This window comes from Streptomyces aurantiacus (genome assembly GCF_027107535.1).
In the GTDB taxonomy this organism is placed as follows: Bacteria; Actinomycetota; Actinomycetes; order Streptomycetales; family Streptomycetaceae; genus Streptomyces.
In genome coordinates this window covers 6,803,154-6,918,496 of sequence record NZ_CP114283.1, presented here as the reverse complement: position 1 = coordinate 6,918,496, position 115,343 = coordinate 6,803,154, and the positions used below count along the sequence as shown (strand labels likewise).

Annotated in this window: 89 protein-coding genes and 1 tRNA gene (2 of these 90 cut by a window edge); 55 read left to right on the top strand and 35 right to left on the bottom strand. The window is 70.5% G+C overall.

The annotated features are described in order from the left end of the window. Both O1Q96_RS32745 and O1Q96_RS32740 read right to left on the bottom strand, forming a co-directional pair. Positions 1-453, bottom strand: partial view of a hypothetical protein gene (locus O1Q96_RS32745; RefSeq protein WP_269251592.1) — the 5' portion only. 60 nt of this gene lie to the left of the window's left edge; the window shows 453 of its 513 coding nt (coding positions 1-453); its start codon is at positions 451-453; the stop codon falls past the left edge of the window. Continuing rightward, the gene (locus O1Q96_RS32740) at positions 450-929 is read right to left on the bottom strand and encodes a hypothetical protein (protein ID WP_269251591.1); all 480 of its coding nucleotides are present in this window, start codon (positions 927-929) and stop codon (positions 450-452) included. Before O1Q96_RS32740 ends, O1Q96_RS32745 begins: the two co-directional genes overlap by 4 nt. Positions 930-991: 62 nt before the next feature. Between O1Q96_RS32740 and O1Q96_RS32735 the strand changes: the two genes are divergently transcribed. Both O1Q96_RS32735 and O1Q96_RS32730 read left to right on the top strand, forming a co-directional pair. After that, the gene (locus tag O1Q96_RS32735; RefSeq protein ID WP_269251590.1) at positions 992-1,972 is read left to right on the top strand and encodes a helix-turn-helix transcriptional regulator; all 981 of its coding nucleotides are present in this window, start codon (positions 992-994) and stop codon (positions 1,970-1,972) included. A gap of 88 nt (positions 1,973-2,060) precedes the next feature. Further along, positions 2,061-3,932, top strand: coding sequence for a rhamnogalacturonan lyase (locus O1Q96_RS32730; RefSeq protein WP_269251589.1), 1,872 nt, complete (start codon positions 2,061-2,063; stop codon positions 3,930-3,932). A 72-nt stretch (positions 3,933-4,004) separates the two neighbouring features. On the opposite strand, the gene O1Q96_RS32725 is transcribed toward O1Q96_RS32730, so the two are convergent. Further along, on the bottom strand, positions 4,005-5,051 hold the full coding sequence (locus O1Q96_RS32725; protein ID WP_331276080.1) for an ArsR/SmtB family transcription factor: 1,047 nt from the start codon (positions 5,049-5,051) through the stop codon (positions 4,005-4,007). A gap of 107 nt (positions 5,052-5,158) precedes the next feature. Here O1Q96_RS32725 and O1Q96_RS32720 point away from each other — a divergent pair, with 107 nt between their 5' ends. Both O1Q96_RS32720 and O1Q96_RS32715 read left to right on the top strand, forming a co-directional pair. Beyond that, the gene (locus tag O1Q96_RS32720) at positions 5,159-5,635 is read left to right on the top strand and encodes a peptidase inhibitor family I36 protein (protein ID WP_269251588.1); all 477 of its coding nucleotides are present in this window, start codon (positions 5,159-5,161) and stop codon (positions 5,633-5,635) included. A 109-nt stretch (positions 5,636-5,744) separates the two neighbouring features. Further along, positions 5,745-6,647 (top strand): hypothetical protein, encoded by a 903-nt coding sequence (locus O1Q96_RS32715; RefSeq protein ID WP_269251587.1) that lies wholly within the window; start codon positions 5,745-5,747, stop codon positions 6,645-6,647. Between the two features lie 44 nt (positions 6,648-6,691). Here O1Q96_RS32715 and O1Q96_RS32710 read toward each other — a convergent pair whose 3' ends face one another. Continuing rightward, complete coding sequence (locus O1Q96_RS32710; protein ID WP_269251586.1) at positions 6,692-9,358, bottom strand: cellulose binding domain-containing protein; 2,667 nt, start codon at positions 9,356-9,358, stop codon at positions 6,692-6,694. 212 nt (positions 9,359-9,570) lie between these two features. Continuing rightward, complete coding sequence (locus O1Q96_RS32705; RefSeq protein ID WP_269251585.1) at positions 9,571-12,483, bottom strand: glycoside hydrolase family 48 protein; 2,913 nt, start codon at positions 12,481-12,483, stop codon at positions 9,571-9,573. A 904-nt stretch (positions 12,484-13,387) separates the two neighbouring features. Here O1Q96_RS32705 and O1Q96_RS32700 point away from each other — a divergent pair. Next, complete coding sequence (locus O1Q96_RS32700) at positions 13,388-15,103, top strand: glycoside hydrolase family 6 protein (protein WP_269251584.1); 1,716 nt, start codon at positions 13,388-13,390, stop codon at positions 15,101-15,103. A 210-nt stretch (positions 15,104-15,313) separates the two neighbouring features. Continuing rightward, entirely contained in the window at positions 15,314-16,201 is an 888-nt protein-coding gene (locus O1Q96_RS32695; RefSeq protein ID WP_269251583.1) for a class I SAM-dependent methyltransferase, read from the top strand. Positions 16,202-16,347: 146 nt separating this feature from the next. Here O1Q96_RS32695 and O1Q96_RS32690 read toward each other — a convergent pair whose 3' ends face one another. Beyond that, the gene (locus O1Q96_RS32690) at positions 16,348-16,494 is read right to left on the bottom strand and encodes a hypothetical protein (RefSeq protein WP_269251582.1); all 147 of its coding nucleotides are present in this window, start codon (positions 16,492-16,494) and stop codon (positions 16,348-16,350) included. Between the two features lie 210 nt (positions 16,495-16,704). On the opposite strand from O1Q96_RS32690, the gene O1Q96_RS32685 reads away from it, so the two are divergent. Further along, the gene (locus tag O1Q96_RS32685) at positions 16,705-17,406 is read left to right on the top strand and encodes an SDR family oxidoreductase (protein WP_269251581.1); all 702 of its coding nucleotides are present in this window, start codon (positions 16,705-16,707) and stop codon (positions 17,404-17,406) included. 49 nt (positions 17,407-17,455) lie between these two features. On the opposite strand, the gene O1Q96_RS32680 is transcribed toward O1Q96_RS32685, so the two are convergent. Next, a complete protein-coding gene (locus O1Q96_RS32680) occupies positions 17,456-18,139 on the bottom strand; it encodes a glycoside hydrolase family 75 protein (protein WP_269251580.1) in 684 nt (227 codons plus the stop codon). Between the two features lie 253 nt (positions 18,140-18,392). Continuing rightward, the gene (locus O1Q96_RS32675; RefSeq protein ID WP_269253819.1) at positions 18,393-19,184 is read right to left on the bottom strand and encodes an aldo/keto reductase; all 792 of its coding nucleotides are present in this window, start codon (positions 19,182-19,184) and stop codon (positions 18,393-18,395) included. Positions 19,185-19,444: 260 nt separating this feature from the next. On the opposite strand from O1Q96_RS32675, the gene O1Q96_RS32670 reads away from it, so the two are divergent. Then, positions 19,445-20,233, top strand: a complete 789-nt coding sequence (locus tag O1Q96_RS32670) for a polysaccharide lyase family protein (RefSeq protein WP_269251579.1) — start codon at positions 19,445-19,447, stop codon at positions 20,231-20,233. A 37-nt stretch (positions 20,234-20,270) separates the two neighbouring features. Here O1Q96_RS32670 and O1Q96_RS32665 read toward each other — a convergent pair whose 3' ends face one another. The 5 genes from O1Q96_RS32665 to O1Q96_RS32645 form a co-directional block, all read right to left on the bottom strand. Next, positions 20,271-21,056, bottom strand: coding sequence for an ABC transporter ATP-binding protein (locus O1Q96_RS32665; RefSeq protein ID WP_269251578.1), 786 nt, complete (start codon positions 21,054-21,056; stop codon positions 20,271-20,273). Then, complete coding sequence (locus O1Q96_RS32660; protein WP_269251577.1) at positions 21,053-24,163, bottom strand: ABC transporter permease subunit; 3,111 nt, start codon at positions 24,161-24,163, stop codon at positions 21,053-21,055. The genes O1Q96_RS32665 and O1Q96_RS32660 overlap by 4 nt, the downstream gene beginning before the upstream one ends. A 76-nt stretch (positions 24,164-24,239) precedes the next feature. Beyond that, a complete protein-coding gene (locus O1Q96_RS32655) occupies positions 24,240-25,496 on the bottom strand; it encodes an ABC transporter substrate-binding protein (protein ID WP_269251576.1) in 1,257 nt (418 codons plus the stop codon). A 223-nt stretch (positions 25,497-25,719) separates the two neighbouring features. Beyond that, complete coding sequence (locus tag O1Q96_RS32650) at positions 25,720-27,546, bottom strand: AMP-dependent synthetase/ligase (protein WP_269251575.1); 1,827 nt, start codon at positions 27,544-27,546, stop codon at positions 25,720-25,722. 288 nt (positions 27,547-27,834) lie between these two features. Beyond that, a complete protein-coding gene (locus O1Q96_RS32645) occupies positions 27,835-28,701 on the bottom strand; it encodes a LysR substrate-binding domain-containing protein (RefSeq protein WP_269251574.1) in 867 nt (288 codons plus the stop codon). Positions 28,702-29,004: 303 nt separating this feature from the next. Between O1Q96_RS32645 and O1Q96_RS32640 the strand changes: the two genes are divergently transcribed. Beyond that, entirely contained in the window at positions 29,005-30,048 is a 1,044-nt protein-coding gene (locus tag O1Q96_RS32640; RefSeq protein ID WP_269251573.1) for a bile acid:sodium symporter family protein, read from the top strand. On the opposite strand, the gene O1Q96_RS32635 is transcribed toward O1Q96_RS32640, so the two are convergent. Continuing rightward, the gene (locus O1Q96_RS32635) at positions 29,987-31,222 is read right to left on the bottom strand and encodes a DUF4185 domain-containing protein (RefSeq protein ID WP_269251572.1); all 1,236 of its coding nucleotides are present in this window, start codon (positions 31,220-31,222) and stop codon (positions 29,987-29,989) included. The two genes, O1Q96_RS32640 and O1Q96_RS32635, sit on opposite strands and share 62 nt — an antisense overlap. Before the next feature lie 10 nt (positions 31,223-31,232). Then, entirely contained in the window at positions 31,233-33,176 is a 1,944-nt protein-coding gene (locus O1Q96_RS32630) for a sialidase family protein (protein ID WP_269251571.1), read from the bottom strand. A gap of 481 nt (positions 33,177-33,657) precedes the next feature. Here O1Q96_RS32630 and O1Q96_RS32625 point away from each other — a divergent pair, with 481 nt between their 5' ends. Next, complete coding sequence (locus O1Q96_RS32625) at positions 33,658-34,185, top strand: isochorismatase family protein (RefSeq protein WP_217453881.1); 528 nt, start codon at positions 33,658-33,660, stop codon at positions 34,183-34,185. A 177-nt stretch (positions 34,186-34,362) separates the two neighbouring features. Here the strand turns inward: O1Q96_RS32625 and fdhD are convergent, their stop codons facing one another. From fdhD to O1Q96_RS32600, 5 genes are all read right to left on the bottom strand, one after another. Beyond that, a complete protein-coding gene (gene fdhD, locus O1Q96_RS32620; protein ID WP_269251570.1) occupies positions 34,363-35,226 on the bottom strand; it encodes a formate dehydrogenase accessory sulfurtransferase FdhD in 864 nt (287 codons plus the stop codon). Positions 35,227-35,232: 6 nt separating this feature from the next. Continuing rightward, positions 35,233-36,093, bottom strand: coding sequence for a 2Fe-2S iron-sulfur cluster-binding protein (locus O1Q96_RS32615; RefSeq protein WP_269251569.1), 861 nt, complete (start codon positions 36,091-36,093; stop codon positions 35,233-35,235). Then, positions 36,090-37,922: an NAD(P)H-dependent oxidoreductase subunit E gene (locus O1Q96_RS32610; RefSeq protein ID WP_269251568.1), complete on the bottom strand. Its 1,833-nt coding sequence runs from the start codon at positions 37,920-37,922 to the stop codon at positions 36,090-36,092. Before O1Q96_RS32610 ends, O1Q96_RS32615 begins: the two co-directional genes overlap by 4 nt. 6 nt (positions 37,923-37,928) lie before the next feature. Further along, entirely contained in the window at positions 37,929-39,854 is a 1,926-nt protein-coding gene (locus O1Q96_RS32605; protein WP_269251567.1) for a molybdopterin oxidoreductase family protein, read from the bottom strand. A 67-nt stretch (positions 39,855-39,921) separates the two neighbouring features. Beyond that, on the bottom strand, positions 39,922-40,893 hold the full coding sequence (locus tag O1Q96_RS32600) for a 2-dehydropantoate 2-reductase (protein ID WP_217453857.1): 972 nt from the start codon (positions 40,891-40,893) through the stop codon (positions 39,922-39,924). Between the two features lie 341 nt (positions 40,894-41,234). Between O1Q96_RS32600 and O1Q96_RS32595 the strand changes: the two genes are divergently transcribed. The 20 genes from O1Q96_RS32595 (at position 41,235) to O1Q96_RS32500 (ending at position 65,646) form a co-directional block, all read left to right on the top strand. Beyond that, entirely contained in the window at positions 41,235-42,566 is a 1,332-nt protein-coding gene (locus O1Q96_RS32595) for an OFA family MFS transporter (protein ID WP_269251566.1), read from the top strand. Continuing rightward, positions 42,538-42,699 carry an MFS transporter small subunit gene (locus tag O1Q96_RS32590; RefSeq protein ID WP_217453859.1) on the top strand — a complete coding sequence of 54 codons (162 nt, stop codon included), beginning with the start codon at positions 42,538-42,540 and terminating at the stop codon, positions 42,697-42,699. Before O1Q96_RS32595 ends, O1Q96_RS32590 begins: the two co-directional genes overlap by 29 nt. A 159-nt stretch (positions 42,700-42,858) precedes the next feature. Continuing rightward, complete coding sequence (locus O1Q96_RS32585) at positions 42,859-43,797, top strand: beta-ketoacyl-ACP synthase III (RefSeq protein ID WP_269251565.1); 939 nt, start codon at positions 42,859-42,861, stop codon at positions 43,795-43,797. A gap of 150 nt (positions 43,798-43,947) precedes the next feature. Continuing rightward, positions 43,948-44,625, top strand: coding sequence for a GntR family transcriptional regulator (locus O1Q96_RS32580; RefSeq protein WP_269251564.1), 678 nt, complete (start codon positions 43,948-43,950; stop codon positions 44,623-44,625). A gap of 393 nt (positions 44,626-45,018) precedes the next feature. Continuing rightward, the gene (locus tag O1Q96_RS32575; RefSeq protein WP_269253818.1) at positions 45,019-46,200 is read left to right on the top strand and encodes an ROK family transcriptional regulator; all 1,182 of its coding nucleotides are present in this window, start codon (positions 45,019-45,021) and stop codon (positions 46,198-46,200) included. A 193-nt stretch (positions 46,201-46,393) separates the two neighbouring features. Next, positions 46,394-47,911: a sugar ABC transporter ATP-binding protein gene (locus O1Q96_RS32570; protein ID WP_269251563.1), complete on the top strand. Its 1,518-nt coding sequence runs from the start codon at positions 46,394-46,396 to the stop codon at positions 47,909-47,911. Next, on the top strand, positions 47,908-48,927 hold the full coding sequence (locus O1Q96_RS32565) for an ABC transporter permease (protein ID WP_269251562.1): 1,020 nt from the start codon (positions 47,908-47,910) through the stop codon (positions 48,925-48,927). Before O1Q96_RS32570 ends, O1Q96_RS32565 begins: the two co-directional genes overlap by 4 nt. Positions 48,928-48,944: 17 nt before the next feature. Beyond that, positions 48,945-49,982 carry a substrate-binding domain-containing protein gene (locus tag O1Q96_RS32560; RefSeq protein WP_269251561.1) on the top strand — a complete coding sequence of 346 codons (1,038 nt, stop codon included), beginning with the start codon at positions 48,945-48,947 and terminating at the stop codon, positions 49,980-49,982. 155 nt (positions 49,983-50,137) lie between these two features. Beyond that, on the top strand, positions 50,138-51,370 hold the full coding sequence (locus O1Q96_RS32555) for a Gfo/Idh/MocA family protein (protein ID WP_269251560.1): 1,233 nt from the start codon (positions 50,138-50,140) through the stop codon (positions 51,368-51,370). Positions 51,371-51,385: 15 nt separating this feature from the next. Beyond that, the gene (locus O1Q96_RS32550) at positions 51,386-52,390 is read left to right on the top strand and encodes a sugar phosphate isomerase/epimerase family protein (protein ID WP_269251559.1); all 1,005 of its coding nucleotides are present in this window, start codon (positions 51,386-51,388) and stop codon (positions 52,388-52,390) included. A gap of 116 nt (positions 52,391-52,506) precedes the next feature. Continuing rightward, positions 52,507-55,026 (top strand): PQQ-dependent sugar dehydrogenase, encoded by a 2,520-nt coding sequence (locus O1Q96_RS32545; protein ID WP_269251558.1) that lies wholly within the window; start codon positions 52,507-52,509, stop codon positions 55,024-55,026. 10 nt (positions 55,027-55,036) lie between these two features. Continuing rightward, positions 55,037-56,440 carry a ThuA domain-containing protein gene (locus O1Q96_RS32540; RefSeq protein WP_269251557.1) on the top strand — a complete coding sequence of 468 codons (1,404 nt, stop codon included), beginning with the start codon at positions 55,037-55,039 and terminating at the stop codon, positions 56,438-56,440. Positions 56,441-56,567: 127 nt separating this feature from the next. Then, positions 56,568-57,764, top strand: coding sequence for an inositol-3-phosphate synthase (locus O1Q96_RS32535; RefSeq protein WP_269251556.1), 1,197 nt, complete (start codon positions 56,568-56,570; stop codon positions 57,762-57,764). Between the two features lie 230 nt (positions 57,765-57,994). Continuing rightward, positions 57,995-59,158, top strand: a complete 1,164-nt coding sequence (locus O1Q96_RS32530; RefSeq protein WP_331276079.1) for an SCO3242 family prenyltransferase — start codon at positions 57,995-57,997, stop codon at positions 59,156-59,158. Further along, positions 59,155-60,207 (top strand): sugar phosphate isomerase/epimerase family protein, encoded by a 1,053-nt coding sequence (locus O1Q96_RS32525; RefSeq protein ID WP_269251555.1) that lies wholly within the window; start codon positions 59,155-59,157, stop codon positions 60,205-60,207. The genes O1Q96_RS32530 and O1Q96_RS32525 overlap by 4 nt, the downstream gene beginning before the upstream one ends. After that, complete coding sequence (locus O1Q96_RS32520) at positions 60,204-60,920, top strand: EboA domain-containing protein (protein ID WP_269251554.1); 717 nt, start codon at positions 60,204-60,206, stop codon at positions 60,918-60,920. The genes O1Q96_RS32525 and O1Q96_RS32520 overlap by 4 nt, the downstream gene beginning before the upstream one ends. Continuing rightward, a complete protein-coding gene (locus O1Q96_RS32515; RefSeq protein ID WP_269251553.1) occupies positions 60,920-61,831 on the top strand; it encodes a TatD family hydrolase in 912 nt (303 codons plus the stop codon). The genes O1Q96_RS32520 and O1Q96_RS32515 overlap by 1 nt, the downstream gene beginning before the upstream one ends. A gap of 3 nt (positions 61,832-61,834) precedes the next feature. After that, a complete protein-coding gene (eboE, locus tag O1Q96_RS32510; RefSeq protein WP_269251552.1) occupies positions 61,835-63,004 on the top strand; it encodes a metabolite traffic protein EboE in 1,170 nt (389 codons plus the stop codon). Continuing rightward, complete coding sequence (locus O1Q96_RS32505) at positions 63,001-64,425, top strand: alkaline phosphatase family protein (RefSeq protein ID WP_269251551.1); 1,425 nt, start codon at positions 63,001-63,003, stop codon at positions 64,423-64,425. The genes eboE and O1Q96_RS32505 overlap by 4 nt, the downstream gene beginning before the upstream one ends. Before the next feature lie 162 nt (positions 64,426-64,587). Continuing rightward, complete coding sequence (locus tag O1Q96_RS32500; RefSeq protein ID WP_269251550.1) at positions 64,588-65,646, top strand: sugar phosphate isomerase/epimerase family protein; 1,059 nt, start codon at positions 64,588-64,590, stop codon at positions 65,644-65,646. Positions 65,647-65,797: 151 nt separating this feature from the next. On the opposite strand, the gene O1Q96_RS32495 is transcribed toward O1Q96_RS32500, so the two are convergent. The 4 genes from O1Q96_RS32495 to O1Q96_RS32480 all read right to left on the bottom strand — a co-directional run bounded on the left by O1Q96_RS32495 (position 65,798) and on the right by O1Q96_RS32480 (position 72,405). Next, positions 65,798-67,186, bottom strand: coding sequence for an OFA family MFS transporter (locus O1Q96_RS32495; RefSeq protein WP_269251549.1), 1,389 nt, complete (start codon positions 67,184-67,186; stop codon positions 65,798-65,800). Positions 67,187-67,295: 109 nt separating this feature from the next. Further along, positions 67,296-69,440, bottom strand: coding sequence for an acetate--CoA ligase family protein (locus O1Q96_RS32490; RefSeq protein ID WP_269251548.1), 2,145 nt, complete (start codon positions 69,438-69,440; stop codon positions 67,296-67,298). Positions 69,441-69,443: 3 nt separating this feature from the next. After that, the gene (gene frc / locus O1Q96_RS32485) at positions 69,444-70,709 is read right to left on the bottom strand and encodes a formyl-CoA transferase (protein WP_269251547.1); all 1,266 of its coding nucleotides are present in this window, start codon (positions 70,707-70,709) and stop codon (positions 69,444-69,446) included. Between the two features lie 10 nt (positions 70,710-70,719). Next, the gene (locus O1Q96_RS32480; RefSeq protein ID WP_269251546.1) at positions 70,720-72,405 is read right to left on the bottom strand and encodes a thiamine pyrophosphate-binding protein; all 1,686 of its coding nucleotides are present in this window, start codon (positions 72,403-72,405) and stop codon (positions 70,720-70,722) included. A gap of 187 nt (positions 72,406-72,592) precedes the next feature. Between O1Q96_RS32480 and sucC the strand changes: the two genes are divergently transcribed. The 3 genes from sucC (at position 72,593) to O1Q96_RS32465 (ending at position 76,355) form a co-directional block, all read left to right on the top strand. Beyond that, positions 72,593-73,723: an ADP-forming succinate--CoA ligase subunit beta gene (sucC, locus tag O1Q96_RS32475; RefSeq protein WP_269251545.1), complete on the top strand. Its 1,131-nt coding sequence runs from the start codon at positions 72,593-72,595 to the stop codon at positions 73,721-73,723. 11 nt (positions 73,724-73,734) lie between these two features. Then, positions 73,735-74,667, top strand: coding sequence for a succinate--CoA ligase subunit alpha (gene sucD / locus O1Q96_RS32470; RefSeq protein ID WP_269251544.1), 933 nt, complete (start codon positions 73,735-73,737; stop codon positions 74,665-74,667). A 146-nt stretch (positions 74,668-74,813) separates the two neighbouring features. Beyond that, positions 74,814-76,355 (top strand): aldehyde dehydrogenase family protein, encoded by a 1,542-nt coding sequence (locus O1Q96_RS32465; RefSeq protein ID WP_269251543.1) that lies wholly within the window; start codon positions 74,814-74,816, stop codon positions 76,353-76,355. Positions 76,356-76,613: 258 nt separating this feature from the next. On the opposite strand, the gene O1Q96_RS32460 is transcribed toward O1Q96_RS32465, so the two are convergent. Next, the gene (locus O1Q96_RS32460) at positions 76,614-77,948 is read right to left on the bottom strand and encodes a DUF2254 domain-containing protein (RefSeq protein WP_269251542.1); all 1,335 of its coding nucleotides are present in this window, start codon (positions 77,946-77,948) and stop codon (positions 76,614-76,616) included. 141 nt (positions 77,949-78,089) lie between these two features. Here O1Q96_RS32460 and O1Q96_RS32455 point away from each other — a divergent pair. Continuing rightward, positions 78,090-78,174, top strand: a tRNA-Leu gene (locus tag O1Q96_RS32455). 211 nt (positions 78,175-78,385) lie between these two features. Here O1Q96_RS32455 and O1Q96_RS32450 read toward each other — a convergent pair. Next, the gene (locus tag O1Q96_RS32450) at positions 78,386-79,438 is read right to left on the bottom strand and encodes an IS701 family transposase (RefSeq protein WP_483409985.1); all 1,053 of its coding nucleotides are present in this window, start codon (positions 79,436-79,438) and stop codon (positions 78,386-78,388) included. Between the two features lie 186 nt (positions 79,439-79,624). On the opposite strand from O1Q96_RS32450, the gene O1Q96_RS32445 reads away from it, so the two are divergent. Then, positions 79,625-81,250, top strand: a complete 1,626-nt coding sequence (locus O1Q96_RS32445; RefSeq protein ID WP_269251540.1) for a carboxylesterase family protein — start codon at positions 79,625-79,627, stop codon at positions 81,248-81,250. 22 nt (positions 81,251-81,272) lie between these two features. Here O1Q96_RS32445 and O1Q96_RS32440 read toward each other — a convergent pair whose 3' ends face one another. Together O1Q96_RS32440 and O1Q96_RS32435 are read right to left on the bottom strand one after the other, a co-directional pair. Then, entirely contained in the window at positions 81,273-82,055 is a 783-nt protein-coding gene (locus O1Q96_RS32440; RefSeq protein WP_269251539.1) for a VOC family protein, read from the bottom strand. Between the two features lie 11 nt (positions 82,056-82,066). After that, the gene (locus O1Q96_RS32435) at positions 82,067-82,735 is read right to left on the bottom strand and encodes a flavodoxin family protein (RefSeq protein WP_269251538.1); all 669 of its coding nucleotides are present in this window, start codon (positions 82,733-82,735) and stop codon (positions 82,067-82,069) included. Between the two features lie 200 nt (positions 82,736-82,935). Between O1Q96_RS32435 and O1Q96_RS32430 the strand changes: the two genes are divergently transcribed. Further along, positions 82,936-83,331 carry a YybH family protein gene (locus O1Q96_RS32430; RefSeq protein WP_269251537.1) on the top strand — a complete coding sequence of 132 codons (396 nt, stop codon included), beginning with the start codon at positions 82,936-82,938 and terminating at the stop codon, positions 83,329-83,331. Positions 83,332-83,419: 88 nt separating this feature from the next. Here the strand turns inward: O1Q96_RS32430 and O1Q96_RS32425 are convergent, their stop codons facing one another. Then, positions 83,420-84,148, bottom strand: coding sequence for a TetR/AcrR family transcriptional regulator (locus tag O1Q96_RS32425; protein WP_419586984.1), 729 nt, complete (start codon positions 84,146-84,148; stop codon positions 83,420-83,422). A gap of 452 nt (positions 84,149-84,600) precedes the next feature. Here O1Q96_RS32425 and O1Q96_RS32420 point away from each other — a divergent pair, with 452 nt between their 5' ends. From O1Q96_RS32420 to O1Q96_RS32395, 6 genes are all read left to right on the top strand, one after another. After that, a complete protein-coding gene (locus O1Q96_RS32420; RefSeq protein WP_419587076.1) occupies positions 84,601-85,995 on the top strand; it encodes an MFS transporter in 1,395 nt (464 codons plus the stop codon). Between the two features lie 32 nt (positions 85,996-86,027). After that, on the top strand, positions 86,028-87,041 hold the full coding sequence (locus O1Q96_RS32415; protein ID WP_269251534.1) for an isopenicillin N synthase family dioxygenase: 1,014 nt from the start codon (positions 86,028-86,030) through the stop codon (positions 87,039-87,041). A gap of 240 nt (positions 87,042-87,281) precedes the next feature. Continuing rightward, entirely contained in the window at positions 87,282-88,280 is a 999-nt protein-coding gene (locus tag O1Q96_RS32410; protein WP_269251533.1) for an isopenicillin N synthase family dioxygenase, read from the top strand. Positions 88,281-88,434: 154 nt separating this feature from the next. Beyond that, positions 88,435-89,199 carry a class I SAM-dependent methyltransferase gene (locus tag O1Q96_RS32405; RefSeq protein WP_269251532.1) on the top strand — a complete coding sequence of 255 codons (765 nt, stop codon included), beginning with the start codon at positions 88,435-88,437 and terminating at the stop codon, positions 89,197-89,199. A 51-nt stretch (positions 89,200-89,250) separates the two neighbouring features. Continuing rightward, entirely contained in the window at positions 89,251-89,979 is a 729-nt protein-coding gene (locus tag O1Q96_RS32400; protein WP_269251531.1) for an NAD(P)-dependent oxidoreductase, read from the top strand. A gap of 17 nt (positions 89,980-89,996) precedes the next feature. After that, positions 89,997-91,283, top strand: a complete 1,287-nt coding sequence (locus tag O1Q96_RS32395; protein WP_483409984.1) for an NsdA family TPR-like regulatory protein — start codon at positions 89,997-89,999, stop codon at positions 91,281-91,283. A gap of 268 nt (positions 91,284-91,551) precedes the next feature. On the opposite strand, the gene O1Q96_RS32390 is transcribed toward O1Q96_RS32395, so the two are convergent. Next, positions 91,552-92,352, bottom strand: coding sequence for an arylamine N-acetyltransferase family protein (locus O1Q96_RS32390; RefSeq protein WP_269251529.1), 801 nt, complete (start codon positions 92,350-92,352; stop codon positions 91,552-91,554). Position 92,353: 1 nt separating this feature from the next. After that, positions 92,354-93,355 carry an amidohydrolase family protein gene (locus O1Q96_RS32385; protein WP_269251528.1) on the bottom strand — a complete coding sequence of 334 codons (1,002 nt, stop codon included), beginning with the start codon at positions 93,353-93,355 and terminating at the stop codon, positions 92,354-92,356. 271 nt (positions 93,356-93,626) lie between these two features. Between O1Q96_RS32385 and O1Q96_RS32380 the strand changes: the two genes are divergently transcribed. The 8 genes from O1Q96_RS32380 to O1Q96_RS32345 all read left to right on the top strand — a co-directional run bounded on the left by O1Q96_RS32380 (position 93,627) and on the right by O1Q96_RS32345 (position 102,997). Then, complete coding sequence (locus tag O1Q96_RS32380; protein ID WP_269251527.1) at positions 93,627-94,748, top strand: 3-oxoacyl-ACP synthase III family protein; 1,122 nt, start codon at positions 93,627-93,629, stop codon at positions 94,746-94,748. Beyond that, the gene (locus O1Q96_RS32375; protein WP_269251526.1) at positions 94,745-95,284 is read left to right on the top strand and encodes an SRPBCC family protein; all 540 of its coding nucleotides are present in this window, start codon (positions 94,745-94,747) and stop codon (positions 95,282-95,284) included. Before O1Q96_RS32380 ends, O1Q96_RS32375 begins: the two co-directional genes overlap by 4 nt. A gap of 38 nt (positions 95,285-95,322) precedes the next feature. Next, entirely contained in the window at positions 95,323-96,927 is a 1,605-nt protein-coding gene (locus O1Q96_RS32370) for a class I adenylate-forming enzyme family protein (RefSeq protein WP_269251525.1), read from the top strand. Continuing rightward, the gene (locus tag O1Q96_RS32365; RefSeq protein ID WP_331276078.1) at positions 96,924-98,324 is read left to right on the top strand and encodes an FAD-dependent monooxygenase; all 1,401 of its coding nucleotides are present in this window, start codon (positions 96,924-96,926) and stop codon (positions 98,322-98,324) included. Before O1Q96_RS32370 ends, O1Q96_RS32365 begins: the two co-directional genes overlap by 4 nt. 163 nt (positions 98,325-98,487) lie before the next feature. After that, positions 98,488-100,140, top strand: a complete 1,653-nt coding sequence (locus O1Q96_RS32360) for a serine/threonine-protein kinase (RefSeq protein ID WP_269251524.1) — start codon at positions 98,488-98,490, stop codon at positions 100,138-100,140. After that, positions 100,137-100,961: an N-formylglutamate amidohydrolase gene (locus tag O1Q96_RS32355; protein WP_269251523.1), complete on the top strand. Its 825-nt coding sequence runs from the start codon at positions 100,137-100,139 to the stop codon at positions 100,959-100,961. The genes O1Q96_RS32360 and O1Q96_RS32355 overlap by 4 nt, the downstream gene beginning before the upstream one ends. A gap of 105 nt (positions 100,962-101,066) precedes the next feature. Beyond that, positions 101,067-101,933, top strand: coding sequence for a DUF429 domain-containing protein (locus O1Q96_RS32350; RefSeq protein ID WP_269251522.1), 867 nt, complete (start codon positions 101,067-101,069; stop codon positions 101,931-101,933). Positions 101,934-102,280: 347 nt separating this feature from the next. Next, the gene (locus O1Q96_RS32345; protein WP_269253816.1) at positions 102,281-102,997 is read left to right on the top strand and encodes a ribonuclease BN; all 717 of its coding nucleotides are present in this window, start codon (positions 102,281-102,283) and stop codon (positions 102,995-102,997) included. 79 nt (positions 102,998-103,076) lie between these two features. Here the strand turns inward: O1Q96_RS32345 and O1Q96_RS32340 are convergent, their stop codons facing one another. Then, complete coding sequence (locus O1Q96_RS32340) at positions 103,077-105,995, bottom strand: glycosyl hydrolase 115 family protein (protein WP_269253815.1); 2,919 nt, start codon at positions 105,993-105,995, stop codon at positions 103,077-103,079. Positions 105,996-106,630: 635 nt separating this feature from the next. Between O1Q96_RS32340 and O1Q96_RS32335 the strand changes: the two genes are divergently transcribed. Together O1Q96_RS32335 and O1Q96_RS32330 are read left to right on the top strand one after the other, a co-directional pair. Then, positions 106,631-108,709, top strand: a complete 2,079-nt coding sequence (locus O1Q96_RS32335) for a bifunctional polysaccharide deacetylase/glycosyltransferase family 2 protein (RefSeq protein ID WP_419586983.1) — start codon at positions 106,631-106,633, stop codon at positions 108,707-108,709. A gap of 45 nt (positions 108,710-108,754) precedes the next feature. After that, positions 108,755-109,963 (top strand): LCP family protein, encoded by a 1,209-nt coding sequence (locus O1Q96_RS32330; protein ID WP_269251521.1) that lies wholly within the window; start codon positions 108,755-108,757, stop codon positions 109,961-109,963. 37 nt (positions 109,964-110,000) lie between these two features. Here the strand turns inward: O1Q96_RS32330 and O1Q96_RS32325 are convergent, their stop codons facing one another. Together O1Q96_RS32325 and O1Q96_RS32320 are read right to left on the bottom strand one after the other, a co-directional pair. Further along, positions 110,001-111,194 (bottom strand): N(5)-(carboxyethyl)ornithine synthase, encoded by a 1,194-nt coding sequence (locus O1Q96_RS32325; RefSeq protein ID WP_269251520.1) that lies wholly within the window; start codon positions 111,192-111,194, stop codon positions 110,001-110,003. Positions 111,195-111,251: 57 nt separating this feature from the next. Next, on the bottom strand, positions 111,252-111,524 hold the full coding sequence (locus O1Q96_RS32320) for a hypothetical protein (protein ID WP_217455971.1): 273 nt from the start codon (positions 111,522-111,524) through the stop codon (positions 111,252-111,254). Positions 111,525-112,037: 513 nt separating this feature from the next. Here O1Q96_RS32320 and O1Q96_RS32315 point away from each other — a divergent pair. After that, complete coding sequence (locus O1Q96_RS32315) at positions 112,038-112,241, top strand: cold-shock protein (protein ID WP_269251519.1); 204 nt, start codon at positions 112,038-112,040, stop codon at positions 112,239-112,241. Between the two features lie 120 nt (positions 112,242-112,361). Next, on the top strand, positions 112,362-113,453 hold the full coding sequence (locus O1Q96_RS32310) for a fatty acid desaturase family protein (RefSeq protein ID WP_269251518.1): 1,092 nt from the start codon (positions 112,362-112,364) through the stop codon (positions 113,451-113,453). 222 nt (positions 113,454-113,675) lie between these two features. Here the strand turns inward: O1Q96_RS32310 and O1Q96_RS32305 are convergent, their stop codons facing one another. Continuing rightward, complete coding sequence (locus O1Q96_RS32305; RefSeq protein WP_269251517.1) at positions 113,676-114,596, bottom strand: helix-turn-helix domain-containing protein; 921 nt, start codon at positions 114,594-114,596, stop codon at positions 113,676-113,678. Positions 114,597-114,757: 161 nt separating this feature from the next. Between O1Q96_RS32305 and O1Q96_RS32300 the strand changes: the two genes are divergently transcribed. Beyond that, positions 114,758-115,343 carry the 5' portion of an oxidoreductase gene (locus tag O1Q96_RS32300; RefSeq protein ID WP_269251516.1) on the top strand. 293 nt of this gene lie beyond the right edge of the window, so only the first 586 of its 879 coding nucleotides appear in the window; it begins with the start codon at positions 114,758-114,760; the stop codon falls past the right edge of the window.

Here is a 115,343-nt window from a genome sequence, read left to right as displayed (position 1 = left end):
GGTCACCCACGACTTCTCGCCGTCCACCGAGAACGCCTGCTCCCAGCGGGCCGTGTCCCGCGAGATCCCCGACCACACGTACCGCACCCGCACGTCCTTGCCGTCGCAGGTGTCGTCGCCGTAGAAGTCACCGCGCCCGTCGGTGAACCCGCCGATGACGGGCGGGAACAGCCGGCCGCTGCGGCTGCTGGACCAGTTGAGCGACCACAGTCCGCTCTCGCGGTCGCGCAGCCGCAGGGTCAGCCCCTTCCACCCCTGACCGGGCACGTCCATCTCGTCGATGTTGCCGGCCCCGTCGAACAGGCTCCAGCAGCGGCTCGTGGCGGGGAACTCGGCCCAGGCGCTCCCGGCGTCCAGGAAGTCGGTGCGGCGGCGGTGCGCGACGTCCCACTCGCCGACGAGGAAGCCGAAGTCCTGCGGGCCGGCGGGCGCGGCGTCGAGGGGCGCGTTCATGAACGGTCTCCCGTCGTGCCCTCGGGAAGGCGGTCGGCCAGGTAGGCGTCGAGGTCGGGAGCGTCGGGCGCGAGCATGTGCCGTACCCAGGCGTCGCGTTCGTGCAGGATCGGCGGCAGTTCCCAGACACACCCGATCCACGGCCGGTCCAGGGTGATGAAGTGCGTGGGCTCCCGGTCCGGGCAGCCGAGCACCGGCTGACCGGCACAAGCACCCCTGAAGTGCAGGACGTTGTCCCACGTCCAGCTGTACGCGTTGAGGTAGGCGCCGTCGTCGCCGCCCCGGTGCAGCACGACGAACGTCGCCGGCGGGGTGCCGTCCGCCTCGGGAAGCAGCTTCGGCAGCATCGCGTAGGCCGCCTCCTCGACGTCGGGCGCGATGCCCGCCGCGTTGGCGGTGACGTGGTAGCGCTTGATCCGCCGGCCCGCCACCTCGATGGGCGGCGGCACGGTCAGAAGTTTCTCCTTGAAGGCCATGAGGGGACGGTAGGTCCGCTTCACTGACATCTCCTGTCAGTGAAGCCTGGCATTCTGCGGAGATGAAGTCGGCGCGCCTCGTCTCGATCCTCCTGCTGCTCCAGACCCGGGGCCGCATGACCGCCGCCGATCTGGCTCAGGAGCTGGAGGTCTCGGTGCGCACGGTCTACCGGGACGTCGAGGCGCTGAGCGCCGCCGGTGTCCCGCTGTACGGCGACGCCGGTCACGCCGGCGGCTACCGGCTCCTCGACGGCTACCGCACGCGGCTGACCGGCCTCACCGCGGGCGAGGCCGAGGCGCTCTTCCTCGCCGGAGTGCCGGGCCCCGCCGCCGAGCTCGGGCTCGGCCCTCTGCTGGCCGCCGCCCAGCTCAAGGTGCGCGCCGCCCTGCCGCGCGAGCTGCGCGCGCACGCCGACCGCATCAGCGGCCGCTTCCACCTGGACGCGCCCGGCTGGTACGCGGACGCCGCCGACGGTGCCGTCCCCTTCCTCCCGGCGGTCGCGGACGCCGTCTGGAACAGCCGGGTCCTTCATGTCCTGTACCGCCGCTGGCGCGAGCCGACCGACGTGCGGCGCAGCCTCGAACCGTACGGCCTCGTCCTCAAGGCCGGCCGCTGGTACGTCGTCGCGGGCCCCGGACCGCGTACGTTCCGTGTCGACCAGATCCTCGAACTGGCAACCAGCGACGAGGAGTTCGCCCGCCCCGACGGGTTCGACCTCGGCGCGTACTGGACCGGCCACCAGCGGGACTTCCACGACCGCCTGCACCGGGCCGAGGCCGTGGTCCGGCTCGCCCCCGGCGTCCGCCTCGCCGGGCCGGCGGGGGACGCGGTGCGCGCAGGCGGCCGCACGGAACACAGCGGTTGGATCCGGGCCACCGTCCCCATCGAGTCCGTCGAGCACGCCCACGCAGAGTTCCTGCGCCTCGGCAGGGACATCGAGGTGCTGGAGCCGGCCGCGTTGCGCGCGCGGATCGCGGACACGGTCGCCGAGCTGGCCCGCACCTACGGGGAAGTGTCCACGGGGCGCGGGGAGGCCAAGTAGAAAGCGCTTGTCGAATCGGGCAACCTCCGTACCTCCGGCGGCGACTGACGTAGCAGAACCCGTCTGCTCCCCCAGGGAGGTACTCACCGTGCAGCACCCGCATCGCAGACGCGGCAGGACCCGGCTCGTCCTCTCCACCGTGCTCACCGGCGCCCTCGCCGCCGCCGGACTCACCGCGCTCACCGCGGCACCGGCGCAGGCCGCGACCGCGCGGCAGGTCGAGAAACTGGACCGGGGTGTCGTCAGCGTCCACACCGACGCAGGCAACCTCGTCAGCTGGCGCTGGCTCGGCACCGACCCGAACGACGTGTCGTTCAACGTCTACCGGGCGGGTACGAAGGTCAACCCGGCCCCCGTCACCGGCTCGACGAACTACTTCCACTCCGGCGCGCCCTCGCAGGCCGACTACACGGTCCGCGCGGTCGTGGGCGGCGTCGAGCAGGGCGACTCCGTCCACGCGGTCCAGTTCCGCACCGGATACAAGGACGTGCCCATCACCCCGCCCGCCGGCGGCACCACCCCGGACGGCGTCGCGTACACCTACGAGGCCAACGACGCCTCGGTCGGCGACCTCGACGGCGACGGCGCACTCGACTTCGTCCTCAAATGGCAGCCCACGAACGCCAAGGACAACTCCCAGTCGGGCTACACCGGCAACACGGTCGTCGACGGCATCAGGCTCGACGGCACCCGCCTGTGGCGCATCGACCTCGGCCGCAACATCCGCTCGGGCGCGCACTACACGCAGTTCCAGGTCTACGACTACGACGGCGACGGCAAGGCCGAGGTCGCCATGAAGACCGCCGACGCCACGGTCGACGGGACGGGCGCCGTCATCGGCAGCGCGTCGGCCGACCACCGCAACTCCAGCGGCTACGTCCTGTCCGGGCCCGAGTACCTGACCATGTTCAACGGCCAGACGGGCAGGGCGATGCAGAGCGTCGACTACGTCCCGGCACGTGGCACGGTCTCGTCGTGGGGCGACTCGTACGGCAACCGCGTGGACCGCTTCCTCGCGGGCACCGCCTATCTGGACGGCGCCCGGCCCTCGCTCGTCATGGCGCGCGGCTACTACACGCGCTCGGTGATCGCGGCCTGGGACTGGCGGGGCGGCGCGTTCACCCGGCGCTGGACCTTCGACTCCAGCTCGTCGACCAACGCGGGCAAGGGCTTCGACGGCCAGGGCAACCACAGTCTGTCCGTCGCGGACGTGGACGCCGACGGCAGGGACGAGATCGTGTACGGCGCCATGACCGTGGACGACAACGGCAACGGGCTGTGGACCACGAAGCTGGGCCACGGTGACGCGGGCCATGTCGGGGACCTCAATCCGTCCCGCGCGGGCCTGGAGTACTTCAAGGTCTCGGAGTCCTCGTCCCAGCCGGGCTCCTGGATGGCCGACGCGCGCACCGGTTCCCGCCTGTGGCAGACGGCCTCCGGCGGGGACAACGGCCGAGGGGTCGCCGCCGACATCTACGCAGGCAGCGCGGGCGCCGAGGCCTGGTCCGCCTCCGACACCACCCTTCGCTCGGCCGGTGGCGCCTCACTCGGCCGGGAACCGTCCAGCATCAACTTCGTGAGCTGGTGGGACGGCGACACCACCCGTGAACTCCTCGACGGCACCCGCATCGACAAGTACGGCACCTCGTCCGACACCCGCCTGCTGACCGGCGCCTCCGTGCACTCCAACAACGGCACCAAGGCGACCCCGGCCCTCTCGGGCGACCTCTTCGGCGACTGGCGCGAGGAGGTCGTCTGGGCTACCGGCGACAACAGGGCCCTGCGGATCTACTCCACACCCCACGAGACCAGCGCGAAGATCACGACCCTGCTGCACGACACGATGTACCGCACGGCCATCGCCTGGCAGAACACGGCTTACAACCAGCCGCCGCACCCGAGCTTCTTCATCGGCAACGGCATGCCGACGGCCCCCAGGCCGACGGTCTACACCCCGTGAACAGGGAGAACACCCGCGTCTGAGGGGAGGGCAGGAGCGGCTGTGCGTGTCCTGCGCAGCCGCGGCCTTCCCTCAGCGTGCGGCAGCGGCAGCGGGCCCCGGGGCCGCCGTCGAGGCCCGGGCGTCGGCGCGGAGCATGGACGCACCGGCCGGGGTGAGGGTGTGCAGTACGTTCCCGCCGTGTCGGCTGCTGACCAGCAGACCCGCGCCGCGCAGCACCCCGGCGTGTTTGCTGACGGAGGACGGGGAGATCCCCGCCGCGCGGGCGATCTCCCCGGTGGTGGCGCCCGCTCCCGACGCCGCGACGCGCAGCACGGTCGCCCGGGTGCGCCCGAGCAGTGCGGTCAGCGGGGTGGCGAGAGTCGTTGCGGCCGGTTCGTGCAGCAAGGGGTAGAACAGCACGGGCGGCAGCTGGGGGTCGGCCAGGCTGACGGGGTTGTCCCAGCAGAAGTAGGACGGTACGAGCCGTATGCCCCGGCCGCCCAGATGCAGGTCCCGGTCCGCCGCGTAGCGGACGTGGAGGACCGGCGGCTCCCAGCGCATGGCGGACCCGAGTCCGGCCAGCATCCCCTGGACACCCCCATCGAGCAGGTGGCGGCAGGACGACGACCGCTTGGCCTCCAGATGAGCGTGGATCCGGTCGGCGAACGGGCGCACGGCGACGTCGTGGTAGGCGCGGATCGCGGCCACGAGTTCCCGGCGCTCCTGCGTGCCGGTCAGCCGTCGCACCCACGCCGGCGCTCCGACTCTCCGTTCCAGCAGGGCCAGTTCATGGCTCACCCGGCCGGCCGGTGTGGACACGATGGCGTCGAGTCCGGCGTCCAGCCCCTCGCCGGCACCGCTCGGCCGGCCGGGTGTCAGGAAGTCGGGGAAGTACCGGGCTCTGGGAAACAGCGGCAGGAGCACCTCGCGCACCGTGCGGCTCAGTTGCCGCTCACGTAATCGGGCGTGGGTGGTCCGGTACCACTCGGCGTACGCCCACCGGCCCGCGCGGGTCTGGAAGCGGTGCAGGCTCGCGGCCACCTCCCAGAGTGCGTCCGGTGCCGTGGCCACCCGGGTCGTTGCCAGGTCGGCGTCCGTGAAGTGGATCCGGAGCATGCCGTTCCCCCCTGCAGCCACGGCTTTTTCCCTCTGGCGACACAGCATGGCCAGGTGGGGCGGGTGCTGGCAATAGTGAAGGCGACCCACTCGAAGAGTCAGGGGGAATGATGAGACGTATATTGGCCATGATCGCAGGAGTGGTACTCCTGCTGGGTGGCATGGCCGGTACCTCGGCGGCCAGTTCGGCGAACAGTTCCGGGAGTCAGGATTCGGTGTCCGGGGCGGTGGCGCTCACATCGGTGAAGATTGCCGCGGCGCCGGCCGGATGCAGTCCGGGAAACTTCTGCTTCTGGCCGAACGCCAATTACTCACCGTCGGGAAATCCGGGTGAACTCTCCGGTAGGAACGCCGACTGGTCCGTCTTCAGCCGTGGCGACTGCCCCAACAACAACTGGGACAACTGCGCGTCCTCGGACTACAACAACGGAAACAGCTGCGAAGCCATCGTCTGGACCGGGAAGTCCTACACGGGCACCGCGGGCATGGTCCTGCGCGGTTCGGGCGGGAACTTCAACTCCACGTTCAACAACGCCGTCTCCTCGAACAGCTGGGCAACCGCCTCCGGCGGTACGAGCTCGGCGTGCGGCGGCCCCGTGCCGTAACCGGCGCCCAGGGAACCCTGCCGTTCCAAGGTGTCCGCGGGCAACTGCCCGCGGACACCGCGCCTTCTGCTCCGCCTTCCCACCCACCGACCGAGAGGGTCCGGGCACCATGCGACTTGCCCCGCTCGCCTGCGCGGTGGCGGGCGTTCTCGCGCTGACCGCGTGCGGGACATCCACCACCGGCAGTGATGCGACCAGCACTGAACTCACCGGCGCCGAACTCGACCTCCTCACCCGTTCCGGGACCTACACCCGGACCAGCGTCGATCTCGCGAACGCGGAATCGGAACTCATATCGGCCTGCATGGCAGCGCAGGGATTCCGCTACCGCGCCGAATCGGCGGACCCGACGGCCGAATCCGATGAGGAACGCTCCCTGAACATGCAGGAGCGACGCAGCAGGGGTTATGGCCTCGCCGCTCAGTACGCCTCCGAAAAGGAACCGGTCGGCGCCGCGGCCAACGACGCCCATCTGGCCGGGCTGTCGAAGAAGAAGGCCGACGCCTACATGAAAGCTCTGCGGGGCGGTGCCACGGACTTTCGTGAGATGAGGTTCGGGGGCGGTCGGAACATCACCTTCTCGGCGCGTGGCTGCGAGGCAAAAAGCCGTACATCTCTTTACGGAAGCCTCGACGACTGGGTGTCCATCGCCTATTTCCCGCAGAATCTCAACAGCGGGCTCGGTTCCCGCGTGGAGAAGTCCCCGAAGTACCGCAGCGTCATGAACGACTGGCGGACGTGCATGCGCGGCAAGGGATACACCTACACGTCCCCCGACACGGCCTACGAGCAGCTCAAGACCGGCTACCGCACGCAGGGCGCCGACGCCGCCCTGCGTGAACGGGAGATCGCCGTCGCCGTGGCGGACGGTGAATGCGGCGCCGAACTCCACATCCCCGCCACCGTCCTGACCCTGCGACGCTCCCACGCCCAGTCACTGCCCACCAGTGACAAGCTCCAGCTGCGGCGGCTCACGGCCATCTGGAAGGCGGCCGCCGACAGGGTCCGATGACGCCAGGAGGACCCGGCCGCCTTCCAGTTGTCCCACCCGGTGCGTCAGTTCACCGTGCAGGACTGGTCGCCGAGCTTGAACGCCGTCGGCTTCCCGTTCGATCCCGACCAGCTCCCCGTGAATCCGAAGCCCACGGAGGAACCGGCAGCCACGTTCCCGTTCCAGCCCACGTTCTTCGCCGTGACCGCCGTACCGGACTGCGTGGGTACGGCGTTCCACGCCTGCGTCACGGTCTGCCCGTCGGGGAAGGTCCAGCCGAGCGCCCACCCGTTCCAGGCGGCCGAGCCGGTGTTGGCGAGCTGGACGTCCGCCTGGAACCCGCCCGACCACTGGTTCGTGATCTTGTAGGTGACCGCGCAGGCGCCCGTCGGCGGGGGATCCGTACCGCCTCCGCCGCCGCCTGCGTCGGACGAGTCGCCGTAGATGACACCGCGCCCGTTCGTCGAGACGTACACGCGCCCGTAGACCCGCGGGTCGCCGGTGATGGCCGCGCCCGTCCAGCCCCACTGGTGGGCGTCGTCGTTGATGCGTGTCCAGGTCGCGCCCTTGTCCGTGGAGCGGAAGATGCCGCGTACGCCGCCGATCTTCGCGCTCGTGTAGAGCGTCTGGTAGGAGGCGCCGGCCGCCGCCTTGCCGAAGCCGATCGTGTCGGCCTGCTCGACGCCCGACAGCTTGGTGAAGGTCGCGCCGGAGTCCGTGGAGTGCCACAGCCCGTACGCGCCGTCACTCGCGCCGCCCGCCAGCCACACGTCGCCCTTCGTGCCGGGCAGCGCCTTGAACCGCACGCTGTCGCCGCTCGGCAGCCCGGTCGCGGACGAGGCCGTGAAGGAGGCGCCGCCGTCCGAACTGACGTAGAACTTGCCGGACTTGAAACCGTAGAAGGTCTTCGGGTCGACCCGGTCCGACTCGACGACCGCACCGGCCGGGATGCCGGTGGACGCCGACCACGACGTACCGAACCCGGTCGTGTGGTGGACGCCCGCGCCCTCCGGACTCCACACGAACCGGCTGCCGTCGGAGGCCGAGGCGACCGTGCCGCCGCCGCTCACGCCCGAAGGGTCGGTGCCCGCGAACCAGTTGGCGCCGTTGTCCGTCGAGAACGCCACGTGCGGACCCGAGTCCAGGTTGCCGACCCGCACCACCGTGCCCGGGCCGGACTCCGCGAAGTCGAGACTCGTCGTGGTGGTGAAGTTCGGCGAGGTGAACATCATCGACGGGACCTTGGTGAGGTCCGTGTGCCGGAAGCCGCCGATGTCGCCCAGTGCGCTGAGGAGTTGGGCACCGCCGGACGGGGGAGCGGCCAGGTCGTTGACCGCCGTCTCCTCCAAGCCCCGCACCATCGGTTTGATGGTGAACTGGCCTCCGCTGTCCCACTGGCCGAGGTTCTCGGTGCCGTAGATCGTCGCGCCCGTCCCGTACATCATGCGGGAGGAGTCGAACGGGTCGATCTCCAACGCCTCGCTCATCCAGCCGAGTTTGGGTGTCTGCTCGGGCGGCGAGGGGTTGGCGCCCCACGTCAGCCAGGGCGAGGACGAGACGTCCATGGTGTAGCGGTTCGACCGGGTCGGGTACGAGGTGTAGTCCCAGGCCTTCGTCCAGGTCCCGCCGCTGTCCGTGGTGCGGAAGATCTGCGTGTCGGGCCACCAGGAGCTGTAGGCGGTCGCCATCACGGTGCCCGGCTTCTGCCGGTCCACGGTCAGTCCGCTGAAGCCGTAGTAGGTGTCGGCCTCCGCGACCGGGCTGATGTCCGTCCAGGTGCCGGTCGCCGTCGCGTACCGCCACAGTCTGCCCTTGCCGCCGTCGTACGGGCCGCCCTTGTCGCTGTACGCGAGGTACAGGTAGCCGTTCTCCGCGTCGAGGACGCCCTTGTGGGCCAGGTACCCGGTGGGCTGTCCGGCCAGCCGGGACCAGGTCGCGCCCGCGTCGGTGGAGCGGTACACGGCGTTGTCCTTGTCGGCGACGCCGACGTAGAGGGTCCGTGTGGCGTTCGTGCCCGAGCCGGTCGACTCGTCGAAGGTGACCCAGGCGATGCCCTGGTTGTCGGAGGCGTACCCGCTGGTGTCGGTCGGATCCTGCACGTAGTTGCCGACGTTCGGGAAGCTCGTCACCTGGGACCAGGAGGCACCCGAGTCGGTGGACCGCCACAGACCCTTGCCGCTCGGCGCGCCCAGGTACAGCACGCTGTTGCGGTGGGGATCGACGGCGAGCCGTTCGCCCATCCCGCGCCCGGGCATGTTGCCGCCCAGCTTGAACGGCAGGTCCGCCTTCTGCCAGGTCGCCCCCCGGTCGGCCGACCTGAGCACGGCGCCGTTGCCGGGGTCCCAGCTGTTCGTGTACGTGCCGACGGCCGCGTACACCTTGCTGGGTGCGACGGGGTCGGAGGCGAGGCTCACGACGCCGGTGTGCCCCCACCGGTCCCAGCCCACCGAGTCGAGCAGCGGGGTCCAGGTCTTCGACGACTCCTGCCACCGGTAGGCGCCGCCGATGTCGGTCCGGGCGTACGCGAGGTTCTTCTCGGACCGGTTGAAGACGATGCCGGGGACGAAGCCGCCGCCGTCGATGCGCGCGTTCTTCCAGGTGTACGTGTCGGCGGCGACGGACACCGACGGTGCGGTCTTCTCGACGGATTGCGCGGCCAGCGCGGGGGGTGTGCCCGCGAGCAGCCCGGCCGCGAGACCGAGCACGGCCGTGAGGACAGGGGTTCTTCGCACGGTGCTCCCCTCTTTCGCATGTGGGGGGGGTGAAGGCGCAGGTGGGGGTGGGGATGCGAAAGGCGGGGCGGCCCCCGGTGAGGGTGGGGGCCGCCCGACGGCACGGTCTGCCGCTCCCCGCGCCCCGGTGCGGGGGCGCGGGGAGGTGCGCGGCCGGCTGCGAACAGCCGCAGCCGACGTACCGGCCTTCCCGCGGAGCTTTCAGCGGGGACTTATTCGAGGAGCTCCGCGTACGAGCCCATGGCGAGGGCTATGTCCGCCTGGGCCCAGAACCGGTGGTACGTGAAGGAGGGCACGGCGCCGCCCGCCAGATAGGCCTCGATCTTCGACCAGGCCGGGTCGTCCTCGTAGAAGGAACGGATCGAGTCGAAGGTGGACGAGGAGTTGATCGTGTCGCCGTTCGGCATCGTGCCGGTCCAGCCGCTCGGCACGTACACACGGTCGTCGAAGCGGTTGTAGTCGGCGCGGGTCTCCGGGACCGCGATGCCCAGCGCGTCCTGGTTGTTCGCCCACATGCCGTCCAGCAGCGCCTTCGCCGTCGTCCTCGCCTCGGTGTCACCCGAACGGTCGGCGTAGTACGTCAGGGTCTTGGCGTACGCGGCCGCCACGCCGACATCGTTCGTGTAGTCGGCGACGGTGACGTGAAGTCCGGTGTTCCCACCGGGACTTGACGCGTTCCACGTGTCGGGCTTGCCCGACCACTGGAGCGTGTTGGGGATGCGGAAGGAGCCGTCGGGGTTGACCGTGGTCTTGGACAGGGCCCAGTCGACCCACTTGTCGAGGACGACCTTGGCGTCCGCGTCACCGGTCTGCTGGTAGTACTCGGCGACCCGCTCCATCGACCACGCCTGGAAGCCGAACCACTGGTTGGACGGCGGGTCGTGGTAGACGGGCTTCTCGTCGTAGAACATGCCGTAGAAGGTCGGCGTCCCGGCGGGCGGAGTCGCGTAGCGGCCGGCCCAGCTGTTGGTCGCGCCGCCCGCGATGGCACCCTCACTGGACTGCAGCCAGCGGTAGAACTCCAGCTGCCGGTCCAGGGACTTGGCCCAGTCCGCCTGCCCCGTCGCCGACTTGGGCTTCAGGTCGGCGTACGAGCTGAGCGCGTAGGCGGCCAGGGGGTTCTGGTAGCCGCCGTGGGTGTGGCTGGAGCCGATGCGCCAGGCCCAGCCCGCCGCGGTGTCGGTCGCGCCGCCCCACGCGTAGTACCAGTTCAGCAGGTAGTGCGAGGCGTCCTTGCCGGTGCCGGCCGGGCAGGTCGACGGGCCGACGCAGTTGCCGATCTTCTTGAAGTACTTGTCGTACATGGAGTAGCGGAGGTAGTCGCCCATCTTCGCGGCCTTGCCGACGGTCGCCGCGACCGCGGAGCCCTTGCCCTGCTGCTCGGCCCAGATGTCCGCCCAGTACGCGGCCTGTACGGCGCGTGCGTCGGCGTCGGGGGCGTTGGTGAACTTCCACTGCTTCGCGTACGAGGCGTCCTTGGTGAACAGGTCCAGATACCCGTTCGTGCCGCCGTACTTGAAGGCGTCACAGGTCGGCTGCGGCACGGTCTCCCACACCGACTCCTGCGCACCGCGCTGGAAGGTGTTGATGTACGACGGTCCGGTGTCGGCCGGGCCCGCCTCGCACTTGCCCGGCGAGTTGCCGTAGCCGTAGACGTTGTCCACGTCCTGCAGCCAGTGCATGCCGTAGATGTCGTCCGTGCCGTACGCGCTCTTCAGCTCGGCGGCGATCGGGTCCGGACCGACCGAGACCCCGCTGTCGAGCTGTGCCGGGTACTCGTTCGGGGTGTCCAGTTCAGGCGCGTACGTCGCCGGCTTCGAGGCGTTGTAGAACGAGTTCGTCGGCTGGTCGGCCTTCGTGGGGATCATGTACTTCTCCATGATCTCCCAGGCGCCGTTGAACCTGGTCCAGTCGCCCGTCACCTTGCCGTACATGGCCTGGAGCCACAGCAGGTAGCTGTACGCCTCCGAGGTCGTCTCATGGCCGTGGTCGGGTGCCTCGACGATCAGCGTCTCCACCGAGTGGTACGGGATGCCCTCGGGGGAGAAGTAGCCGTTCGCCGGGTTGGTGATCTTCCCGTAGAGCTCCAGGAAGCGGGCGTCGTACTCCTTCGAGGCGGCGAGCTGGGTGACGGTGACCGCGGCCTTGGCGTGCCCGGTGGCCGTCGACTCGAAGACGGCCGAACCGGTGCCCGAGGCGTTGGCGGTGACGGTCACCTTCTGTGCCGTGCTCCAGTTCGACGGGGTGAAGGTGAGCGACGCCCCGCCGGTGACGGACAGCCCCGTGTTGCCGCTCGCGCGAGCGGTCGTCACGGTCACGTTCGCCGTGGGCCGGGTCGAGAGCTTCACGTCGTACGTGCCCGTCTTGCCCTGCTGGACGCCGAGTTGGGTCGGCGAAACGACCACGGCGGGACCGGAGGCGACCGTGATGCCGACCGGTGTGGACTCCGCCGACGCGCCGAGGCTGTCGTACGCCTTCGCGAGCAGTGAATGACTGCCCACGGTCAACCCAGTGGCCGAGAGCGTGTAGGGCGAGCTGGTGTCGGTGCCCAGCAGGGTCGTGTCGTCGTAGAACTCGACCTTGCTGATCGTCGCGTTGTCCGCGGCGGCGGCGGTCGCCGCGAGCGGGACCGCGTCGCCCTGGGAATAGACGGCGCCGGCCGCGGGGCTGGTCAGCACGGTGATCGGCGGCTGGTGGGCGCCGGTGCAGGACGTGCCGTTGATCGCGAAGGAGGTGGGCGCCGCGTTGGCGCCGCTGTACGTGAACTGGGCGCCGGTGGTGACGGCGGACCCGACCGCGATCGTCCCGTTCCAGGACGTGTTCTTCGCGGTGACCGTCTTCCCCGACTGCGACCAGGTGCCGTTCCAGCCGTTGCTGAGCTTCTGGTTGCCCGCGTAGTCGTACGTCAGGTCCCAGCCGCTGATCGCCTCCGTGCCGCGGTTGGTGAGGGTGAGCTCGGCGGTGAAGCCGGAGCCCCAGTCGTTCGTCTTGTAGTCGACGCTGCACTGAACTGCGGCTGCCTGCGCGGTAGTTGCGCCGGTCCCCAGTGTGGTCAACGGGAGGGCGAGGGCCGCCATCACGGCGGTCCACATCCGCCGCGCACGGCGTCTGCGTCTGGGTGCCATGTTCTGGTTCCTCTCCTTGCGGCTCAGAGATGGGGGGAGGAGCAACAAGCCTTGAACCAGTGGGAGCGCTCCCATATTGGAGATGGGGGTGCAAGGGGTCAAGGTGCTTGAAGAGTCGAAATGATTCGATAGATCAACAGTGCGGCGCCTCTGTCCTTTGCCAACACTTGGCGCTACCTTCTTCCGCACCAGTGGGAGCGGTTCCATCAGTCGACGCGTCCGTAACGGCGCGCCCGAACTGCAAGGACTCGCTCATGCGACACCCCCCGCGTTTACCTCTTTTAGCGGTCGGTGCAGCCGCACTCGCCCCCATGGGCACCGCGGTCGCGCCGGTCGTCACGGCTTCGGGAGCCGCTGCCGCCCGCACGGTGGAGTACTCCGTCACCGGTCGGCGGGACAGGGGCCTCCAGGGCGCCGCGAAACGCACCGACGCTCCAAGCACACCGGTCCCACGGCCGGTGCGCCGGCACCTCGTCGGGCTGCTCCGACGTGCGCGCCGGCTGCCAGAAGCCGATGCCCGGCATGCGGTACGCACCGTCCCGCCGGGCCTCGGCCGTGAGCACCTCCGAGGGCACGACCGTCGTCCTCGGTCTGTTCGGCGAGCCCTCCAGCACCGCAACAGCTGCGCCACGGAGAGCTGCTGGAACTGCATGCCCGCCCCGGTGGCCGCCCGAGGACCGCATTTCGCGGGCGGCACCGGTGAGAACACCTGCGCGCATTCCTTCGTCGACCGCGGCACGACGTGGTCCGACACGCGCGCACCGACTGCCCCGGCCGGACCCGGAAGGCACGGGACCGCTGCTCCGGGCCGGCCCCGAACCACCACCACGACGGCACTCCCACGTCGTTCGGCATCGGGCCGCGTGACCCTCAGCGCGCCCACGACGGATAGGACACCCCGCACATGAGCCGTACCAGAACAGCACTTCTCGCGGCGATGGCGCTGGTCGCCGGGACCGCGGGCGCCGCCGTCGCGGCGATACCCGCGGACGTCGGCGCAGCCGCCGTCCCCTGCACCGTGGACTACAAGGTGCAGAACCAGTGGGACACCGGCTTCACCACCTCGGTGACCGTGACCAACAACAGCGCGGCCAAGTCGAGTTGGGCCGTGAAGTGGTCGTACGCCGGAAACCAGAAGATCACCAGCGGCTGGAACGCGAAGCTCAGCCAGAGTGGCTCCGCCGTCACCGCGGCCAACGAGAACTACAACGGCACCCTCGCGACCGGGGGTTCCGTCAGCTTCGGGTTCAACGGCACCTACAGCGGCACCAACGCGCTGCCCACGGCCTTCACCCTCGACGGTGTGACCTGCAACGTCGACGACGGAGGCTCCGGCCCCGGACCCACGGACCCGCCGCCCGGACCGGGCAACAAGGTGGACAACCCGTACTCGGGCGCCAAGGTGTACGTGAACCCGGAGTGGAAGGCGAAGGCCACCGCCGAAGCCGGGGGCAGCCGGATCGCCAACCAGCCGACCGGGGTGTGGCTCGACCGGACCGCCGCGATCAACGGCGTGAACGGCGGCATGGGCCTGCGTGCCCACCTGGACGCGGCACTGGCGCAGAAGGGCTCCGACGAACTGGTCGTCCAGCTGGTCATCTACAACCTGCCCGGCCGTGACTGCGCGGCCCTGGCGTCCAACGGCGAGCTCGGCCCGACGGAGATCGACAAGTACAAGACCCAGTACATCGACCCGATCGCGGCGATCCTCAAGGACACCAAGTACGCGGGCCTGCGGATCGTCACGACCGTCGAGATCGACTCGCTGCCGAACCTCGTCACGAACGTCTCACCCCGTGCCACCGCCACCGCGAACTGCGACACGATGAAGGCGAACGGCAACTACATCAAGGGCGTCGGCTACGCGCTGAACAAGCTCGGCGACGCGCCCAACGTCTACAACTACGTGGATGCCGGACACCACGGCTGGCTCGGCTGGGACGACAACTTCGCGCCCTCCGCCGCCCTGTTCAAGGAGGCCGCCACCGCCGAGGGCGCGACCCTCGCCGATGTGCACGGTTTCATCGTCAACACCGCCAACTACAGCGCCCTCAAGGAGAACCACTTCACGGTCAACGACTCCGTGGGCGGTACCTCGGTCCGTACGTCGAAGTGGATCGACTGGAACCGGTACGTCGACGAGCAGTCCTACGCGCAGGCCATGCGCAACCAGCTGGTCTCGATCGGCTTCCCCTCCGGGCTCGGCATGCTGATCGACACCTCCCGCAACGGATGGGGCGGCACGGCCCGGCCCACCGGTCCCGGGGCGACGACCAACGTGGACACCTACATCGACGGAGGCCGCTTCGACCGGCGCCTCAACACCGGCAACTGGTGCAACCAGTCGGGCGCCGGTCTCGGCGAACGGCCGCAGGCGTCGCCGGCCGCCGGTATCGACGCGTACGTGTGGATGAAGCCGCCGGGTGAGTCGGACGGGTCGAGCACCGCCATCCCGAACGACGAGGGCAAGGGCTTCGACCGGATGTGCGACCCCACGTACACCGGCAACCCGCGGAACAACAACAACATGTCGGGTGCGCTGGCGAACGCGCCCCTGTCCGGGCACTGGTTCTCGGCGCAGTTCCAGGAGCTCATGAAGAACGCGTACCCGGCACTGTGACCCTCCGCCCGCGCCGGGTCACCTCGGCTACGGGTCCGTCCGCCGGCTGAGTGCGGCCGGTCGCGGCCACGCGGCGCGGCCGCACGATGCGAGAGCCCCGCGCCCCTCCAAGAGGGGCGCGGGGAACTCTTTGCTGTTTCCGCAAGGTGAGTAGCTGTTTCGGGGAAGGCGGAGCACGCTGGCCGTATCCCGAACGAGAGGCTCGCAGCCATGGCGCACGACCACGGAAACGACGAGAACCACAGCCACGAGCACAGCCACATCGACTTCGCCGAGATGCTTCCGATGCTGGAGCAGGAGGCCGAACTCTTCACCCCGCTCTACACGCAGGCGACGGCCTGGCTGCGGGAGCTGCGTCCCGATCCTGAGATGATCGTGGACGCGGGCAGTGGCCCCGGGGTCATCTCCTGTCTGCTCGCCGACACGTTTCCGAAGGCCAGGGTCGTCGCCGTGGACGGTGCCGCGCCCCTTCTGGAGGCGGCCCGGGCCCGGGCCGCCCGCCTCGGGATCGCCGACCGTTTCAGCACGCTGGAGGCCGAACTCGGCGACGGGCTCGGCGACCTGGAGTACCCGGCCGACCTCCTGTGGGCGAGCAGGTCCCTGCACCACGTCGGCGACCAGCGGGGCGCCCTCGCCGGTTTCGCCGACCGGCTCACGCCCGGCGGGACCCTCGCACTGGTGGAGGGTGGCCTGCCCTCACGCAACCTCCCGCGCGACATCGGCATCGGCCGCCCCGGTCTGCAGGCCCGCGTGGACGCGGTCGAGCAGGAGTGGTTCGCGCGGATGCGGGCCGACCTGCCCGGTGCCGTCGTCGAGGATGTCGAGGACTGGCCGGCCCTGCTGACCGCGGTCGGGCTGCGCCACACCGGGACCCGTACCTTCCTGCTCGACCTCCCGGCCCCCGTCTCCGACGAGGCCCGTGCGTTCGTCGCCACGGCTCTCACCCACCGCCGGGAGGGCCTCGCCGAAGGCCTCGAAGCCGACGACCTCGCCACCCTCGACCGGCTCCTCGACCCGGACGACCGGGCAAGCGTGTTCCACCGCCCGGACGTGTTCGTGCTCACGGCGCTGACGGTGTATGTCGGCGTGAAGCCCTAGCTTCGCCTCACCGGGCCCGGGGCGAGGGCGCTCGGCCGTGGTCGTGCCCTTTCAGCAGCGGCCCGGGCGTGCGGATGCCGTGACCCGGGCCCCGTGCACCGCGCGCGTGGCGCACTCCTCGAAGTGGGGCCTGAGCACGTCCCGTTTCATCGCACCGCCCAGCGGCGCCGGACCACGCGCGGGACGGCGATCGCGTGCGCGGCCGGCGCGAGGACGGCGAACTCGTGCAGCAGACAGGTCGCGAGCATCAGCGCGCCGTAACCGGCCCAGGACCTGGAGCGCCGCGCGGTCACAGGGGCGACCGGCCCAGAACCTGGACGGTGGGGACGCCGCGGAACAGTGGCGCACGCACCTGCCCACCGTGTCGTACCGGCGGACGTGCTGACCGCCCGGCCGCGCCCGCCCCGCGCGCCGAAGTCGACGCCCACCGAGGGGTGTTGACATCGAGCGCGCTCCAAGTGATGGACTCCGGGCACTTGGCGGAACACGACATGGGGGAAGACATGACCGACTCACCAGTGGCACTGATCACCGGCGGCGGCAGCGGTATCGGCGCGGCGGTCGCCCGGCAACTGCTCGACGCCGGGCACCGGGTGACGGTGACAGGGCGCGGGGAACCGCGGCTGCGCGCGTTCGCGGAACAACTCGGGAAGCCCGCGGGGCTGCTGACCATCCCCGGGGACGCGGCCGACTACGACCACGTCCAGGCGGCCGTCGAGGCGACGGTGAAGGAGTTCGGACGGCTCGACACCGTCGTCGCCAACGCCGGGTACGCCACGCACGACACCGTCGCCGAGGGTGACCCGGCGGGCTGGCGGGACATGGTGCTCACCAACGTGCTCGGGCCGGCGCTGCTCATCAGGGCGTCGATCGACCGTCTGAAGGAGACACGGGGGAGGATCGTGCTCGTCGGCAGTGTCGCCGGGCACATCCATGGACCCGGCAACATCTACGGGGCGACGAAGTGGGCCGTGACCGGCCTCGCCGAGAACACCCGGCGGCAGGTCACCGAGTACGGAGTGGGCGTGACCCTGATCTCGCCCGGCCGGGTGGAGACACCGTTCTGGGACAACTACGGCAGCCTGCCGCCCGGACACCTCCTCACCTCGGACCAGCTCGCGGCGTCGGTCGTGTGGGCGATCCGGCAGCCGAGCGGAGTCGATGTGAACACGGTGGTCGTACGGCCGATCGGACAGCCCGTCTGAGCCGAGCCGAGCCGGATGCCGGTCCGGTGCACCGGACCGGCATCCGTGCTCAGTTGCTCCGGATGAACCGCTCCGCCAGCTCCTCGCCCAGCGACGCCGTCGCGGTACGGCTTTCGAGAGGGGTGACCCGGGTGCCGGTGAAGACGAGGTACGTCACCCCCGAGGCGGCGCCGCCGGTCGCCGGATCGGGGTCGATCCCCAGGCCCCGGGCGGTGGCGTACGAGGCCTCCCCGATGATCTTCGAGGGGCCGGTGTCACCGACGACCGCGTACTGGATCCTGTCGCCGTAGATCACCGCCGCCACGCTGCCGCCCCTGATTCCGGAGCTCGCGTAGTTCCAGACGGGGCTGGGGCCGGGCACCACCACATAGGGGAGCTTCTCGGAGTTCAGCGGCCTGCCGTCGGACTGGTGGAAGGCGGTCTGGTCCTGGAACCAGGGATCCGTGCGGCGGTTGCACCGGGCGGTGGCCTGGCCGTCGCAGTCGATGTCCATGTCGGCCTTCCAGAAGACCGCGCCGTTCTTTCCGCAGACGGGGACGGTGGCCGGCGCTCCCGCGTCGGTGCGGTATCTGCCCTTCGAGATCTGCGCGCAGGACGTCAGCTCGGCGAGCAGAGCCGCGGCGGTGACCGTGCCGTCCTGCGTGCGTACCGAGGCGGCGCCCGCGGGGAGTGTTGCCGCGGCGAGGAGCGCGGCACCGCCGGCCGCGGCGAGGGTCAGGGTTCGAGTACGCATGATGGGGCCCCTTCTGCGGGTCGGTTTCCTACCGAATTCACCCACAGTGCGTGTCCGTCCGCATGGCCGCACCGGGGTGCACCGATCCGCGCGGCGCCGTCCGGGCCGCCCGAGGACCCGGCAGGCGGGCGGCCCGGACCCGGTCGGCCGGACACGACGAAGCCGCCGCCCGGACGGGTCGGGCGGCGGCTCCATGCGGTCCTTCGCGGCCGTGAGGTCCTGTATCGGACCGGGCTGGGCGGGGGCCGTACGGTCAGGCGTCGTTGAGCGTCGCCGGGTCGGGCCCCAGGCGGCGGCCCTCGTCGAGAGCGCTGATCGCGGCGATGTCCTCGGCGTCGAGGGTGAAGCCGAACACGTCGATGTTCTCCTTGATCCGGGACGGGGTCACGGACTTGGGAATCACCACGTTCCCCAGCTGGAGGTGCCAGCGCAGGACGACCTGGGCGGGCGTACGCCCGTGCTTCTGGGCGATGGCCACGACCGCCGGAACCTCGAGGAGGCCCCGGCCCTGGCCGAGCGGGGACCACGCCTCGGTGGCGATACCGTGCTCCGCGTGGTAGTCGCGGGCCGCCTGCTGCTGAAGGTGCGGGTGCAACTCGATCTGGTTGACGGCCGGAACGACGGACGTGGCGTCGATCAGCCTCTCCAGGTGCTCCGGAAGGAAGTTGGAGACGCCGATGGACTTGGCGCGGCCGTCCGCGTGGAGCTTCTCGAAGGCCTTGTACGTGTCCACGTACTTGTCCCTGGCCGGTGTCGGCCAGTGGATCAGGTACAGGTCCACGTAGTCGAGACCGAGCTTGTCCAGGGACTCGTCGAAGGCGCGCAGCGTCGAGTCGTATCCCTGTTCGGAGTTCCAGAGCTTGGTGGTGACGAAGAGGTCCTCGCGGGCGATGCCGGAGGAGGCGAGGCCCTTGCCGGTGCCTGCTTCGTTGCCGTAGATCGCCGCGGTGTCGATGCTGCGATACCCGGCCTCCAGTGCGGTGGCGACGGCTCGCTCAGCGTCGTCGTCCGGCACCTGCCAGACACCGAAGCCCAGCTGGGGCATCTCGACGCCGTTGTTCAGGATGATCGGGGGGACCTTGCTCACGAGCTCTCGATCCTTAAGTCGTCGGGTGGTACTCCATCGTCAACGATCACGGGCCGCTGTGCATTCCTGTCCCGTGCGTTCGCCGGTCGAACAGGAGATTGGCCGGAAAGTACCCGCTCTCGCAGGTCCGAACCATTGACCGTGCACTGTCATGCCGGGGACCCTGTTGCACGTCGGTGAACTCGGTGCACGTATGTGAATGTGACGGAGTGAGAGACATGCCCCCCACCAGAAGGAACCTGCTCGGAGCCGCGCTCGGCGGCGCGGCCACGGCCGCCGTGGGCCTGCCCGCCTCCGGCGCGCACGCCGCCTCCTGGCAGTTGAAGTGGTCCCCGTCGGCGCGCGACGACGGACTGGGCGCCTTCGAGACCCTGGAGGACGACCGGGCCGGCTCGCACCCCGGAGCCTCCCCGCACATCCGCACCACGGGCGACAACTGGCGGTTCGACATGCACACCGTCGACCGCGACACCTCGACGGACCGTCAGCGCCACGAGGTGACCGGGCTGCGCAACGGCCCCGGCGGCGACTTCCTCAAGTGGACCGCGGGCCAGACCTGGCGCGTCACGTACGCGATGTACATCCCCAGCTCCCTGCGGGCCACCACCAGCTTCACGCACATCATGCAGATGAAGCAGCCCGGCAGCGGCACCTCGCCCATCGTCGTGCAGTCGCTCCGGCGAGTGAACGGCGTGCAGAGCATCGAACTCAAGCTCTTCGACGACGACATCCTCGTCGGCCGCACGGACCTGGAACCCCTGCACGACAAATGGATCGACGTCGACTTCCAGATCAAGGTGGGCAACGGCACGGCGGGCTCGGTCCGCTGGATCCTCAAGAACGGCTCCACCACGGTCGTCGACACATCGAGAACGGGCGTCGACACGTTCCTCGCCGACCGGGTACGCCCCAAGTGGGGCATCTACCGCTCCCTCGGCGACACGTCCGGGTCCCTGCGTGACTGCCATCTCCTGCTCACGAGGATGCGGGGATATCAGCTCGTGTGAGGACGACGGCCGGTGGCGGGGGTGCGTCAGGCCCGCTCTACGCCGTGGACGTGCCCAGGTAGGCGTTCCTCACCCGGTGGTCGGCATGGACCTCGGCCGCGGTGCCCTCGGCGAGCACCCGCCCCAGGTCGAGTACGACGACCCGGGTCGACAGCTCCATGACGAAGGCGACGTTGTGCTCGACGAGGAGGACGGCACAGCCCTCCTGGGTGGCGAGCCGGCGCACGACGGCCGACAGACGGCCGCTCTCCTCGGCGGTCATCCCGGAGGCGGGTTCGTCCAGCAGCAGCACCCGGGGCGGATCCGCGAGGGCCCGGGCCAGCTCGGCCATGCGGGCGAGGCCCACCGGGAGGGCACCGGCGTAGGTGTCGCCGAAGGCGTCGAGGCCGCAGGCGCGCAGGACCTCGTCGGCCCTGGCGCGCCGCTCCTTCTCGTACGTACGCCGTGTCGGCGCCGCCAGCAGATCGGCGGGGAGGCCGCCTCCGCCACCGCGCCACTCCTGGGCCACCACCAGGTTGTCGGCCACCGTGAGCTGGCCGAAGAGCTGCCGGCGCTGGAACGTGCGGCGCATCCCGTGGCGGGCGCGCCAGACGGGGGAGCGGCGGGTGACGTCCGATCCGCCGAGGTGGACGCGGCCCTCGTCGGGGCGGCGGATGCCGGAGAGGACGTCGAAGAGGGTGGTCTTGCCGGCGCCGTTGGGGCCGATGAGTCCGCAGATCTCGCCGGGACGCAGGGAGAGGCTCACGCCGTCAAGGGCCCGGACGCCGCCGAAGCGGACGCGGACGCGGTCGGCGCGCAGGACGGGGGCGCTCGTGTTCGTCATGGCCGGGCCACTCCCTCGGTCGTGGACGGGGCCGGCTGTCGTACCGTCGATCCGGGGGCCGCCCCGGCGGTGGCCGCCAGTCCCAGGTACGCCTCCGTCAGCCGGTCCGCCTCCACCGCCTCCCGCGGGCCGCACCACGTCACCCGTCCCCGGGTCAGGTACGCGACCGTGTCGGCGACCCCCAGCACCTCGGTCGCCTTCTCCTCCACGAGGAGCAGGGCCGTTCCGTTGGCGCGGAGTTCGGTGAGGAGGCGGAACACCTCCTCGACCACGCGGGGCGCGAGGCCGAGCGACGGTTCGTCGGCGATCAGCACGGCCGGCGGGCGTTGGAGGAGCGGGGCGAGGGCCAGCATCTGCTGTTCCCCGCCGGACAGGGCGCCGGCGGGGACACCACGGCGTCCGGCGAGAGCGGGGAAGCGTTCGTACACGGCCTCACGCAGGTCCCGTCCGCGCAGGTACAGGGCGAGGTTCTCCTCGATGGTGAGGGCCGGGAAGATGCCCCGCCCCTCCGGCGCCAGGACCACTCCGGCCCGTGACCGGCGTACGGCTCCGTCCTTCGTGGCGTCGCGTCCTGCCACGTACACCTGGCCGCCGAGCGGGGCCGTGAGACCCGCGGCGACGCGGCATGTCGTGGACTTCCCGGCCCCGTTCGGGCCGAGGAGCGCGAGGATCTCGCCGGGGCGCACGGCGAGGTCCACGCCGTGCAGGACGGGTGCGCCGTCGTATCCGGCACGTATGCCGCACAACCGCAGGGCGGGCGCCGGGCCGACGGGGCCCGGAACGGTAGGGAGACCGGCCTCAGCGGTCCCGGACGCGGCCTCGGTCTTGGCCCCGCCGGAGGAAGCGCCTCCCGCCTGCCCCGGCCCCCGGTCCCGAGTCCTCCTCGGCACCCGGTCCGGAGACTGGCCGGTGCCGGTGCCGGTGCCGGTGCCGGTGCCGGTGCCTGTGCCTGTGCCTGCGCCAGCGCCAGCGCTCGTGGTCGATGTCGCCGGGTCGGCGGGCAAGGCCGTGGCCGCGGATGCCCCTGCGGCCGTTGCCGTCCCCGTCGGTTCGGCGTCGGTCGTCGCCCGGGGTCCGGCCATCGGCGGCGCTCCGCTCGCGGCCGGCACGGGTGCCGATCCCGCGGGCACCCCACCGGCCGCCGCGGCAGTCCCGGCCGGTCGCGACGGCGACCCGGCCGCTGCGGCCGGCCCGCCGGCGGCCATACGGCGCCGGTGCAGCCGTACCGGCACCGCCGCGCAGTATCCGTCCGGGTCGTTCGCCAGGGCCAGGCCCGCCAGGCCGAAGAGGATCACGGGAAGGTGCACGGACTCGGTGACGTAGTCCGAGACGAGATGCGGTACGAGGGCGTAGACCAGCCCGGCGATGACCGCGAACTGCGGACGCCGCAGACCCGCCGCGACGACCACCGCGAGCCAGATCAGCCCGGTCATGGCGGTGAAGTCGGTGGCGGTGACACGGGTGTTGTAGGAGGCGTACATCACGCCGCCGAAGCCCGCGAGGCCGGCGGACAGCGTGAACAGCACCAGCTTGGTGCGTACGACCGACACCCCGGAGGCCATCGCCGCCGCGGGCGCCGAGCGCACCGCGAGCATCGCCCGGCCGGACGGCGAGTCCCGCAGCGCGCTGAGCGCGGCGACGGCCGCGGCGACCAGCACGGTCAGCGCGACCCCGAACGCCCGGTCGTCGTTGAGATCCACCGGTCCGAAGACCGGGCGGGGGATCGCCCACCCCGTGTCGCCGTTCCTCAGCCCGCCGATCTGGAACAGGACCTGGTCGGCGAGGAAGGCGAGCGCGAGGGTGGCGAGGGCGAGCGAGCGGCCGCCGAGCCGCAGCGCGGGCAGGGCCACCAGCGCGCCCAGCACGGCCGCCGCGCAGGTACCCACCGCGGCCGCCGCCACGAACGGCCAGCCGTGGCTCATCAGCAGCCCGGCCACCAGCGCCGCCCCCGTCACGAAGGTCGCCTGCGCCAGCGACACCATCGCGCCGAGTCCTGTCACCACCGTGAAGGAGACGAACACCAGGGACAGGGCGAGCCCCTGGGCGAGGATGCCGCTCCAGAAGGGGGTGGTGACCGTGTAGAAGGACACCGCGAGCAGGACGCCCGCCACCGCCCAGGGGCCCCATCGCCGCAGCCGGGACCGCCCCGCCAGATAGTCGACCGGCGGCACGTCCACCGCCGCGGTCCCCGCCGTCCGACTGCGCCGCGTCATGAGCAGCAGCCCGGCGAAGAGGATCAGGAACGGCACGGCGGTACGGAACCCGGTGATCCGCTCGGCGAAGTCCGCGTACCCGGCCACCAGGTTCTGCAGCACCCCGAGTCCGAGCCCGCCCACGAACGCCAGCGGTACGGAGACGAAGCGGCCGAGCACCGCGGCCGTCGCCGAGACGAAGAGGAAGAGCGTGAAGTCGTGGGCGGACAGCCCGAGAAGAGGTGTGGCCAGCACGCCCGCCAGGCCCGCGAGACCCGACGACAGCATCCACGCGATGGACGACAGCCGGTCCGCGCTCAGTCCTCGCAGCTCCACCAGCGAGCGGTTGTCGACGGCCGCCCTGAGCTTCAGCCCGAGCGGGGTGTGCCGCATCAGGACCCACAGGCCGACGGCCACCACAGCCGTCGCGACCCAGATGATCAGCTGGTCGGAGTCGACGCCGACGCCGTCGGTGAGCTGCCAGGATCGTGCGGGGCTGGGCCCGACACCCGGCAGCCCGAACTGGTTCTCGGCGGGCTTCACGGACGTGCCCGCGTCCTCCAGCAGTTCGACGACCCACAGCCCCAGCGCGGGCAGTGCCACCAGCAGGCCGATGGTGGCGACGATCTGGGCCGTCTCACCGACCCGCGCCAGCTTGCGGAACATCAGCCGGTCGAGACCCCAGCCGAGTGCGGGTGCCAGTACGCACACCAGCAGCAGCGCCGTGGGTACGGCCGGCCAGCCGAAGCCCGAGTGCAGTTCGTAGAAGGCGAGGGCGCACAGATAGGCGGTGGCGCCGTGCGCGAAGTTGAACAGGCCCGATGCCGAGTAGGAGAGCACGAGACCGGTGGCGAGCAGCGCGTACAGCGCGCCCGACACCAGTCCGCTCAGTACGAATCCGAGAAGGTCGGCCATGCCGTGTCACCACATCCCCGAGTCCGGAGGTCCCCGGCCCCGGACTCCGGGCTCGGGAAGTCACCTTGTGCCGCGGCTACTTGAAGGGGATCGGCGGATAGCACCTGAAGGGCGCCGACACGGTGTACTCGCCGTCCTTGAGCTGGACGAGCGCCCCGCAGCCGAACGACTCCTTCTGGCCCTTCGGTTCGGCCCGGTCGCCGACCAGCGTGCCGGTGTCCGTGAACCCGTCCGCCGCCTCCTGGAAGGACGCCACGGTCAGCTTCCTGCCGGCCTTCTCGGCGATGGCGAGGAACAGATCGGCCGACATGTAACCGGTCATCATGTGCATGTTCAGGGGCACGTCCTCGCCCGCGGCCTTCCTGATGTCCTTCCTGAACCGCGTCATGGCCGCGCTCTCCTGCTCGAACGGCTGGAACGACAGCAGGACGTGCACCCCGTCGAGCGCCTTGCGTGTCGCGCTCTTGGTCAGCAGCCCCGGGTCGTAGTCGGTCGGATCGGTGAGCACGCCGGCGTATCCCGTCCGCTTGACCGCCGTGAACAGACCGATGTTGTACGGGGTCTGCATCACGGAGACGATCGCGTCCGGCGCCCTGCCGCCGTCGCTGCGCAGGATCTCCTTCGTGTACGCCGACCAGTCGCTCGGCACGGAGGTCGCGGGCACCGACGGCTTGGCGAACGTCACCTTGAAACCGGCCGACGCGAAGCTCTGACGGTAGGTGCGGATGGCGAACTTCCCCGCGTCGCTGTCGTTGGCGAGGATCGCCACGCTGCGGCCCCTGGCGCCGCCCAGCACCTGTTCGAGGCCCTCGGGCCACGTCTGCGAGATGGTGCCGCCGGGCATCGGCACCATGCAGCCGCCGAATCCGTAGATGTACGACGGTCCGCAGAAGGACGGCAGTGTGCCCCAGCCGAAGGTGGGGACCCGCTGCTTCTGCAGGAAGTCGGCGCCGGAGAACGTCGTCGAACTCATCGGTGCGATCGCGAACACCCTGTCCTGCTGGACGAGTTTGCGCGCCGCCGCCAGGTTCCTGGCCGGATCCTGGCCGTCGTCCTCCGCGCCCAGGTACTCGATGTCCCGTCCGTTCACCCCGCCTTCGGCGTTGGCGCGGTCGAAGCGTGCCTTGGCGCCGAGGTCGGTGTCCTTCTTCGAGTAGCCGCTGGCGGTCGTCATCGACACGATGCCGCCGACCTTGACGGAGGTGTCGGTGACTCCGCGTACGGAGTCTTCCGACTTCGGAGTGCCGCCGGTGGAGGCCGAGTTGCAGGCGCCCGTGAGCAGCAGGGCGGTTGCGGCCGCTGTGGCGGCGATGGTCCGGATCTTTCGCGGCACGGTCGGTTCCCCCTCTGTCGGGTGACCGAAATGATCCGTGGCATCTGACGGGTCGTCAATATCTGACGCATCGATATGTGATGGTGCGTCAGATGGGAGTGCCGGACCGGTTCTCGGGCGCTCGTCGTGTGCCGCCGTGGCGTCGACGCGCCGGAACCGCATGTGTCACAGCCCCGTGCCCGGAAGCGGCGCCCCCGTCCCGGGCGCCCTCACCCGCGGGGCGCTACGCGCGGTAGAGGGCCTCGACCTCCGACGCGTACGCGTTCTCGATCGCCTTCCGCTTCAGCTTCAGGGACGGGGTCAGCAGGCCGTGTTCCTCGGTGAACTGATGGGCCAGTATGCGGAAGGTGCGGATCGACTCGGCCTGGGAGACGAGCGTGTTCGCGGCGACCACGGCCCGCCGCACCTCGGTCTCCAGGTCGGAGTCCCGCACCAGCTCCGACGGGGTGAGCCGGGACTTGCCCCGCATCTGCAGCCAGTGCTCGACCGCCTCCCCGTCGAGGGTGACGAGCGCCGCGATGTACGGCCGGTCGTTGCCGACGACGATGCACTGCGCGACCAGCGGGTGGTCGCGCACCCGCTCCTCCAGGACCCCCGGCGAGACGCTCTTGCCGCCGGAGGTCACCAGGATCTCCTTCTTGCGCCCGGTGATGGTGAGGTAGCCGTCCTCGTCGAGCGCGCCGATGTCACCGGTGGCGAGCCAGCCGTCGTGCAGGGCCGCGTCGGTGGCCTTCGGGTCGCCCAGGTAGCCCTGGAAGACGTTGTCGCCGCGCAGCCAGATCTCACCGTCGTCCGCGATGTGCACGGTCGTGCCCGGGAGGGGCTGGCCGACGGTCCCGTACCGGGTGCGCTCGGGCGGGTTGGCGGTCGCGGCGGCCGTCGACTCGGTGAGGCCGTACCCCTCGTAGATCTGCACGCCGGCGCCCGCGAAGAACAGCCCGAGCCGCCGGTCCATCGCCGAGCCGCCGGACATCGCGTGCTTGATGCGTCCGCCCATCGCGGTACGGATCTTGGCGTAGACGAGCTTGTCGAAGAGCTGGTGCTGCATCCGCAGTGCCGTGGAGGGCCCGGGACCGATGCCCCACGCCTTCGCCTCCACCGCGTCCGCGTACCGCACCGCGACCTCCACGGCCTTCTCGAACGGGGCCCCCTTGCCCTCCCGTTCGGCCTTCCGCCGGGCCGCGTTGAACACCTTCTCGAAGATGTACGGCACGGCCAGGAAGAACGTCGGCCGGAACGCGGCCAGGTCGGGCAGCAGGGCCGCCGCGTTGAGCTGCGGCTGGTGGCCGAACTTCACCCTCCCCCGGATCGCGGCGACCTGCACCATCCGCCCGAAGACGTGCGCGAGCGGCAGGAACAGCAGGGTGGCCGCCTCGTCGCCGCGCTTGGAGCGGAAGAGCGGCTCCCAGCGCTCGATCGCCGTGTCCGTCTCGAACATGAAGTTGGCGTGCGAGAGGACGCAGCCCTTGGGGCGGCCCGTGGTACCGGACGTGTAGATGATCGTCGCCGTCGACTCCGGGGTGACCGCGCGCCGGTGCCGGTGCACCACCTCGTCGTCGATGTGCCCGCCCGCCTCGTACAGCTCCTGCACGGCGCCCGCGTCGAGCTGCCACAGCTTGTGCAGCGCCGGCAGCCGGTCGATGACCGTGGCGATGGTCATCGCGTGGTCCTCGTGCTCGACCATCGCGGCCGACACCTGGGCGTCGTGCAGCATCCAGAAGACCTGCTCGGCCGACGAGGTGGAGTAGATCGGCACGACCTGCGCGCCGATCGACCACAGCGCGTAGTCGAAGAGGGTCCACTCGTAGCGCGTACGGGACATGATCGCGACCCGGTCGCCGAACCGGACGCCCTGCGCCAGCAGGCCCTTCGCGAGCGCGAGGACCTCGTCACGGAACTCGGCGGACGTCACGTCGCGCCACTGGCCGTGTTCGTCCTTGCGGCCCAGTGCGATGTAGAGCGGATCCTCCTGGGCATACTCGAAGACGGCATCGGCCAGGCCGCCCACTGGCGGTGCCGACGCCAGGGGAGGGTTGGTGAACTCGCGCAATCCCGCTCCTTGTGGTGCTTCGCAGCGCCGTGAAAGCTACCCCAACGGGAGCCGCGGCGGGAGGGGTGGCGAATTACCCGGGGCCGGACGTTCGCCCTGGTCAACCCTTCAAATCCGGCCACAAGGGGGAAGGCCGGGACGGAATCCTTACTCTTACGTAAGTTTCGGTTCCGTAATCTCCACGGAATCTGTACGACCCGTTTACGCGCCGCCGGGTGTGCGGCCGGGATCCGGGGAGGTGCTCGGGAACCGGTGGAGCGGGCCCGGCCCGGGTGACGCACCCCGTGCTCAACGAGCGCGGTGCAGTCTGTCGCCGGCCGACAGGATCGAGGCCGCCAGCGCGTCCGCCGCCCCCTTGGCCGCCGTGTGGCGTCTGCCGTGGACCAGGACGAACTCCACCTCGCCCAGCTCCGGCAGGCCCGCGCGGTCGGGAACGCGGAAGAGCCCCGGCGGGATCAGGCCCCGTGAGTGGGCCATCACGCCGAGCCCGGCGCGGGCCGCCGCGATGAGGCCGTTGAGGCTGCCGCTCGTGCACGCGATGCGCCAGGACCGGTCCTGGCGCTCCAGGGCCTCCAGGGCCAGGGCCCGGGTGACGCCCGGCGGCGGGTAGACGATCAGCGGGACGGGACGGTCGGGATCCAGCCTCAGGCGTTCCGCGCCGATCCAGACCAGCCGGTCGTGCCAGACCAGTTCGCCGCGCGGGTCCTCGGGGCGGCGCTTGGCCAGCACCAGGTCGAGCTTCCCGTCGGCGAGCCGCTCGTGCAGGGTGCCCGACAGCTCGACCGTCAGCTCCAGATCGACCTCCGGATGGTCGTGACGGAAACCCTCCAGGATCTCGGTCAGGCGGGTGAGGACGAAGTCCTCCGAGGCGCCGAACCGCAGCCGGCCGCGCAGCCGCGTCCCCGTGAAGAACGCCGCCGCCTGCTCGTGCGCCTCCAGGATCCGGCGCGCGAACCCGAGCATCGCCTCGCCGTCCTCCGTCAGTTCCACCGAGTGGGTGTCCCGGGTGAACAGCTGCCGGCCGGCGGCGTCCTCCAGGCGTCGCACGTGCTGGCTGACCGTGGACTGACGCAGCCCGAGCCGCCGGGCCGCCCGGGTGAAGCTCAGCGTCTGGGCCACGGCCAGGAAGGTGCGCAGCTGCGAGGGCTCGTACACGCCCTCCAGGCTATCGCGGTACGTGATGACAGTCAGAGCGGTATGACGGATTCCCGATCACGGCATGGAGGAGGACGATGGAGAGGGCACGAGCCGTCGAAAGACCCGACCGGCAGCGGACCCACCGGCCACGGATCCACCGGCCACGGATCCACCGGCCACGGATCCACCGGCCGGAGATCCACGGCTTCGGACCCATCGGCTTCAGACCCGTCAGACACAGATCCACCAGCTACAGACCGAGTCAGTGACAAAGACGTCCGCGACGAGGCTGAGCGAACCGAGACTCAGCAACGGAGCACCGTGAAACGCCTGAAGTGGCCGTCCTGGCTGCCGATCGACCCGTACATCCTGCTGCTGCTCGGGACGGTGGGGCTCGCCGCCCTCCTGCCCGCCCGGGGCACCGGTGCCGATGTCGCCTCCGGAGCCTCCACCGCCGCGATCGCCTTCCTCTTCTTCCTCTACGGGGCCCGGCTGTCCACGCGTGAGGCGATGGACGGGGTGCGGCACTGGCGCTTGCACGTCACCGTCCTGGCCTGCACGTTCCTGGTGTTCCCGCTGCTCGGCCTGGCCGCCCGCGGGCTCGAACCGGTGTTCCTGGACCACTCGCTCTACACCGGACTGCTCTTCCTCACCCTCGTCCCCTCGACCGTCCAGTCCTCGATCGCCTTCACCTCCATGGCGCGCGGCAACGTGCCCGCCGCGATCTGCGCGGGCTCCTTCTCCTCCCTGGTGGGCATCGTGCTCACCCCGCTGCTCGCCGCGGCGCTCCTCGGCAGCAGCGGCGGCGGCTTCTCCGCGGACTCCCTCCTCAAGATCGTGCTCCAGCTGCTCGTGCCGTTCCTGGCCGGGCAGCTGCTGCGCCGCTGGATCGGCGGCTTCGTCACCCGCCACAAGCAGGTCCTCGGACACGTCGACCGCGGCTCGATCCTGCTGGTCGTCTACACCGCGTTCAGCGAGGGCATGGTGCAGGGCATCTGGCACCAGGTCAGCCCGCTGCGCCTGGGCGGCCTGCTCGCCGTCGAGGCGGTGCTGCTCGCCGTCATGCTGGCGCTCACCTGGTACGGCTCGAAGGCTCTGGGCTTCAGCCGCGAGGACCGTGTCGCGATCCAGTTCGCCGGGTCGAAGAAGTCCCTGGCGTCCGGACTGCCCATGGCGAGCGTGCTGTTCGGCGCCCACGCCTCGCTGGCCGTGCTGCCGCTGATGCTCTTCCACCAGATGCAGCTCATGGTCTGCGCGGTCATCGCCAAACGCCGCTCCCGGGACCCCGAGGCACGGCGGCCCGTCACCCCGGCCCCAGCCGCAGAGTCACGAATCGCGGTCGGTACAGGGACACGTTCCGGCTGAGGTTCGCCTGGGCCGCCGCCCCGCCGCTCGCGTCCAGCCAGTTGACGTCGTAGCTCAGCACGAGCCTGCCCCGGCCGATCGCCGGATGGACCTGCGGGTTGTACGCCGCCACTCCCGCCCGCTGCTCCGGCAGCGGCGGGCTGAACCCCTTGCCGGGCCCGTGCCAGGGCCCGGTGGGGGAGCACGCCCAGTACGAGGTGATCGTCGTCAGCCCCTCGGTGCCCGCCGCCATCGTGAACAGGACGTACGTCCCCCCGTCGCGGGCGACCGCGAACGCGCTGCCCACCCCCTTGCGTTCGCCGTCTCCCAGCACGGGCTTCATGAGTGAGGGGATGCTCCACCGCTCGCCGTCCCAGTACCGCCACGCGGCCGGGTCCGCGAGCCGCCCCCGGGGCACGCGCGCGACGTACGCGTCCGACGCCGGCCGGGCGGCGGCCCGCGCGTCGTTGCCGCCGAAGACGTACGTCCAGTCCTCGTCGTGGGTCAGGGCGGTCGTCCCGAACAGCACCCGCCGTGCCGGATCCTTCACCTGCTGCTGGTCGAGGATCCGCGTGATGCCCTCGAGGCGCAGGCCGGGCAGCGACAGCGTGGCGACCTCGGTGGCGGTGGGGACCCCGTAGATCCAGGGGTGCGCGCCGGTCGTACGGGTCCACAGCACGACCCGTACGACCTGCTCGGACGAGCCGGGGGAGCGGGGCTCGACCCGGGCCGCCACCGGCCAGCGCCACTGGCCCGGCGCCGGGTCCGCGAACATCGGCGCCGGGAGCGTGCGATGGAGCCGGCCGTCGTCCATGACCACGGCCGAGTTGCGCACCATCGGGGCGGTCGTGTCCCGCCAGGCGTAGGACTCGCCCACCGGGTTGGGCGGCCGGTGCACCTGGCCGAGAAAGGTGTCGGAGAACAGCCAGAGCACCCGCCCGTCCGGCAGCCGCAGCGAGTGCGTACCGTCGCCGCCGGTCCAGTCGTCGGCCCGCGAGGCGTCGTCCCCGTACCGCGCGAACTCGTCCGTGACGCCCCGGTCCGCGGCCCACGAGGTGACCGTACGGGCCCGGCAGTCGCTCTCCCGGTTCTCGTCCCCCGGGAGGGCGGTGAGCAGCACGGCACCGAGGACCAGGGCCAGGAGCAGACCCAGACCGGTCCCCGTGCGCTGTCGTGCTCGTGTGTCGTCGGGCACGTCCGGGACGTTAGTGGCTGCCGCTCACCCGGTCCATGGGGAGCCACAGGACGGTGTCCCGGGTCACAGTCCCGTTCGTGCCGCGCGGACTAGTCAGTTCGGCGTCGCTCAGCGCCCGGTCGTGGACCCGGACGTCGTCGACGGCGCCCGTGAAGTGGGCCCGGCTGTCGAGCCGTTGGCCGACGTGCACCCCGAACGGCCCGTTGCGGCTCACGGATCCCGGTACGTCCGCCGTACCGGTCGCCGTCCCGTCGACGAACAGCGTGAGCCGCCCGCCGCCGCGGCGCAGGACCAGGCGGTGCCACTGCCCGTCGTTGTACGCGCCGGTGGTGCGCACGGACACGGACCGCGGGGCGTTCCCGCCGTCGCGGACGGTGATCAGACCCTGGATCCGGTCGCTCGCGGGCTCTCCGCGCAGCCACACCTGCGGCTGGTTGGTGCCGATCCCGCCCATCCACAGCATCGGCTGTTCACCCGTCGTGGCCGTGTAGCGGAACCACAGCGACGCCGTGAAGTCCTTTGTTCCGAGCGGCAGTCCGGTGCGGAAGGGCAGGCGTACGGCGTCGTCGGCGCCGTCGAGGGCGAGGGCGCCGCCGGACACGCCGTCCGTCTCCTTCGCGCCGCCGAGCACCGTGGCACGCGGTGCGCCGGGCGCGAGGTCGGCGGTGGTCGGGTCCGGGCCGCGGCGCGGGCGCAGCCAGTCCCCGGTGAACCGCGCGAAGCGGATCTCGTCGCGTGCGTCCACGGCGCCGCCCTCGTACAGCAGGCCCGCCGTGTTCCGGCCGATGCCCACCAGGTCGGAGTAGCCGGCCCAGTCCGTCGTGACCACCGTGCCCCGGTCGACGCTGTCCCAGGTGCGTCCGCCGTCGTACGAGGAGCGGATCATCATCGTGCGGCGGCGGTCCGGGTCGGCGGGACAGGCGAGCAGCATCCTGTCGCCCAGCCGCAGCGTGGAGCCCTGCACCTGCGGCGTGTAGAGGTCCGGGAGGGCACGGAAGGGCGCGGTGAAACTGTCGCCGCCGTCGGTGCTGAACGCCTGGGTGCGGTGGCCGAGATCGGTCCCGTCCTGTTCGCGTCCGCTGACCAGGACCGTCCCGTCGGCGCGCTCGGTCACCGTCATCTCCGACGGCTTCTGGCTGAACGTGCCGTCGTCCGCGATCGGCCGGGAGTCCGTCGCCCCGATCCGCCAGTGGTCACCACCGTCGTCGCTGACGACGAGCGCGCCGTGGTTGGCGCTCACACGGCTGCCGTTCCACGTCTCGGTGTTGACGCCGAGGACGAGCCGTCCCGCGTGCTTGCCGCGGGTCAGCTGGAGACCGTGCACCGGCCCGGTCGCGTACCAGGAGTTCCAGTGCGCGGGCAGGATCTCGTCGCTGAGGTCGCGCGGCTCGGACCAGGTGAGTCCGTCGTCGTCGCTGTGCTGCAGGTGCGGGGTGCGGTCGCACGGGACGTCGCAGCCGCGGCCGTCGGTACGGCCCGTGTTGTACGTCTCGGCCAGTACGACGCGGCCGGTCTCGCGGTCCACGATCGGGGCGGGGTTCCCGTGCGTGTCGCCCGCGCCCTCGTTGACGACCTGGAGCGGGCCCCAGGTGCGGCCGCCGTCGGTGGAGCGCTTGAGGACGATGTCTATGTCACCGGCGTCACCGCAGTCGTCGACCCGGCCCTCGGCGAACGCCAGCAGGGTGCCCTTCGTCGTCCGCACGACGGCCGGGATGCGGAAGCAGGCGTACCCGGGATCCTGGGAGGCCTTGAACAGCACCTGCTGTTCGAACCCGGCGACCGCCCCCGGCCCGGCGACCGCTTCTGGTCCGGCGGCCGGCCCGGCCTGGGCGGGGCTCGGCAGCGCCAGCAGTGCGCCGACGGTGAGCAACGCCGTGAGGGCGGTTCCGACGGGGCTTCTCCCCGGTCTGGTGGACCCGGGAGCCCGGGGGAGTGCGCGAAGACTTGACGGCATGGTGCGACCTGCCCTTCATGCGTCTGGACATCTCGGACATCCCACGTCCAACGTGCGCGCCACAGACGCTACTTGGGCTCTCAGACACCTCACAAGAAGCGTGCACGAGTCGTGGTGGGGGAAGTGCGCGCACGGCCGCCGGGTGGTTCCGGAGGCGTGCGGTGGTGGGCGTCCCCTCCCTCGCCGGTCGAGTGGTGGCCGGTGCCGTGACCACGAGAGCCCGTCCCGAAACTGTGGGACGCGAGGCGGCGCGGGTGGGGGACGCGGCGTGCTCCGCCCGGGGGAGTTCCCTCCGTCGGAGCAGCGACGGCGGCATTGGGGCCACCGGGCGCCCGGTGGCCCCGCGTCCGTGGCGGACGTCCCGGCCAGGAGGACCGTCGGTCGGCGGGGCCGGAACGCGACCGGTTCACCGGCCTGTTGATCCGGATTTCCCCTACGGACGGCTGACGCGGGCTAACGTTCCGTCATGAACGCACCGGACATGGAACCCCGTCTCGCCCTGGACCCCGCGCGCACCGCCCTCGTGCTCGTCGACCTGATGGACCGCATCGCGGGCCTGCCCCTGGAGCCCCGCAAGGGCACCGAAGTGGTGTCGGTCGCCGCGGAGTTGGCCGCCGCCTTCCGCGCGGTGGGCGCGCCCGTCGTCCTCGTCCGGGTGGAGCGGCCCGGTGTTCCCGAGCAGCCGCCCGGCAGCGGACTGGTCGCCGGGGTCGCGGCCGACGGCGACATCGAGATCGTGAAGCGGACCATCGGCGGCTTCCAGGGCACCGGCCTGGACGAGCGGCTGCGGGAACGCGGCATCACCACCGTGGTGTTCGGCGGGATCGCCACCAACCTCGGCGTCGAGTCCACCGCCCGCGCCGCCGGTGACCTCGGCTACGACCTGGTCTTCGTCGAGGACGCGATGTCAGCCCTCACCGGCCCCGAGCACGAGGCCTCGGTGAAGCTGGACTTCCCCCGGCTGGGAACCGTCGTCGCGGCCTCGGAGGTGCACTTCACCAAGGGCTGAGCCGGGCGCCGCACCCGCGACGGCCGGTAACGGTCACGGCCGGGACGCGGGGCACCGCTCCGCCCGCTCCCGGGGCCGCACGGGGCGCAGCCGTACGGGCCTGAGGCGGGGCCCCTCCGGCGCAGGGGGCGCTCCCCGCCGGGTCGGGGCCCCGCCGCCGTGTCGCGGCGAGACCGGTCAGCCCTGGGTGGCCTCGGCCCGCAGGGCGATGCGGTGCTCGCCCGCGTACACGTTCATGGAGGCGCCGCGCAGGAAGCCGACCAGGGTCAGGTTCGACTCGGCGGCCAGATCCACCGCGAGCGAGGACGGTGCCGAGACCGCGGCCAGCACCGGGATACCGGCCATCACCGCCTTCTGGGCCAGCTCGAAGGAGGCCCGCCCGGAGACCAGCAGTACCGTGCGGGAGAGCGGCAGGGAGCCGTTCTGGAGGGCGCGGCCGACGAGCTTGTCGACGGCGTTGTGCCGGCCCACGTCCTCCCGGATGTCGACCAGCTCGCCGTCCTCGGTGAACAGGGCCGCCGCGTGCAGGCCCCCGGTCCGGTCGAACACGCGCTGCGCCGCGCGCAGCCGGTCGGGGAGGCTCGCGAGCAGGCCGGGATCGAGCCGCACCGGGGGAGTCGTGTCGCCGTGCGTGTCGTCGATCGTCCAGCGGGCCGTCGTACGGACCGCGTCCAGGCTCGCCTTGCCGCACAGCCCGCAGGACGACGTCGTGTACACGTTGCGTTCGAGCGTGATGTCGGGAATGACGAGGCCGGGCGCCGTCCGGACGTCGACGATGTTGTAGGTGTTGCTTCCGTCCACGGTCGCGCCCGCGCAGTAGACGATGTTCAGCAGCTCGTCGGCCCGGCCCAGGACCCCCTCGCTGACCAGGAAGCCCGCCGCGAGCGCGAAGTCGTCGCCCGGGGTGCGCATCGTGATCGCGAGGGGTTTTCCGTTGAGCCTGATCTCCAGTGGTTCCTCGGCGACGAGCGTGTCCGGGCGGGTGGAGACCGCCCCGTCCCGGATGCGGATCACCTTGCGTCGTTCCGTGACTCGTCCCATGCCTGATCAGTCCCGGTTCTGTACGTGCTGGTAGCCGAAGCGGCCCTTGATGCAGAGGTTGCCGTGGGTCACCGGGTTGTCGTGCGGCGAGGTGACCTTCACGATCTCATTGTCCTGTACGTGCAGGGTGAGATTGCAGCCCACTCCGCAGTAGGCGCACACCGTGGTCGTCTCGGTCTGCGCCGACTCGTCCCACGTACCCGCCGCACGCATGTCGAACTCCGACTTGAACGACAGGGCACCCGTCGGGCACACCTCGATGCAGTTCCCGCAGTACACGCACGCCGAGTCCGTGAGGGGAGCGTCGTGCTCGACGGCGATCCGGGCGTCGAAACCGCGGCCGACGACCGAGATCGCGAAGGTGTTCTGCCACTGGTCGCCACAGGCGTCCACGCACTTGTAGCAGAGGATGCACTTGTCGTAGTCACGCACATACAGGTCGTTGTCGACCTTCGGCTCCTCGTTGAGACGGGCCGCGTCGGGACCGAACCGGTCGGGCTTGGCCTCGTACTCCTTGAGCCACCCGGCGACCTCCGGGGTGGTCGACAGGTCGACCGACGAGGCGAGGAGTTCGAGGACGATCTTCCGGCTGTGCCGGGCCCGCTCGGTGTCCGTCCGGACCTGCATACCCGCCTCCGCCGTGCGGGAGCAGGCCGGGACGAGTGTGCGCGCGCCCTCGACCTCGACGACACACACACGGCAGGCGTTCTTGGGCGCCAGCGTGTCGCCCTGGCACAGGGTCGGGATGTCCTTGCCCGCCGACCGGCAGGCATCGAGAATCGTCGCGCCCTCGGGTGCCCGCACGGGCTCACCGTCGAGCGTGAACTCCAGCAGACGACGGGGGATCCCCAGCGGTGTCACGGTCATTCGTACGCCCCCAGGCGGTCGATGGCGGATTCCACGGCGTTCCACGCGGTCTGGCCGAGACCGCAGATCGAGGCGTCCTTCATGGCCCGGCCCACCTCCCGCAACAGCGTGATGTCGGCTGCCGCGTCCGCGCCGGTCCGCCCGACGATGCGGTGCAGGGCCTCCTCCTGGCGGACGGTTCCGACCCGGCAGGGCACGCACTGCCCGCACGACTCGTCCCGGAAGAACTCGGCGATCCGCAGCAGCAGACGGGGCAGCGGCACGGTGTCGTCGAAGGCCAGCACGACCCCGGAGCCGAGCGTCGTGCCCGCCTCCCGGGTGCCCTCGAAGGTGAGCGGGATGTCCAGCTCGTCGGGCCGTACGAAACCGCCGGCCGCGCCGCCCAGCAGCACCGCGCGCAGACGGTCGCGCACGCCCGCCAGCTCCAGCAGCTCGCCGAGTGTGGCGCCGAACGGCAGCTCGTAGATGCCGGGCCGCTCCACGCTGCCCGACACGCAGAACAGCTTCGGTCCGGTGGAGGAGCCGGTGCCGATCGCCGCGTACGCCGGGGCCCCGATGGTGAGGATCGGCAGGACGTTGACCAGCGTCTCGACGTTGTTCTCGGCGGTCGGCCTGCCGAACAGGCCCTTCTCCACGGGGAACGGCGGTTTCGACCGCGGCTCGCCCCTGTACCCCTCGATGGAGTTGAAGAGGGCCGTCTCCTCGCCGCAGATGTACGCGCCCGCGCCGCGCCGGATCTCGATGTCGAAGGCGTACCCCTGGCCGAGGACGTCGTCCCCGAGCAGCCCGCGCGCGCGGGCCTGCCCGATGGCGTGTTCCATGCGTGCCAGCGCCCGCGGATACTCGCCGCGCAGATACAGGTAGCCCTTGTGCGCCCCGACCGCGTACCCCGCGATCGTCATCGCCTCCACGAGCGAGTACGGGTCGCCCTCCATGACCACCCGGTCCTTGAAGGTGCCGGGCTCGGACTCGTCGGCGTTGCACACGAGGTAGTGCGGATGGCCCGGCTGCGACGCCGTGGCCTGCCATTTTCGGCCGGTGGGGAAGGCGGCGCCGCCGCGCCCGACCAGGCCCGCGTCGGTGACCTCGCGGATGACCCCGGCGGGGCCGATCGCGAAGGCCTGCCGCAGGGCCGTGTAGCCGCCGTGCGCCCGGTAGTCGTCGAGCGACGCCGGATCGACCACACCGACCCGGCCCAGCAGCATCAGGGCCGGGTCCCCGGCCTGCGGGACCGCCAGGGCGGCGGACGGTTCCTCGGGCGCCGAGTCGGGCGCGCTCGCCGCGAGCACGGCCCGCTCGACGGTCGCGGGCGCCGACACCGCCGTACGCACCGGATCCCCGGCCCTGACCGCGAGCGCGGCCGGGGCCCGCTCGCACAGGCCGAGGCAAGGACTGCGCTCGACCGCGACACCGCTGCCGAGGCCGAGCCGGGCCTCGACGCCCGCGCACAGCTCCGACGCCCCGGCCGCCGCGCACGCGAGATCCGTGCACACGTGCAGGACGGTCGCGGGGCGCGGCTTCACCGAGAACATCGCGTAGAAGGTGGCGACCCCGTACGCCTCCGCAGGCGGCACGGTCAGCCGCCTGCACAGGTAGTCGAGGGCGCCCTCGCTGATCCAGCCGATCCGGTCGTTGACCGCGTGCAGCCCCGGCAACAGCAGGTCACGGCGTTCCCGGGCCGCACGGCCGCCACGTGCCCACCTGAGGTCGGAGGCCCGCATCTCGTCACGGGCGGCGCCCTCCCACGAAGACTCCGCAGGACCGAGCAGCGCGTCGATGGCCGCCCGCTCCTCGTCCGTCGGCTTGCTGTCACCGAAGTGCAGGTCCACTTGGCATCACCTCACTTGAAGAGCAACCGGCAGCTTGTCGATCCGGATCGCCGACGCCTTGAACTCCGCCGTCCCCGCGATCGGGCAGTTCGCCTCGATCGTCAGCTGGTTGGTGTCCACCTCGTCGGGAAAATGCATGGTCATGAAGGCGAGGCCGGGCCGCAGTGCCGTGTCGACCCACACCGGCGCCACCACCGCGCCACGCCGCGAGGACACCTGGACCTCCTCGCCGACCACCACGCCGTAGCGCTCCGCGTCCTCCGGGCACAGCTCGACGTACTCGCCGCGCCGCAGCGGCGAGGCGAAACTGCCGCTCTGCACCCCGGTGTTGTACGAGTCGAGCCGCCGCCCGGTGGTCAGCCGGATCGGGTACTCCTCGTCGGTCAGGTCGACCGGCGGGTCGTGCTGGACCAGCCCGAAGGGAGCGAGCCGGCCGCGTTCGGCCGGGTCGGCTGCCCACAACCTGCCGTGCAGATAGGTCGGTTCGAGCTTGTCCGGGTCCGGGCACGGCCACTGGATGCCCTGGTGCTCCTCCAGCCGCTCGTACGTCATCCCGAAGTGGTCCGGGGACACCGACCGCAGCTCGTTCCACACGGATTCGGAGTCCGCGTACTTCCACTCGTGGCCGAGCCGGGAGGCCAGGTCGCAGATGATGTCGATGTCCTCGCGGGCCTCGCCGGGCGGGGTGACCGCCCGGCGCACCCGCTGGACCCTGCGTTCGCTGTTGGTGGTCGTGCCCTCGGTCTCCGCCCAGCCCGCGGTCGCGGGCAGGACGACGTCCGCCAGTTCGGCCGTCTTCGTCAGGAAGATGTCCTGCACGACGAGGAAGTCGAGGCCCTGCATGCGCCGTACGGCCTGCCCGCTGTCGGCCTCCGACTGCGCCGGGTTCTCCCCGATGCAGTAGACGGCCTTGAGCGTGCCCTCCTCCATGGCCTCGAACATCTCCGTCAGGTTCATCCCGTAGTGGGGCTGGATGACGGTGTCCCACGCGGACTCGAACTTCAGCCGGGTGTCCGGATCGAGGATGTCCTGGAAGCCGGGCAGCCGGTTCGGGATGGCGCCCATGTCGCCGCCGCCCTGCACGTTGTTCTGCCCGCGCAGGGGCTGGAGACCCGAGCCGAAGCGCCCCACATGGCCGGTCAGCAGTGTCAGGTTGATGAGCGCGCGGACGTTGTCCGTGCCGTTGTGGTGCTCGGTGATGCCGAGCGTCCAGCACAGCTGGGCGCGCTCGGCGCGGGCGTAGGCGTGCGCCAACTCCCGTATCGCTGCGGCCGGTACGCCCGTCACCTTCTCGGCGAGTGACAGCGTCCACGGCTCGACGAGCTGCTTGTACTCCTCGAAGCCGGTGGTCGCCCGCTCGATGAACGCGTCGTTCGCGAGCCCCGCCCGGATGATCTCGCGGCCGATCGCGTGGGCCATCGGGATGTCCGTGCCGACGTTCAGCCCGAGCCAGCTCTCGGCCCACTCCGCCGTGGACGTGCGGCGCGGGTCGACCGCGTACATCCGGGCGCCGTTCCTGATCCCCTTCAGGACGTGCTGGAAGAAGATCGGGTGCGCGAAGCGGGCGTTGGAGCCCCACATCACGATGAGATCCGTGTGCTCGACCTCCCCGTAGGAGGACGTCCCGCCGCCCGAGCCGAAGGCCGCCGACAGGCCCGCCACGCTGGGCGCGTGACAGGTCCTGTTGCAGGAGTCGACGTTGTTGGTGCCCATGACCACGCGGGCGAACTTCTGTGCCACGTAGTTCATCTCGTTGGTCGCGCGGGCGCAGGAGAACATGCCGAACGCGCCGCGTGCGGCGCCGAGGCCCCGGGCGGCACGCTCCAGGGCCTCGTCCCAGGTGGCGCGCCGGAACGGCTCGTCACGGGAGTCACGGACCAGGGGATACTGAAGTCGGTTGTACGTCTTGGGAGTTCGGTCGCGCTTTCTCATACCGCGTTCCTCAAAGTCCTCAGGGGCGTCCTGGCGTACGGCTTGTGGAACGCCGGCGTGAACGTCCTCACGCGGCGGTCCTCAGTGCGAGCAGGTCCGAGATGGCGTGGACGGTACGGAGCGTGGGCACCGGGACGTCGGTGATCTCCGCCAGTTCCACGACGGCCGCGAGCAGCACGTCGAGTTCCAGGGGCTTGCCGCGCTCCAGGTCCTGGAGCGTCGAGGTGCGGTGGTCGCCGACGCGCTCGGCGCCGGCCAGTCGCCGCTCGATGGAGACGCCCACCCGGCAGCCGAGTGCCTCGGCGACGGCGAGCGTCTCGGTCATCATGATCTCGATGACCCGGCGGGTGCCGCCGTGCAGACACATCTGCCGCATGGTCGCGCGGGCCAGGGCGCTGATGGGGTTGAAGGAGATGTTGCCGAGCAGCTTGAGCCAGATGTCGTTGCGCAGGTCGGGCTCCACCGGGCACTTGAGTCCGCCGGCCACCATGGCCTCGCCGAACTCGCTGCAGCGCACGGAGACCGAACGGTCGGGCTCGCCGATGGAGAACCGGGTGCCTTCCAGATGGCGGACGACTCCCGGTCCTTCCAGTTCGGTCGCCGCGTAGACGACACAGCCGATGGCCCGGGAGGGCGCGATCACCGCACTGACCGCGCCGCCCGGATCCACGCTCTCGACGCGGTGGCCGTCGTGCGGGCCGCCGTGCCGGTGGAAGTACCACCAGGGAATGCCGTTCTGGGCGGCGATCACCGCCGTCGTGTCGTGCAGGAGAGGCTCGATCAGCGGCCCGCACGCCGCGTACGAGTTGGCCTTGAGGCCCAGGAAGACGAAGTCGACCGGGCCGACCTCGGCCGGGTCGTCGGTGGCGTGGGCCCGTGCGGTGAAGTCACCGCGCGGACTGAGCACTCGCACTCCGTGCTGCCTCATGGCCGCGAGATGCGGTCCACGGGCGATGAGGTGCACATCGGCACCCGCGCGATGCAGCGCGGCACCGACGTAGGCGCCGATCGCACCGGCGCCGAGAACTGCCACTTTCACTTGGGGGCTCCGTTCGGTCGAGGGTACCGAGGAGACGCTGAACAGCGTGGAATCAATGTCGACTGAATATTGTCTACAGTATGGGAGTTGGGGCAGCAAGGGTTCGCGCAGCACCTCGCACACGGACGCCGCCGCCCCCGGTTCCGCCGGGCCGCCCCCGGAGCTCGCTCAGTGTCGCGCCCCGAACACCCTTGGTGGAGGGGCGGAGTTCGGCCGCGAACGCCGTTCGTCGGCCCGGACCGACCGTTCGTCGCACCCCGCATACCGTTCACCGCATACGGTCGACGAGTTCGGGTGGACCGCCTTCCCAACCGAACAGCCGCTTCCTATCGTCCGGGATCATGAGTCCCCCTGTAGCCCCACCGGGCTGGAGCCGCTGGCTGGTCCCGCCGGCGGCCCTGTCGGTCCACCTCTCCATCGGACAGGCCTACGCCTGGTCCGTGTTCAAGCCCTCCCTGGAGTCCGCGCTCGATCTCAGCGGCACCCAGAGCGCCCTGCCCTTCCAGCTCGGCATCGTGATGCTCGGACTGTCCGCCGCGTTCGGTGGCACACTCGTCGAACGCAACGGTCCGCGCTGGGCCATGACGGTCGCCCTGATCTGCTTCTCCTCGGGCTTCCTGATCTCCGCCCTCGGCGCCGCCACCGAGCAGTACTGGCTGATCGTCTTCGGCTACGGCTTCGTCGGCGGCATCGGCCTCGGCATCGGCTACATCTCGCCGGTCTCCACGCTCATCAAGTGGTTCCCCGACCGGCCCGGCATGGCCACCGGCATCGCCATCATGGGCTTCGGCGGCGGCGCGCTGATCGCCTCGCCGTGGTCCGCCCAGATGCTGGAGTCCTTCGGCTCCGACAGCTCGGGCATCGCGCTGGCCTTCCTCGTGCACGGACTCACGTACGCCGTCTTCATGTCGCTCGGTGTGCTGCTCGTGCGTGTACCCCGGCCCGCGAAGACCGCGGCCGACGGCTCCCCGGCCCCGCTGGAGGGCGTACAGGTCTCCGCGAACAGTGCCGTGCGCACCCCGCAGTTCTGGCTCCTGTGGGTCGTGCTCTGTATGAACGTGACCGCGGGCATCGGCATTCTGGAGAAGGCCGCGCCGATGATCACGGACTTCTTCGCGGACACCTCGACACCCGTGTCGGTGTCGGCCGCGGCCGGTTTCGTCGCACTGCTCTCGGCGGCCAACATGGCGGGCCGCATCGGCTGGTCCTCCACGTCCGACCTGATCGGGCGCAAGAACATCTACCGCGTCTACCTGGGCGTCGGCGCGCTGATGTACGCGCTCATAGCCTGGCTCGGCGACTCCTCGAAGCCCGTCTTCATCATCTGCGCGCTGGTGATCCTCTCCTTCTACGGAGGCGGCTTCGCGACCGTCCCCGCCTACCTGAAGGACCTCTTCGGGACCTACCAGGTCGGCGCGATCCACGGGCGACTGCTCACCGCCTGGTCCACGGCCGGAGTCCTCGGACCCCTGATCGTCAACTGGATCGCGGACCGGCAGGAGGAGGCCGGCAAGTCCGGAGCGTCCCTCTACGGACTGTCACTGGTCATCATGATCGGACTGCTCGTGGTCGGGTTCGTCGCCAACGAACTCGTCCGCCCCGTCAGCGCCCGCCACCACATCCCCGCCCAGAGGGAGGCCGCAGATGTCCACGAGCGACAGCAGTCCGCCTGACAGCAGCCTGCCGGACGGCGGCCCGCCCGGCCGTCGCGGACTGATCGCCTTCGCCTGGGTCTGGGTGGGGACACCGCTGGCCTATGGTCTGTACGAGCTCGTACGGAAAGCCACCCAGTTGTTCACCGGGTAGGTCTCGGGATGCCGACAGGGTAGGCGTTCGGGCGCCCGAGGGCGTGATGGAAGCCGACAAGGGTGGCGCACCTTTCCTGTGACTTTACGTGCCGCCGTACTCGTGAGTACCTGATCAGACTGGTGAGTCCCGTTATCCAGGCAACAAAAGGGACCGCACATGATCGGCTCACGCATCGCCGCTGTCGGCCACTACCAGCCCGCCAGGGTCCTGACCAACGAGGACCTGGCGGAGCTGGTCGACACCAGCGACGAGTGGATCACGAGCCGGGTGGGCATCCGCACCCGTCACATCGCCGGACCCGACGAGCCGGTCGACGAGCTGGCGGCGCACGCCGCGGCCAAGGCCCTGGCGGCGGCCGGCCTCGCGCCCGAGGACATCGACCTCGTCCTGGTGGCCACGTCCACGGCCGTCGACCGGTCGCCGAACATGGCCGCCCGGGTCGCCGCCCGCCTTGGCATCCCCTCGCCGGCCGCCATGGACATCAACGTGGTCTGCGCGGGCTTCACGCACGCGCTCGCCACCGCCGACCACGCCGTACGCGCCGGGGGAGCGACCCGGGTGCTCGTGATCGGCGCCGACAAGATGTCCGACGTGGCCGACTGGACCGACCGCACGACCTGCGTGCTCGTCGGGGACGGGGCGGGGGCCGCGGTCGTCGAGGCCGCGAAGGAGTCCGGCATCGGACCCGTGCTGTGGGGCTCCGTTCCCGAGATGGGGAACGCCGTACGGATCGAGGGCACCCCCTCACGGTTCGCGCAGGAGGGCCAGAGCGTCTACCGGTGGGCGACCACCAAACTCCCGGCCATCGCACGCAAGGCCTGCGAGCGCGCGGGCCTCGCCCCCGAGGACCTCGCCGCGGTCGTGCTGCACCAGGCGAACCTGCGCATCATCGAACCCCTCGCCGCGAAGATCGGCGCCGTGAACGCGGTGGTCGCACGCGATGTCACCGAGTCCGGCAACACCTCCGCCGCCAGCATCCCGATCGCCCTGTCGAAGCTCGTCGAACGGGGCGAGATCTCCACCGGCGACCGGGTTCTGCTCTTCGGTTTCGGCGGCAATCTCTCGTACGCGGGACAGGTCGTCCACTGTCCGTGACGTGGGCGTTCACCCCGGTGTGACGAGGCCAACTCCCCCTCGGCCTGGTCATTGTGCGCCGTAGACTGTAGACGAAAGACAATTGATACTGGCTTTCAGGCCGCCGTGCCGCGAGCGCGTACGCCGCCGCTGCCCAGGAGGGGGACCGCGATGTTGTCGACCGGACTGCCGCAGGGGTCGGTGCCGAAGCTGGAGCGGCCGGGTCCGCTGAGGGACCGCGTCTACGAAGCCCTGCTCGAACTGATCACGACGCGTGCCCTGCAGCCCGGCCAGCACCTGGTGGAGAGCGAACTGGCCGGGCATCTCGGGGTCTCCCGGCAGCCCGTGCGCGAGGCGTTGCAGCGGCTGAACACCGAGGGCTGGGTCGATCTGCGGCCCGCGCAGGGCGCGTTCGTGCACGAACCGACCGAGGCGGAGGCGGACCAGCTCCTCACCGTGCGTACGCTCCTGGAAGCCGAGGCCGCCCGGCTCGCGGCGGCCAACGCGGGCACCTCCGGCATCGCCGACCTGGAGGAGCTGTGCGCCCAGGGCGAGGAGGCGGTGGGCGCCGACGACGTGGACGCGGCGGTCGCGATGAACGCCCGCTTCCACGCCAAGGTCATGGAGCTCGCGGGCAACACGGTCCTGGCCGAACTGGCCGCGCAGGTGGACCGGCGTGTCCGCTGGTACTACACGCCGGTCGCCCGGCAGCGGGGCCACCAGTCCTGGATCGAGCACCGGGACCTGATCGCCGCGATCTCGGCCCGCGACGAACAGCGCGCGACCGAGGTCATGCGCGCCCACACCGAGCACACCCGCAGGACGTACCACGCGCGGCCGCGCGACTAGTCGCGCCTGGTACCGCCCCGAAGAGGCGAAGGAAGGCCCCGGCCGCCCCGTGACGGCCCGGAAGCCTCGCCCGAGCGGCCGGGCGCTCGCACCGGCATGCCCTCGGCGGCCGGTGCGCGCACGATGCATGCCCCCGCGCTGCCCGTGGCAGCCGTCACGGAGATCTCGTGTGTCCTCATTCCCGTTGCGGGCCGCGGCGGCCCGGGCCGCGGTGTCCATCCTGCCGCGCCGGCCCGCTCCGGGCCACCGCTCCAACTCCCTTTGTCCTCTGAGTGGAAGAAGTCGTGGGTAATTCCTGCGCAACTTCTTCCCAGGTTCGGCAGCCACTGCTACGTTCCCCTCGAAAGCCAACGACGGCGGTGCCGATGAGGCGGGGAGGGGCTCGTGAGACGTATGACGGCGCGACCCGGGAACGCCCATCAGGCGCGGCTGCTCAGGCTGCTGCGCGACGGCGGCCCCAACTCGCGGGCGCAGCTGGGGGATCAGGTCGATCTCTCCCGGTCGAAGCTGGCCGTGGAGGTCGAGCGACTCCTGGAGACCGGCCTCGTGGTGGCCGACGGACTCGCCGCCTCCCGCGGCGGCCGCCGGTCCCACAACATCCGGCTCGCTCCCGCGCTGCGCTTCCTGGGCGTCGACATCGGGGCCACCTCGATAGACGTCGCGGTCACCAACGCGGAGCTGGAGGTGCTGGGACACATCAACCAGCCCATGGACGTACGCGAGGGCCCGGTCGCGGTCTTCGAGCAAGTCCTGTCCATGGCTGCGAAGTTGAAGGCATCAGGGCTCGCGGAGGGGTTCGACGGCGCCGGCATCGGCGTACCCGGACCGGTCCGCTTTCCCGAGGGCGTCCCGGTCGCCCCGCCGATCATGCCGGGCTGGGACGGGTTCCCGGTGCGCGAGGCCCTCAGTCAGGACCTCGGCTGTCCCGTCATGGTCGACAACGACGTGAACCTCATGGCGATGGGGGAGCAGCACGCGGGCGTGGCCCGCTCCGTGGGCGACTTCCTCTGCGTCAAGATCGGCACCGGTATCGGCTGCGGGATCGTCGTCGGCGGTGAGGTCTACCGCGGTACCACGGGCAGTGCGGGCGACATCGGCCACATCCAGGCCGTGCCGGACGGCCGCCCGTGCGCGTGCGGCAACCGGGGCTGCCTGGAGGCCCACTTCAGCGGCGCCGCGCTCGCCCGCGACGCCATGGAGGCCGCCCAGCAGGGGCTTTCCCAGGAACTCGCGGCACGACTGGAGGCGGTGGGCGCCCTGAGCGCCGTCGACGTCGCCGCCGCTGCCGCCGCGGGTGACGCCACCGCGCTCGATCTGATCCGCGAGGGCGGCAACCGCACCGGCCAGGTCATCGCCGGACTCGTCAGTTTCTTCAATCCGGGCCTGGTGGTGATCGGCGGCGGTGTGACCGGGCTCGGCCACACCCTGCTCGCAGCGATCCGCACCCAGGTCTACCGCCAGTCGCTCCCTCTCGCGACCGGCAATCTGCCCATCGTGCTGGGCGAGTTGGGCCCCACCGCCGGAGTCATCGGCGCGGCCCGGCTCATCAGCGACCACCTGTTCTCACCCGCGTAACGCCTGATCACAGAGCCGCAAGAACGCCACTTCTCCCAGAACTGCCGCAACCTCACGGATCTCCGAGCCGCTGCAGCAGTACAGCTTCCACCGTCGCCACAGCAGCGCCACACCTCCGACGACACACCCTGCTCCGCCCTGCCTCACTCCGCCCTGCCCTGAGACCGGCCTGTACCCGCCGAGGGGAACCGTCATGGCACCAGAACCACCCCTTCTCACGATGTCCGGCATCACCAAGTCGTTCCCCGGTGTCCGGGCCCTCGACGGCGTCGACCTCGACGTCCAGCCCGGTGAGGTGCACTGCCTGCTCGGCCAGAACGGCGCAGGAAAGTCCACGCTCATCAAGATCCTGGCCGGCGCCCACCAGCCGGACGACGGCACGATCGGCTGGCGCGGCCAACAGGTCACGCTCCGCTCGCCCATCGCCGCCATGCGCCTCGGCATCGCCACCATCTACCAGGAACTCGACCTGGTGGAGGGCCTGTCGGTGGCCGAGAACGTCTACCTCGGCCATGAACCCACGTCCGCCGGATTCGTCGTACGCGGCAAACACGCGCGAGCGTCAACAGCCGCCCTCCTCAAGCGACTCGGGCACCCGGAGATCGACCCGGCCCGGCTCGTGGGAGAACTGTCCGCCGCCCACCAGCAGATCGTCTCCATGGCCCGGGCGCTCTCCCACGACGTACGTCTCATCGTCATGGACGAACCGTCCGCCGCCCTCGACCCGGACGAGGTCGACAACCTCTTCCGCATCGTCGGGGACCTCACCGCCGAGGGCGTCGCCGTCGTCTACATCTCGCACCGCCTGGAGGAGATCCGCCGCATCGGCGACCGGGTCACGGTGCTCAAGGACGGCCGCGCGGTGGCCGGCGGCCTGCCCGCGAAGTCGACACCGACCCGCGAGGTCGTCGCGCTGATGACAGGACGGAACGTCGAGTACGTCTTCCCGGACCGGCCCACGCACCGGACGCTGCCCGACCCGGTGCTCGAGGTCCAAGGCCTCGCCCGCGAGGGCGAGTTCGAGTCGCTCGACCTCACTCTGCGCCCCGGTGAGATCGTGGGCCTCGCGGGACTCGTCGGCTCCGGCCGCTCCGAGATCCTGGAGACCATCTACGGCGCCCGCAAACCGACCACCGGTCGTATACGGGTCGACGGACGGCAGTTGAGACCCGGCAGTGTCCGGGCCGCCGTCCGCGCCGGACTCGGTCTCGCCCCCGAGGAACGCAAGGCGCAGGCCCTGCTGATGCTCGAGTCCGTCACCCGGAACGTGTCCGTCTCCTCCATGTCCCGCTTCTCCCGCGGGGGCTGGCTGGACAGGACCGCCGAACGGGACGCGGCGCGCAAGGCTACCCGCGAGCTCTCCCTCCGCCCCGACATCCCGTCCGCCCCCGTCCGCACCCTCTCCGGCGGCAACCAGCAGAAGGCCGTCCTCGCCCGCTGGCTGCTGCGCGGCTGCCGGGTGCTGCTGCTCGACGAACCGACCCGCGGCGTCGACGTCGGCGCCCGCGCCGAGCTGTACGCCGTCATCCGCCGCCTCGCCGACGAAGGCCTGGCCGTGCTCATGGTCTCCAGCGAAGTACCCGAGGTCCTCGGCCTCGCCGACCGCGTCCTGGTGCTCCGCGAGGGCCGGGTCGTCCACACGGCACCCGCCCGGGAGCTCGACGAACACCGCGTACTCGACCTCGTCATGGAAGGAAGCCCGGCGTCATGACGCAGCCCGTGTCCCCGCCCCGGGACGACACCCCGAAGCTGGCACCGCAGGCGCAGCCCAGTCCGTGGCGGGTGGTCGTGGCCCGCGCCGACGTCCGCACCCTGTCGCTGCTCGGCGTGCTCGCCGCCCTGATCCTCATCGGAGGCATCACCAAACCCGACGAGTTCCTCGACACCCGCAACCTCCAACTCGTCCTCACCCAGGCCTCGGTGATCGGTGTGGTCACCGTCGGCATGACCTTCGTCATCACCTCCGGCGGCATCGACCTGTCCGTCGGCGCGATCGTGGCGCTGGCCTCGGTATGGGCGACGACCGTCGCCACCCAGGATTTCGGCTTCGTCGGCATCCTCTTCACGGCGGTGCTCGTCGGCGTCGGCTGCGGCCTCGTCAACGGGGTGCTGATCGCGTACGGCGCCATGGTGCCGTTCATCGCGACACTCGCCATGCTCGCCTCGGCCCGTGGCCTCGCTCTCCAGATCACCGACGGCAACACCCAGGTCGTCACCGTCGACGGCATCCTCGACCTCGGTGAGCGGGGCTCCTACATCCTGGGCATACCGCCACTCGTCATGATGTTCGCGGTCGTGACGATCATCGGCTGGCTCGTGCTCAACCGCACCACCTTCGGACGGCGCACGGTGGCCGTCGGCGGCAACGCGGAGGCGACCCGGCTCGCCGGTATCGACGTACGACGCCAGCGCCTCTACCTCTACCTGCTCTCCGGACTGTGCTGCGGTATCGCGGCCTTCATGCTGATCATCCTGACCGGCTCGGGACAGAACACCAACGGAAACCTGTACGAACTCGATGCCATCGCCGCCGCGATCATCGGCGGCACCCTGCTCAGCGGGGGGCGCGGCACCATCACCGGATCGGTGCTCGGGGTCCTGATCTTCATGACGATCACCAACATCTTCGCCCTGAACAACCTGCAGAGCGACGTCCAGCAGATCGCCAAGGGCGCGATCATCGTCGCCGCCGTGCTCGTCCAGCGCCGTACCGCCAGCACGACCTGAGGAAAGGGTTCACCGCCATGCCAGAGAACACGAGCCGCAGAGGATTGCTCTTCGGCACCGCCGCCGTCTCGGCCGGTGTCCTCCTCGCCGGTTGCACCAGCAACGAATCCGGCGACGAGCCGGCCTCCAACGACCAGCCCGCCGCCGACGACAAGCCCGGCAAGCAGGTCACCATCGGCTTCGCGGGCCCGCAGGCCGACCACGGCTGGCTCAACGCGATCAACGACAACGCGAAGAGCCGTGCCAAGAAGTACGAGGACGTGACGCTGGAGATCACGGAGGGCTCCAACGACACCGCGGCCCAGATCGGCCAGATCGAGACTCTGATCAACAAGAAGGTCGACGTCCTGGTGGTGCTGCCCGCCGACGGCAAGGCCCTCACCCAGGTCGGCCTCCAGGCCATGCGGGCGAACATCCCCGTCGTCAACCTCGACCGCATCTTCAACTCCCCGCAGGCGTACCGCTGCTGGATAGGCGGCGACAACTACGGCATGGGCCTCAACGCCGGCCACTACATCGGCGAGAAGCTCAAGGACAAGAAGAACGCCCGGGTCATCGAACTGGCCGGCCTCGACAACCTGGAACTCACCAAGCAGCGCACGCAGGGCTTCGACGCGGCCCTCAAGAACTACCCGAACATCAAGAAGGTGGCCCGCCAGGCCGCCGAGTTCACCGTCGAGTCGGGACAGGCCAAGATGTCCCAGCTCCTGCAGGCCCAGTCGAAGTTCGACGCCCTGTGGAACCACGACGACGACCAGGGAGTCGGCGCCCTGCGCGCCATCGAGCAGGCCGGACGTGACGACTTCCTGATGGTCGGCGGAGCGGGCGCCCTGTCCGCCATGCAGGCCATCGAGTCGGACAACAGCGTCCTCAAGGCCACGGTCCTCTACCCGCCCACGATGGCCGCCTCCGCGATCGACCTGGCCCGCGCGCTCGGCCAGGGCAAGGGAGTCGGCGGCCTCGCGGAGTTCGAGATTCCCTCGTCCCTGACGCTCTACTCGGCCGTCGTGGACAAGGAGAACGTCAAGACGTACCTGCCCACCGGCTTCAAGTAGGCCGTGCCTGCTCTTTTGAGGGCGCCCGACAGGGGCGCCCTTCAGGGGCGCGGGGAATTGCGCGGCCGGCCACGACGGACCCGCAGTGTCCGGACCGCCGCAACCCGGCAGAGCGCGCCCCCCCACCGCGCCACGACGACGAGGAGGACTCCCCGATGGGACAGCCGCAGCAGCCCGACGAGGAACAGGCCGGGGCACAGGCCGGGGCGGCGGCCGCACGGCCCCCGCTCGGCGTGGGCATGGTCGGATACGCGTTCATGGGCGCCGCCCACTCCCAGGGGTGGCGCACCGCGGGCCGCGTCTTCGACCTGCCGCTCCGGCCCGTCCTCGCCGCGGTCTGCGGCCGTGACGCAGGGTCCGTACGGGCGGCGGCCGACCGGCTCGGCTGGGCGGCCGCGGAGACCGATTGGCGGGCCCTGATCGCCCGCGACGACGTCGACCTCGTCGACGTCTGCACACCGGGCGACAGCCACGCCGAGATCGCCATCGCCGCACTGGCCGCCGGGAAGCACGTGCTGTGCGAGAAGCCCCTCGCCAACACGGTCGAGGAGGCCGAGGCGATGACCGAGGCCGCCGAAGCGGCCGCCGTACGCGGCCAGGTGGCGATGGTCGGCTTCAACTACCGTCGGCTGCCCGCCGCTTCGCTCGCCAGGAACATGGTCGCCGAGGGCCGACTCGGCGCACTGCGGCACGTACGGGTGACCTACCTTCAGGACTGGCTGGTGGACCGGGAGTTCCCGCTGACCTGGCGGCTGCGCAAGGAAACGGCGGGGTCCGGGGCGCTCGGCGACCTGGGCGCACACATCGTCGACCTCGCCCAGTACCTGGCGGGCGAGCCGGTGGTCGGGGTGTCGGCCCTCACCGAGACGTTCGTACGGGAGAGGCCGGTGCTCACCGGAGCGTCCAGCGGCCTCTCGGCCCTGGGCGGCGGCGGACTCGGAGCCGTCACGGTCGACGACGCCGCCCTGTTCACCGGCCGGTTCGCCTCGGGCGCCCTCGCCTCCTTCGAGGCGACCCGGTTCGCGACCGGCCGCAAGAACTCCCTGCGCATCGAACTCAACGGCGAGAAGGGCTCGTTGGCCTTCGACCTGGAACGCCTCAACGAACTCCACTACCACGACGGCACCGAACCCGGCACACACGCCGGCTTCCGCCGCATCCTCGTCACCGAACCCGACCACCCCTACCTGGAGGCCTGGTGGCCACCGGGCCACGGCCTCGGCTACGAGCACACCTTCGTGCACCAGGCCCGCGACCTGGTCCACGCGATCGCGCAGGGCGGGCAGCCGCTGCCCTCCTTCGCCGACGGGCTGCAGGTGCAGCGCGTCCTCGCCGCGGTCGAGGAGAGCGCCGAGAAGAACTCCGTCTTCACCCCCACAGCGAGCTGAGGAAGGCCAGTCCCCATGCCGCGTACCTTCACGCTTTTCACCGGCCAGTGGGCCGACCTGCCGCTCGAAGAGGTCTGCCGGCTCGCCCGCGACTTCGGCTACGACGGACTCGAACTCGCCTGCTGGGGCGATCACTTCGAGGTCGACAAGGCTCTCGCGGACCCCACCTACCTGGACTCCCGGCGGGAACTGCTCGACAAGTACGGCCTCAAGTGCTGGGCCATCTCCAACCACCTGGTCGGCCAGGCCGTCTGTGACGCCATCATCGACGAACGCCACCGGGCGATCCTCCCCGCCCGCATCTGGGGCGACGGCGAGGCGGAGGGGGTACGGCAGCGGGCGGCGGCCGAGATGGCCGACACCGCGCGCGCCGCGGCCGCCTTCGGTGTCGACACCGTCATCGGCTTCACCGGGTCCGCGATCTGGCACCTGGTCGCGATGTTCCCACCCGCCCCCGAGTCGATGATCGAGCGTGGCTACGACGACTTCGCCATGCGCTGGAACCCCATCCTCGACGTCTACGACACCGAGGGCGTGCGGTTCGCCCACGAGGTCCACCCCAGCGAGATCGCGTACGACTACTGGACAACCCAGCGCGCCCTGGAGGCGGTCGACCACCGGCCCGCCTTCGGGCTGAACTTCGACCCCTCGCACTTCGTGTGGCAGGACCTCGACCCCGTCGGCTTCCTGTGGGACTTCCGCGACCGCATCTACCACGTCGACTGCAAGGAGGCGCGCAAGCGCCTCGACGGCCGCAACGGACGCCTCGGCTCGCACCTTCCGTGGGGTGACCCCCGCCGCGGCTGGGACTTCGTGTCCGCCGGCCACGGCGACGTGCCCTGGGAGGACGTGTTCCGGATGCTGCGCTCCATCGACTACCAGGGACCCATCTCGGTCGAGTGGGAGGACGCGGGCATGGACCGGCTCCAGGGCGCACCCGAGGCACTCACCCGGCTGAAGGCCTTCGACTTCGAACCGCCGACGGCCTCCTTCGACGCGGCGTTCGGCGGCAACGACTGAGGCCGTACGGCGACCACGACCCACCCCTTCCCAGGGGGATCCACCACTTCCGGGGTGACGGCGCACCCCGGCGTATCGCACCCGCATGAACCACCAGCCCCATTCTGGAGGCATCCGTGCACGCGAACGACCCCACCAGCCCCACCAGAACCGGGAGCCACAGACGGCGCCCGGGAGTCCGAATCCGCAAGACGCTCGCCCTGCTCACCGGCGCACTCCTCGCCGGTGCCTCGCTCACCCTCGCGACGCCCCCGGCGGGCGCGGCCGTGGCCGAGCCGGGGGCCGCCCCCGCCGCGCCGGCCGCCGCGGAGGACTTCCAGCAGGTCACCCTCGCCAAGGGCGAGCCCGAGGTCGGCGAGCCCATGTCGCTGGCCGTCCTCCCCGACCGCTCGGTGCTGCACACCTCGCGCGACGGCGAACTGCGCATCACCGACAGCGCGGGCAACACCAGCCTGGCGGGCAAGCTCGCCGTCTACTCGCACGACGAGGAAGGCCTGCAGGGCGTCGGCATCGACCCGGGCTTCGCCGACAACCGCTTCATCTACCTCTACTACGCCCCGCCGCTCGACACCCCGGCGGGCGACGCCCCCGAGACGGGCACCGCGGCCGACTTCGCGCCCTTCGACGGCGTCAACCGCCTCTCCCGCTTCGTCCTGAAGGCGGACGGCACCCTCGACAACGCCAGCGAGAAGAAGATCCTCGACGTCCCGGCGACGCGCGGCATCTGCTGCCATGTCGGCGGCGACATCGACTTCGACGCGGCCGGCAACCTCTACCTGTCGACCGGTGACGACTCGAACCCGTTCCAGTCGGACGGCTACACGCCCATCGACGAGCGCGCCGACCGCAACCCGGTCTTCGACGCCCAGCGCACCTCCGGCAACACCAACGATCTGCGCGGCAAGATCCTGCGCATCAAGGTGAACGCCGACGGTTCGTACACGGTCCCCGACGGCAACCTCTTCGCACCCGGCACGGACAAGACCAAGCCCGAGATCTACGCCATGGGCTTCCGCAACCCGTTCCGGTTCAGCGTCGACAAGAAGACCGGGATCCTCTACGTCGGCGACTACGGCCCGGACGCCGGCGCCGCGGACCCCGCGCGCGGTCCCGCCGGACAGGTCGAGTTCGCCCGCGTCACCGAGCCGGGCAACTTCGGCTGGCCGTACTGCACGGGCAAGAACGACGCCTACGTGGACTACGACTTCGCGACCAAGACCTCGGGCGCGGCCTTCGACTGTGCCGCACCCAAGAACACCTCGCCCCACAACACCGGTCTGACCGACCTGCCCCCGGCCGAGACCGCCTGGATCCCCTACGACGGCGGATCCGTCCCCGAGTTCGGCAACGGCTCCGAGTCCCCGATGGGCGGCCCGGTCTACGACTACGACGCCTCCCTCGACTCCCCGGTCAAGTTCCCCGAGGCGTACGACGGGGACTTCTTCGCCGGCGAGTTCGGCCGCCGCTGGATCAAGCGGATCTCCTCGGACGACAACGGCACCGTGCAGTCCATCAACGACGTGCCGTGGTCCGGCACCCAGGTGATGGACATGGCGTTCGGCCCGGACGGTGCCCTCTACGTCCTCGACTACGGCGTCTCGTGGTTCGGCGGCGACGAGAACTCCGCGCTGTACCGCATCGAGAACGCGACCGACGGCCACTCGCCGGTGGCGCAGGCCGCGGCCGACCGCACGTCGGGCCAGGCGAGACTGAGGGTCAAGTTCTCCTCCGCCGGCACGACCGACGCCGACGGCGACGCCCTCACGTACAGCTGGGACTTCGGCGACGGCGGCACGTCGACAGCGGCGAACCCCACGTACACGTACAGGAAGAACGGCACCTACACGGCGACGCTGACCGCGAAGGACGCCTCGGGACGGACCGGAAGCGCGAGCGTACGGATCGTCGTCGGCAACACCGCGCCGAAGGTCACGCTCCAACTCCCCGCGGACGGAAAGCTGTTCGGCTTCGGTGACGCCGTGCCCTTCAAGGTGAAGGTGACCGACCCGGAGGACGGGAGGTCGATCGACTGCGCCAAGGTGAAGGTCACCTTCGTCCTCGGCCACGACAGCCACGGCCACCCGGTGACCTCGGCGAACGGCTGCTCCGGCGCCATCCAGACCAGCGCCGACGGCGGCCACGACGAGGACGCGAACATCTTCGGTGTCTTCGACGCGGAGTACACCGACGGCGGAGGCGGCGGCCAGGAGGCGCTCACCACCCACGACCAGAACGTCGTCCAGCCCCGGCACCGCCAGGCCGAGCACTACAACAAGTCCGAGGGCGTCACGGTCCAGACGAAGCCCACCGCGCACGGCGGAAAGACCGTCGGCGACATCAGCAACGGTGACTGGATCTCCTTCGAGCCGTACGTCCTGAGCAACGCCACGAAGCTCACGGCCCGGATCTCCTCCGGCGGCGCGGGCGGAAAGCTGGAGGTCCGCGCGGGCTCGCCCACCGGCCGTCTGCTCGGCACCGCGTCCGTCCCGGTGACCGGCGGCTGGGAGAGCTTCCAGGACGTCAGCGCCGCGCTGACCAAGGCGCCGCGCGGGACCACCACCCTCTATCTCGTCTTCAAGGGGAGTGGGACCGGAGCCCTGTACGACGTGGACGACTTCACCTTCACAACCCGCTGAGGGGGCGCGCATGCGATCAACCACCCGCACCATGACAGCTGTTGTCGGCGCCGCCCTGCTCATCGGGTGTGTGTCGGGACCGGCCGTGTCGAAGGGTTCTGCCGGCCCGTCCGCGTCGTCGGAGGCCTCCGGGGCGAAGAAGCCCTCGGCCGGTGAGCGGGTCCTGGTGTTCTCGAAGACCGCCGGGTTCCGGCACGACTCCATCCCCGAAGGCATCGCCGCCGTGAAGGCACTCGGCGCCGAGAACGGATTCAGGGTGGACGCCACCGAGGACGCGGGAACCTTCTCCTCCCGCAGCCTCGCCAGGTACGACGCCGTGGTGTTCCTCTCCACCACGGGTGACGTCCTGAACGACGCCCAACAACGGGCCTTCGAGCGGTACATCGGCGCCGGCGGCGCCTACGTCGGCATCCACGCGGCCGCCGACACCGAGTACGACTGGGAGTTCTACGGCGGCCTCGCCGGCGCCTACTTCCAGTCGCACCCGGCGATCCAGCCCGCACGGATCGAGGTCGAGGACCGGGCCCACCCGGCCACCTCGCACCTCGGGGAGTCCTGGAACCGCACGGACGAGTGGTACAACTACCGCTCCAACCCGCGCGACCGGGCGCATGTCCTGGCCTCCCTCGACGAGTCGTCCTACAGCGGCGGCACGATGAGCGGCGACCATCCGATCGCCTGGTGCCAGGAGTACCGGGGCGGCCGCTCCTTCTACACCGGCAGCGGTCACACCAAGGAGTCGTACGCCGATCCCGCCTTCCGGCAGCACCTGCTGGGCGGCATCCGATGGGCCGTCGGCGCCGCACAGGCCGACTGCCGTCCGGAGAAGGGGTATTCACCCCTCTTCGACGGGACCGCCGAGTCCCTGTCGGGATGGAAGCAGGCGGGGCCGGGCTCGTTCTCGCTCTCGGACGACGGCACACTCATCTCGTCCGGCGGCCTGGGCATGCTCTGGCACACGGACGCGGTCCCCGGCTCGTACTCGCTGAAGCTCGACTGGAAGATGGCGAGTGCCTCCGGTGACGACAACTCCGGTGTCTTCGTGGGCTTCCCGGCCTCCGACGATCCCTGGTCGGCCGTCGACAACGGCTACGAGATCCAGATCGACGCCTCCGACGCGGCCGACCGCACCACCGGAGCCGTGTACAGCTTCCGGTCCGCCGACATCAAGAAGCGCGACCGTGCGCTGAACCCGCCGGGGGAGTGGAACACGTACGAGATCCGCGTGGAGGGCGAACGCCTCCGCGTCTGGCTCAACGGCGTGAAGATCAACGACTACACCAACACCGATCCGGCGCGAAGCCTGCGGGACGGTCATGTCGGCATCCAGAACCACGGGGTCGACGACCGGGTGTCCTTCCGCGACGTCCGGATCAAGCACCTGCCGGAGCGTTCCGCCGCGCAGGGCGACTGAGCGGCGGCGGGCGGAGGACGCCGGACCTCCGCCCGCCGTCTTGGCCTTTCCGGCACCGACTTTCCCGGAACTTCCCCGGACCGCGTACGACCGCGCCTCCGGTTCGCACAGGAGAGGGAGGCTGCCCATGCCCGCCGAACCGTCCGTTTCCCCTTCACGCGTCGGAGTCTGGCTGATCGGGGCACGGGGCTCGGTCGCCACGACCGCCGTCGCGGGCTGCGCGGCCGTCACGGCCGGACTCCGTCCGCCGACCGGCATGGTGACCGAGACCGACGTCTTCCACGAGGCGGGCCTGCCCGCCCTGTCCTCGCTCGTCTTCGGTGGCCACGACGTGGTGGACTGCCCCCTGCCCAAGCGGGCGGAGACGCTCGCCGCCGGCGGTGTCCTGCCCGCCGACCTGCCCTCTGCCGTGGGCGCCGAACTGGCCGCCACCGACCGGGAGATCAGGACCGGCGGCCCGCTGCCCGGCGACACGCGGAGCGAGGACGAACTGGTCGAGGCCCTCGCCCACGACATCCGCGACTTCGCACGCCGGTGCGGTGCGGCAAGAACCGTCGTGGTGAACGTGGCCTCCACGGAACCCGTGCCCACGGGCGCGGCGCTCCCGGCCAGCTCGCTGTACGCAGCCGCCGCTCTGAGAGCGGGCTGCCCCTACGTGAACTTCACGCCGTCCATGGGCCTTCACCACCCGAGGCTCGCCTCCGAGGCCGCGTCCTGCGGACTGCCGTACGCGGGCCGTGACGGCAAGACCGGTCAGACCCTGCTGCGGTCGGTCCTCGGCCCGATGTTCGCGCAGCGCGCGCTGACGGTCCGGGCCTGGTCCGGCACGAACCTGCTGGGCGGCGGCGACGGCGCGGCCCTCGCCGACCCGGCCGCCGCGGCCGCGAAGAACGCGGGCAAGGAACGCGTCCTTGCCGACACCCTCGGCACGGTCCCCGAGGGCGAGACCCACATCGACGACGTGCCCTCCCTCGGTGACTGGAAGACGGCCTGGGACCACATCGCCTTCGACGGTTTCCTCGGCACCCGGATGGTCCTCCAGACGACGTGGCAGGGCTGCGACTCGTCCCTCGCGGCCCCGCTGATCCTCGACCTGGCCCGGCTGGTGGCCCGGGCCCACGAGGTCGGCCTGTCCGGCCCGCTGAGCGAGCTCGGCTTCTATTTCAAGGACCCGGTGGGGGAGGGGCCCGCCGCCCTGGGCGAGCAGTACGCGGACCTGGTGGGGCTCGCCGACCGGCTGCGGGCGTCCGAGCGGCCGCCGGGGCCCGAAGATCCGCCGGCGGGGCGCGGGGCGCCGGACGGCCTCCAGGGACAGCGGCGATGAGCGGCCTGCGGGGGCTGATGCGGCCCGGAGGGCGCGGGGCGCCCGAACGGCGAGAGCGCCGCGCGTGGCGACAGACGCGCGGCCGGAGAGCATGGCGCGGGTGGAGTGCCGAGCGGGGAACGGCGGACCGCCCGGCTGCCGGTGCCGGTGCCGACACGAGTGCGGGGGCAGGGGCCGGCATCAGGGCCGGCGTCGGCGCGGACGCCGGTGCGGCACCGCAGCCCGACGGTGTGCGGCCGAGTCCGCGCACGGTCGGTCCCGGGCTGCGTGCCTGGGTGGAACTCCTGCGCCTGCCAGCCCTGTTCACGGTCCCCGGTGACGCGCTCGCGGGCGCCGCCGCGGCCGGAGCGCGACCGAACTCCCGCACCCTGCTGGCCATCGGCTCCTCCCTCTGCCTGTACGAAGCCGGTATGGCCCTCAACGACTGGGCCGACCGTGCCGAGGACGCCGTGGACCGCCCGCACCGACCCCTCCCCTCGGGCCGGATCAGACCGTCCGCGGCCCTCGCGGCGGCAGCCGGCCTGACAGCGGCGGGTCTGGCCCTGGCCTCCCGGGCGGGCCGTCGGCCACTCGCGGTCGCCGGCGCCCTGGCGGCCACGGTCTGGTCGTACGACCTGGTCCTCAAGCGCACGCCGGCGGGACCTCTGGCGATGGCGGCGGCCCGAGGCCTGGACCTCCTCCTCGGCGGGGTGGCGGCGGGCGGCGACACCCGCAAGGTGGTGCCGCCCGCACTGACCCTGGCCACCCACACCCTGGCCGTCACCACGGTCTCCCGTCACGAGACCCGGGGCGGCTCCCCCTGGGCCCCGCTGACAGCCCTGGCCACGACCACGGCCCTGACGTGGTCCCTCACGCGCGCCGGCCGGACGGGCGACTCCCGTACGAACGACCGGCCACCAGGGCACGCGCCAACCGCCGGCGCCGACACGATCCCGAGGCAGCCCGTCTCCAGAGCAGCCGCCTTCGCGAAGACCGCCCTCATGAACTCCGGCTCCAGAGAACACGACTTCGGAGACCGCCCCTCCGGCGCCCCCGCACCCCGGGAGGCGGCCTTCGAGCCTCCCGCCATCAGCGGGACCACATCCAGCGGGACCACCTTCAGGAAGGGCGCGTTCGGGGGGACCGGCTTCGGGGCGGCCGACCCGAACACGGCCGCTGCCCTGGGCGGAGTGCTCGCCGCGGTCTACGCCGTGACGTTCGCCCGCCCTCTCTTCCACGCCGCCCTCAACCCGTCACCCCCGCTCACCCAGAGAGCCGTCGGCGGCGGCATCCGCGCCATGATCCCGCTCCAGGCCGCCCTCGCGGCCCGCTCCGGTGCTCCCGTCACAGCCCTGCTGACCGTCGCCCTCGCCCCGGCCGCCCGCCGGTTCAGCCGGAAGGTGAGCGTGACATGAACCCGCAGCCCAGCCCGCACCCCGTCACCGGGCCGCCCGCCCACCCCCTCCGCTTCTCGTACGGCACCAATGGCCTCACCGACCTCCGCCTCGACGACGCCCTCTCCCTTCTCGCCGACCTGGGCTACGACGGCGTGGGGCTGACCCTCGACCACATGCACCTCGATCCGCTCGCTCCCGACCTCGCGGCGCGCACGCGCAGGCTCGCCCGCAGGCTGGACGAACTCGGCCTGGGCGTCACCCTTGAGACCGGCGCCCGCTACGTACTGGACCCGCGGCGCAAGCACGGCCCGTCCCTGCTCGACCCCGACCCGGAACAACGAGCCCGGCGCGTCGACCTGCTCCTCCGGGCCGTCCAGGTCGCGGAAGACCTCGGCGCCCACGCGGTGCACTGCTTCAGCGGTATCCCCCCGCAGGGAACAGCCGGGGGAGCAACCGGGACAACAGCCGGAGAAGCAGCCGGAGCAACGGCCGGGCAGTCGGACCCACAGGGCGCCTCCGAGACGGATGACGGGACGGCGGAGGACGCCGAGTGGAAGCGTCTCGCCGAAGCCCTCACCCCCGTCCTCGACGCCGCCACCGACGCCGGTGTCCCGCTCGCCGTCGAACCCGAGCCCGGTCACCTCCTCGCCACGCTCGACGACTTCCACCGTCTGCGCACCACACTCGGCAGCCCGGACGCCCTCGGACTCACCCTCGACATCGGTCACTGCCAGTGCCTCGAACCGCGGTCGCCCGCCGACTGTGTCCGCGACGCCGCCCCCTGGCTGCGGCACGTCCAGATCGAGGACATGCGCCGCGGCGTCCACGAACACCTCCCGTTCGGCGACGGCGAGATCGACTTCCCACCCGTACTCGAAGCCCTCGCCACCACGGGCTATCGCGGTCTGGTCTCCGTCGAACTGCCCCGCCACTCCCACGCCGGGCCGCAACTCGCCCGGCAGTCCCTCCCGTTCCTCCAGCGTGCCTCGCTTCCCGGCCCCCAGGACATCGGCCGGCGGACCGTCCCCAGCCAGCGCGCCGCCGCCCCCGAGGAGAGAACCCCGTGAACCACCTCCCCGGCGCTCCCGGCACCACCCCGACGGAAACCCCGCCCGCCCTCACCGCCCTGCGCACCCGTCTGAACTCCCTGCTCGACGCCCCGGCCCGAGCCTGGCTGGACAAGGCCCTCGACGAGGCGGCCGCCCGCTCGGGCACCCACGGGCCGATCTCCGTGTGGGAGCTGCGGATCGCCGAGGCGGGCCGCCGCTGCGGACCCGAGCACGCGGAGGCGGCCCGTGTCCTGCTCCTGCACGCGGCCCGGGCCGACGCCCCGACCCTCGCCCGCGTCTACCGCCAGGGCACCGCCGACGAACGCCGTGCCGTCCTCGTGGCCCTGCCCCACCTCGTGCCCGGCCCCGAGGCGCTGCCGGTCGTCGAGGACGCACTGCGCACCAACGACACCCGGCTGGTGGCCGCCGCCGTCGGCCCGTACGCCGCCCGGCACCTGGACGTCCACAACTGGCGGCATGCCGTCCTGAAGTGCCTGTTCACCGGTGTCCCCGTGGACGCCGTCGCCGACCTTTCCCGCCGGGCCCGCGCCGATGCCGAACTGGCCCGCATGCTCAGCGACTACGCCGACGAGCGCAGGGCCGCCGACCGGCCCGTCCCTCACGACCTGCACCGCGTCCTGGCCCTCACCGAACACCCGGCCACCCCCACCGGAACCGACGCGCCGGGCGGCCCGACCGTCCCCCACGGCACCGACGGCAAGGAGTCCTGATGCGCATCTTCGACCCCCACATCCACATGACGTCACGGACCACCGACGACTACGAGGCCATGTACGCGGCGGGCGTCCGCGCCGTCGTCGAACCCGCCTTCTGGCTCGGCCAGCCCCGCACCTCACCCGCCTCCTTCCTCGACTACTTCGACGCCCTCCTCGGCTGGGAGCCCTTTCGCGCGGCCCAGTACGGCATCGCCCACCACTGCACCATCGCGCTCAACCCCAAGGAGGCCAACGACCCCCGCTGCGTCCCCGTCCTCGACGAACTGCCCCGGTACCTCGTCAAGGACCACGTGGTGGCCGTAGGAGAGATCGGCTACGACTCGATGACGCCCGCCGAGGACACCGCCCTGGCCGCACAGCTCCAGCTCGCCGCCGAGTACGCACTGCCCGCCCTGGTCCACACGCCGCACCGCGACAAGCTGGCGGGCCTGCGCCGCACCCTCGACGTGGTCCGGGAGTCCGCACTGCCCCCGGACCACGTCCTGATCGACCACCTCAACGAGACCACGGTCAAGGAGGCCAAGGACGGCGGCTGCTGGCTCGGCTTCTCCGTCTATCCGGACACCAAGATGGACGAGGACCGGATGGTCGCAGTCCTCCAGGAATACGGACCCGAGAAAGTGCTGGTCAACTCCGCTGCCGACTGGGGCAGGAGCGACCCGCTCAAGACCCGCAAGGTCGCCGACGCCCTGCTGAAGGCCGGGTTCACCGAGGACGACGTCGACCGGGTGCTGTGGCGCAACCCCGTCGCCTTCTACGGGCTCAGCGGCCGCCTCGACCTCGATGTCGCCGGCACGGACGCCACCCACGAGGGCAACTCCATCCTCCGCGGCGCCCCCAAGGCAGCCCCGGAGACCGGCCCCGCGACCGGTCCCCGGTCCGTCCCGGCGACCACGGAGGCGTGACCCATGCGCTTCCGGCATCCCGACGGCTCCACGGTCCACCTCGCCTACTGCACCAACGTCCACCCCGCCGAGACCCTCGACGGTGTCCTCGCCCAGCTCCGCGACCACTGCGAACCCGTACGCAAACGGCTCGGCCGCGACCGGCTCGGCATCGGCCTGTGGCTCGCCAGGGACGCCGCGCACGCCCTCGTCAGCGACCCGTCCGCCCTGCGCGGCCTGCGCACGGAACTCGACCAACGCGGCCTCGAGGTCGTCACCCTCAACGGATTCCCGTACGAGGGATTCGGCGCCGAGGAGGTCAAGTACCGCGTCTACAAGCCGGACTGGGCCGACCCCGAGCGGCTCGACCACACCACCGCCCTCGCCCGCGTCCTCGCCGGACTCCTCCCCGACGACGTCACCGAGGGCACCGTCTCCACGCTGCCGCTCGCCTGGCGCACCGCGTACGACGACGACCGTGCCGCCCGGGCCCACACGGCCCTGCGCACACTCGCCGAACGCCTCGACGCGCTGGAGGAGCTGACCGGACGCTCCATCCGCATCGGCCTGGAACCGGAGCCCGGCTGCACCGTCGAGACCACGGCCGACGCCATCGCCCCGCTCACCGCCATCGCCCACGACCGCATCGGCGTCTGCGTCGACACCTGCCACCTCGCCACCTCCTTCGAAGATCCGCACACCGCCCTGGACCGGCTGGCCGCCGCCGGAGTCCCCGTCGTCAAGTCCCAGCTGTCGGCCGCCCTGCACGCCGAACACCCCCACCTCCCCGAAGTCCGCGAGGCGCTCGCCGCCTTCGACGAACCCCGCTTCCTGCACCAGACCCGCACGCTCACCGCCGCGGGGCTCCGAGGCACCGACGACCTCGGCGAAGCGACCCGGGCGGACGCCCTGCCCGACGCCTCCCCGTGGCGCGCCCACTTCCACGTGCCGTTGCACGCGGACCCCGCCGCCCCCCTCACCTCCACGCTGCCCGTCCTCAAGGACGCCCTGACCCGGCTGGTCGGCGGCCCGCAACCGCTCACCCGCCACCTCGAGGTCGAGACCTACACCTGGCAGGCCCTCCCGCCGGAACTGCGCCCCCGCGGCCGCGCCCAGCTCGCCGACGGCATCGCCGCCGAACTCACCCTCGCCCGCGACCTGTTGACGGACCTCGGCCTGAAGGAGCTGCCGTGAGCACCCACGAGACCCCGGCCCAGTCGGCCGCCGCCGAGGGCTCCGCGTCCCCCACCCCGCTCCTCGTCCTCGACGTCGTCGGCCTCACCCCCCGTCTCCTCGACCACATGCCGCACCTCAAGTCCCTCGCGCAGTCCGGCTCCCGGGCCCACCTCGGGACGGTCCTGCCCGCCGTCACCTGTGCCGCCCAGTCCACCTTCCTCACCGGCACCCACCCTTCCGAGCACGGCATCGTCGGCAACGGCTGGTACTTCCGCGACCTCGGCGACGTACTGCTGTGGCGCCAGCACAACGGCCTGGTGTCCGGGGACAAACTGTGGGACGCCGCCCGGCGCGCCCACCCCGGCTACACGGTCGCCAACATCTGCTGGTGGTACGCCATGGGCGCCGACACCGACTTCACCGTCACCCCCCGTCCGGTCTACTACGCCGACGGCCGCAAGGAACCCGACTGCTACACCCGGCCCCCGGCCCTGCACGACGAACTCACCGAGAAACTCGGCACGTTCCCCCTCTTCCACTTCTGGGGTCCGGGCGCCGACCTCGTCTCCAGCCAGTGGATCATCGACGCCACCCGTCACGTCATGCGCACCCGCCGGCCGGACCTGACCCTCTGCTACCTCCCCCATCTCGACTACGACCTGCAGCGCTTCGGCCCCGACGACCCGCGCTCCCTCAAGGCGGCCGCCGACCTGGACACGGCCATGGCGCCCCTCCTCGACGACGCCCGCGCGGAAGGCCGTACGGTCGTCGCCCTGTCCGAGTACGGCATCACCCGCGTGGACCGCCCCGTCGACATCAACCGGGCACTGCGTCGCGCCGGACTTCTCGAGGTGCACACGCAGGACGGCATGGAGTACCTCGACCCGATGGCGTCCCGTGCCTTCGCCGTCTCCGACCACCAGATCGCCCATGTCTACGTGCGCCGCCCCGAGGACCTGGAGGCCACGAAGGCGGCGCTCGCCGGTCTGCCCGGCATCGAGCAACTCCTCGACGACCAGGGCAAGAAGACCCACCATCTCGACCATCCGCGCTCCGGCGAACTCGTCGCCGTCGCGGAGCTGGACGCCTGGTTCACGTACTACTACTGGCTCGACGACGCCCGCGCGCCCGACTTCGCCCAGCTCGTCGAGATCCACCGCAAACCCGGCTACGACCCGGTCGAACTCTTCATGGATCCGCTCGACCCGTACGTCAAGGTCAAGGCCGCGACCGCGCTGGCCCGCAAGAAGCTCGGCATGCGCTACCGCATGGCGGTCGTGCCCCTCGATCCCTCACCTATTCGAGGCAGCCACGGCCGCCTCCCCCTGAGCGACGACGAAGGTCCGCTCATCATCTGCTCCACCCCCCGCGCTGTCGGCGACCGCGTCGCGGCCACCGATGTGAAGTCACTGCTGCTCCGACTGGCCGGTCTCGACTGACCGCCCCGAACGGCGGGCATCGGCCTGCCGGTCCCGCCCGATCCGTCCGTCACGTCCGATCCGTCACGTCCGATCCATCACGTCCGGCCGGTCTTTTCCGACTGGTCCCCAGTGAAGCACCCGGCACTGACAACGCCCTCCCACACCAAGGAGTCTCCAGGCATGAGCCGCACCAGCCGTACCTCCTTCACGGCCTCCACCAGCAAGAACGACGATCCCGAGCTCGCCCACCGCCTCAGCCGAAGAGGCATGCTCGGCGTCGCCGCCGGCGCCACCGCGGCAGCCCTGCTCGGCGCCGCCACCCCCGCCGCGGCCGCAGCCGACAAGGGCCGGGGCCGCCCCGTCCTGCCGCCCGGCCGGCTCGGCATCCAGCTGTACAGCCTGCGCGACAAGGTCTCCACACTCGGCTTCGCGCCCGTCTTCGCCGAGCTGAAGAAGTACGGGTACGACGAAGTCGAGTTCGCCGGCTACACGCAGGGCTCGGCGGGCCCGATCACCCTCGCCCAGCTCAAGCGGCTGGCCCGCAACCACGGCCTGAACCCCATAGGCAGCCACGTCGGCTACTACTCCAGCGATCCCGGCGCCTACACCTTCGCGCAGAACCTCGAGAAGGTGCTCGACGACGCCCAGGCGCTCGGACTCAAGCACATCGGCACCGCCTCGGGCCCGTTCCGCTACGGCTCCACGGTCGACGCGTGGAAGCGCGCGGCCGAGGAGTTCAACACCTACGGCGCGGCGGCCAGGGCCCGCGGCATGAAGTTCTACCAGCACAACCACTCCGAGGAGTTCTCCTTCGCGACCGACAATCCGAAGGTCCGCCTCTACGACGTGCTGCTCGCCGAGACCGATCCGAAGCTCGTGTACCTGGAGATGGACATCTTCTGGGCGTACTCCGGTGCGTTCCGCTTCTCGAAGCGGCCCGACGGCACGCCCGCGCCCTTCGAGCCCCTCGACTACGTGCTCAAGCAGCCCGACCGCTTCCCGCTCTTCCACGTGAAGGACGGTGTCAGCGACCCGTCGAACACCTACGGCTACCGCATGACGGACGTCGGCGACGGTGACATCGACTACCAGCGCTTCATCTCCGGTGTCACCCGCCTGCGCGGCCACCGGCTGGCGCACCACTGGCAGGCCGAACACGACAACCCCGTCGAGTCGTTCGCGTTCGCCCGCAAGTCGAGCAAGCACCTGCATTCCCTGCGGGAGAAGTGCGGCGAGTAGCCGTCGACCGCGAGACGGCCGGCCCCGGGGCGTCGAAGCCCTGGGGCCGGCCGTTGTGGTTCCGTGCATACGGGTCCCGTATCCGCTGTCGAACACGAGGACGCCCGGCTGGGGAGTCCCAGCCGGGCGTCCGCCGGAACGCTGTGCGGTACTAGTCCGTATCCCGGCTGATCGGCATCGGGTTGGCCGTCAGGTCCTTTGCTTTCGGCCGGCCCGGTGGGGTCAGGAAGAGGGCGATGCACGCGGCGAACAGTGAGATCGAGCCCGCCAGGGTGAATGCCCCGTTGTGGCCCCAGTTGTCCACGACGACCTTTCCCATGCCGGCGCCGAGCAGGCCGGACACCAGCTTGGAGCTGTAGACCAGCCCGTAGTTGGACGCGTTGTTGTTCTCGCCGAAGTAGTCCGCCGTCATCGCCGCGAACATCGGGAAGATGGCGCCTCCGCCGAATCCGGAGATGCTGGAGAAGAGCAGGAACAGCGGGAGGTTCTTGAGGTCGGCGGACCACAGGATTCCGTACTGCGAAAGGCCGAGGACGACACAGACGAAGATCAGGCAGCGCTTGCGTCCGTAACGGTCCGACAGCCAGCCGATCACACCCCGGCCGGTGCCGTTGACGATGGCTTTCATCGACATGGCCGTCGCGACGATCCCGCCCGCGAAGCCTGCCTCCTCGCCTATGTCGACCTGGAAGGCGATGCCGAAGATGTTCACGCCCGAGGTGCACAGCAGGCAGAACCACATCAGCGCGACCCGCCCGGTCCGCCAGGCCTCCCCAGGGGTGTACTGCTTCACGGCCGGCGGGTTCATCGCCATCGCGCGACGGGCCCGCGGGTCGTCCGGCGGCCGCAGCGGGTCGACCTCGGCGGGCCACCAGTTCTTCGGCGGGTCCCGGAAGAAGTAGCCGGCCACGGCCACCATCGCGGCCAGGAAGACGCCGACAGAGACGAGGACCCAGCGGAAGTTCGTCAGGTCCATGTAGTTGGTGAAGAGGAAGACGAACGGCACGGAACCGTAGGCGAAACCGCCGTTGACGAAGCCGGTCTTGCCTCCCTTGCGTTCCGGATACCACTTGCCGACCATGTTCACGCAGGTCGCGTACACCATGCCGGCGCCCATACCGCTGAACATGCCGAACCCGACGTACGCGACGATCACATGCGGCGCGAACGCGAGGGACAGATATCCGAGCAGTGTGCCGAGTGCGCCGAACATCATCGCCCAGCGGGCGGGCAGTTTTCCGCTTTCCCTGAGCTTTCCGGCGGGGAAGGCCACAGCTGCCTGGAAGAACACCCAGACACCGAGCATCCAGAAGATGTGCCCGTCGTTCCAGCTGTGTGCGATGTGCAGTGTGTCCTCGGCCGACGCGAACGCGTACTCGGCCGAGCTGATGCCCATCATGCCGATCCACGGCAGGATGACCATCCACTTGCGTTTACGGCCCATGATGTCGATATCGGTCTCACCGAGCCGATACACACGGCCGTTCCGGTCCGTCACCTCCCTGTAGGGGACGGGTGTCGAGATGTCAGTGGTAGTCATGACGGAATGCACCCCTTGTGTCGAAAGAGCTGGCCAGCGCCCCCTGTCCAATACCTTTCGTGCTTTCGGGGTCGGGGGCGGCCGCACGGCCGCCCCCTCCTCGATCACCTCATCGGCCGCCCCCCAACAACCCGGCCGCCCGCGCCCACCGGTACTTGGCGCCCAGCACCGCGACAGGCTTCTCCGTCGTGTACGGGTACGCCACGACCCCGTGCTCGAAGAGGTACTGGCAGGCCTCCTCGACCTCGACGTCGCCCGCGAGCGACGCCACGACGGGCTTCTCGATCCCGCGCTCGCGGAACTCGGCCACCACGCGCGCGGTGAGCTCGGCGAAGACCATGGGAGGGGTCACGATGGTGTGCCAGTAGCCGAGGACCAGTGAGTGGATCCGTGGGTCCTCCAGACCCAGCCGGATCGTCGCCTCGTACGTCGAGGGCGGTTCGCCTCCCGTGATGTCCACCGGGTTGCCGGCGGCCCCGAAGGGCGGGATGAACTCGCGGAAGGATGCGTCGAGGTCCGGCGGTATCTCCATCAGGGAGAGCCCGTTGTCGGTCACCGCGTCGGACAGCAGCACACCGCTGCCGCCGGCGCCCGTGATGATCACGATGTTGTCGCCCTGCGGAGTCGGCAGCACCGGCAACGCGCGCGCGTACTCCAGCATTTCGTTCAGTCCGGGAGCCCGGATGACGCCGGCCTGCTTCAGGATGTCCTCGTACACGGCGTCGTCGCCCGCGAGGGCCCCCGTGTGCGAGCCCGCGGCCCTGGCGCCGGCCGCCGTACGGCCCGCCTTGAGGACGACCACCGGCTTCTTCGGGACGGTCGCCCGCGCGGCCTCCACGAAGGCACGCCCGTCTTTGAGGTCCTCCAGGTGCATGGCGATGCACTTGGTGTTGGGGTCCTCGCCGAACCACGTCAGCAGGTCGTCCTCGTCCAGGTCCGACTTGTTGCCGAGCCCCACGATCGCGGAGACACCCGTCTTCGTGGTGCGCGCGAAGCCCAGGATGGCCATCCCGATGCCACCGGACTGCGAGGTCAGCGCGACGCCGCCCTTCACGTCGTACGGCGTGCAGAACGTGGCGCACAGGTCGTGCCACGTCGAGTAGTAGCCGTAGATGTTCGGTCCGAGCAGCCGAACCCCGTACCGCTCGCCGATGGCCACGATCTCGTCCTGGAGCTCGTGCTCCCCGGTCTCCGCGAATCCGGAAGGGATCAGTACGGCGTTGGGGACCCCCTTGCGTCCCACCTCCTCCAGGGCCGAGGCCACGAACTTGGCCGGGATGGCGAAGACCGCCACATCCACCTCACCGGGAACGTCGGTGACACTCTTGTACGCCTTGCGGCCGAGAATGTCATCGGCCTTGGGGTTCACCGGATGGATCTCCCCGGCGAAGCCGCCGTCGATGAGGTTGCGCATGACCGAATTGCCGATCTTGCCCTGCTCGTTGGAGGCGCCGATCACCGCGACCGACGCCGGCTGCATCAGTCGGCGCATCGAGGTGAGGATCTCGTCGCGGCTGTACCTCCGGCGGGGCTTGGCCACCGAGTCGGCGAGGATGACCCGGATGTCCGCGGCCATCGCGCCCTCCGGGGTGGCGATCACCGGGTTGAGGTCCACCTCGGCGATCTCCGGGAAGTCCGAGACCAGTTCGGACACGCGGCGGATCTGTTCGGCGACCGCCCACCGGTCGACCGCGGGAGCGCCCCGTACGCCGCGCAGGATCTCCGCGGCCCGGATCGAGTCCAGCATCGACAGCGCCTCGTCCGCGTCGACGGGCGCCAGCCGGAACGTGACGTCCTTCAGGACCTCGACCAGCACACCGCCCAGCCCGAAGGCCACGACCTTCCCGAACGTCGGGTCGGTCACCGCGCCGACGATGACCTCCTGTCCCTGGGGCAGGAGTTCCTGCACCTGGATGCCTTCGATACGGGCGTCCGGCGCGTACGCACGCGCACTGTCGATGATCTTGTGGAACGCGGCGCGTACGTCACTCGCGCCCTCCACGCCGACGATCACGCCCCCCGCGTCGGTCTTGTGGAGGATGTCGGGGGAGACGATCTTCATCACGACGGGTCCGCCGAAGCGGGCCGCGTACGCGACCGCCTCGTCGACGTCCGTCGCCAGCTCCTCGCCGGGGACGGCGATCGCGTACGCGTCGGCGAGCACCTTGCCCTCGGGCGCGGTCAGCGCGGTCCGCCCGTCGGCCCGCACGGCGTCCAGGAGCGTACGCACCCTCAGCACCCGGTCTTCGGCCATCAATCAGATCACTCCGTTCGACTTGAGCAGGCGCAGCTCCTCGTCACCGAGACCGAGCTCGCCGACGTACACCTCTTCGTTGTGCTCGCCGAGGAGCGGCGAACTGGTCACGTCCACGGGGGAGTCGGAGAGCTTCAGCGGGCTGCCCACGGTCACGAAGTCGCCCCGCTCGGGGTGCGGCACCGTCACGACCATCTCGTTGGCGACCAGCGACCGGTCCTCGATGATCTCCTTGGTGGAGAGGATCGGGCCACACGGGATGTTGTGGGCGTTGAGCTTCTCCAGCACCTGCCACTTGGGGAGCGTGGACGACCACTCCTCGATCAGCTGGAACATCTTGGTGAGCTGGGGCAGGCGGGCCTCCGGGGTCGCCCACTGGGGGTCCTCCGCCAGCTCGGGCCGGCCGATGAGCTCGGAGAGCGGCTTCCAGCCGACGGGCTGCACGATGACGTACACGTAGTCGTTGGGGCCGCCCGGCGCGCACTTGACCGCCCAGCCGGGCTGGCCGCCGCCGGACGCGTTGCCGGACCTGGGAACCTCGTCGCCGAAGTCGTCGTTGGGATATTCAGCCAGCGGCCCGTGCCCGAGGCGCTGCTGGTCCCGCAGTTTCACCCGGCACAGATTCAGCACGGCGTGCTGCATCGCCACGTTCACGCGCTGCCCGCGCCCGGTGCTCTCCCGCTGGAACAGGGCGGCGAGGATCGCCGCCACCGCGTGGATCCCGGTGCCCGAGTCGCCGATCTGGGCCCCCGTCGCCAGCGGCGGCCCGTCCTCGAAGCCGGTGGTCGACATCGACCCGCCCATGGCCTGAGCGACGACCTCGTACGCTTTGAAGTTGGTGTACGGGCCGTCCCCGAACCCCTTGATGGAGGCATAGACGATCCGCGGATTGATCTCCTGGATGCGGTCCCAGGTGAAGCCCATGCGGTCGACCGCGCCCGGCCCGAAGTTCTCGACCATGACGTCGGAGCGCCGGATCAGCTCGGTGAGGATCTCCTTGCCGCGCTCGGTCTTGGTGTTGAGGGTGATGCTCCGCTTGTTGCAGTTGAGCATCGTGAAGTAGAGGGAGTCGACGTCCGGGAGGTCACGCAGCTGTTTGCGCGTGATGTCTCCGGTCGGTGCCTCCAGCTTGACGACGTCGGCGCCGAGCCAGGCGAGCAGCTGGGTCGCGGACGGTCCGGACTGGACGTGCGTCATGTCGAGGACGCGGATGCCTTCGAGAGCCTTGGCCGAGGTCGACGTTCCTGCCGTGGAGGTCATGGGGGTCATCGGGGACACCTCACTTGTACATCGTCTGGTTCATGGTTCCGGGGGCGTACGCGTCCGGGTCGACCCAGACGTTGATGAGCGACGGCTTGCCCGACTCGCGGGCGCGCTGGAGGGCCGGGGCGATGTCGGCGGGGTCGCGGACCTCCTCGCCGTAACCGCCCAGCATCTGGGCGAACTTGTCGTAGTGGACGTCGCCGAGGGTGTTGCCGACCCGCTCGCGCTCCAGGCCGTACTTGGCGGCCTGGCCGTAGCGGATCTGGTTCATGGAGGAGTTGTTGCCGACGATGCCGACGAAGGGGAGGTCGTAGCGGACGAGGGTCTCGAAGTCCCAGCCGGTGAGGGAGAAGGCGCCGTCCCCGAAGAGGGCGACGACCTCCTTGTCGGGCCGCGCCTTCTTGGCGGCGAGCACGAAGGGGACGCCGACGCCGAGCGTGCCGAGGGGGCCCGGGTCCATCCAGTGCCCGGGCGACTTGGGCTGCACGACCTGCCCGGAGAAGGTGACGATGTCGCCGCCGTCGCCGATGTAGATGGAGTCCTCGGTGAGGAAGTCGTTGATCTCGCTGACCAGCCGGTAGGGGTGGATCGGTGAGGCGTCCGACTTCAGGCTCGGCAGCCGCTTCTCGATGGCGGTCTGTTCGGCGGCGCGCAGTTCGTCGAGCCACTCCTTGCGCTTCGACGCGCCCCCGTTGATGCGCCCGGAGACGGCCTCGGTCACCGACTTCAGGACGAGGCCCGCGTCCCCGACGATGCCGAGGTCGACGTCCCGGTTCTTGCCCACGGTCCGGTAGTCGAGGTCGATCTGTACGACGGTCGCGTCCTGCGACAGCCGCTTGCCGTAGCCCATCCGGAAGTCGAAGGGCGTACCGACGATGACGATGACGTCGGCGTTGGAGAAGGCGTACCGGCGTGACAGCTGGAAGTGGTGCGGGTCGCCGGGCGGCAGGGTGCCGCGGCCGGCGCCGTTCATGTAGGCGGGGATGTTGAGGGCGCGTACGAGGTCGATGGCGGACTCGGTGCCGCGGGTCGTCCACACCTGGCTGCCCAGCAGGATCGCCGGCTTCTCGGCGTGCACGAGGAGGTCGGCGAGCTTCTCGATGGCCTCGGGGTCACCGGCCGAGCGGGTCGAGGCCCGGTACTGGCCGGCGGCGGGTACGCGTGCCTTCTCCACCGGCACCTTGGCGTCCAGGACGTCGCGCGGGATCTCGAGGAAGGACGGCCCCGGCGCCCCGTGGTAGCACTCGCGGAACGCCATCGACACCATGTCGGCGGCCCGCGCGGTGTCGGGCACGGTCGCCGCGAACTTGGTGATGGGCGTCATCATGTCGACGTGCGGGAGGTCCTGCAGGGAGCCCATCTTGTGCTGGGTGTGCGCCCCCTGGCCGCCGATCAGCAGCATCGGGGACTCCGCGCGGAAGGCGTTGGCGACACCCGTCACGGCGTCGGTCGTGCCGGGTCCGGCGGTGACGACCGCGCAGCCGGGCTTGCCGGTGATGCGGGCGTAGCCGTCGGCGGCGTGGGCGGCGACCTGCTCGTGGCGTACGTCGACGACCTCGATGCCTTCGTCGACGCAGCCGTCGTAGATGTCGATGATGTGGCCGCCGCAGAGCGTGTAGATGACCTCCACGCCCTCCGCTTTGAGTGCCTTGGCGACCAGGTGCCCACCGGAGATGAGGTTCTGGCTGTTGTCGTCGGGCATGGCGAAGTCCTGTCCCTTCGTAGGGGATTGGGCGCGCGGAAGTGCAGCTCATACGTGGTGCGCGCACTGTTCGTGGATGCCGTCGCGGTACATTGCATACAGTCGACGAATACTGTATGAAGCTTGTTATCCCGCATCCGGTGGGTGGTGTCCAGGGGGCGTGCGGCACTTTTAAGAGGGAGCCGAGATGGACCTGTTCGAGCACCAGGCAAGGGAACTCTTCGAAGAACACGGCATCTTGGTGCCGAGGGCGGAGGTCACCGACTCGCCCAAGGAGGCACGCGAGGCAGCCCGCAGGCTCGGCGGCCGCGTCGTCGTCAAGGCGCAGGTGAAGACCGGTGGACGCGGCAAGGCGGGCGGTGTGAAACTCGCCGCCGACCCGGCCGCCACCGAACTGACAGCACGCCAGATCCTCGGCATGGACATCAAGGGCCACACGGTCGGAAAGGTGATGGTGGCCCAACCGGTCGACATCGAGAGCGAGTTCTACGTCAGCTACGTACTCGACCGGGCGGCCGGCCGTTTCCTCGCCATCGCCTCGGCCGAGGGCGGCATGGACATCGAGGAGGTCGCCGCCACCCGGCCCGACGCCGTCGCGCGGCTCCACATCGATCCGGCCGAGGGCGTCACCCCGGCGAAGGCCACCGAGATCACCGAAGCCGCGGGCCTGCCCCCGCAGACCGTCGACGTCCTGGTCAGGCTCTGGGAGGTACTGGTCCGTGAGGACGCGGTCCTCGTGGAGGTGAACCCCCTCGTCCGTACGGCCCAGGGGCAGATCCTCGCCCTCGACGGCAAGGTCACCCTCGACGACAACGCCCGCTTCCGGCAGGCGCGTTGGGGTGACCAGGAGTCCGCGCACGACGATCCGCTGGAGGCGGCCGCCGCGGCCAAGGGCCTCAACTACGTGAAGCTGGACGGCGAGGTCGGCATCATCGGCAACGGCGCGGGCCTCGTCATGTCGACCCTCGACGTGGTCGCCGGCTGCGGCGCCCGCCCGGCCAACTTCCTCGACATCGGCGGTGGCGCCTCCGCCCAGATCATGGCCGACGGCCTCTCCGTCATCCTCTCCGACCCGGCCGTCACGTCGGTCTTCGTCAACGTCTTCGGCGGCATCACCGCCTGTGACGCGGTCGCCGACGGCATCGTGCAGGCCCTGGAATCCGTCCACTTGACCAAACCGCTGGTGGTCCGCCTCGACGGGAACAACGCCGTACGCGGCCGTGCCATCCTCGACGACCGCGCGCACCCCCTGGTCGAGCAGGCCACCACCATGGACGGCGCCGCGCGCCGCGCCGCCCAACTCGCCCACGCCGGCTGAAGGAGCGGGACATGGCCATCTACCTGACCAAAGAGAGCAAGGTCCTCGTCCAGGGCATGACCGGCGGCGAAGGCATGAAGCACACCCGTCGCATGCTCGCGGCAGGCACCGACGTCGTCGGCGGAGTCAACCCGCGCAAGGCCGGGCAGAGCGTCGACTTCGACGTCCCCCAGTGCCTCAAGGGCCAGGGAGGTACCCCCCTCGCCGTCCCCGTCTTCGGCTCGGTGGCCGAAGGCATCAAGGCGACCGGCGCCGACGTCAGTGTCGTCTTCGTCCCGCCCGCCTTCGCCAAGGCGGCGGTCGTCGAGGCCGTCGACGCCGGCATCGGCCTCGCGGTCGTCATCACCGAGGGCATCCCCGTCCACGACTCGGTCGCCTTCACCACCTACGCGAGGGCGAAGGGAACCCGGGTCATCGGCCCCAACTGCCCCGGCCTGATCACCCCGGGGCAGTCCAACGCGGGCATCATCCCCGCCGACATCACCAAGGCCGGCCGCATCGGCCTGGTCTCCAAGTCGGGCACCCTCACCTACCAACTCATGTACGAGCTACGGGACATCGGCTTCTCCACCTGCGTCGGCATCGGCGGCGACCCCGTCGTCGGCACGACCCACATCGACTGCCTCGCCGCGTTCCAGGACGACCCCGACACCGAACTCATCGTCCTCATAGGCGAGATCGGCGGCGACGCCGAGGAACGCGCGGCCGCCTACGTCCGCGACCACGTCACCAAACCCGTCATCGGCTACATCGCCGGCTTCACCGCCCCCGAGGGCAAGACGATGGGCCACGCCGGCGCCATCGTGTCCGGCTCGTCCGGCACCGCCCAGGCCAAGAAGGAAGCCCTGGAAGCGGCAGGCGTACAGGTGGGCGGCACCCCGACCGAGACGGCCCGGCTGGTGCTGGCCCGGCTCGAAGCGGAACGTGATGTCACTCATAGTTGACATGACGTCACTTTCGGACGCCGCCGCGCCTCGCTAGCGTCCCCCGCACGACGTCCCCGTACGCGAGTACGCATTCCGGTGCTCCCGTACGCGGGACGAGCCATGCACGACCGCCCCCGACTGTGCACCGAGAGCGGAGCAACCGAATGGCACCCACCCTCACCCTCAAGTCCCACACCTCGTGGACCGACGCCTGGCAACGCTGCCTGGCCACGGCACCCGAGGCCTTCAGGGACGACCGAGTCCTCAACCTCTGGGGCGCCGCCTGGCAGGCGGACGGCCGGGCCCTGCCCGCCACCAGCCCCGTCGACGGCAGCCCCATCGCGGGCCCGCCGCGGCTGGACGGCGCCACGGCCCATCAGGCCGTCCGCGCCTCCCTCGACCAGCACCGCGCCTGGCGGCACGTACCCCTCGAAGAACGCCGGGCCCGCGTCGCGGCCACCCTCGACGCGCTCACCGAACACCGCGAACTGCTCGCCCTCCTCCTCGTCTGGGAGATCGGCAAGCCCTGGCGTCTCGCGCAGGCCGACGTCGACCGCGCCATCGACGGCGTGCGCTGGTACGTCGACGGAATCGAACCCATGATCGCGGACCGGACCCCGCTGGACGGGCCCGTCTCCAACATCGCGAGCTGGAACTACCCGATGAGCGTGCTCGTTCACGCCATGCTGGTACAGGCACTGGCAGGGAACGCGGTCATCGCCAAGACCCCGACCGACGGCGGCGTCGCGTGTCTCACCCTGGCCTGCGCGCTCGCCGCACGCGAGGGCATACCCGTCACCCTCGTCAGCGGCAGCGGCGGCGAGCTGTCGGAGGCGCTCGTGCGCGCGCCGGAGATCGGCTGCGTCTCCTTCGTCGGCGGCCGCGACACGGGCGCCGCCGTGGCCACGGCCGTCGCGGACCTGGGCAAGCGACACGTACTGGAACAGGAGGGCCTGAACACCTGGGGCATCTGGAACCACTCCGACTGGGACGCGCTGACGGCGGCCGTCCCCAAGCTCTTCGACTACGGCAAGCAGCGCTGCACGGCCTACCCGCGATTCGTCGTCCAGCGTGAGCTGTTCGACGAGTTCCTGGCGGCGTACCTCCCGGCGGTCCGCACCCTCCGGGTGGGGCACCCCCTGGCCGTCGAGCAACCCGACGACCCTTACCCCCAGCTGGACTTCGGGCCGGTGATCAACGCGGCCAAGGCGAAGGAACTGCACGACCAGGTCGCCGAGGCCATCGACCGCGGCGCCGTCCCCCTGCACCGCGGCCGGCTCGCCGACGCCCGCTTCCTGCCCGGCCAGGACACCTCGGCGTACGTCCAGCCGGTCACGCTCCTCAATCCGCCTCCGTCCTCCCCGCTCCACCACGCGGAACCCTTCGGCCCGGTCGACACCATCGTCCTGGTCGACACGGAGGCGGAACTGCTCGCCGCCATGAACGCCTCGAACGGCGCGCTGGTCGCGACCCTGTCCACGGACGACGAGGCCACGTACGACCGCCTGGCCCCGCAGATCCGGGCCTTCAAGGTCGGCCACGGAAAGCCCCGCTCCCGGGGTGACCGCGACGAGCTCTTCGGCGGCTTCGGCGCGTCCTGGCGCGGTGCCTTCGTGGGCGGCGAACTGCTGGTCCGCGCGGTGACGCACGGGCCGGCGGGGGAGCGGTTGCCGGGTAACTTCCCGGAGTACCACCTGATGCCGTGACCACGGGGGTGCGACCGTCGTCATCATGACGATGTGACCGTCACGATGACGAGGCTGTCACCGTCATGACCACGACGGCGTGAGTGTCGTGTCCACGATGCGGTGATCACGGGTGGGCGGCGCCGCGTGCACGGTGCCGTCCACCCGCACGGGCGCCGACCGCGCCGCTCCGCAGGGGCCCGGACTTCGTAGGGGCCCGGGCCGACGAGTCCGGAAGACACACCGGTGTGGGCCTGGCGGGCGGACCGCGAACCGTGTCTAGCCGATGCCCTGCCGGTCCGGGTGGAGGGCGAAGGCCCGGTCCGCGGCCTCCGGCACGGTCCGTTCCACCGCCTGGACCAGCAGCGCGCGATGCCGGAGCAGCGGCGCCCGACGGTCCTCGGGAACGGCGTCGAGAAGATCGTCGAACCCGGCCAGCAGGCGGCGGGTGACCTGAGGGCTGCGCACCGCGCAGATCCGGACCTCGGCGAAGGCGAGGTCGACCAGCTCGGTCCAGCCCGGCACGGGCTGCACCAGCCGTACGGTGCCCTGCCGGTCCCGGTGCAGCGAGGCGCCGAGCGGCCGCCGCGCCACCGAGGACAGGAACTGCACGATCCGGTCCACGGCCTGCACCGCGGTGGTGGGGTCGTTCACGGCGGCCGACAGGGCGCGCAGCGCGATGTCCGACAACTGCCGCAGCCCGAACCCGAGATCCTGGTGATACGTCCGCTCGGCACCCACGGCCACCCGGAAGCCCAGCGTTCCCAGCCCCTTGACGGCGGGGCCGCCGTGCACCGAGAACACGGGTGTACCCGGCACGACGAAATCACCGATCCGCGGGACGAGCCGCAGTACGACGCCGTGCTGCCGCGCGGCACGGACGAGCCGCGCGATGTCCACGTCCCGCAGCACCCCCGCGCGGCCGTGATGGGCGAACCGGGCGGTCTCGGCGCCGAGACCGACGGGTTCATCCGCGGAGATGTCCAGCGGCATGTTCGCGACGACCCGCAACGCCTCCGAGGTGATCAGGTCCACGACGTGCCCGATCCGCATCAGCCGCAGGGTCGAGTTCACGTACAGGACGAAAAGGATCACGCTCAGCCCGACCAGGATCAGGGTGAGGACGGCCTGGACGAGCGGGATGGACGACACGAGCGCCGGATCGCTCTGACTGTCGTACGAGGTCAGGACGAGCAGCGACTGGACGAAGGTCGCCAGGAACACCGCGAAGGTGACCTTGGTGATCCGGCTGCGTACGAAGATCCGTACGATGCGCGGGCTGAACTGCCCGGCGGCCATCTGCACGGCGACCAGCGAGATGCTGAAGACGACGCCGATGAAGGTCATCATGGCCGCGCTGACCGTGGTCACCACGGTCTTCGCGTCCTCGGCGATCCCCAGCAGATCGCTCACCGTGTCCTCGTCGCCCGCGTCGCGCAGGGCGGTGAGGATCGCGTCGTCCACGGCGGTCGCCGCCGACCACATCACCACGACCAGGACCAGCGCGGCGCTCGGAGCGAACCAGAACGTGTCCCGCAGATGCTCTCGCAGCGGCGAGAACGTCCGGGGGCGCCGCCCCCGGGGGAGCCCGACCGTAGCTTTCCAGTCACCCATGGTGAGACTGTAAGTGCACCCTCCGCGCCCCGCCGGGAACCCCGCCGAAGCGCGGAAACGCAGGTGAAAGCCACTCTGAAAGCTTGGTATTGTTGTCCATGTCGCCGCGGGGAACACCCCCGTCCAGGCGGCAGACACCTGGTCCGGGTGGCGGAATGGCAGACGCGCTAGCTTGAGGTGCTAGTGCCCTTTATCGGGCGTGGGGGTTCAAGTCCCCCCTCGGACACACAGAACACACGAATACGCACAGACAGTACGCCTACCGGTGCTGACCGATTCTCGGTCGGCACCGTTTGCGTTTCGGGTCCGCCGGCCGCCGGGGCACGACCGGCCCGCAGATCCGCCGGGTGACATGTGTGCGTCCCGGAAGGGGCCTGCCGGCGCCCGGTCGGAGTGTCGCCCGAGTCCGCCGGGAGGCCCCGCTCGACGGGGTGTCCTCACGTGGCCAGTCTGAGCTCCGCCAGCTCCGCTGCCGCGTGGGCCACCGAGGCGAGTGTGGCGTGGCGGTGCCAGCCGGCGAACGAGCGGCCGACGAAGTCCCGGATGCCGACCCGCTCGGCGCGCGGCACACCGTGGCACTCGACGCGTCTGCTGAGGCCCACGAGGCGCAACAGGGCCGCGTGGTCGGCCGTCGCCATGTCGGTCAGCCAGAGTTCCTCCGGCCACCGCGCACCGCCACGGCCGATGCCGAGCAGGAGGAAGTCCCCGCGCCCATGGGTGCGTTCAGTGGAGTCGAGTGCCGCGGGGAGGCGAACCCGTACGGCCGTGACGAGTTCCGACGCCTCGGGGTTGCCCGACGGGATCAGGGTGAGGCGCTTGCGGCTGTTCCTGGCCATCTGCGCTATCTGGTGTGCTTGCAGCGGATTGTCGCCCCAGCCCGTCAGCGCGGAGTCGTGGGGCAGCAGCCAGGTGTCCGTGGCGATCCTGGAGATGTGCCTCAGTCCCGCGGCACTGAGTTTGGTCACCAGCCTGATGCCGTCGAGCCGTTCCGCGTTCAGCACCACCGGACAGTGCGGCAGGCGCAGACGGGACGCCGCTTCGAGATAGGCGCTCACCATCGAGTCCTCCGGCGTCGTGGGACGTGTTTCGGGAGGTATGGAAGATCGATCGTCCCTCGGCGCGCCCCTCGTCCAGTGGGACGGCAGATGCAGCCACCAGCTCAGCGGGATCGCCGTGTGCGAGGACACGCCCCACACCCCTATCGCCTGCTGTGCGGTGACGGCCTGACCGTGTTCCCACGAGAACGTCCGGGCCACACCGACGGAGTGGGCGCCCGACTTCGGGATGACCATGGGGTGCAGCACGTACCCCTGCGGCGACATGCGGCGGACGAGGTGCCGGCCCAGCGCTTCACGCATGGGGTCCCATTCCCATGTCGAGTCGTTGATGAAGTGGTGCAGACCCTGATCGTTGACCTGGTCCCCGAGAAAGGACGCGATGTTCCGTACCGATTTCCTGCCGGTCGCCCCCAGGAGCCCTCGTAGATACATCAATCCCTTTCGGCGTTGATCGGCGCGCGGCAGTGAGGCGAAAACCACCGGAGACAAATCAGTCAACGAACGGTCGATGGCGACCTTTCTGGCCGCGTTCGGACCGGATCGGTCGGCCAGATCTTCTGCGGGGTCGACGCACTTCGTTCCACTGCTCAAAAGCGTCATGTCAATTCTCCTCGGCCGGTGGTGCGGACCGGCGCGGGCGCACTGCGCGCGGCAGCGGCCCGGCCGGACGGGGCGGCCGGGTCCGTCTCGGCGTTCCTCGGGGTCCCCTTCATGGCGCCGCCGGTGGGGCGGCTGCGCTTCGCCTCACCGCGGCCGCACCCGCCGTGGAGCGGCGTACGACCCTCCGCCGGTCATCGCTCCGCCTTCCTCCAGCCCCGACGGGGACTGCCGCCGGTCACCGCCCCGGCCTCCGCCAGGACCACCGCGGAGGACGCCGTCCATGCCAACGTCTGGACACCGGACGTCGCCGGCCGCCGGCCCGTGCTGGTCTACGTCCACGGCGGCGGCTGGGAAGTGGGTACCGCCGCGAGCCCGACCTTCGACGGTTCCCGGCTGGCAGAGCACGGGGACCTGGTCGTCGTCACCTTCAACTACCGCCTGGGCCCCTTCGGATTCGGACTGCACGAGCACCTGGCCGACCCGGTGACGGGCCTGTGCGCCAACTGGGGCCTGCAGGACCAGATCGCGTTGGTCGAATGGGTGCGTACGAACATCGCGGCCTTCGGCGGTGACCCGGAGAACATCACCCTCTGCGGCACGTCCGCGGGCGGCGCCGCCGTCCGGCAGCTCGCACTGCTCCCGCGACTCGGCGGTGTGATCCGCCGCATCGTCCCGATCAGCGCGGCTCATGTCTGGACGCCCGTGTACGCGCTGGAACCGGACGACGCGCGCACGGCGTTCGAGGCGGTGGCGGGCCGCCTCGGCGTCGACGTACCGGGACTGCGCACCGTGGACGCCGAACGGTTGCTGACCGTCTGGCACGAGTACTTCGCCCACGTCCCGGCCGGCCGCCCGATGACATCGGGCCGCTGGTACCGGGGCCCCGTGGTGGACGGCCGGCTGATACCCGGCCAGGACGCGCACCGGCCGGTGCCCGGCCTGCCGACCCTGTCCGTCGTGACCGCGACCGAGGGCTCGTTCTACACCGTTGCCGCCCGGCCGAGCCCCGCCGACGGCTCCGAACTGCGCGCCATGGTCCGTGACCTGCTGCTGAAGGGCCGCGCCGACGTCGGGGAACGGCTCGTCGACGAGGTCGTCGACCACTACCGCGTGTGTGCCCGGGAGGCGGGACTCCCGAGCGATCCGTTCGCCCTCTACACGGAGATCTTCGGGGACGCCATGTTCCGCCACCAGATCGTCCGTACGGCCGAGCGCGCTGCCCGCGAGAGCGGTGCGCCGAACTTCCTCATGCACTTCGAGTACGAGGTGCACCCGCCCGGGCACGGCTCACCGCACGAGGCGACCTCGCCGTTCCTGTTCGGCACGCACGCAATCGCACAGCACCGCGAGGCCTTCGGCGACGGCCCCCTGGAACGTCGGGTCTCGGCGACCCTGATGGACCTGGTGGCATCGTTCGCGCACGACGGAGCACCGCGCAGTGAACACGCCCCGCGATGGCCCGGATTCACCCCCGACGAGCCGAGCACGATGCTCCTCGGCAGCCCGGACGGCCCACGGATCGGCGCCGTACCGAAGGCGGCCCAGCTGCGGTTCTGGGACACGGCCGACTGGCATCCGCGCTTCCGTGGGTCCGGGTCGGTTCCGGCCGCAGACCCGGCCGCGCCGGACGGCCCGCGGCGGTGAACCCCGGGCCACGGGCGGCAGGTCAGCCCGCTCCGACGGCGAGCACCTCGAACGACGTGCCCTGCTCGTCGGCGACCAGGGCACACCTGCCGCGCTGCGTGTCGAAGGGACCGTCGAGCAGCGAGCCGCCCAGCTCGACGACCTTCGCGACCGCGGCACCGACGTCGGAGACACCGAACGCGACCTGCCACGACGGCGGCATCCGAGACGGCGCGTCGTCACCAGGAGCACCGAGACCGGCCACCGGGCGCCCGTCGAGGTCGAGCGTGGCGCACTCGCGGCCCCTGCCGGTCACCCGCGTCGCGGACAGGCCGAACACGTCGGCGTAGAAGTCCTTCACCGCCTCGATGTCCGTGTTCGGACAGTGATGCCACGCGACGGACCCCGGTACGCTGGCGACCTCCGCGCCCAGGTACTCGTCCGCCTGCCACACCGCGAACCGTGCCCCGACCGGGTCGGACGCGACCGCGAACCTCCCGTGCGTGCCCACGTCGTCCGGCGGCAGCAGCAGCGTGCCCCCGGCCTTGGCGATCCTCTCCGCCGCCGTGTCCGCGCTGTCGACCGCGAAGCAGACCAGCCAGCTCGGAGGCCCGGAGAGGGATTCCCCCGGCGGCCGTGGCCCGATGTCGGCCACGGCCCGCCCGTCCAGCCGCGCCGTCAGGTAGTGGCTGTACGCCGGACCGTGGTCGAAGAACGTCCAGCCGAACAGCTGCCGGTAGAAGGCGCTCGTCCGCACGGGATCCTCGACCTGCACCTCCACCCAGCACGGTGTGCCATGCGGCCAGGGAGTGTCTCGGAACGTCATGCCGGGCCCCGTCAGATGTCCAGGCCGAAGGTGCGCAGCCGTTCGTCGCTCACCATGGTGATCTTCGGTTCCGGGCGCAGACCCCGGGTGAGCGCCCCGGCGACCTGGAGGGTACGCAACGTCTGGTACTCGATCGCGCCGAAGTTGTCCTCGGTCACGCTGTTCGCCTCGTGCCGCGAGATGGTGCCGGTCCCGTACGGCGCCCCGTTGCCCGGCTGATGCAGCACGGCGGCGGCCGAGCCGTTCGGCACAATCACCGCTCCCCAGTGACAGAACGCGTTGTGCAGCGCGAGGATCGCGGCCTGCTGGCCGGCGTGCGGCATCGATCCGGAAGCGAACGCGGACACCGCCTTGTTCATGAGCTTGCCGGGAATGGCGACCGGCCCGGTGTGGTCGATGAAGTTGAGGATCTGCGGAGCCGGAAGACCGTAGTGGACCGGCGTGCCGACCATGATCGCGTCGGCCCAGACGAGGTCGTCCAGCCCGACGTCCGGGACGTCCGCGGTGGCCTTCTCGAGCTCGGCATGGGCCGCCCTGTCGAGGATCATCGGGTCGGGAAGCTCGGGCGCCCTGCGCACGCGCACCTCGGCACCGGCGTCCAGTGCCGTCTTCGCGGCCTTCTCCACGAGCTGGTAGGTGTTCCCACTGCGGGAATGGAAGACGATGGTGATGTTGGTCAAGGTGTCCGCTCCTTGTCGACCGGATCAGGCAGGGGGCGCGCGGATATCCCCTGCATCATGCCGGTTTGGCAAAGGGCGGGCCCAGGCCGATTCGCATAATCTGTCAGGTCCGGCCCGGGCCGCTCCGAGTGGAATCCGGGAGCTGACAGACAACCGTCCCGGGAGCTGTCGGCCCGCATTCAGACTGCTTTACTCGGCCCATGTCCGACATACCGAGCAACGACGGTCTTCCCGTCGAACCGGCCGACCTTCCGCATGTTTTTGCCGACGCCTTCAACGCGCGAAATCTCGAATTGCTCGACGCCCTCTTCGAACCCGAGGCCGTGCACGTCGTGCGGCCCGGGCAGACCTCCTCGGGTGAGCGGCGCAGAGCGGCCCTTCCGACTGTCGTGCGTGACCGGATCCCGATCACCGTCCTGCTGCGCCAGGTCTACGTGGTGGGTGACACGGCTCTGCTGATCAACGACTACGTTCACGACGGTGCGGGCCCGGACGGCACGCATGTGCACACCGAGGGCACGGCGACCGACATCGCCCGCAGGGGCGCGGACGGCTTCTGGCGTTACCTGATCTCCAACCCCTCCGGCACGACGTGACGGTCCGGCGCCCGCCCCTTCCGGCATGACGTGACGGTTCGGTACCCGCCCCCCTTCGCGCGAGAGGCGAAGGGGGGCGGGGCCGCTCTCAGCGCTTCGTCTGCGCCTCGATGCCGTCCAGCAGGAACTCCAGTCCGGCCACGAAGCTCGCGTCCCAGTCGTCATCGGCGATGTAGTTGTACGTGGCGACGGTCGGGTACTGGTCGCGCCGGCTCTCCAGGTATTCCTGACCCAGTCGGGTCTCCTCGACGGAGAGCTGAAGGCTGGACTGGGTGGCCGTGGCGCCCATCACATGGTTGTAGAGCGCCCAGGTCGCGGCGTTCAGCCGTTTGTCGGTCAGTCCGGAGCGCAGGAGCGCGGACTGCAGGAACTCCATCCAGGCGAGGAAGTTGGGCCCCATGAGAGGCCGCTGCCGCGAGGGAACGGTGGCCGCCCACGGATGCCGCAGCATCGCCTGCCGCCAGTCGTTGACCAGCGTCGCGATGTCGTCCCGCGGACTGTCGGAGTGCTCGTCCGGGACCGAGGTCTCCCCGAAGATCGCGTCGACCGCTAGGTCGACGACGTCAGCCTTGGTCGCCACGTGCCAGTAGAGGGTGGTCGCGCCCACCTGGAGCCGCTCGGCCAGGTGACGCATCGTCAGCCGGTCCATGCCCTCCTCGTCCAGCAGAGCGACGGCCGCCTGGACGATACGCGCCCGCGTGAGCGGCGGTTCCCCCCTGTTGCCGCGTGCGGACCGAAGCCAGACGTTGCCCACTCCCGCGCCGGACTGGCTCCGTGAGCGCTCTTTGCCTGCGATGACGTTCACCTCCAGATTCACGCGGCTCACCCCCAGGGGTGCACTACGTATCACCGTGTGTTTTCGGTCGAGTCTTGCATGGCCCGACGCCCGGTCCGTGCCTCGCGCGCCCTCGGGACGGGCCGTCAGGGGCGCCCGTCGAGCCGGCGCCGGAACGGGGGCGCCCCCGACCGGACGCGACGTGGCGGGGCCGTGCCGCTCTCTTTCCTGTGTTGATTTCTGAAATCTCAACTGGCCCTGGAAACAGGATAGTTGGGGTCCGGGATGCCGACGCCGAGGGTGTCCTGCGAGCACTTTCCGTCCTGCCCCCGCGCCCCGGCGTGTAGTAGAGTCACTCGCCACTAGACCAACGTTCGAGTAACCCGACCATAGTGCGAGTTGATGTGACAGACATTCAGCAACAGGCCCCCACGCCCCCGGCGCAGAACGCGAAGCGCTGGTGGACCCTTCCTGTAGTGAGCGCTGCTCAGCTGATGGTCGTGCTCGACGCGACCATCGTGAACATCGCGCTTCCGTCGGCCCAGCAGGAGCTGGGAATGACGGACACCGACCGGCACTGGGTGATCACGGCGTACGCCCTTGCCTTCGGCGGCTTACTCCTCCTGGGCGGGCGCGTATGCGGCGCACTCGGCCATCGGCGGTCCTTCACCATCGGCCTGATCGGCTTCGCGCTGGCGTCGGGACTCGGCGGCGCCGCGGAGAACGCGGGAACGCTGTTCGCGGCCCGTGCGGCACAAGGAGTCTTCGCCGCACTCCTGGCGCCGGCTGCCCTATCCCTCCTGATCCTCACCTTCACCGACGGGCGGGAGCGAGGAAAGGCCTTCGGCGTCTTCGCCGGCGTCGGCGCGGGCGGTGCGGCGCTCGGCGTGGTGGCAGGTGGACTGCTCACCGAGTACGCCGACTGGCGATGGTGCCTCTACATCAACATCCCGATGGCCGTGATCACCCTGGCCGGTGTTCCGCTGGTCATGCGGGACCGCCCGAGCGGTGACCTGCGCAATCTCGACATTCCCGGTGTGCTGCTCAGCGCGACGGGCCTGGTGGCGCTGGTCTACGGCTTCACCCAGGCCGAACCGCACGGCTGGGACGACCCGAAGGTGCTCGGCCTGCTGGTGGGCGGCGTTCTCCTGCTGACCTTGTTCGTCCTGGTGGAGGCCAAGTCCCGGTTCCCGCTGCTGCCCCTGCACATTTTCGTACACCGGGCCCGGGGCACCGCCTTCGTCTCCGTCTGCGTGATGTTCATCGCGATGTTCGGCTTCTACCTCTTCGTGAGCTACTACACGCAGACGATCCTCGGCTACTCGCCCGTCAAGGCAGGCATGACGCTGCTGGTGAACGCCGTCAGCACCACGATCGGCGCGATGCTGATCGCCGGGAAGCTGCACCGGCGGGTCGCTCCGCACGTCCTGATCGCGGGCAGTCTGCTCTCCTCGGCCGCGGGCATGCTGATCCTCACGCAGCTGGAGGTGGACAGCTCACAGGTGTTCCTGGTGTACCTGACCCCGTCCATGATCCTCACGGGGCTCGGCCTCGGCTGTCTGCTGGCCGCGGCGACCAACCTGGCGACGGCCGCACTGAACCCGATGGAAGCAGGCGTCGCGTCGGCGGCGTACAACACGGTGCAGCAGGTGGGGGCCGCGTTCGGCACCGCCCTGCTGAACTCCATCGCGACCAGCGTCACCGCGTCGTACCTCGAGGACCACGGGGCCAAGCCGGCCGCTGTCACCGCCGGAACCGTCCACGGCTACACGGTGGCGCTCTGGGTGGCCTTCGGAGTCCTCGTGTTCGGCGCGGCCCTCGTCGGGCTGTTCTCGAGAGGAGGCCGGCGAACGGCGCAGCCGGAAGCGGTACCCGAGACGGCGAACTAGGCCGAGAAGCAGTCGCAGAGGAGAAACTGGTCATGCGCGACCATCAGGTGACCGCCACCGCTGCCCAGGGTTTCGTACCCGTCGTCGACCTGTCCCGCAGAAACTCGGCGCAAGGCCGTCGCACGATCGCCGAGGCGATCGACCAGGCCTGCATGAGCTCCGGATTCTTCGTCATCGTCGGTCATGAGGTCCGGCAGGACCTCATCGACCGCATGTTCTCGGTGACGAGCACGTTCTTCAAGCTGTCGGACGAGGAGAAGGACCGCGTCGCACACCGGCCCGGAGTCTCCGGTTTCCGGCGGGTGGGCGGCGCGACCGCCCTCAGCCTCGACCAGGAGTCCCCGCCCGATCTGTGCCAGGCCTTCGCCGCGCATGTGACCGGTGAGCTGTGCGAGGAGGAGCGCAGGACACTCGGTGATCAGTGGGCCACCTGGACACTGGCCAACATCTGGCCCGAGAATCCCGCCGACTTCCGACAGGTGTGGGAGGAGTACATGGCCGCCATGGGGGAGTTGGCCGCTGATCTGATGCGGTTGTTCGCTCTGGCGCTGGGTCTGGAGGAGGGGTTCTTCGACGACAAGTTCGATCATCACGGTTCGTCGGTGGCGGTGAACTACTACCCGCCGCAGACAAAGGCGCCGTTGCCGGGGCAGTTGCGGCGGGGGCCGCACACCGACTTCGGGAGTCTGACGATCCTGTACCAGGAGGACGAGCGGGGTGGTCTTCAGGTGTTGCAGGGTGAGGACGAGTGGCGTGACGTGGCGGCGATTCCGGGAAGTTTCGTCGTCAACATCGGGGACCTGATGGCGTTGTGGACCGGCGGGCGGTGGGTGTCGACGATGCACCGCGTGGCCAATCCGGAGGCCGGTGACACATCGTCCCGGCTCACCATCCCGTTCTTCTATCTCCCCAACCACGACGCCTCCATCGAACCCATGCGGCCGACCGCGGAGCCGTGCGTCGACCGGTCGCATTCCGGGGCCGGCGTCATCGCAGGACAGTGGATGTCCTGCAAACTCCAGAAGATGTTCTCCGGAACCACATAGCCAAGAACGGAGTTCACATCGGCGTCGGGCCGATCTGCCGGTGGATGTGTCGCCCCCGAGAGGCACGTCCACCGGCGGATCGGCCATTCGCCGTGCGTTCTTCGAAGCCTAGGGAGGAAAGAGGACGGCGAATATCTCCGGGGGTCGAATGAGTTGACAGATTCAGCCACGGCGCATGGCGACCAGACGTCGGCCGGACCTACGCTCGACGAGCCGAACACCACGGAAAGAGGGAGTACCTTGAACAGTGATCAGCTGACCGTCACCGTGACCGATGGCTTTGTCCCGGTCATCGACCTCTCTTCCAGGGGCAGCACTCTCGGGCGGGCCGCGATTGCCGAAGCGATAGGCAATGCGCTGCGCAGCTCCGGGTTCTTCATCATCGTGGGGCACGGGGTTTCCGCGGAGTTGGTGGACCGGATGTTCACGGCGACCAATTCGTTCTTCAAACTGCCCGACGGGGAAAAGGACGTGGTCGCCTCGCGGCCCGGTGTGTCCGGATACCGCAGGGCCGGCGGCACCCTCGCGCGCAGCCTCGACCAGAAGACACCCCCGGACCTGTGCGAGACCTACGCCGCCCACGTGACCGGGGAGATGAGCGACGACGAGCGCAGCACCCTCGGCAACGAGTGGGCGAGCTGGACGCACAAGAACATCTGGCCGAAGGATCCGGCGGACTTCAAGGACGCCTGGCAGGAGTACATGGCCGCCATGGGGGAGTTGGCCGCTGATCTGATGCGGTTGTTCGCTCTGGCGCTGGGTCTGGAGGAGGGGTTCTTCGACGACAAGTTCGATCATCACGGTTCGTCGGTGGCGGTGAACTACTACCCGCCGCAGACAAAGGCGCCGTTGCCGGGGCAGTTGCGGCGGGGGCCGCACACCGACTTCGGGAGTCTGACGATCCTGTACCAGGAGGACGAGCGGGGTGGTCTTCAGGTGTTGCAGGGTGAGGACGAGTGGCGTGACGTGGCGGCGATTCCGGGAAGTTTCGTCGTCAACATCGGGGACCTGATGGCGTTGTGGACCGGCGGGCGGTGGGTGTCGACGATGCACCGCGTGGCCAATCCGGAGGCCGGTGACACATCGTCCCGGCTCACCATCCCGTTCTTCTATCTCCCCAACCACGACGCCTCCATCGAACCCATGCGGCCGTTCACGGATTCATCCGCCGTGGAGCGATTCGACACGGTGACCGTCAGCGAATGGGTGTCGCGCAAGGTGCAGAAGATATTCAGCTGAGCTCCGGGTGAGTTGACAGATTCGACGGCTCGGCATGGAATGCCGCGGCCGACGACACCTACTGTCAGAGCCAGGCACCGCTTGGAATTGCAGCAGAGTTGCCGAGAAAGAAGAATCCGCCGGCTTACCGTCCTGCTCAGCAGAAAGGCAGTGGATGATGCAGAAGAGCGCCCATCACGACCGGATCAGTGAGCAGTACCAGACTTCGAGCACCCAGTACGACACCGTCAAGAACCTCCCGTACGCCTTCGTCGAACGCGAGACCCTGCTCTCCGGAATTCCTGACCTCACCGGAAAACGAGTCCTGGACGTGGCCTGCGGCACGGGTTTCTATTCCCGCATATTCAAGCGACTCGGCGCCGAGAAGGTCGTCGGCATCGACATCGAGCAGAGCATGGTCGACGTGGCGCGGGAGATCGAGGCCGAACAGCAGCTGGGCATCACGTACGAAGCGGTGGACGCCGCCGAGCTGCCTCTGCTCGGCGAATTCGACGTCGTCGCGCCCATCTGGGCATTCGTCCACGCCAAGGACACCGTCGAATACCACGAGATGGTGCAGCGGTGTGCCGACAACCTGGTGTCGGGCGGCCGGATGGTCGCACTGTGCTCGAACCCTGACATCGACCTCCAGAAGATGTCGGTCTATCCGCGGTACGGCCTCTCCATCACGCCCAAGGAGAAGCACGGGGACCTCCAGGTGATCCACATCGAGATGGACGTCGATCCGCACGTCGGTTTCGACGGTTTCTTCTGGCCGGCCGGTACCACGGAGGTGGCGATGGAGAAGGCCGGTCTGGTCGATGTCCGGCGTTTGCCCAACCGTGCTCCCGGACACCACGCCGGACTGTCCCAGAAGGGTTACTGGGCCGACTTCGTGGCGAATCCGCCCTTCGCGCTCTACACGGCTGTCAAGCCTTAGCCAGAAACAGCGAATTCGGATCTGTGGACCCTCTCGAAACGGAGAAACCCATTGAAGATCGCTGTGTTCGGAGCGAATAGTTCGACGGGTCGACATCTCACGGAGCAGGCGCTCGCCGCGGGGTACACGGTGACCGCCGTCGTACGGCGGCCCGAAGGATTCCCGCTGGCTGATCCCGAGCTGCAGACCCTGGGCGCGGATGTGAACGACAAGGCGGCGGTGGAACGGGCGATCGCAGGGCAGGACGCGGTCGTATCGATTCTGGGAGTGCCCTACGGGCGCCGGCCCGTGACGGTGCTTTCCCGGGGGATCACGCACATCACCGATGCGATGGCCACGCACGGCGTGAAGCGCCTGCTCACCGTGACGTCCCGTCTGCTCGCCGTGCACGCGAATCGCCAGCCGGGTGAGAAACCGCCCTGTGAGCGGTTCATGTACCGCAGGGTGCTCTACCCCATCCTCACCACCATGGGGCGGACGCTGTACGACGACATGGTGAGGATGGAGCAGATCGTGCGTGCGACGGATCTCGACTGGACCATCGTCCGGCCGTCCGCGCTCTACAACACCGACACCGTCAGCAATTACCACTTCGGTCCGCCGGAGTCGCCCGGCCTCTATACCTCACGTATTGATCTGGCGCATTCCTTGCTGCGTGAGGCCACCGACAACTCGCATGTGCACTCGGTTGTCTCGGTGTTCACCACCGAGGGCATTCCGACCTTCGGCGACGTGCTGAAAAAGGAAGTCATGCGCATCGGGTCCTGGGATCACAAGTAGGTTCAGGCCACGGTCCGATGGCGACAGCACCTGTAACAGGTGCTGTCGCCATCCGTGCGTTTGTGCCTTCGCTCCGCAAACCCGGAACCTCGCGAACGACTCAATTCCTACCCATGGCGAAAAGGCGGCGGCAATACTGGAAGAGGTGTGACAGCCTCGCTGAGGGGATCGCATCCGTCCGCACACGCGAAGGGGAACTTCAAGGGGGAGATGCACCGGTGTGCAAAGGATCGCAGCTCGCAGTATTCCTGGAAAGTCTGCACTGGTCGCCCGAGCGGCTCGCACGTGAAATAAACCGACGGCATGGCGCCGGTACGGTGAGCCTCAAGGCTCCCTATGGCTGGACCAAGGGAGCATACCCGCGCGGTCAGGTACCTGAATTCGTCGCCGGCGTCCTCTCCGACCACTTGGACAGAGCGATCGAAGTCAGCCAAATCTGGCCACAGCGCTTCCCGGATCCCGAACCCGGTGGCGTCGGCGACCCGGGACTCGGCCCTCCGTGGTCGGAAGAGCACGTCGACCGCCTCCTGCTCCCGCTCCTGGAGGGGGAGCACGACGAGCGCGGACGGACTCCCCGGCAGGGCGAGCCCGTGTCCGGGGCTGTGCTGGTCTCCCTCGCCGTCGACTGGCTCACCGCCGACAGCATGTCGGCCTCGGGACGATCGCAGGGTTCGGAGCTGTCCGCGGAGACGGTCGACGTCCTGGTCGCCTGTATCGCCCGGCTGCGGAAACTGAGCGCCTCGCAGGGCGGTACCGCACTGGTCATGGACTGGGCGGTGCACGAACTGCGCTGGGCCCGGCGCCTGGCCCGGGAGGCCGCCTACGACGCGCCGACCGGCAGGCGGCTGTACGGGGCGATAGCCGAACTGGCACAACTGGCCGGCTGGCTGGCCGAGGACCAGGACCGGCACGTACAGGGCCAGCAGTTCCTGCTGGCGGCACTGCGCGCGTCGGCTCTCGCGGGCGACCGGAACCTGGGCGCCGGCATTCTCGCCTGCCTCAGCTGTCATCTCGTCAAGTGCGGCAACGGACGCGACGCGCAGCGGCTCAGGAAGCTCGCCGACGCGGGCAGGGACGACGCGGTGCCGGGTGCTCTGCACTCACTCCTGGCCTCGCGTGAGACGGACCTCGACGCGCGGTTCGGCAGTGAACTGGCGCTCGTGGAGCACAACGGAGACATCGTCCGGCGCGTCGCCGCCGAGCGGGGTGCCCCCGCCGCCGGCTCTCTGTGCCAGGGCGACGAAGACCTGCTCCTGGGCCGCCAGCCGTCCTCGCGCACGCACGTCCCGGTGACCTACCGGTGACCGACGCGCACGGAAGTCCGAGCGGAACGGGGTGGTGCTCCGACGGTGAACGGGCGGTGCGACGAGGTGTGACCGGATCTCGAGGGCGAGGGCGAGGGCGAAGGCGGATTCCGGCCAGTCACGGGCACGGATGGTGCGCCCGGTGTCGTTGCTCTCGGTCGGTCGGTCGGTCGGTCGGTCGGTCGGGCGGTCAGGCGTGCGGCCGGGCGGGTGGGCCTTGATCCGGCCCGCCCGCCCGGTGATCGCGGCCGGCGGCGCCGGCCCGAGCTCAGTCGAACGACATCGGCACCGTGACGCCGCTGCCCGCCCTCACCGGCAGCTGCGTCAGTTTGATCCCGAACCACTTGTCGTACGCCTCGAGGATCTCCGACTCGTCGGCCAGCCGACGGCTCTCCCGGTCACCGCCGACGACGACCGTGAGCTCGTCCTCCTTCAGCGTGACCCGGCCGTTCTCGGTGGGCAGCGAGCAGAACAGGTTCTGCAGGAACGGCGACTCCGGTGCGGTGCGGTACCACCAGAGCGTGGGCCCGAAGTCGGAGACGCGGCAGGGCACGTCGTACACCCGGTACTGGAGTGTGCCGTTGGACCGGACGTCGATGCCGCCGTCGTCCGCTGCGCCGACCTGGAAACGGCCGTGCGGGTCGTCCTGCACCTCCTCCGTCTCCAGGGAGAGCGGATACCTGCTGTTGCGGCCGAACCCGACGTCGACCAGCCAACTGTGCCCCTCGACACGAACCTTGAGGGCCAGATGACACAGCGGGGCGGTGAGCTCACCCTTGATCCACACCCGCCCGGGCATCACCGAGACGTCGTAGCCGAGACTTTCGAGAAGGAAGGAAAGGGCCGGATTGACTTCATAGCACCCGCCGCCCCGCCGCTCCCGGACGATCTTGTCGACGACCCTCTCGTCCATATGGATCTCTTCGCCGAGATGGTATCCGAGGTTCTCGAAGGGAACGGAGAGCAGATGCCGCATCTGCAGGGTGCGGAGCGGTTCCAGTTCCGCCTTCTCGGGACGCTGTGCGGAAATGCGGTCCAGATATGCGGTGACCGTGGTCTCGTCGAGCATGCTAACGGCCTTCCTGCTGGTGATCGGCGAATCGTGGGAAGAGTTCGGCTGCGTTGCCGAGTTCGATGCGCGCCAGTTCGTCCTGCGTGAATCCGCCGTGCTCGGTGATGAATCGAGCACCCTGTGCGCTGAACGACTCCGGCATGAACGGAAAGTCCGAGCCCACGAGAATGCGGCTCGCCCCCGCGAACGAGCGCACCGAGGTGAAGGCGTGCGGATCGCCGATCATGGCGGTGTCGCCGTAGAGGCGCCGCAGATAGCCGATGGGATCGGCCGGCAGCCGTTCGGCGAGGTCGGCGCGGATCAGCGGCCCGCAGGCGAGCCGGGCCGCGTAGTACGCGACACCGCCGCCGCCGTGGGACAGAATCACACGCAGCCCGGGATGGCGCTCCAGGGTGCGGTTGTACAGAAGTTGAGCCGTCAGCCGTACGGTCTCGAACGGGAACTCGCAGAGCGAGACCGGCAACCCGAAGGTCGGCGGGTTGCCGGGGGGAGCCGTCGGATGAACGAACAGCGGTGTCCTGCGCCGCGCCGCCTCGGCGTGGAAGGCGTCGAGTGACGGGTCCCCGACGTACACCCCGCCGTAGTTGGTGACCAGACCGACACCGTCGAGGCCCAGCACATCCATGCTGTACGCCAACTCCTCGAGCGCGGCGTCCACATGGGGCAGCGGCAGTACGGCGAACGCGCCGATACGGCCGGGATGGGCGGCGACCAGCTCGGCGAGGAACTCGTTGACCCGGCGGGCCAGCCGGGCGCCCACAGCGGCGTCCACGGGGGGCACACCCGGCCATATGTTCACCACGGCCGCCCGAATGCCCTGCCGGTCCATCATCGCCAGACTGGTCTCCATCTTCCACTCGGGTGCGTCCACGCCGGGCAGTGTGGAGGCGAATCCGAGACGACGAATTTCATCGACGTAGAATTCCGGAATGACGTGGTGATGGACGTCTATCGCATTGGTCCAAGGAGGGCCTGGTGGCGCGGACTTGCTCGTCCCCATGAAAATCCTTCGTCCGGGCGGCCGGGTACTTCGGCGGCCAACGCTACGTATTCGTTGAGCCGACGTCGATGTGGTGCCCTGGAATCTGTCAACTTCTGCTCGAGGACCGGCCTCAGGGCTATTGCGCGGGTAGCGAGCTGACACTTATTGCCGCATTGTCTGGGGAGTTGGGCGTGCGCTGACTATGTTCCGACGCAGAGCTGTCGTACCCGACGCCCCACGGGGTTCCGGTCCTCAAGGGCCGCCCGGCGACGACCTGAAATGAGGCAGCATGGCCAGTCGTGCAGTAGCCATCCACCACACGGACACGGTCGGCATCCTTGGCACCGGCTCCTGTCTTCCCGGCAACGTCGTGACCAACGACGACGTCGGAGCACCTGCCGGGGTGACGGACGAGTGGATCACCCGGAAGACCGCGATCCGTGAACGCCGTTGGGCGAAGTCGGACGAAGGGACCTCGGATCTGGCGGCGATGGCCGCGCGCGTCGCACTGGAGGACGCCGGGTTGTGCGCCGAGGACATCACCCTGGTCCTCGTGGCGACGTCGACCCCGGACTCGCCGCAGCCGCCCACCGCCACGGCGGTGGCCGCCGAACTCGGCGTCCCCGCGGGCACCCCCGCGTTCGACATCAACGCCGTGTGCAGCGGCTTCGTCTTCGCCCTCACGACGGCGGAGCGGATGATCCGCGGCACCGGCGGACACGCCGTCGTCATCGGCGCCGACATCTACTCCCGCACGCTCGACGTGACCGACCGCAGGACCGTCGTGCTCTTCGGTGACGGCGCGGGCGCCGTGGTCCTCGGGCCCAGCACGGGCGGCGGGGTGATGGCGACCCGACTCGCGACCTTCCCGGAGGAGCGGGAGCTGATCCGGGTCCCCGCGGGCGGCTCGGTGCTTCCCGCCTCACCGGCGACCGTCGAACAGGGCCTGCACCACTTCACCATGGACGGCCCTGCGGTACGCCGCTTCGTGGAGAGCCGGGTCGGACCGCTCATCCGCTCCTTCCTGGACGCTCACCTGCCGGCAGACGCGAAGCCGCCCCACTTCGTACCGCACCAGGCCAACGGCCGGATGATCGAGGCACTCGCCGCGGACCTCGGATTCTCGCCGGAGAACACCCACACCACCGTGTCGTGCTTCGGGAACACCGGGGCCGCGTCCGTGCCGATCACCCTCGATCGCGCCGCCGGCCGGCTGGCCCCCGGAGACCTGGTGGTACTCGCCGGGTTCGGCGGGGGCATGGCCGCGGGCCTGGCCCTGGTCGAGTGGGAGGTGCGGCCCCGCGAGGCGCCGTCGGCGGGGGAGGCCGCGCGCCACGCGACAGCGGGACCTGACGAATCAGCCGACTGTTTCACCGCCCGGCCCGCAGACGCGGAGAGGATTTCCCCATGACCACAGAAAACGGTGTCGCCCCGCTCTTCGAGATATGTGCCGAATCCCATGTGGCCAGGACTCCCGAATTCGTCTACTCGGTGGTCAGCGATCTGCCGCGCAGCCATCAGTGGAGTGAGGAATGCACCGGCGGCGAATGGATTCACGGTGCCCCCGGCGCCGTCGGCTCGGTGTTCCGCGGTCACAACTTCAGGCGGGCCGAGGTGGTGGCCTGGGCCCCGGTGGTCCGCGGCTCGTGGACCACGACGTCCGAGGTGACGACGGCTGAGCCCGGCCACCGGTTCTCCTGGGCCATGCGCACCCACGACGGCCGGGCCCAGGACAGCGTCTGGGGGTTCACCCTGCGACCCGCCGACGGCGGCACGCGGCTCACGCACCACTTCCGTATGGGTACCGCGACCGAGGGGATCCGGGGCATCACCGCCGAGATGAACGACGACAGGAAAAGGAAATTCTTCGACGAATGGAGGGCAAAAGTGCAGGCGGACATGGCCGCCACGGTCGAGCGCCTCAGGAAAGTGATCGAGACCAGCTGACCCGACAGCCCGGAAACACAACTCGATCGAGGTGACGCATGTTTCTCCAGTCCATAGGAAATCGCGGCATCAGGCTGGGCACGCTGTTCGACCGGGCGGCCGACCGGTATCCGACGAACGTCCTGCTCCTCGACCACGATCTGGACATCGCGCCGGAACGGGGCAGGGCGATGACGATGACCGACGCCGCCGATCTCGTGAGCGACTTCGCCTCGCGGCTCTGGCGCGCCGGGCTGCGACCCGGTGACCATGCGGTGATCCACAAGAGCAACGCGTTCGACATCACCCTGCTCGCCGTCGCGGCCGCACGGATCGGCGTCGTCCCGATCCTGCTGTCGCCCTACCTGGACGGCGGGACGGTCACCGCGTTGCTCCGCCGGGTCGACCGCCCGTACCTGATCACCGACGCCGCGAAGCTGACCGAGTCCCTGCCCGACACGGTCTTCGCGCTCACCCGTCGTGTCCTGCTGGCCTCCGGCTCCGACGAACGCGCCACGCGCCTGGCGGAGCTGGCCGGCGCGCCCCGGGTCCCCGCGCTGGAACTGCCGTACGACCACCCGACCCTGGTGACGCACACCTCCGGTACCACGGGCGTCCCGAAGCTGGCCGTCCACACGGCCTACAGCCTGGAGGCCCGCTACCGGCCGCAGGCGCTTGCCACCGCACTGATGCGTCGCCGCGAACCGGTGGCCATCCACGTCTCCTTCGTGCACTCACGCCTGTTCACCGCGCTCGCCATCTCCCTGCTGCGTGGCTTTCCCGTGGCGGTCCTCGCGGACGCCGACCCCCAGCGGGTGTCGCGGCTCTTCGCCCGGCTGCGTCCGGCCGTTCTGGAGGCCCACCCGAACACCTACCTGAGCTGGGAACAGCTCGCCTCCGACCCGCTGGAACCGTTGTCCAACGTGAAGTTCTTCAGCAGCACGTTCGACGCGCTGCACCCGCGCACCGTACGCACCCTGATCGGTGCGTCCCGGCGCAGGTCCCCGCGCTTCGGCCAGATCTACGGGCAGAGCGAGATCGGCCCGAGTGTCGCACGCTCGTACGGCAGGCGTCGCTCACCGGAGGCCGACGGGCGCTGCGTCGGCGTTCCGTTCCCGGGCATGACCGGGGTGCGGGTGGTGAGCCGTGACGGCAAGCGGCCCGGACCGTCCTCACCGGGATGGATCGAGGTGAGCAGCGAGGGCCGGATCCGCACCTATCTGGGCGAGGACGAGCGCTTCCGGGGACAGGCGGACGAACGGTGGTGGCGCATGGGCGACCTCGGCTACCGCACCCGGTGGGGCTGTCTGCACCTCATGGACCGTGAGGTGGACGAGATCCCCGGCTTCGGCAGCACGCTCTCGGTGGAGGACCGGCTGTTCTCGCGCATCCCCGAGCTGTCCGAGGTCGTGATCATCCCCACCGAGGGCGGACCGCCGCGGCCGGTGGTGTGCACGAAGGACGACCGGCCGCTGGACCGCGCCCTGTGGCGGACCGCGGTGGCCGACCTGCCGGAGATGGCCGAGCCGGAACAGTGGCGGCAGGCAGACCTGCCGCAGACGGCAACGGCCAAGATCAAGCGGCTCGAACTGGCCCGCCTCGTCGGCCCGGCCGGGACTTCGGGCGAGATCACGGCGGACGAGCGGGCCGGAGAACCGGCATGACCACGGTGGTCGCCGGCGGCGGCATAGGCGGCCTCGCCGCGGCGCTGAGCCTGAGGGCCCGGGGACATCATGTGGTGGTGTGCGAGCGCGGCGACGACTTCGTCGAGCTCGGCGCGGGCATCCAGCTGGCCCCGAACGGGATGCACGCACTCGACCGGCTGGGCCTCGCCGCGGCCGTCCGCCGCATCGCCGTACCCGTCGAGGAACTGCGGTTCATGGACGGAGTGTCCGGTGAGCACGTGATCAGCATGCCGCTCGGGGAGCGCTACCGGGCCCGCTTCCGCAACCCCTACGTGGTGGTGCACCGCGGTGAGCTCTACCGGCTGTTGCTGCGGGCCTGTCAGGACAGCGACGGGATCGAACTGCGGTCGTCCAGCCAGGTCGCCGGGTACGAACACACGGACCGGGGGGTGCGGGTGCGGCTGGCGGACGGACGGACCCTCGCCGCGGACGCCCTCGTCGGGGCCGACGGCCTGCACTCGGCCGTCCGGGCGCAGCTGGTCGGAGACGGGCCGCCACGCAACGCCGGTATCACCGTGTACCGGTCGATCGTGCCCATGGAGCGAGTGCCCGAGGATCTGCGCCATCGGTCGGTGACCTGGTGGACGGGGCCGGGCCGGCACTTCGTGCACTATCCCATCGCCGGGGGCAGTTTCCTGAACCTGGCGCCCAGCGTGGAGAACCGGCCGGCCGAGACCTTCGCCGGAGTGGCCGTGCCCGCGACGGAGGTGCGTGAGCAGTTCGCCGTTCTCTGCGGCACCGCACAGCGACTCCTGGAGCTGGGCACGGAGTGGAAGGCGTGGGTCCTGGTCGACCGGGAGCCGGTGGACGTCTGGGCCGACGGCCGCGTCGTCCTGCTCGGCGACGCGGCCCACCCGATGCTGCACTACGCGGCGCAGGGCGCCTGCATGGCGCTGGAGGACGCGGTGGTTCTCGGAGACCTGCTGAACTGCTCGGCGGAGCATTTCGGCGCAGCGCTTCGCCGCTTCGACGCGGCCCGCCGGGCACGCACGGCGCGAGTGCACCGGCTCGCCCGGGACAGCGTCGGCCTCTGGCACGCGCGGGGCGAGACGGCCGCCGCCCGCAACAAGGTGCTGTCAGCCATGTCGGAGACCGGCCTTCACGACTACGTGGCCTGGCTGCACGGAACGCGGAACTTCGCCGCACCGGACGCTCCGTCACTGTCGGCCGCGCCGGACCCCGACGCGCCGTCCACGGCGCCGGGTGCGGAGGCACAGCCCGCTGCCGCCCCGGCTCCGCCCCCGGCGGACGAGGGCACGTACACGCTGGCGGGCCCCCTCGCGCCCGTCGACGTGCACCCTGCGGACCGCGTGACCCCCTCCGCGCACTTCGGAACCCACACCCTCGGCGGATACCTGGACCCGATGGACCCATGAGATCCGGTGACGGCCCGGGCACCCTGCCGTGGCACGCCCAGATCGCCGGCAGCCCCTCCCACACGACGGCAAGTCCGCTTCCCCCGCACCGCTATGCTCGCCGGTGTTCGATTCTGCATGGGGCCGGTGGGGCGGTTGCCACCGGGAGGGGCGTGAGCGAGGCGTGTTATCCGGCAGCGATGATCAGCAGGGCGCGGCGTACGCGGCACGGGGGGCCGGGCGGCTGATCGCCGGCCGGTACCTGCTGGCCGAGCAGCTCGGCAGGGGCGGCATGGGCACGGTCTGGCGGGCCCACGACCAACTGCTCGCCCGGGACGTAGCGGCCAAGGAGCTGCACGTCTTCACCCAGGGCGACGAGGACCACCGAAGGTGGCTGCGCCGTGCCGTGCGCGAGGCACGGGTGGTCGCCCGGGTGCCGCACCCGCACGTGGTCGGAGTCCACGACCTGGTCGAGCACGAGAACCGGCTGTGGATCGTCATGGAGCTCGTCGACGGTCCCTCGCTCGCCCAACTCATCGGCCAGTCCGGCCCGTTGGAGCCCAGGAGGGTCGCCGCGCTGGGGGCGCAGCTGCTCGGGGCGCTGGAGGCCGTGCACGCCGTCGGAGCGCTGCACCGGGACGTCAAACCGGCCAACGTCCTGCTGCGCCGCGACGGCAGCGCGGTCCTCACCGACTTCGGGATCGCCGTCCTGGACGACGGTGAGGCCCACACGAACTCCCGTGAATTCGCGGGCTCCGTCGAGTACATGGCGCCCGAACGTGTCAACGGCGGCCAGGTCGGCCCCGCTTCGGACCTGTGGTCACTGGCCGCGACACTCGTCACCGCCGCCACCGGCTCGTCGCCGTTCCGCCGCCCCGCGCACGCGGCCACCCTGCACGCCGTGGCGTACGAAGAGCCCAGTCTCCCGGCGCAGTTGGGCCCGCTGCTGCCGGTCGTCGAGGCGCTCCTGCGCAAGGTGCCCGAGGAACGGCCCTCCGTGGCCGACGCGTCGGCCGCCCTGCGGCGCGCCGCCGAGGGAGCCGCGGACACGGCGCCGTTGCCGACGCCCACCGTCCAGGTCCCGGCCCCGGCCGGCGTCGCCCTCGCGGACGCGGAGACCCGGACCCGTCAGCACGCCCCGTGGTCGGAGCCGGTCTCGCTCACCTCGCGGTACGACGCCGAGACGGCGTCCGCGTTGAGGAACGGTGACACGGGGGGAGGGAACGCGGGACGGCGTGACAAGCGGCTGCTGTGGTGGGTCGCGTCCGCCGTCGCCCTCCTTTTCACGGGGACCGGTGCCGGTCTCCTCCTCGTAGGGGTCCCGCCCTTCGAGCGGGCCGCGCAGGACGGCGCGGCGGACCGCGAGGACCAGGAGAGCGGGGCCGACCGGGCAGCGGGGACCCCCTTGTCGCCGACGCCCGTCGCCGCCAACGACTCGGTGGTCCGCAGCACGGAGGGCTGGCAGCGGGTCACCGAGACGCTCATCCGGGCGGGCGACACGGTCACGGTCCGCGTCGCCTCGGGGCAGTGGACCGTCGACGACCCCGAGATGCCGCTGACCGGGCCCGACGGGTACGACCCCGCGACCGACAAGGCACTGGACTTCGCCGCGGCGACCTGCAAGGTCAACGCGTCGGCGCCCTTCGGCGCGCTCCTCGGTCGTTTCACCGAGGGAGGCGAGGGCGAGACGAGCGACCTGGTGGGCAAGGAATGGACCTTCCAGGCAGCGGCCATGGGCACGCTCGAACTGCGCATCAACGACGGCGACGGTACCTGCCTGGCGGACAACTCCGGTGATCTTTCCGTCAAGGTGACCGTGACCGGGGAGCCCGGGTGAACGGTTCTCCGGCCCCCTACCGGCTCGTGCCGGGCGCCCCCGACTCGCCAGTGATCCTGCACGTACCGCACTCCTCCCGGGTCGTCCCCGCCGGCGTACGGGACGGAATCGTCCTCGACGACGCGGCGCTGGAACGGGAGTTGGACCACATCACCGACTCGCACACCGCCCGGATCGCCGCGGAGGCCGCCGCCCTGGCCGCGAACGATCCCGGACGGAAGGAACCCTGGCGGTTCGTCAACGGGTTGTCGCGACTGGTCGTCGATCCCGAGCGCTTCCCGGACGAACGGGAGGAGATGCGAGCCGTCGGCATGGGGGCCGTCTACACCCGCACCACCCACGGGAAGACGCTCCGACCGGACGGCCACCCGGAAGAGCCGCTCATCGACCGGTACTTCCACCCCTACGCCGCCGCCATGACCGACGCCGTGACCCGGCGGCTGGAGGCCACCGGACGAGCCGTGATCATCGACGTGCACTCCTACCCGGGCGAGCGGCTGCCGTACGAACTCCACGGCGACGGCCCCCGGCCACCCGTCTGCCTGGGGCACGACTCCTTCCACACCCTGCCCGGCCTGCTCGCCCACGCCGAGAAGGCGTTCGCCGGCTTCGGCGGTACGGGCGTCAACAGTCCCTTCTCGGGGACGTACGTCCCGCTGAAGTACTACGGGACCGACCGGCGGGTCGGTGCCCTGATGATCGAGATCCGGCGGGACGTCTACATGACCGAGCCGGGCGGCCCGGCAGGCCCCGGCCTGCACCGGGTGGCGGCCGCGCTGGCGGAACTCGTCGACGCGGTGACCGGCGCGCCGCGGACCTGAGCCGTCGTCCGTCCGGCCGGAACGGGACGCAGGCCCGGCCCCCCTGGTTCTGCCGTCTCTGCTACTGCCGTCTCCGGGTACTGCCGTCTCTGGTACTACCGTCCCATGGGAATAGAGCGGTTCATCGGCATCGACCTGGCCTGGGCGCAGGGCGGAGCCCGCAGACCCAACGAGACCGGCGTCGCCGCCGTCGACGGCAACGGCGAGGTCATCGACTGCGGCTGGACCCGCGGCCTCGACGAGACGACGGCATGGCTGGCCGGGACGGCCGTCGACGGATCGACACTGGTCTTCGTCGACGCCCCGCTGGTCGTCGCCAATCCGACGGGCCAGCGCCCGTGCGAACGGCAGGTCGGCCAGCGGTACGGACGCTGGAAGGTGAGCGCGAACAGCACCAACCAGCGCTCTCCCCGCCTGGCCGGAGTACTCCTGCGGGAACGGCTCCAGGAGGCGGGCTGGTCCTACGACGACGGCAGGGACGGACCGCCGGGCGGCGGCCTCGCCCTGTCCGAGTGCTACCCGTACACGGCTCTCGTCGGGGCGAGCGAACTGGGCTACGACCTGGAACGGCCCACCTACAAACGGCGGCCGGCACGCGTGCCGGCCGCCGACTGGCGAGCGGTGCGGGCGCAGGCCTGCGACGTGCTGATCGCCCGCATGGCGGGCCTGGAAACCGCCGACCCGCCCCTCCTGCTCTCCTCGCACCCCGTCTCCCGCCGGCTGCTGGAGGAGCCCTCGCCCGAGCGGGCGGCCGACTACAAGCACCGGGAGGACCTCATCGACGCGCTGCTCTGTGCCTGGACGGCCGCCCTGTGGTACCGGCACGGACCGGAGCGCTGCCAGGTACTGGGAGCGGACGGTCTCGAACCGCCCGGGCACGCTCCCACCATCATCGCGCCCGCCCGCCCCGAGCAGCGACGGGACGCCATGGCTGTCTCCGCGGTTCCCCGGAACGGGCGCGGAGGCCGCTGAGCCGGTCGCAGATCCGGCGCCCCCGGGGCACGCTGGAAGCAGCCACCCGCGATGCGGGGGGCCGACCGGTGCCGGGACGAGAGCTCCCCTGCCGGTCGCACGGGAACAGGACGAGGTGAACACGCATGTGCCACGGGGCCGTGTCGTCGCTGCGGCAGGCCTGTCGCGGCTCTCTCGTCCTGGGGCGCAACGGCGGTCACGACCCGCCGTCCGGGCCCCGGGACGAGAGGGGCGGACGGGCACTCCGCGGCCACGGGCACCGGTCCAGGGAGCTGAGGCGTTCCCTCCGTGCCCGAGGCACAGGCGTATGGCTGCGCGGCAAGGAAGTGGAGCTTCTGCACCGCGCGATGGGATTCGCGGCGCTGGGGCTGGTGACGCTCTCCCCGCTGCTGATCGTGGTCGCGGCGACCGTTCCGATCCAGGAGCGCGGCTTCGCTCTGTGGGTGGTGGACGGCATGGGGCTGTCCGGCCGGCCGGCCGACTCCGTACAGGACCTCTTCGCCGCGCCCCGCAAGGTCCTGAGTACGACCAGCGCCCTGAGTGTGGTGCTGCTCGCGCTCTTCGGCGTGACCTTCGCGGGCAGCGTCCAGACCGGCTACGAGAAGGTGTGGGACCTGCCGGCCGGGCGCTGGCACGCCGTGTGGCGACGCGCGGTGTGGCTCGTCGCTCTGACGGCCTACCTCTTCGCCGAGGCGCAGAGCGGGGCGGTCCTGGGATCGGGGGTCCTGCGCTCATGGGGCCGGATCGGCCTGTCCGTGCTGCTCGGGGTGCTCTTCTTCTGGTGGGCGCAGCGATTCCTGCTGGGCGGCCGGATTCCCTGGCGTGCCCTGCTGCCGGGCGCCATCGCCACGGTGGTGGGGCTGGGCGGCCTTCGCGCGTTCTCGTCCCAGGTCTTCTCCCCGCTGATCGTGAGCAACGCGGTCTCGTACGGTGCGGTCGGCACGGTTCTGATCGTGACGTCCTGGCTCATCGGTGTCGGCTTCGTCGTCTTCGGTGGTGCCCTCGTCGGTCGCTACTGGTACCTCCACGAACCGCACCACGTTCCGCATCGACACCGGTCCTGACCTGTCGTCCGGCCGGGTTCCCTCCTCGGGGAACCCGGCCGGACGTGGTTGCCGGACGGGCCCGCCCGGCCGTCGGCGCCTACCGGTCGGGCGTGTCCGGGCTCTGACCCGCGGGCTCGGGGTCGGGATTGAAGGAGCGGTGGTAGCTCTCGGGAGGAGCGAGATAGCTGCCGGGCAGGCCGCCGGTGTCGATGACGATCTGGTCCACCGCGATCGCGGGGTCGACCATGAAGAGCCTCAGCACGTGCTCGCCGGGTTCGGTGACGGTCACCGTCGTCGTCAGCTTCTCGATCCCGTCCTCCACGTTGCGGGCCCAGGCGTCCCCCCGGTTGCCGGTGGCGACGGCCTGGCCCGACAGGACCGTGACCGGCCGGTCGTCGAGGGCGACGGCCAGCCGCCGGTGCCCGCGCTCGTCGAGGGAGGGCAGACGGAAGACGGTGACCGGGAAGTCGCCGGTGGACGCGAAACGGACGCGGTAGCGCAGCTCCGGTGCCCGCCGGGTGAGTTCCTCCGTGATCGGTTCCGCCGTCGACGGCACCGCCTCCACGGCGGCCGTGCGGCGGCCGAGCCCGCGCACCGTCCGCCAGTGGGCTCCGCCACGCGCCACCCGCCGGTCGAAGTGGGCGGCGTCGATCGAGACGTAGCCATGGGCCTCGACGAACCCGCGGGCCCGGTCGCGCGCCCGTTCCCCGTCGTTGAGCACCCGCAGGGGCACGTCGAAGCCCTGCCCGGCGCCGGTGACGGTCACCTTCGCGTCGTACGCGCCCTCGGGCAGCCGCTCCCAGTCGATCTCCACCCACACGCGTGTCTGCTCGGTCAGGACGCCGCCCGACGAGCTCAGCCGCACCCACGGGTGGCTCGCCTCCGCCGTCCAGTCCAGCGCGAGGAAGCCGGTGTTGAACACGTCGAAGAAGCGCCGGTCCCGGGTGTACGAGGTGAAGGACAGGGGCCGCTCGCTCCCGGTCTCGTTGCCCTCCGCCGCCACACCTGCCCCGGACGTGTCCTTCACGGCCACCCGGGTGACGGTCGGCCGGCCGGGTGCCTTGGGGATCTGTGAGGGATACGGATTGACGATCCCGTCCCATTTCCCGCCGGCCACCTCGGTGTTGTACCGCTTGGTGATCGCCACCTCCTCCGCGTGGGCCGCGCCGGACAGGTCCGCGAAACGGTTCGCTCCCGCCCCTCGCCCCTGACGGATCGCCAGAGCGTTGCGGTCCGCCCAGTAGAACTTCAGGTTCATCAAGTACGCCCCGTGCACCGGGTATTCGACCAGTTCGTAGAAGGCGTCCCGGTAGGCCCCGGGCAGTTTGGCCCCGAGCGCCCTGGTCCGCTCCAGCAGTCGGCCGTACGCGGCCATCCGGCGGCCCCCCTCGTCCCCGTGGTGGACGAGCGAGAAGGTGCCGCGGTCGATGAACTCCGGCCGCCGCTCAGCCGCGAGGCGGTAGTACTCGGTGCGGATGGCGGCGATCTCCCGGCCGTGGCGCTGCCCGAACTGCCGCCCGGCCCACTCGACGAGGAAGTCCTCCACGTCGTCGGCGTCCCAGCGGTCGACGTCCCAGGCCATGTCCATGGAGAAGGACAGCCCCGTCTCGATCGACTTGACGTCTCCCACGTTGAAGATCCACATGCGGTCGGCGCCGTGCTCGTACACGCGCCTCAACTCGTGCCAGACCTTGGACAGTTGCGTGGTGTCCAGCCACAGGTAGCTCTTGGGGCGGCCCCAGTAGGAGAGGTGGTAGTAGATGCCGTTGCCGCCCGGGCGCCGCCGTTCCGCCTCGTCGGGCAACTGGCGCATGTTGCCGTGGTTGTCGTCCGGCCAGATCAGCGTCACGTCGTCCGGCACCCGGACACCGGCGTTGTAGAGGTCCAGGACCTCCTTGTACGGGATGAAGATCTGCGGTTCGGCCGAGGGGCCGACCTCCTCGGTCAGCAGGCGGCGCTGGTCCGCGATGATGTCGTTCATCACCACGACCTTCTCCGGGATCGTGGTGGCGTGCTTCGTCTCCAGCGCGGAGTCGTGCAGTCCGCGCATCCCGAGCGTCCAGCTGCTCTCGTAGCCGGCGTTCTGGCGGGCCCGGGCCCGCCAGTAGTCGGAGATGACGGCCGGGTTCACCGTGTAGTCGTACACCGGCAGGCCGCCGTCCGGGGCCGGGTGTTCCTTGGCCCAGGGGTCCCACTCGTGGACGCCGTTGCGCAGCATGGCCTCGGGGTGGCTGGAGCCGACGACGATGCCGTACCGGTCGGCCAGTTCGGGGTTCTCCCGGTGCTTGTTGAAGAAGTCGGAGTACGGATGCATCGCGGGCCACAGGTAGTTGGCCTTGAGGCGGAGCAGCAGTTCGAAGACGCGGCGATAGGTCTCCGGGCCGATGTTCTTGTCCGGCTCCTGGGTGCGGTGGGACCACGTGGTCAGGTTCTGCTCGTCGTTGATGAAGACGCCCCGGTAGCGGACGGACGGCTCGTACCGTTTGAGGGTCCTCGCGGGGACCGTCACGGTGTCGCTGTGCTCCACGGGGACGTCGGCCCACCAGTGCCAGGGCGAGACCCCGATGCGTTCCGAGGTGTCGTAGATGCCGTAGGCGGTGCCGCGCCGGTCGCTTCCGGCGATCACCAGGGCGCGTTCCACTCCGCGGACCGGGCGGTCCACGACCTGGGTCACCGACGCCTCCCAGCGGCCCTTCACCCGGGAGACGTCCAGCCGCCCTTCCCTGACGAGCCGGTCGATCACCGGGCTCGCGCCGATGGTGCCCACCAGGACGAGCAGCGGGGCCTTCTCGGGCAGGTCGTGCCGCAGTCGGGGCTGTGTTCCGCTGACCCGCTCGATGTCCGCCCGCAGGTCGCCGGCCGCGCGGACCACCGCGGGATCGTCCGCCGGGTCCACGAACAGGTCGACGGCCACGCCGCCCCGCACCAGGGGGAAGCCTGCCCGGTCCGACGACGCGGCCCGGGCGGCCGTGGGCAGCACCCCGGGGATCAGCGGGGCCGCTCCGGCCGCCGCCATGCCCCGCAGGAACGACTTGCGGGTCCACGCGGGTGAGGGGCTCTGCTGTGCGTCGAGCGGCGGTTCGTTGTGCGGCACGAGGCGCTGCCTTTCCGCGTCCGGCCCGCGCGAGGCCTCGTCCGGGCCGTCGGCTGGGCCGAGCGCATGACTCGGTGGGATGAGAGGCGGGGGAGCGACGGGCACGGCGCGGGGCGCGATCACCCAGCCGGACGACGGATTGGCATGCTCCGGCAAGAAAGCGCTTACTGTGCACCCTAGGTCAGGTGTGATGAAGGCGTCCAGATCCCTGCGGGCGGCTCTCCGGGGTGCGGTGGGGAGCAGGGGGGCGGCCGTGTGTCACGCGCTCGGCGCCCGGACGGGAGTCGTTCCCGTGACGGTGCGGGTTCCTGTGAGGCTCGGCGTTGACCCCGTGTGATCGCAAAGCTGTGGCTAGACTCGCGCCCCATGCGTAACTCCGGCCCCGCCAGCCAGTGGCAGCAGACAGCCCGCAGCGCGTCGATCACCAACGCCCGGGGCCGCAGGAGAACGGACCGCGCGGCGACACCCCGGCACGGCAGCACGCGCCCCAACTCACCCATGGACCGGTCCACTTGGGCGACCTCGTGCGCATCGCCCGAGAGGGGTGACGACGTTCCGTGAGGGGTCGCCACAAGCAGTCCCGCGACCCGCGAGGTCACTGGCTGCTCCTGATACTCGTCCTGCCCGCGATGTTCGCGGCCCTCCTCTTCGAGGGCTGGACCAACCACGAGGTCGACGCCGCGGACACGCGGTCCGACTGCACCTCACCCGCCCCCGACGCCGTCTCGGGCGGCGGCCCCGTCATCGGGATCAACCGCAACGGCGTACAGACCGGGTCGATGCCCGCCCGCACCGTCGCCCTCACCTTCGACGGCGGCCCCGACCCCCGCTGGACCCCGCGCATCCTCGACCTGCTGAAACAGCACCGGGCCCGCGCGACCTTCTTCCTCCTCGGCTCCCGGGCCGCCCGCCACCCGGACCTCGTGCGGCGGATCCGCGCCGAGGGCCACGAGATCGGCTCCAACACCTACACCGGCGCCGCCCTGGGCGAGACGTCACCGCTCCGCTTCTCCGCCGAACTCGACCTCACGCAGAGCGCGTTGGCGGGTACGGCGGGCCTGCGCACCAATCTGCTGCGGATGCCGCGGACCACCTCGCCCGACACCCTGTGCGGCCGCGAGTGGACAGCGGCACGGCGTGCCACCGACCAGGGCTACGTGCTGGTCGCCGCCGACAAGGCGTCCCGGAAACCGGCACAGGGCCTGGTCCGCCAGCTCAGCCAGACGGCGACCGCCTACCGGGAGACGGGGAAGCTGCTCAGGAACCCGGGCGCCGACCGCTTCACCACCGTCTCGGCCGGGCTCCGGCTGACCCCGTACGAGCCGGTGTCGGTCGTCGAGCGATGGCGCGGTACCGCCCTGATCCGGGCCACCACCCTGGGGCGCGCGTTCTCGAACGCGATGACCTGGACGCTCGGCATCGCGGGCGCTCTCGGAGTACTGCGGCTGCTTCTGCTCGTGCTCTTCGCCCGCGCCCATGTCCGGCGGCTCGAACGCTCCCGGCCCGGCGCCCCCTGGCTGAAGGAGGTGACGGAACCGGTCACCGTGCTCGTGCCCGCCTACAACGAGGAGGCCGGGATCGAGTCCACCGTCCGCTCCCTGCTCGCCTCCGACTACCCCCGGCTGCAGATCATCGTGATCGACGACGGCTCCACGGACCGTACGGCGGAACTCGCCGAAGGTGTCGGCGACCCACGGGTGCTGGTGATCCGCAAACCCAACGGGGGCAAGGCCGCCGCCCTCAACACCGGTCTGGGACACGCCAGTCACGACATCCTGGTCATGGTGGACGCCGACACCGTCTTCGAACCGGACGCCATCCACCACCTCGTCCAGCCGCTCGCGCACCCGGCCGTCGGCGCGGTCAGCGGAAACACCAAGGTCGGCAACCGGCGCGGCCTGCTCGCCAAGTGGCAACACCTGGAGTACTGCTTCGGCTTCAACCTCGACCGCCGGATGTTCGAGGTGCTGGAGTGCATGACCACCGTTCCCGGCGCCATCGGGGCCTTCCGCCGGGACGCACTGATGGGCGTCGGCGGAGTCAGCGACGACACCCTCGCCGAGGACACCGACCTCACCATGGCCCTGTGGCGGGCGGGCTGGCGCGTCCTCTACGAGGAGTCCGCCGTCGCCTGGACCGAAGTGCCCACCTCGCTGCGGCAGTTGTGGCGCCAGCGCTACCGCTGGTGCTTCGGCACGATCCAGTCCATGTGGAAACACCGCGGTGCCGTCCTGGAACTGGGCGTCGCCGGACGCTTCGGCAGGCGCGGACTCACCTACCTCGCGCTCTTCCAGGTCGCCCTGCCGCTGCTGGCGCCGGTCATCGACGTGTTCGCCCTGTACGGCGTGCTGTTCCTCGACCCGCTCACGTCGGCCGGGGTGTGGTTCGGCTTCATGGCTGTCCAACTGGTCTGCGCCGGCTATGCGTTGAAGCTGGACGGCGAGCGCGTACGGACCCTGTGGTGGATGCCGTTCCAACTGGTCGTCTACCGGCAGCTGATGTATCTGGTCGTCATCCAGTCGGTGGTCGCCGCGCTGCTCGGCAGCCGGCTGACGTGGCACCGCATGAAGCGTTCCGGTACGGCGGCTGAACAGATCGGCGACCTCGCCCCGTATAAGAGCCTGCCCACGAGATGACCCCGTGACGGGGTGACCCCATGTGTTGAGGGACTGGACAGGCCGATGAACGACGGGACCCACCACCCGGCGGGCCACGACCGGAGCACGGGCGTGGCGGAGCCGGCCCGCCCAGCCGCGTCGAGGGCGGGACGGAACAACTCCGCCCCGCCCTCGACACGTACGGCACCACTGCCCGGGATGCCCTCGCCCGCCACACCGGGACGGACGGGCGACGGGAGCCGCCCCCGCCGGGCGGGCGGTGGCAGATCTCCCAAACCCCGTCCCACCGGCCGCCGCAGGGCGGTACGGCTGGCGGTCCTGCTTCTCGTCGTGCTGCTCGCTTCCACCGCCGGCACGTACCTGTGGGCCGACACCAAACTCGACCAGGAGGTCGACCTCGGCGCGCTCCCGGACCGACCGGAGGGCGGCAGGGGCACCAACTACCTGATCGTGGGCTCCGACAGCCGTGACGGACTGTCCGAGCGGGACCGGCAGGATCTGCGCACCGGTTCGGCCGAGGGCCGTCGCACCGACTCGATGATCCTGCTGCACACCGGTGCGAACGGCACCACGATGCTGAGCCTGCCGCGCGACTCCTGGGTGACGATCCCGCCGTACGTCCGCCCCGAGACCGGCCGGAGCTACCGCGCCGAGCCGAACAAGCTCAACGCCGCGTTCTCGCTGGGCGGCCCCGACCTGCTGGTACGGGCCGTGGAACGCAACACCGGGCTGCACGTCGACCACTACGCGGAGATCGGCTTCGCGGGCTTCGTCGGGGTGGTCGACGCGGTCGGCGGCGTGGACATGTGCCTCGAGCGGGACATCAGGGACGACAAGTCCGGCGCCGACCTGCGAAAGGGCTGCCAGACCCTCGACGGCGGCAAGGCGCTGGCGTTCGTCCGGCAGCGCAAGCAGGAGGCCGAGGGCGACCTGGGCCGCACCCGCAACCAGCAGAAGTTCCTGACCGCCCTCGCCGCGAAGGCGGTGACTCCCGGGACCCTCCTGAACCCGGCCAGGTCCTTCCCGACCCTCAGCGCGGGCCTCGACACACTCGTGGTCGACAAGGACACGGACCTGCGGGACCTCATGTCGCTGTTCCAGGCGATGCGGGGCGTCACGGCGGGCGGCGGCCGGCAGATCAACGTGCCCGTCTCCGACCCCGGTTTCGCCACCTCCAAGGGCAGCGCCGTGAAGTGGGACGACCGCCGGGCACGGACACTCTTCACGGAGCTGAGGGACGACCGGCCGGTGACCCTCCCGCAGGGAAAGTGAGCGTGCGGGAGGCGGCCGTGCCCCGGCCGGGGACGTCTCAGACCGGCTGCACGGAGGCGAGCGGCGCCGGGGGGAGGGGAGCGGCCGGGACCTCGCGGGTGTGCGGATAGACGGTCGACCGGCGCTGGAAGGAGATGATCTTCGGGTTCAGGACGACACCGTCGCGGATCTCGATGGCGTTCCTGACCGTGGCGTCGCTCTGCCAGGACTCGGGACCGCTCATGACCGTGCGCAGGTAGGGCAGGACCGCCTCGCTGATCTCCCAGGTGGCCGAGTCCCACAGATGGGACGGGCTGTGGTCCACCCCGTAGTAGTGGCAGCCGGGTCCCACCGTGGGCATCGGCTCGCCGAAGGTCGTCGGCCGGGCCCATTCGAAGCCCATGCCCTCGTCGCAGGCGACGTCGACGAAGAAGGTCCCCGGGCGGAACAGCGCGAGCTCGTCCTCGGTGACGAACATCAGTGGTGCGTCGGTGTCCTGCCGGACGCAGTTGACGACGATGTCGAACTCGGCCAGGTACTCCGCCAGCGGCACGGGCCCGAGCCCGGTGAGCGCCTGCAGACGCGAAGGGTCGTCCTCCCGCTCCTCGAAGTGGCCCATCACCACGGAGGGCATCGGTGAGGCCACGGCGGCCGCGGCACGCTGGGTGAGCACCGTGACGTCGGAGACCCCCATGGCGCCCAGGCCCGTGACCGCCCCGCGCGCCGTGGCGCCGAAGCTGATGACCACCGCGCGCAGACGGCGGCCGTAGCTGCCGGTCAGCCCGCCGAGCTGCAGGGCGTGCATCACCGAGCAGTAGCCGGCGAGTTCGTTGTTCTTGTGGAACACGTGGACGCTGAAGGCGCCCGTGGAGGTCCAGTGGTTCATGGCCTCCCAGGCGATGAGGGTCAGCCGTCGGTCGATGGCGGTCTGGGTCATCCGCTCGTCCTGCACGCAGTGCGGCCAGCCCCACAGCACCTGGCCCTCGCGCAGTTGCGAGATGTCCTCGTGCATCGGCTTGGGGAGCAGCAGCACGTCGGACTCGACGAGGAGCTGCTCACGGGTGCGCAGCCCGGCCACCAGTTGCCGCAGCGCGTCGTCGCCGATGCCGAACCGCTCGCCGTACCCCTCCTCGAGGTGGATCTTCGCGCGTACGTCCGGGTCGATCCGCTCGAGGTGAGCGGGATGCAACGGCAGCCGGAACTCGTTCTCCTTGTGGGAGGAGGCGAGTACTCCGAGACTCATCAGACTCATGCGCGTCCTTCTATTTCGTTGTTGTCGTGCGTGGTGTGGCCGCCGGGACCGCCCGGGTCAGGAACGGCCGTCCCGGTGCCCGCGGACGCGTTCCTCCAGGGGGAGGGGCGTCTCGGCGAGGCCGTTGACCGATCCGCTCGCCATGCGTGCGCACGTCCCGTGGCAGGCGAGCAGTTGCCTGCCGTCGTGGTGGGAGACCACCACGGCCTCGGGGTCGGGCGCCTTGCGGTAGTCGGTGCCGCACATGAGGCAGGCCAGCCCGGAGAGCATCTCGGCGGTCGGTTCGGGGCGTCCTCGGCGGTGACCGGAGATCGCGTCCTGTGAATACATGTGTCCCGCATCCTCTTGGTCGGTTCAGGGCCGTGCGCATGATCCTGAAATGCCCGGCAGACATCCGCGGACCTGGAGGTCCTGCAGTCGCCGGACGGGGAAGGGGCTGCGGGAGACGGCGGGACGGTACGAGCCAGAAGGCATCGTGCGGCTCTTTTCCGGCCGGATTCGAGGTGCGCCGGCCTGTGCCGTTCTCCGAGTGCGACGCCGACACGGATGACGGCGTACGAGGTGCGCCCGATGCCGCCACCGTACTCCCTTCCGGACCCGGAGCGGACCCGCGGGAGCCTGATCGGGCCTCTCTCGCTCGCACCGGGAATCTTTCCGGCACACCGGACGTTGTGTGGAGTGGTTGTAGTTGAAGTTTGCGAACGTGGAAGCGCCCGCGGAGTTCTGACAGCGGGCGCTCAGTCGTATCCCGGGGGTTTTTCTTCGACGGCTGACGACCGGCAACCCGTGAACCGCGCGAGCGCGCGGTCTCCGAACAGACCCGTCACCCGAAGGAGACATCACATGCCTCAAGGAACCGTGAAGTGGTTCAACGCGGAGAAGGGCTTCGGCTTCATCTCCCCCGACGAGGGCGGCGCCGACATCTTCGTCCACCACTCGGCCATCGACACCGACGGTTTCCGCTCCCTGGAGGAGGACCAGAAGGTGGAGTTCACCGCCAGCCAGGGCCCCAAGGGCCTGCAGGCCGACCAGGTCCGCCCCCTCTGAGAAGAGTCCCGCCCGAGGCAGGCCCCGCGCGGGCCTGCCTCGTGGTGTTTCCCCACGTGCTTCCGGTATCCGGCGCCCTGCCCCTGCGCCGTCGGTCCGCACGCACCCGAGAGGAACAACGTGACCACTGACACCATCGGCCGGGGCACCGATCCGGCGGACGACGCCCTGACGACGCAACCACCGCCCAGCGGCCGGGGCAGCGACTACGCCGCACTCTCCCGCGAGGTGAAGCGGAGCGGGCTGCTGAAGCGGCGGCCGGTCTACTACTCCGTCAAGGTCGGGGCGAACCTGCTGCTGCTGGCCGCCGGCTGGACCGCCTTCGCACTGATCGGATCGTCGTGGTGGCAGTTGCTGACCGCCGCCTTCCTCGCGGTGATGTTCACCCAGACCGCCTTCATCGGGCATGACGCCGGCCACCACCAGATCGCCGCCTCCAAGGGTGTCAACAACGTGCTCGGCCGGGTGCACGCCGACCTGCTGGTCGGTCTCAGCTTCGGCTGGTGGATCTCCAAGCACACCCGGCACCACGCCCACCCCAACCACGTCGACCGCGACCCCGACATCGCCGACGGCGCGATCGCTTTCACCGAGGACCAGGCCCGGGTCCGCAGCGGGGCGTACGCATGGCTGGCGCGCCACCAGGCCTGGCTGTTCTTCCCCATGCTGCTGCTGGAGGGACTCGCCCTGCACGTCGCCGGTGTACGGGCGATGTTCGACGGCACCGGTGCGCGGACCGGGCGGGCGACCAGGCTGGCCGAGGCGAGCATGCTGACGGCGCACCTCGTCGGCTACCTCGCCGCCCTGTTCCTGGTGCTGTCCCCCCTCCAGGCAGTGTGCTTCCTCCTCGTGCACCAAGGGCTGTTCGGCCTGTACATGGGCTGCTCGTTCGCCCCCAACCACAAGGGCATGCCCATGTTCGGCAAGGACGACAAGATCGACTTCCTGCGCCGACAGGTACTGACGTCACGCAACATCCGCGGCCACCGGCTCACCGACCTGGCGCTCGGCGGGCTGAACTACCAGATCGAACACCACCTCTTCCCCTCCATGCCGCGGCCCAGCCTGCGCCGTGCCCAGGGACTCGTGCGGGCGTTCTGCGCCCGGCACGGCATCGCGTACCACGAGACCGGACTCCTCGACTCGTACGCGCAGGTGCTGCGGCATCTCCACGCGGTGGGCGGGCCTCTGCGGCCCGAGCTGGAGTACTGAGCGCCTGTCTGTCGCGTCCTGGAGCACGGAGTACCCGCCCGTCGCGTCCAGGTCCGGCAATCCCGCACCCGGTGACACGGCATCTCGCCGTCATTGGTGCACGCGGAAGCCCGAGGCGCACGAGATGCCCCTCGGGCGGGACGCCTGTCGCGGTGATGCCCGCGACCATGCGCGGCAGATCGACGAAGTCCGTCTCCGTGCGCGCCCGCTCGGGCTGTTCGCTCACTGCTCGTCGACGGCCTGATGCTTGTCGGAGGCGGACGCACTCCGGTCGTCGTGGCGGTCCTCGCGGGACACCGCCAAGCTCCCCAGGATGCCCAGAAGCTCGGCGTCACGGCTGCCCGGTTCGGCGTGGAAGACCTTGAGGATCAAGCCGTCGGTGCCGTTGATGGCCAGCTTGTTGGACTGCAGTTCGAGGTCGCCGACCTTCGGATGACGCAGCCGCATGACGCGCGCAAGCTTGGGCCGCACGTCGTGACGGCCCCACAGGCGGCGGAAACGCTCACTGCGTACGGACAGTTCGCCCACGAGCTCCACCAGGCGGGGATCGTCGACATCGGGTCCGGCGTTGGCCCGCAGGGCGGCGATTCCCGCCTCGGTCAGTTCCTCCCAGTCCCGGCGCAGTTCCCGTTCGGTCTCGTCGAGAAGGATGGCCCTCAGGAGGTTGACGCCGGGGGAGTGGTTCGGGGAGAGGGCCGTCGCCAGCGCGTTGGCCGCGAGTACATCGGTGAACCTGTTCTCGACGTAGGCGGGATTGCCCGGCCATCCGTCGATGAGCTGGAGGATGCCGGGGGGCACGGGCTCGGGCCTTCGTGAGGCCCGTCCGCTGTCGCCGGCGCGGCCGGACCGACGGGTCCGGGACGGGCGCGCCCGGGTCAGGCCGATCAGGTGCGCGGTGGCGGGGGCGTCCAGGTTCAGGACGTCGGCCAGGGCTTCCAGGACCTGGAGCGACGGGTTGCGGTCGCGGCCCTGTTCCAGACGCAGGTAGTAGTCGGCGCTGATCCCGGCCAGCATCGCGACCTCCTCGCGCCGCAGTCCCGGTACGCGCCGCAGGCCACCGCCGCGGCGGATCCCGGCGTCCTCGGGCCGCACCAGCGCGCGGCGGGCCCGCAGGAACTCTCCGAGGGCGTTCGTGGCGTCCATGAACCAACCGTAGGCCCGTCCCGGCGCCGGTGACTGTCCCTGTCACTCCCAGGAACAGCGGGGTACTGCCGGCCGCGGCCGAGCGGGCGAAGAGTCGGCGTCGGCGGAGGACGAACCCGTCCACGTCCCCACAGACGCAGATACGCGGTGAAAGGCACACCATGACGGACGCAACCGGCACGCTCTCCGGCGGAACCCTCACCCCGGCGGACGATCTGACGATCACCCGTATGGGATACGGAGCCATGCAGCTGGCGGGCCCCAACGTCTTCGGGCCGCCCAAGGACCGGGACGAGGCCGTCGCGGTACTGCGGGAGGCCGTGGAGCGGGGCATCACCCACATCGACACCAGCGACTTCTACGGGCCGGTCGTGGTCAACGAGATCATCAGGGAGGCCCTGCATCCCTACCCCGCCGGCCTGCGCATCGTCACCAAGGTCGGCGCCCGCCGCGGCGACGACGGCAGCTGGATCCTGTCGCGCGACCCCGAGGACCTCAAGGCCCAGGTCCGCGAGAACCTCCAGCACCTCGGCGTGGACGCCCTCGACGTGGTGAACCTGCGCGTCGGCTCCAACGACGGGGGAACGGACGAGGAGCCGCTGAGCGACCAGTTCGGCGCACTGGCCGAGCTTCGGAAGGAAGGCCTGATCCGCCATCTCGGCATCAGTGCCGTCTCCGACGCCCAGCTGACCGAGGCGCAGGCCATCGCCCCCGTCGTCACGGTGCAGAACCTCTACAACCTGGCCA

Coding starts and splice junctions, on each gene's coding strand:
- O1Q96_RS32420 (WP_419587076.1), top strand. CDS start 84,601: ATGGTCGTGCTCGACGCGACCATCGTGAACATCGCGCTTCCGTCGGCC.
- O1Q96_RS32555 (WP_269251560.1), top strand. CDS start 50,138: ATGGGACAGCCGCAGCAGCCCGACGAGGAACAGGCCGGGGCACAGGCC.
- O1Q96_RS32630 (WP_269251571.1), bottom strand. CDS start 33,176: ATGCCGTCAAGTCTTCGCGCACTCCCCCGGGCTCCCGGGTCCACCAGA.
- O1Q96_RS32590 (WP_217453859.1), top strand. CDS start 42,538: ATGTCCACGAGCGACAGCAGTCCGCCTGACAGCAGCCTGCCGGACGGC.
- O1Q96_RS32375 (WP_269251526.1), top strand. CDS start 94,745: ATGACCACAGAAAACGGTGTCGCCCCGCTCTTCGAGATATGTGCCGAA.
- O1Q96_RS32320 (WP_217455971.1), bottom strand. CDS start 111,524: ATGTATTCACAGGACGCGATCTCCGGTCACCGCCGAGGACGCCCCGAA.
- O1Q96_RS32495 (WP_269251549.1), bottom strand. CDS start 67,186: ATGACTACCACTGACATCTCGACACCCGTCCCCTACAGGGAGGTGACG.
- O1Q96_RS32700 (WP_269251584.1), top strand. CDS start 13,388: ATGAGCCGTACCAGAACAGCACTTCTCGCGGCGATGGCGCTGGTCGCC.
- O1Q96_RS32715 (WP_269251587.1), top strand. CDS start 5,745: ATGCGACTTGCCCCGCTCGCCTGCGCGGTGGCGGGCGTTCTCGCGCTG.
- O1Q96_RS32365 (WP_331276078.1), top strand. CDS start 96,924: ATGACCACGGTGGTCGCCGGCGGCGGCATAGGCGGCCTCGCCGCGGCG.
- O1Q96_RS32525 (WP_269251555.1), top strand. CDS start 59,155: ATGAACCCGCAGCCCAGCCCGCACCCCGTCACCGGGCCGCCCGCCCAC.
- O1Q96_RS32565 (WP_269251562.1), top strand. CDS start 47,908: ATGACGCAGCCCGTGTCCCCGCCCCGGGACGACACCCCGAAGCTGGCA.
- O1Q96_RS32560 (WP_269251561.1), top strand. CDS start 48,945: ATGCCAGAGAACACGAGCCGCAGAGGATTGCTCTTCGGCACCGCCGCC.
- O1Q96_RS32350 (WP_269251522.1), top strand. CDS start 101,067: ATGGGAATAGAGCGGTTCATCGGCATCGACCTGGCCTGGGCGCAGGGC.
- sucC (WP_269251545.1), top strand. CDS start 72,593: ATGGACCTGTTCGAGCACCAGGCAAGGGAACTCTTCGAAGAACACGGC.
- O1Q96_RS32695 (WP_269251583.1), top strand. CDS start 15,314: ATGGCGCACGACCACGGAAACGACGAGAACCACAGCCACGAGCACAGC.
- O1Q96_RS32480 (WP_269251546.1), bottom strand. CDS start 72,405: ATGCCCGACGACAACAGCCAGAACCTCATCTCCGGTGGGCACCTGGTC.
- O1Q96_RS32395 (WP_483409984.1), top strand. CDS start 89,997: ATGGCGACAGCACCTGTAACAGGTGCTGTCGCCATCCGTGCGTTTGTG.
- O1Q96_RS32500 (WP_269251550.1), top strand. CDS start 64,588: ATGAGCCGCACCAGCCGTACCTCCTTCACGGCCTCCACCAGCAAGAAC.
- O1Q96_RS32330 (WP_269251521.1), top strand. CDS start 108,755: ATGAACGACGGGACCCACCACCCGGCGGGCCACGACCGGAGCACGGGC.
- O1Q96_RS32615 (WP_269251569.1), bottom strand. CDS start 36,093: ATGACCGTGACACCGCTGGGGATCCCCCGTCGTCTGCTGGAGTTCACG.
- sucD (WP_269251544.1), top strand. CDS start 73,735: ATGGCCATCTACCTGACCAAAGAGAGCAAGGTCCTCGTCCAGGGCATG.
- O1Q96_RS32550 (WP_269251559.1), top strand. CDS start 51,386: ATGCCGCGTACCTTCACGCTTTTCACCGGCCAGTGGGCCGACCTGCCG.
- O1Q96_RS32325 (WP_269251520.1), bottom strand. CDS start 111,194: ATGAGTCTGATGAGTCTCGGAGTACTCGCCTCCTCCCACAAGGAGAAC.
- O1Q96_RS32665 (WP_269251578.1), bottom strand. CDS start 21,056: ATGACGAACACGAGCGCCCCCGTCCTGCGCGCCGACCGCGTCCGCGTC.
- O1Q96_RS32660 (WP_269251577.1), bottom strand. CDS start 24,163: ATGGCCGACCTTCTCGGATTCGTACTGAGCGGACTGGTGTCGGGCGCG.
- frc (WP_269251547.1), bottom strand. CDS start 70,709: ATGACCCCCATGACCTCCACGGCAGGAACGTCGACCTCGGCCAAGGCT.
- O1Q96_RS32380 (WP_269251527.1), top strand. CDS start 93,627: ATGGCCAGTCGTGCAGTAGCCATCCACCACACGGACACGGTCGGCATC.
- O1Q96_RS32740 (WP_269251591.1), bottom strand. CDS start 929: ATGGCCTTCAAGGAGAAACTTCTGACCGTGCCGCCGCCCATCGAGGTG.
- O1Q96_RS32305 (WP_269251517.1), bottom strand. CDS start 114,596: ATGGACGCCACGAACGCCCTCGGAGAGTTCCTGCGGGCCCGCCGCGCG.
- O1Q96_RS32440 (WP_269251539.1), bottom strand. CDS start 82,055: ATGACGTTCCGAGACACTCCCTGGCCGCATGGCACACCGTGCTGGGTG.
- O1Q96_RS32540 (WP_269251557.1), top strand. CDS start 55,037: ATGCGATCAACCACCCGCACCATGACAGCTGTTGTCGGCGCCGCCCTG.
- O1Q96_RS32370 (WP_269251525.1), top strand. CDS start 95,323: ATGTTTCTCCAGTCCATAGGAAATCGCGGCATCAGGCTGGGCACGCTG.
- O1Q96_RS32605 (WP_269251567.1), bottom strand. CDS start 39,854: ATGAGAAAGCGCGACCGAACTCCCAAGACGTACAACCGACTTCAGTAT.
- O1Q96_RS32450 (WP_483409985.1), bottom strand. CDS start 79,438: ATGTATCTACGAGGGCTCCTGGGGGCGACCGGCAGGAAATCGGTACGG.
- O1Q96_RS32405 (WP_269251532.1), top strand. CDS start 88,435: ATGATGCAGAAGAGCGCCCATCACGACCGGATCAGTGAGCAGTACCAG.
- O1Q96_RS32390 (WP_269251529.1), bottom strand. CDS start 92,352: ATGCTCGACGAGACCACGGTCACCGCATATCTGGACCGCATTTCCGCA.
- O1Q96_RS32625 (WP_217453881.1), top strand. CDS start 33,658: ATGGAACCCCGTCTCGCCCTGGACCCCGCGCGCACCGCCCTCGTGCTC.
- O1Q96_RS32340 (WP_269253815.1), bottom strand. CDS start 105,995: ATGGCGGCGGCCGGAGCGGCCCCGCTGATCCCCGGGGTGCTGCCCACG.
- O1Q96_RS32675 (WP_269253819.1), bottom strand. CDS start 19,184: ATGCCCCAGCTGGGCTTCGGTGTCTGGCAGGTGCCGGACGACGACGCT.
- O1Q96_RS32465 (WP_269251543.1), top strand. CDS start 74,814: ATGGCACCCACCCTCACCCTCAAGTCCCACACCTCGTGGACCGACGCC.
- O1Q96_RS32415 (WP_269251534.1), top strand. CDS start 86,028: ATGCGCGACCATCAGGTGACCGCCACCGCTGCCCAGGGTTTCGTACCC.
- O1Q96_RS32705 (WP_269251585.1), bottom strand. CDS start 12,483: ATGGCACCCAGACGCAGACGCCGTGCGCGGCGGATGTGGACCGCCGTG.
- eboE (WP_269251552.1), top strand. CDS start 61,835: ATGCGCTTCCGGCATCCCGACGGCTCCACGGTCCACCTCGCCTACTGC.
- O1Q96_RS32535 (WP_269251556.1), top strand. CDS start 56,568: ATGCCCGCCGAACCGTCCGTTTCCCCTTCACGCGTCGGAGTCTGGCTG.
- O1Q96_RS32460 (WP_269251542.1), bottom strand. CDS start 77,948: ATGGGTGACTGGAAAGCTACGGTCGGGCTCCCCCGGGGGCGGCGCCCC.
- O1Q96_RS32595 (WP_269251566.1), top strand. CDS start 41,235: ATGAGTCCCCCTGTAGCCCCACCGGGCTGGAGCCGCTGGCTGGTCCCG.
- O1Q96_RS32385 (WP_269251528.1), bottom strand. CDS start 93,355: ATGGGGACGAGCAAGTCCGCGCCACCAGGCCCTCCTTGGACCAATGCG.
- O1Q96_RS32580 (WP_269251564.1), top strand. CDS start 43,948: ATGTTGTCGACCGGACTGCCGCAGGGGTCGGTGCCGAAGCTGGAGCGG.
- O1Q96_RS32315 (WP_269251519.1), top strand. CDS start 112,038: ATGCCTCAAGGAACCGTGAAGTGGTTCAACGCGGAGAAGGGCTTCGGC.
- O1Q96_RS32570 (WP_269251563.1), top strand. CDS start 46,394: ATGGCACCAGAACCACCCCTTCTCACGATGTCCGGCATCACCAAGTCG.
- O1Q96_RS32490 (WP_269251548.1), bottom strand. CDS start 69,440: ATGGCCGAAGACCGGGTGCTGAGGGTGCGTACGCTCCTGGACGCCGTG.
- O1Q96_RS32680 (WP_269251580.1), bottom strand. CDS start 18,139: ATGCGTACTCGAACCCTGACCCTCGCCGCGGCCGGCGGTGCCGCGCTC.
- O1Q96_RS32585 (WP_269251565.1), top strand. CDS start 42,859: ATGATCGGCTCACGCATCGCCGCTGTCGGCCACTACCAGCCCGCCAGG.
- O1Q96_RS32735 (WP_269251590.1), top strand. CDS start 992: ATGAAGTCGGCGCGCCTCGTCTCGATCCTCCTGCTGCTCCAGACCCGG.
- O1Q96_RS32670 (WP_269251579.1), top strand. CDS start 19,445: ATGCCCCCCACCAGAAGGAACCTGCTCGGAGCCGCGCTCGGCGGCGCG.
- fdhD (WP_269251570.1), bottom strand. CDS start 35,226: ATGGGACGAGTCACGGAACGACGCAAGGTGATCCGCATCCGGGACGGG.
- O1Q96_RS32430 (WP_269251537.1), top strand. CDS start 82,936: ATGTCCGACATACCGAGCAACGACGGTCTTCCCGTCGAACCGGCCGAC.
- O1Q96_RS32720 (WP_269251588.1), top strand. CDS start 5,159: ATGATCGCAGGAGTGGTACTCCTGCTGGGTGGCATGGCCGGTACCTCG.
- O1Q96_RS32575 (WP_269253818.1), top strand. CDS start 45,019: ATGACGGCGCGACCCGGGAACGCCCATCAGGCGCGGCTGCTCAGGCTG.
- O1Q96_RS32345 (WP_269253816.1), top strand. CDS start 102,281: ATGGGATTCGCGGCGCTGGGGCTGGTGACGCTCTCCCCGCTGCTGATC.
- O1Q96_RS32515 (WP_269251553.1), top strand. CDS start 60,920: ATGCGCATCTTCGACCCCCACATCCACATGACGTCACGGACCACCGAC.
- O1Q96_RS32685 (WP_269251581.1), top strand. CDS start 16,705: ATGACCGACTCACCAGTGGCACTGATCACCGGCGGCGGCAGCGGTATC.